Annotated in this window: 123 protein-coding genes and 3 riboswitches (1 of these 126 running past the window's edge); of the genes, 14 read left to right on the top strand and 109 right to left on the bottom strand. The window is 44.3% G+C overall.

Annotated features, from left to right (window positions below; genetic code table 11):
• Positions 1-453: 453 nt before the first annotated feature.
• The gene (locus tag B9A22_RS06665) at positions 454-996 is read right to left on the bottom strand and encodes a hypothetical protein (RefSeq protein WP_084574948.1); all 543 of its coding nucleotides are present in this window, start codon (positions 994-996) and stop codon (positions 454-456) included.
• A gap of 217 nt (positions 997-1,213) precedes the next feature.
• Between B9A22_RS06665 and tnpA the strand changes: the two genes are divergently transcribed.
• Positions 1,214-1,588 (top strand): IS200/IS605 family transposase, encoded by a 375-nt coding sequence (tnpA, locus tag B9A22_RS06670; RefSeq protein ID WP_084574949.1) that lies wholly within the window; start codon positions 1,214-1,216, stop codon positions 1,586-1,588.
• 449 nt (positions 1,589-2,037) lie between these two features.
• On the opposite strand, the gene B9A22_RS06675 is transcribed toward tnpA, so the two are convergent.
• From B9A22_RS06675 to B9A22_RS06690, 4 genes are all read right to left on the bottom strand, one after another.
• A complete protein-coding gene (locus B9A22_RS06675; RefSeq protein WP_084574950.1) occupies positions 2,038-2,322 on the bottom strand; it encodes a helix-turn-helix domain-containing protein in 285 nt (94 codons plus the stop codon).
• Positions 2,323-2,474: 152 nt separating this feature from the next.
• Positions 2,475-2,741: a hypothetical protein gene (locus B9A22_RS06680; protein ID WP_084574951.1), complete on the bottom strand. Its 267-nt coding sequence runs from the start codon at positions 2,739-2,741 to the stop codon at positions 2,475-2,477.
• A 183-nt stretch (positions 2,742-2,924) separates the two neighbouring features.
• A complete protein-coding gene (locus B9A22_RS06685; RefSeq protein ID WP_084574952.1) occupies positions 2,925-3,428 on the bottom strand; it encodes a helix-turn-helix domain-containing protein in 504 nt (167 codons plus the stop codon).
• Positions 3,429-4,296: 868 nt separating this feature from the next.
• Positions 4,297-4,524, bottom strand: coding sequence for a hypothetical protein (locus B9A22_RS06690; RefSeq protein WP_084574953.1), 228 nt, complete (start codon positions 4,522-4,524; stop codon positions 4,297-4,299).
• Between the two features lie 437 nt (positions 4,525-4,961).
• On the opposite strand from B9A22_RS06690, the gene B9A22_RS06695 reads away from it, so the two are divergent.
• The 4 genes from B9A22_RS06695 to B9A22_RS06710 are packed head-to-tail and all read left to right on the top strand — an operon-like array spanning position 4,962 to position 6,049.
• Entirely contained in the window at positions 4,962-5,171 is a 210-nt protein-coding gene (locus B9A22_RS06695) for a hypothetical protein (RefSeq protein ID WP_176215421.1), read from the top strand.
• Between the two features lie 36 nt (positions 5,172-5,207).
• Positions 5,208-5,399: a hypothetical protein gene (locus B9A22_RS06700; RefSeq protein WP_084574955.1), complete on the top strand. Its 192-nt coding sequence runs from the start codon at positions 5,208-5,210 to the stop codon at positions 5,397-5,399.
• Positions 5,400-5,429: 30 nt separating this feature from the next.
• Entirely contained in the window at positions 5,430-5,672 is a 243-nt protein-coding gene (locus B9A22_RS06705; protein ID WP_084574956.1) for a ferritin-like domain-containing protein, read from the top strand.
• A 23-nt stretch (positions 5,673-5,695) separates the two neighbouring features.
• The gene (locus B9A22_RS06710) at positions 5,696-6,049 is read left to right on the top strand and encodes a spore coat protein (RefSeq protein WP_084574957.1); all 354 of its coding nucleotides are present in this window, start codon (positions 5,696-5,698) and stop codon (positions 6,047-6,049) included.
• Positions 6,050-6,109: 60 nt separating this feature from the next.
• Here the strand turns inward: B9A22_RS06710 and B9A22_RS06715 are convergent, their stop codons facing one another.
• The 25 genes from B9A22_RS06715 to B9A22_RS06835 all read right to left on the bottom strand — a co-directional run bounded on the left by B9A22_RS06715 (position 6,110) and on the right by B9A22_RS06835 (position 29,051).
• Complete coding sequence (locus tag B9A22_RS06715; RefSeq protein WP_084574958.1) at positions 6,110-7,123, bottom strand: chymotrypsin family serine protease; 1,014 nt, start codon at positions 7,121-7,123, stop codon at positions 6,110-6,112.
• A 73-nt stretch (positions 7,124-7,196) separates the two neighbouring features.
• Positions 7,197-8,117: a patatin-like phospholipase family protein gene (locus B9A22_RS06720; RefSeq protein ID WP_084574959.1), complete on the bottom strand. Its 921-nt coding sequence runs from the start codon at positions 8,115-8,117 to the stop codon at positions 7,197-7,199.
• Positions 8,118-8,228: 111 nt separating this feature from the next.
• Complete coding sequence (locus tag B9A22_RS06725) at positions 8,229-8,945, bottom strand: SAM-dependent methyltransferase (RefSeq protein WP_084574960.1); 717 nt, start codon at positions 8,943-8,945, stop codon at positions 8,229-8,231.
• A 59-nt stretch (positions 8,946-9,004) separates the two neighbouring features.
• Entirely contained in the window at positions 9,005-10,444 is a 1,440-nt protein-coding gene (locus B9A22_RS06730; protein ID WP_176215422.1) for a sensor domain-containing diguanylate cyclase, read from the bottom strand.
• Between the two features lie 165 nt (positions 10,445-10,609).
• On the bottom strand, positions 10,610-11,152 hold the full coding sequence (locus tag B9A22_RS06735; RefSeq protein WP_084574962.1) for a 2-oxoacid:ferredoxin oxidoreductase subunit gamma family protein: 543 nt from the start codon (positions 11,150-11,152) through the stop codon (positions 10,610-10,612).
• Positions 11,149-11,901: a thiamine pyrophosphate-dependent enzyme gene (locus tag B9A22_RS06740; RefSeq protein ID WP_084574963.1), complete on the bottom strand. Its 753-nt coding sequence runs from the start codon at positions 11,899-11,901 to the stop codon at positions 11,149-11,151. Before B9A22_RS06740 ends, B9A22_RS06735 begins: the two co-directional genes overlap by 4 nt.
• A 2-nt stretch (positions 11,902-11,903) precedes the next feature.
• Entirely contained in the window at positions 11,904-12,971 is a 1,068-nt protein-coding gene (locus B9A22_RS06745; protein ID WP_084574964.1) for a 3-methyl-2-oxobutanoate dehydrogenase subunit VorB, read from the bottom strand.
• Between the two features lie 5 nt (positions 12,972-12,976).
• Positions 12,977-13,192 (bottom strand): 4Fe-4S binding protein, encoded by a 216-nt coding sequence (locus B9A22_RS06750; RefSeq protein ID WP_084574965.1) that lies wholly within the window; start codon positions 13,190-13,192, stop codon positions 12,977-12,979.
• 99 nt (positions 13,193-13,291) lie between these two features.
• Positions 13,292-13,864 carry a phosphate propanoyltransferase gene (gene pduL / locus B9A22_RS06755; RefSeq protein ID WP_084574966.1) on the bottom strand — a complete coding sequence of 191 codons (573 nt, stop codon included), beginning with the start codon at positions 13,862-13,864 and terminating at the stop codon, positions 13,292-13,294.
• A gap of 39 nt (positions 13,865-13,903) precedes the next feature.
• Positions 13,904-14,251, bottom strand: coding sequence for an ASCH domain-containing protein (locus tag B9A22_RS06760; protein ID WP_084574967.1), 348 nt, complete (start codon positions 14,249-14,251; stop codon positions 13,904-13,906).
• Between the two features lie 19 nt (positions 14,252-14,270).
• Positions 14,271-15,437: an aminotransferase class I/II-fold pyridoxal phosphate-dependent enzyme gene (locus B9A22_RS06765; protein WP_084574968.1), complete on the bottom strand. Its 1,167-nt coding sequence runs from the start codon at positions 15,435-15,437 to the stop codon at positions 14,271-14,273.
• Between the two features lie 103 nt (positions 15,438-15,540).
• Positions 15,541-16,830, bottom strand: a complete 1,290-nt coding sequence (locus B9A22_RS06770) for an amidohydrolase (RefSeq protein ID WP_084574969.1) — start codon at positions 16,828-16,830, stop codon at positions 15,541-15,543.
• 28 nt (positions 16,831-16,858) lie between these two features.
• Positions 16,859-18,100, bottom strand: a complete 1,242-nt coding sequence (locus B9A22_RS06775; RefSeq protein ID WP_084574970.1) for an adenosylhomocysteinase — start codon at positions 18,098-18,100, stop codon at positions 16,859-16,861.
• Positions 18,101-18,117: 17 nt separating this feature from the next.
• Positions 18,118-19,161: an S-methyl-5-thioribose-1-phosphate isomerase gene (gene mtnA, locus B9A22_RS06780; RefSeq protein WP_084574971.1), complete on the bottom strand. Its 1,044-nt coding sequence runs from the start codon at positions 19,159-19,161 to the stop codon at positions 18,118-18,120.
• Positions 19,162-19,173: 12 nt separating this feature from the next.
• On the bottom strand, positions 19,174-19,965 hold the full coding sequence (gene mtnP / locus B9A22_RS06785) for an S-methyl-5'-thioadenosine phosphorylase (protein WP_084574972.1): 792 nt from the start codon (positions 19,963-19,965) through the stop codon (positions 19,174-19,176).
• Positions 19,966-19,981: 16 nt separating this feature from the next.
• Positions 19,982-20,629: a pyrophosphatase PpaX gene (gene ppaX, locus B9A22_RS06790; RefSeq protein WP_084574973.1), complete on the bottom strand. Its 648-nt coding sequence runs from the start codon at positions 20,627-20,629 to the stop codon at positions 19,982-19,984.
• 319 nt (positions 20,630-20,948) lie between these two features.
• Positions 20,949-21,365 (bottom strand): TIGR04086 family membrane protein, encoded by a 417-nt coding sequence (locus B9A22_RS06795; protein WP_084574974.1) that lies wholly within the window; start codon positions 21,363-21,365, stop codon positions 20,949-20,951.
• Between the two features lie 75 nt (positions 21,366-21,440).
• Positions 21,441-22,199, bottom strand: a complete 759-nt coding sequence (gene surE, locus B9A22_RS06800; RefSeq protein ID WP_084574975.1) for a 5'/3'-nucleotidase SurE — start codon at positions 22,197-22,199, stop codon at positions 21,441-21,443.
• Between the two features lie 18 nt (positions 22,200-22,217).
• A complete protein-coding gene (locus B9A22_RS06805) occupies positions 22,218-22,943 on the bottom strand; it encodes a 7-carboxy-7-deazaguanine synthase QueE (protein ID WP_084574976.1) in 726 nt (241 codons plus the stop codon).
• A gap of 3 nt (positions 22,944-22,946) precedes the next feature.
• On the bottom strand, positions 22,947-23,324 hold the full coding sequence (gene queD, locus B9A22_RS06810; protein WP_084574977.1) for a 6-carboxytetrahydropterin synthase QueD: 378 nt from the start codon (positions 23,322-23,324) through the stop codon (positions 22,947-22,949).
• 115 nt (positions 23,325-23,439) lie between these two features.
• Entirely contained in the window at positions 23,440-24,723 is a 1,284-nt protein-coding gene (locus B9A22_RS06815; protein ID WP_084574978.1) for a glycosyltransferase family 2 protein, read from the bottom strand.
• A 156-nt stretch (positions 24,724-24,879) separates the two neighbouring features.
• Positions 24,880-25,560 (bottom strand): CDP-diacylglycerol--serine O-phosphatidyltransferase, encoded by a 681-nt coding sequence (gene pssA / locus B9A22_RS06820; RefSeq protein WP_084574979.1) that lies wholly within the window; start codon positions 25,558-25,560, stop codon positions 24,880-24,882.
• Complete coding sequence (locus B9A22_RS06825; RefSeq protein ID WP_084574980.1) at positions 25,557-26,198, bottom strand: phosphatidylserine decarboxylase family protein; 642 nt, start codon at positions 26,196-26,198, stop codon at positions 25,557-25,559. Before B9A22_RS06825 ends, pssA begins: the two co-directional genes overlap by 4 nt.
• 89 nt (positions 26,199-26,287) lie before the next feature.
• Positions 26,288-27,016, bottom strand: a complete 729-nt coding sequence (locus tag B9A22_RS06830) for a WecB/TagA/CpsF family glycosyltransferase (protein ID WP_245823858.1) — start codon at positions 27,014-27,016, stop codon at positions 26,288-26,290.
• A gap of 58 nt (positions 27,017-27,074) precedes the next feature.
• Entirely contained in the window at positions 27,075-29,051 is a 1,977-nt protein-coding gene (locus B9A22_RS06835) for a transglycosylase domain-containing protein (protein WP_084574981.1), read from the bottom strand.
• A gap of 130 nt (positions 29,052-29,181) precedes the next feature.
• On the opposite strand from B9A22_RS06835, the gene B9A22_RS06840 reads away from it, so the two are divergent.
• Positions 29,182-30,111: a polysaccharide deacetylase family protein gene (locus tag B9A22_RS06840; RefSeq protein ID WP_245823860.1), complete on the top strand. Its 930-nt coding sequence runs from the start codon at positions 29,182-29,184 to the stop codon at positions 30,109-30,111.
• A 47-nt stretch (positions 30,112-30,158) separates the two neighbouring features.
• Here the strand turns inward: B9A22_RS06840 and guaB are convergent, their stop codons facing one another.
• Together guaB and B9A22_RS26275 are read right to left on the bottom strand one after the other, a co-directional pair.
• A complete protein-coding gene (gene guaB, locus B9A22_RS06845) occupies positions 30,159-31,613 on the bottom strand; it encodes an IMP dehydrogenase (protein WP_084574982.1) in 1,455 nt (484 codons plus the stop codon).
• Between the two features lie 140 nt (positions 31,614-31,753).
• Complete coding sequence (locus tag B9A22_RS26275; protein WP_176215423.1) at positions 31,754-32,392, bottom strand: 3D domain-containing protein; 639 nt, start codon at positions 32,390-32,392, stop codon at positions 31,754-31,756.
• Between the two features lie 4 nt (positions 32,393-32,396).
• A riboswitch (cyclic di-AMP (ydaO/yuaA leader) is annotated at positions 32,397-32,533 on the bottom strand.
• A 152-nt stretch (positions 32,534-32,685) separates the two neighbouring features.
• Here B9A22_RS26275 and B9A22_RS06855 point away from each other — a divergent pair.
• Positions 32,686-34,068, top strand: coding sequence for an FAD-dependent oxidoreductase (locus tag B9A22_RS06855; RefSeq protein ID WP_084575211.1), 1,383 nt, complete (start codon positions 32,686-32,688; stop codon positions 34,066-34,068).
• Positions 34,068-34,352: a ferredoxin family protein gene (locus tag B9A22_RS06860; protein ID WP_084574983.1), complete on the top strand. Its 285-nt coding sequence runs from the start codon at positions 34,068-34,070 to the stop codon at positions 34,350-34,352. Before B9A22_RS06855 ends, B9A22_RS06860 begins: the two co-directional genes overlap by 1 nt.
• On the opposite strand, the gene B9A22_RS06865 is transcribed toward B9A22_RS06860, so the two are convergent.
• From B9A22_RS06865 to B9A22_RS26015, 5 genes are all read right to left on the bottom strand, one after another.
• Positions 34,349-34,843: a hypothetical protein gene (locus B9A22_RS06865; RefSeq protein WP_084574984.1), complete on the bottom strand. Its 495-nt coding sequence runs from the start codon at positions 34,841-34,843 to the stop codon at positions 34,349-34,351. The genes B9A22_RS06860 and B9A22_RS06865 overlap by 4 nt on opposite strands.
• A gap of 57 nt (positions 34,844-34,900) precedes the next feature.
• Positions 34,901-35,086, bottom strand: coding sequence for a 2-hydroxymuconate tautomerase (locus B9A22_RS06870; protein ID WP_084574985.1), 186 nt, complete (start codon positions 35,084-35,086; stop codon positions 34,901-34,903).
• Between the two features lie 235 nt (positions 35,087-35,321).
• On the bottom strand, positions 35,322-35,579 hold the full coding sequence (locus tag B9A22_RS06875; protein ID WP_084574986.1) for a hypothetical protein: 258 nt from the start codon (positions 35,577-35,579) through the stop codon (positions 35,322-35,324).
• Positions 35,572-35,883, bottom strand: coding sequence for a hypothetical protein (locus tag B9A22_RS06880; protein ID WP_084574987.1), 312 nt, complete (start codon positions 35,881-35,883; stop codon positions 35,572-35,574). The genes B9A22_RS06875 and B9A22_RS06880 overlap by 8 nt, the downstream gene beginning before the upstream one ends.
• Before the next feature lie 436 nt (positions 35,884-36,319).
• Positions 36,320-36,817 (bottom strand): hypothetical protein, encoded by a 498-nt coding sequence (locus B9A22_RS26015; protein ID WP_245823862.1) that lies wholly within the window; start codon positions 36,815-36,817, stop codon positions 36,320-36,322.
• A 212-nt stretch (positions 36,818-37,029) separates the two neighbouring features.
• On the opposite strand from B9A22_RS26015, the gene B9A22_RS06890 reads away from it, so the two are divergent.
• On the top strand, positions 37,030-37,455 hold the full coding sequence (locus tag B9A22_RS06890) for a hypothetical protein (protein WP_084574988.1): 426 nt from the start codon (positions 37,030-37,032) through the stop codon (positions 37,453-37,455).
• A 46-nt stretch (positions 37,456-37,501) separates the two neighbouring features.
• Here the strand turns inward: B9A22_RS06890 and B9A22_RS06895 are convergent, their stop codons facing one another.
• The 4 genes from B9A22_RS06895 to B9A22_RS06910 all read right to left on the bottom strand — a co-directional run bounded on the left by B9A22_RS06895 (position 37,502) and on the right by B9A22_RS06910 (position 40,895).
• Positions 37,502-38,167: a TVP38/TMEM64 family protein gene (locus B9A22_RS06895; RefSeq protein WP_084574989.1), complete on the bottom strand. Its 666-nt coding sequence runs from the start codon at positions 38,165-38,167 to the stop codon at positions 37,502-37,504.
• A 52-nt stretch (positions 38,168-38,219) separates the two neighbouring features.
• Complete coding sequence (locus B9A22_RS06900; protein WP_084574990.1) at positions 38,220-38,423, bottom strand: hypothetical protein; 204 nt, start codon at positions 38,421-38,423, stop codon at positions 38,220-38,222.
• Positions 38,424-38,613: 190 nt separating this feature from the next.
• Positions 38,614-40,677, bottom strand: a complete 2,064-nt coding sequence (gene recG / locus B9A22_RS06905) for an ATP-dependent DNA helicase RecG (protein WP_245823864.1) — start codon at positions 40,675-40,677, stop codon at positions 38,614-38,616.
• A gap of 11 nt (positions 40,678-40,688) precedes the next feature.
• Positions 40,689-40,895 (bottom strand): DUF1858 domain-containing protein, encoded by a 207-nt coding sequence (locus tag B9A22_RS06910; protein WP_084574992.1) that lies wholly within the window; start codon positions 40,893-40,895, stop codon positions 40,689-40,691.
• Positions 40,896-41,091: 196 nt separating this feature from the next.
• Between B9A22_RS06910 and rpmB the strand changes: the two genes are divergently transcribed.
• Positions 41,092-41,283, top strand: a complete 192-nt coding sequence (gene rpmB / locus B9A22_RS06915; protein ID WP_084574993.1) for a 50S ribosomal protein L28 — start codon at positions 41,092-41,094, stop codon at positions 41,281-41,283.
• A gap of 194 nt (positions 41,284-41,477) precedes the next feature.
• On the opposite strand, the gene hslO is transcribed toward rpmB, so the two are convergent.
• From hslO to B9A22_RS07065, 31 genes are all read right to left on the bottom strand, one after another.
• Positions 41,478-42,347 (bottom strand): Hsp33 family molecular chaperone HslO, encoded by an 870-nt coding sequence (gene hslO / locus B9A22_RS06920; RefSeq protein ID WP_084574994.1) that lies wholly within the window; start codon positions 42,345-42,347, stop codon positions 41,478-41,480.
• A gap of 15 nt (positions 42,348-42,362) precedes the next feature.
• Positions 42,363-42,920, bottom strand: a complete 558-nt coding sequence (gene yfcE, locus B9A22_RS06925; RefSeq protein ID WP_084574995.1) for a phosphodiesterase — start codon at positions 42,918-42,920, stop codon at positions 42,363-42,365.
• Between the two features lie 17 nt (positions 42,921-42,937).
• The gene (ribH, locus tag B9A22_RS06930; protein ID WP_217805904.1) at positions 42,938-43,408 is read right to left on the bottom strand and encodes a 6,7-dimethyl-8-ribityllumazine synthase; all 471 of its coding nucleotides are present in this window, start codon (positions 43,406-43,408) and stop codon (positions 42,938-42,940) included.
• Positions 43,408-44,622, bottom strand: a complete 1,215-nt coding sequence (locus B9A22_RS06935) for a bifunctional 3,4-dihydroxy-2-butanone-4-phosphate synthase/GTP cyclohydrolase II (RefSeq protein ID WP_084574996.1) — start codon at positions 44,620-44,622, stop codon at positions 43,408-43,410. The genes ribH and B9A22_RS06935 overlap by 1 nt, the downstream gene beginning before the upstream one ends.
• 47 nt (positions 44,623-44,669) lie before the next feature.
• The gene (ribE, locus tag B9A22_RS06940; RefSeq protein WP_084574997.1) at positions 44,670-45,323 is read right to left on the bottom strand and encodes a riboflavin synthase; all 654 of its coding nucleotides are present in this window, start codon (positions 45,321-45,323) and stop codon (positions 44,670-44,672) included.
• A complete protein-coding gene (gene ribD, locus B9A22_RS06945; protein WP_084574998.1) occupies positions 45,286-46,422 on the bottom strand; it encodes a bifunctional diaminohydroxyphosphoribosylaminopyrimidine deaminase/5-amino-6-(5-phosphoribosylamino)uracil reductase RibD in 1,137 nt (378 codons plus the stop codon). The genes ribE and ribD overlap by 38 nt, the downstream gene beginning before the upstream one ends.
• 216 nt (positions 46,423-46,638) lie before the next feature.
• A riboswitch (FMN riboswitch) is annotated at positions 46,639-46,772 on the bottom strand.
• Positions 46,773-46,831: 59 nt separating this feature from the next.
• Positions 46,832-47,488, bottom strand: a complete 657-nt coding sequence (gene rpe / locus B9A22_RS06950) for a ribulose-phosphate 3-epimerase (protein WP_084574999.1) — start codon at positions 47,486-47,488, stop codon at positions 46,832-46,834.
• Between the two features lies 1 nt (position 47,489).
• A complete protein-coding gene (rsgA, locus tag B9A22_RS06955) occupies positions 47,490-48,365 on the bottom strand; it encodes a ribosome small subunit-dependent GTPase A (protein WP_084575000.1) in 876 nt (291 codons plus the stop codon).
• Positions 48,366-48,528: 163 nt separating this feature from the next.
• Entirely contained in the window at positions 48,529-50,418 is a 1,890-nt protein-coding gene (pknB, locus tag B9A22_RS06960; RefSeq protein WP_084575001.1) for a Stk1 family PASTA domain-containing Ser/Thr kinase, read from the bottom strand.
• Positions 50,419-50,430: 12 nt separating this feature from the next.
• Entirely contained in the window at positions 50,431-51,855 is a 1,425-nt protein-coding gene (locus B9A22_RS06965; RefSeq protein WP_084575002.1) for a peptidoglycan D,D-transpeptidase FtsI family protein, read from the bottom strand.
• The gene (locus B9A22_RS06970; protein WP_084575003.1) at positions 51,845-53,110 is read right to left on the bottom strand and encodes an FtsW/RodA/SpoVE family cell cycle protein; all 1,266 of its coding nucleotides are present in this window, start codon (positions 53,108-53,110) and stop codon (positions 51,845-51,847) included. Before B9A22_RS06970 ends, B9A22_RS06965 begins: the two co-directional genes overlap by 11 nt.
• Positions 53,107-53,826: a Stp1/IreP family PP2C-type Ser/Thr phosphatase gene (locus B9A22_RS06975; RefSeq protein ID WP_084575004.1), complete on the bottom strand. Its 720-nt coding sequence runs from the start codon at positions 53,824-53,826 to the stop codon at positions 53,107-53,109. Before B9A22_RS06975 ends, B9A22_RS06970 begins: the two co-directional genes overlap by 4 nt.
• Positions 53,827-53,831: 5 nt before the next feature.
• A complete protein-coding gene (locus tag B9A22_RS06980) occupies positions 53,832-54,314 on the bottom strand; it encodes an FHA domain-containing protein (protein ID WP_084575005.1) in 483 nt (160 codons plus the stop codon).
• A gap of 1 nt (position 54,315) precedes the next feature.
• The gene (locus tag B9A22_RS06985) at positions 54,316-55,083 is read right to left on the bottom strand and encodes an FHA domain-containing protein (RefSeq protein WP_084575006.1); all 768 of its coding nucleotides are present in this window, start codon (positions 55,081-55,083) and stop codon (positions 54,316-54,318) included.
• A 95-nt stretch (positions 55,084-55,178) separates the two neighbouring features.
• On the bottom strand, positions 55,179-56,231 hold the full coding sequence (gene rlmN, locus B9A22_RS06990) for a dual-specificity RNA methyltransferase RlmN (RefSeq protein ID WP_084575007.1): 1,053 nt from the start codon (positions 56,229-56,231) through the stop codon (positions 55,179-55,181).
• Positions 56,232-56,244: 13 nt separating this feature from the next.
• A complete protein-coding gene (rsmB, locus tag B9A22_RS06995; RefSeq protein ID WP_084575008.1) occupies positions 56,245-57,603 on the bottom strand; it encodes a 16S rRNA (cytosine(967)-C(5))-methyltransferase RsmB in 1,359 nt (452 codons plus the stop codon).
• A 16-nt stretch (positions 57,604-57,619) separates the two neighbouring features.
• On the bottom strand, positions 57,620-58,402 hold the full coding sequence (locus B9A22_RS07000; protein ID WP_084575009.1) for a DUF116 domain-containing protein: 783 nt from the start codon (positions 58,400-58,402) through the stop codon (positions 57,620-57,622).
• Positions 58,403-58,414: 12 nt separating this feature from the next.
• Entirely contained in the window at positions 58,415-59,356 is a 942-nt protein-coding gene (gene fmt, locus B9A22_RS07005; protein ID WP_084575010.1) for a methionyl-tRNA formyltransferase, read from the bottom strand.
• Between the two features lie 5 nt (positions 59,357-59,361).
• Positions 59,362-59,814, bottom strand: coding sequence for a peptide deformylase (gene def / locus B9A22_RS07010; RefSeq protein WP_084575011.1), 453 nt, complete (start codon positions 59,812-59,814; stop codon positions 59,362-59,364).
• Positions 59,815-59,895: 81 nt separating this feature from the next.
• Positions 59,896-62,322 (bottom strand): primosomal protein N', encoded by a 2,427-nt coding sequence (gene priA, locus B9A22_RS07015; protein ID WP_084575012.1) that lies wholly within the window; start codon positions 62,320-62,322, stop codon positions 59,896-59,898.
• An 83-nt stretch (positions 62,323-62,405) separates the two neighbouring features.
• Positions 62,406-62,534 carry a hypothetical protein gene (locus B9A22_RS26280; RefSeq protein WP_281252363.1) on the bottom strand — a complete coding sequence of 43 codons (129 nt, stop codon included), beginning with the start codon at positions 62,532-62,534 and terminating at the stop codon, positions 62,406-62,408.
• A gap of 12 nt (positions 62,535-62,546) precedes the next feature.
• Positions 62,547-62,774 (bottom strand): heavy-metal-associated domain-containing protein, encoded by a 228-nt coding sequence (locus B9A22_RS07020; protein WP_176215424.1) that lies wholly within the window; start codon positions 62,772-62,774, stop codon positions 62,547-62,549.
• Positions 62,775-62,842: 68 nt separating this feature from the next.
• Positions 62,843-64,036, bottom strand: coding sequence for a methionine adenosyltransferase (metK, locus tag B9A22_RS07025; RefSeq protein ID WP_084575014.1), 1,194 nt, complete (start codon positions 64,034-64,036; stop codon positions 62,843-62,845).
• Positions 64,037-64,101: 65 nt separating this feature from the next.
• A riboswitch (SAM riboswitch) is annotated at positions 64,102-64,212 on the bottom strand.
• 143 nt (positions 64,213-64,355) lie between these two features.
• Positions 64,356-65,558, bottom strand: a complete 1,203-nt coding sequence (coaBC, locus tag B9A22_RS07030; protein WP_084575015.1) for a bifunctional phosphopantothenoylcysteine decarboxylase/phosphopantothenate--cysteine ligase CoaBC — start codon at positions 65,556-65,558, stop codon at positions 64,356-64,358.
• 9 nt (positions 65,559-65,567) lie between these two features.
• On the bottom strand, positions 65,568-65,774 hold the full coding sequence (rpoZ, locus tag B9A22_RS07035) for a DNA-directed RNA polymerase subunit omega (protein ID WP_084575016.1): 207 nt from the start codon (positions 65,772-65,774) through the stop codon (positions 65,568-65,570).
• On the bottom strand, positions 65,771-66,436 hold the full coding sequence (gene gmk, locus B9A22_RS07040; RefSeq protein WP_084575017.1) for a guanylate kinase: 666 nt from the start codon (positions 66,434-66,436) through the stop codon (positions 65,771-65,773). The genes rpoZ and gmk overlap by 4 nt, the downstream gene beginning before the upstream one ends.
• Before the next feature lie 23 nt (positions 66,437-66,459).
• Positions 66,460-66,726 (bottom strand): extracellular matrix/biofilm regulator RemA, encoded by a 267-nt coding sequence (gene remA / locus B9A22_RS07045; protein ID WP_075755680.1) that lies wholly within the window; start codon positions 66,724-66,726, stop codon positions 66,460-66,462.
• Positions 66,727-66,775: 49 nt separating this feature from the next.
• Positions 66,776-67,660: a YicC/YloC family endoribonuclease gene (locus B9A22_RS07050; RefSeq protein ID WP_084575018.1), complete on the bottom strand. Its 885-nt coding sequence runs from the start codon at positions 67,658-67,660 to the stop codon at positions 66,776-66,778.
• Between the two features lie 147 nt (positions 67,661-67,807).
• Positions 67,808-68,338, bottom strand: a complete 531-nt coding sequence (locus tag B9A22_RS07055) for a hypothetical protein (RefSeq protein ID WP_139796194.1) — start codon at positions 68,336-68,338, stop codon at positions 67,808-67,810.
• 199 nt (positions 68,339-68,537) lie between these two features.
• On the bottom strand, positions 68,538-69,371 hold the full coding sequence (gene dapF, locus B9A22_RS07060; RefSeq protein WP_084575020.1) for a diaminopimelate epimerase: 834 nt from the start codon (positions 69,369-69,371) through the stop codon (positions 68,538-68,540).
• Between the two features lie 25 nt (positions 69,372-69,396).
• Positions 69,397-72,153: a calcium-translocating P-type ATPase, SERCA-type gene (locus tag B9A22_RS07065; RefSeq protein ID WP_084575021.1), complete on the bottom strand. Its 2,757-nt coding sequence runs from the start codon at positions 72,151-72,153 to the stop codon at positions 69,397-69,399.
• Between the two features lie 147 nt (positions 72,154-72,300).
• Between B9A22_RS07065 and B9A22_RS07070 the strand changes: the two genes are divergently transcribed.
• A complete protein-coding gene (locus B9A22_RS07070; RefSeq protein WP_084575022.1) occupies positions 72,301-74,055 on the top strand; it encodes an Rqc2 family fibronectin-binding protein in 1,755 nt (584 codons plus the stop codon).
• Here B9A22_RS07070 and pyrR read toward each other — a convergent pair.
• From pyrR to B9A22_RS07215, 29 genes are all read right to left on the bottom strand, one after another.
• Positions 74,042-74,605, bottom strand: coding sequence for a bifunctional pyr operon transcriptional regulator/uracil phosphoribosyltransferase PyrR (gene pyrR / locus B9A22_RS07075; RefSeq protein WP_084575023.1), 564 nt, complete (start codon positions 74,603-74,605; stop codon positions 74,042-74,044). The two genes, B9A22_RS07070 and pyrR, sit on opposite strands and share 14 nt — an antisense overlap.
• Before the next feature lie 3 nt (positions 74,606-74,608).
• Positions 74,609-75,562 carry an RluA family pseudouridine synthase gene (locus B9A22_RS07080; RefSeq protein WP_084575024.1) on the bottom strand — a complete coding sequence of 318 codons (954 nt, stop codon included), beginning with the start codon at positions 75,560-75,562 and terminating at the stop codon, positions 74,609-74,611.
• 9 nt (positions 75,563-75,571) lie between these two features.
• A complete protein-coding gene (gene lspA, locus B9A22_RS07085) occupies positions 75,572-76,042 on the bottom strand; it encodes a signal peptidase II (RefSeq protein WP_084575025.1) in 471 nt (156 codons plus the stop codon).
• A 103-nt stretch (positions 76,043-76,145) separates the two neighbouring features.
• On the bottom strand, positions 76,146-76,850 hold the full coding sequence (locus B9A22_RS07090) for a TVP38/TMEM64 family protein (RefSeq protein WP_084575026.1): 705 nt from the start codon (positions 76,848-76,850) through the stop codon (positions 76,146-76,148).
• 276 nt (positions 76,851-77,126) lie between these two features.
• The gene (locus B9A22_RS07095; RefSeq protein WP_084575027.1) at positions 77,127-77,774 is read right to left on the bottom strand and encodes a TraR/DksA C4-type zinc finger protein; all 648 of its coding nucleotides are present in this window, start codon (positions 77,772-77,774) and stop codon (positions 77,127-77,129) included.
• Between the two features lie 15 nt (positions 77,775-77,789).
• Positions 77,790-78,317, bottom strand: coding sequence for a nitroreductase family protein (locus B9A22_RS07100; RefSeq protein WP_084575028.1), 528 nt, complete (start codon positions 78,315-78,317; stop codon positions 77,790-77,792).
• Positions 78,318-78,341: 24 nt separating this feature from the next.
• Entirely contained in the window at positions 78,342-78,668 is a 327-nt protein-coding gene (locus tag B9A22_RS07105) for a DUF5665 domain-containing protein (RefSeq protein ID WP_084575029.1), read from the bottom strand.
• A gap of 78 nt (positions 78,669-78,746) precedes the next feature.
• Entirely contained in the window at positions 78,747-81,548 is a 2,802-nt protein-coding gene (gene ileS, locus B9A22_RS07110) for an isoleucine--tRNA ligase (RefSeq protein ID WP_281252368.1), read from the bottom strand.
• 305 nt (positions 81,549-81,853) lie between these two features.
• Positions 81,854-82,306 (bottom strand): DivIVA domain-containing protein, encoded by a 453-nt coding sequence (locus tag B9A22_RS07115; protein ID WP_084575031.1) that lies wholly within the window; start codon positions 82,304-82,306, stop codon positions 81,854-81,856.
• A 21-nt stretch (positions 82,307-82,327) separates the two neighbouring features.
• Entirely contained in the window at positions 82,328-83,122 is a 795-nt protein-coding gene (locus B9A22_RS07120; protein ID WP_084575032.1) for a YlmH family RNA-binding protein, read from the bottom strand.
• Positions 83,123-83,126: 4 nt separating this feature from the next.
• Positions 83,127-83,939 carry a pyrroline-5-carboxylate reductase gene (gene proC / locus B9A22_RS07125; protein WP_084575033.1) on the bottom strand — a complete coding sequence of 271 codons (813 nt, stop codon included), beginning with the start codon at positions 83,937-83,939 and terminating at the stop codon, positions 83,127-83,129.
• Positions 83,940-83,964: 25 nt separating this feature from the next.
• A complete protein-coding gene (locus B9A22_RS07130) occupies positions 83,965-84,414 on the bottom strand; it encodes a cell division protein SepF (protein ID WP_084575034.1) in 450 nt (149 codons plus the stop codon).
• 17 nt (positions 84,415-84,431) lie between these two features.
• The gene (locus B9A22_RS07135) at positions 84,432-85,103 is read right to left on the bottom strand and encodes a YggS family pyridoxal phosphate-dependent enzyme (RefSeq protein WP_084575035.1); all 672 of its coding nucleotides are present in this window, start codon (positions 85,101-85,103) and stop codon (positions 84,432-84,434) included.
• 192 nt (positions 85,104-85,295) lie between these two features.
• A complete protein-coding gene (locus B9A22_RS07140) occupies positions 85,296-86,462 on the bottom strand; it encodes an ABC transporter substrate-binding protein (protein WP_084575036.1) in 1,167 nt (388 codons plus the stop codon).
• Positions 86,463-86,729: 267 nt separating this feature from the next.
• Positions 86,730-88,277: an L-glutamate gamma-semialdehyde dehydrogenase gene (gene pruA, locus B9A22_RS07145; protein ID WP_084575037.1), complete on the bottom strand. Its 1,548-nt coding sequence runs from the start codon at positions 88,275-88,277 to the stop codon at positions 86,730-86,732.
• A gap of 27 nt (positions 88,278-88,304) precedes the next feature.
• Positions 88,305-89,453: an NAD(P)/FAD-dependent oxidoreductase gene (locus B9A22_RS07150; RefSeq protein ID WP_084575038.1), complete on the bottom strand. Its 1,149-nt coding sequence runs from the start codon at positions 89,451-89,453 to the stop codon at positions 88,305-88,307.
• On the bottom strand, positions 89,446-89,721 hold the full coding sequence (locus B9A22_RS07155) for a (2Fe-2S)-binding protein (RefSeq protein WP_084575039.1): 276 nt from the start codon (positions 89,719-89,721) through the stop codon (positions 89,446-89,448). The genes B9A22_RS07150 and B9A22_RS07155 overlap by 8 nt, the downstream gene beginning before the upstream one ends.
• Positions 89,722-89,724: 3 nt before the next feature.
• On the bottom strand, positions 89,725-90,213 hold the full coding sequence (locus B9A22_RS07160; RefSeq protein ID WP_084575040.1) for a 4Fe-4S dicluster domain-containing protein: 489 nt from the start codon (positions 90,211-90,213) through the stop codon (positions 89,725-89,727).
• Positions 90,206-91,324, bottom strand: coding sequence for an NAD(P)/FAD-dependent oxidoreductase (locus B9A22_RS07165; protein WP_084575041.1), 1,119 nt, complete (start codon positions 91,322-91,324; stop codon positions 90,206-90,208). The genes B9A22_RS07160 and B9A22_RS07165 overlap by 8 nt, the downstream gene beginning before the upstream one ends.
• Positions 91,321-91,626, bottom strand: coding sequence for a (2Fe-2S)-binding protein (locus B9A22_RS07170; RefSeq protein ID WP_084575042.1), 306 nt, complete (start codon positions 91,624-91,626; stop codon positions 91,321-91,323). Before B9A22_RS07170 ends, B9A22_RS07165 begins: the two co-directional genes overlap by 4 nt.
• A 245-nt stretch (positions 91,627-91,871) precedes the next feature.
• Positions 91,872-93,626, bottom strand: a complete 1,755-nt coding sequence (locus B9A22_RS07175) for a sigma-54 interaction domain-containing protein (RefSeq protein ID WP_245823866.1) — start codon at positions 93,624-93,626, stop codon at positions 91,872-91,874.
• A gap of 164 nt (positions 93,627-93,790) precedes the next feature.
• Positions 93,791-94,603, bottom strand: a complete 813-nt coding sequence (gene pgeF / locus B9A22_RS07180; RefSeq protein WP_084575043.1) for a peptidoglycan editing factor PgeF — start codon at positions 94,601-94,603, stop codon at positions 93,791-93,793.
• Between the two features lie 276 nt (positions 94,604-94,879).
• The gene (gene fusA / locus B9A22_RS07185) at positions 94,880-96,961 is read right to left on the bottom strand and encodes an elongation factor G (RefSeq protein WP_084575044.1); all 2,082 of its coding nucleotides are present in this window, start codon (positions 96,959-96,961) and stop codon (positions 94,880-94,882) included.
• 458 nt (positions 96,962-97,419) lie between these two features.
• Positions 97,420-97,941: a cob(I)yrinic acid a,c-diamide adenosyltransferase gene (locus B9A22_RS07190; protein WP_084575045.1), complete on the bottom strand. Its 522-nt coding sequence runs from the start codon at positions 97,939-97,941 to the stop codon at positions 97,420-97,422.
• Positions 97,942-97,965: 24 nt separating this feature from the next.
• Positions 97,966-98,391: a nucleoside-diphosphate kinase gene (ndk, locus tag B9A22_RS07195; RefSeq protein WP_139796195.1), complete on the bottom strand. Its 426-nt coding sequence runs from the start codon at positions 98,389-98,391 to the stop codon at positions 97,966-97,968.
• Between the two features lie 8 nt (positions 98,392-98,399).
• Complete coding sequence (locus B9A22_RS07200) at positions 98,400-98,912, bottom strand: gamma carbonic anhydrase family protein (protein ID WP_084575047.1); 513 nt, start codon at positions 98,910-98,912, stop codon at positions 98,400-98,402.
• Positions 98,913-99,196: 284 nt separating this feature from the next.
• Positions 99,197-100,063, bottom strand: coding sequence for a zinc metalloprotease HtpX (htpX, locus tag B9A22_RS07205; RefSeq protein WP_084575048.1), 867 nt, complete (start codon positions 100,061-100,063; stop codon positions 99,197-99,199).
• Between the two features lie 151 nt (positions 100,064-100,214).
• Positions 100,215-100,655, bottom strand: a complete 441-nt coding sequence (locus B9A22_RS07210) for a type II toxin-antitoxin system RatA family toxin (protein ID WP_084575049.1) — start codon at positions 100,653-100,655, stop codon at positions 100,215-100,217.
• A gap of 45 nt (positions 100,656-100,700) precedes the next feature.
• Entirely contained in the window at positions 100,701-101,957 is a 1,257-nt protein-coding gene (locus B9A22_RS07215; RefSeq protein WP_084575050.1) for an aminotransferase class III-fold pyridoxal phosphate-dependent enzyme, read from the bottom strand.
• A 189-nt stretch (positions 101,958-102,146) separates the two neighbouring features.
• Here B9A22_RS07215 and B9A22_RS07220 point away from each other — a divergent pair, with 189 nt between their 5' ends.
• Complete coding sequence (locus B9A22_RS07220; RefSeq protein ID WP_084575051.1) at positions 102,147-103,427, top strand: DNA recombination protein RmuC; 1,281 nt, start codon at positions 102,147-102,149, stop codon at positions 103,425-103,427.
• A gap of 86 nt (positions 103,428-103,513) precedes the next feature.
• Here B9A22_RS07220 and B9A22_RS07225 read toward each other — a convergent pair whose 3' ends face one another.
• Complete coding sequence (locus B9A22_RS07225; protein ID WP_084575052.1) at positions 103,514-104,203, bottom strand: TerC family protein; 690 nt, start codon at positions 104,201-104,203, stop codon at positions 103,514-103,516.
• A 510-nt stretch (positions 104,204-104,713) separates the two neighbouring features.
• Between B9A22_RS07225 and htpG the strand changes: the two genes are divergently transcribed.
• Positions 104,714-106,675 (top strand): molecular chaperone HtpG, encoded by a 1,962-nt coding sequence (gene htpG, locus B9A22_RS07230; RefSeq protein WP_084575053.1) that lies wholly within the window; start codon positions 104,714-104,716, stop codon positions 106,673-106,675.
• A 183-nt stretch (positions 106,676-106,858) separates the two neighbouring features.
• Complete coding sequence (locus B9A22_RS07235; RefSeq protein ID WP_084575054.1) at positions 106,859-109,096, top strand: HelD family protein; 2,238 nt, start codon at positions 106,859-106,861, stop codon at positions 109,094-109,096.
• Between the two features lie 52 nt (positions 109,097-109,148).
• Here the strand turns inward: B9A22_RS07235 and B9A22_RS07240 are convergent, their stop codons facing one another.
• From B9A22_RS07240 to hydA, 7 genes are all read right to left on the bottom strand, one after another.
• Positions 109,149-109,412, bottom strand: coding sequence for a LysM peptidoglycan-binding domain-containing protein (locus tag B9A22_RS07240; RefSeq protein ID WP_084575055.1), 264 nt, complete (start codon positions 109,410-109,412; stop codon positions 109,149-109,151).
• 111 nt (positions 109,413-109,523) lie between these two features.
• A complete protein-coding gene (locus B9A22_RS07245; protein ID WP_084575056.1) occupies positions 109,524-110,045 on the bottom strand; it encodes a hypothetical protein in 522 nt (173 codons plus the stop codon).
• A gap of 206 nt (positions 110,046-110,251) precedes the next feature.
• Entirely contained in the window at positions 110,252-111,526 is a 1,275-nt protein-coding gene (gene guaD, locus B9A22_RS07250) for a guanine deaminase (RefSeq protein ID WP_084575057.1), read from the bottom strand.
• 42 nt (positions 111,527-111,568) lie between these two features.
• Positions 111,569-112,387, bottom strand: a complete 819-nt coding sequence (locus B9A22_RS07255) for an FAD binding domain-containing protein (protein WP_084575058.1) — start codon at positions 112,385-112,387, stop codon at positions 111,569-111,571.
• A complete protein-coding gene (locus B9A22_RS07260) occupies positions 112,381-112,851 on the bottom strand; it encodes a (2Fe-2S)-binding protein (RefSeq protein WP_217805905.1) in 471 nt (156 codons plus the stop codon). Before B9A22_RS07260 ends, B9A22_RS07255 begins: the two co-directional genes overlap by 7 nt.
• Positions 112,829-114,961 (bottom strand): xanthine dehydrogenase family protein molybdopterin-binding subunit, encoded by a 2,133-nt coding sequence (locus B9A22_RS07265; RefSeq protein ID WP_084575059.1) that lies wholly within the window; start codon positions 114,959-114,961, stop codon positions 112,829-112,831. The genes B9A22_RS07260 and B9A22_RS07265 overlap by 23 nt, the downstream gene beginning before the upstream one ends.
• A 130-nt stretch (positions 114,962-115,091) precedes the next feature.
• Positions 115,092-115,343, bottom strand: partial view of a dihydropyrimidinase gene (gene hydA, locus B9A22_RS07270; RefSeq protein WP_084575060.1) — the final stretch only. It continues 1,140 nt past the right edge of the window; only the last 252 of its 1,392 coding nucleotides appear in the window; the start codon falls outside the window, past its right edge; its stop codon occupies positions 115,092-115,094.

Consider the following 115,343-nt stretch of genomic DNA (forward strand, 5'->3'; position numbering starts at 1 on the left):
AGCTGGTTATGTACTTGCGCCGACGACTGCCGATTACACTTAGCCGCTCACCACAACAAGGACAAGGATTCTGCTCCATGCTCCTAACAAAAAACACCGAGTTCGGTATTTTCAATCAGCTCATAATTTGTTACAATGATCATATCTTTTAGTTGGTGGACGTCCCTGGTGCTGCTGTTGGCGCAGTAGCACATTAACGGGGGCGTCTTTTCCTTTCTTATCAGATATGGTCATTATATCGAGCAACTTTCGATCAGGCAATCCCGTCAGCTTTCGGGCTTTTTATTTCAGCGCCAACATAATACTACAGTTTAAAAGGAAGAATGTTAAAGGAGAAAGCTGATTAGCCTTCTCCTTTTTGTATAACTCTATCCTATATTCTTTGGTACTGGTACTATTATGGAAGCCCCACCCTATCTCCACATAAAAAACCACCTATTCATGTTAGGTGGTTTACTCTTTCGCGTTATCTTGTTGGTTATCTTGCTTCTCTTGTAATGGTTTTGCTACTGCTGGTTGAAGGTTCGTAGAAAAGTTAGTTCTTTCACCCCTTACAAATATACCTTCTTGCCAGATTTGGAAAAGATATATGATAGCTCCATGAACGCTGGCGTGAGATACAAATGCCAATTCGCTCATGGTACTATGCATAATACCTCTGTTAGCAAGGAAGGCTAGAAATATGGTAAGAAATCCATAATTTAAAACAATGTCTATTCCCATATATAGCCAAAAATGTCCATAGATAAACCTTAGTAGCCATAGGGTTATAATAGGAACTAGCCCTAAAAGGTATGGAATCGTAGTACGTAGGGGATAAATAGTTTCATAAACTGCCCACCAGTGAAATGTCTGACCATATTCTACAACCACCATGCTTGTTATAGAAGAAAACAAAGCTGCAGGCATATAGCGTTTAATTTCTTCTTTCTTCATAAAAAATAAAGTAAACCAAGGTAAGATTAACATAGACCATAATATTACAGTATTACTCAAGTCAAGCCACCTCTTTTGTGCTAGATAGGAGTAGCTTTAGCTGATGCTTTCAATTTAATACAAAAAAGATAACGAAGGATTTAGTGAAACTCCCCTTTTTGAAAAAAGGGGCATCTTACGATTAACTTACTGCCATTAATTTACTTCTGCATGCGAACAAATTCTTCCTTCCGCGTTGCGGTTGATGTCATTAAAATGACTTAAAGGGGTTGTTCGTATGAAAATGCCATATATCTATCATAATCACTCAGTTTGCCTGTTAGCTTACCACTTTGTCACCTGCACCAAGAAACGTAAACCAGAACTAGAAGGTATCAGCCTTGACCTATTCAAGCAAGCTGTATCGAAGTATCCGCTGACCATCCATGTTGGTGAGGTTATGCCAGACCATATCCACCTGCTGATTCAAGCTCCCACTACCTTCTCTCCTGCTTATATTGCTAAGATTATCAAGGGATGCTCTAGCAGAGCCATTGGGAAAATTCGTAAGGATAATTGGAATGGTTGGTCTACAGGATATTTTGTGACCTCAACTGGTGGTGTAGCCACTGATACTGTTAAGGCGTATATAGAGAACCAGAAGAATGATTAAAGGGAGGACGCAATGTCCTCCCTGTTTTTTTACTTTGTTCGTAAAAATAATGGCCAAATGGTACTAAAAGCACTCAGTTTCTCATGGGCGATAATTCTAGATTAGATCTCTCCTGCTTAAAATCTTACTAAATTAAGCGAAATTGCTACCCTAGAATTTATTTAGATTCGTAAAAAATGAAGAAAAACGCCAAAATGCTGGTTTATACTGGTTTTTTCCTTAACTTTTCTACTTAAATTATCTCTCCTATACTCTTTATTAAGATAAATGATATTGATTTGCTACTCTTGTATTTGTTCGTAATGAAATTAAGGGATTCCCCCAAACCTGCCTATAGTAGGTTAAATTCAGATATTAAAGGCTCTAGGCGCTGTTTCTTTGTCAGGGAACTATATTTTATAAATGAGGAAATATCAACACATTTCCCCCACTTCTATATGCCATTAGGGTTATTCTGGCTCCTGCGGTGGTTTACTGAACGATTCTATAAATTTATCCGCTAATTCAAATGAAATCTCTTGCTTGCGTTCCTCAAACCTGACCTGTGAGATTGTTAATCCTAGTGCAGTGGCAACCTTCGATTGACTTACCCCATATTGAAACCGCAAATCTTTCAAATTAGGAGCCAAAACAGTCATTTTGTTCATACCAGTTTTACATGGACAGTAGCATCTTGCTTTTCTGTCTTTTAACATTTGTAATTTACCACAGAATTTACAGACATGTTTGTACATTTATTTAACCTCCACCCATAATAAATATTTATATTTATAGCAGTTCGTAAAGAAATAGGAGTGATTGTTCGCAAAATGATAATAATGACATCAATCAAGACTGCACCAGAGCCTCTGCACGCTGTTTTTATCAAGGGGCTAGTAGTTACCCCCTAGCGCAAATGTGGAAACAGCACTACCATTTGTTTCAGTTCGCCAATAATTATAGCAAGTTGCCTATTGCGCTGCTGTTCATCATATTCTAAGGCTTTAATTACTCTGTCATTGACTTCAGCAATTTTATCAGTGATTTCTTGGTAGCCCTCCTGCACTTCATCAAGGTTATTGTTGATTATCGCATCCCACTCCACCTGCTCACCTTGGCGTATTTGCTGAATGGCGTGGATTATTTGGCTGAAGTCTGGTTTTAGTATGGTCATGGTATTACCCCCTATTTCTTACGAACTTTCCCCACAGTACATGCGAAGCTTCAGCGGAGCATGTGTAAACTTACGTCTATATACTTACATATAGATATATTTACGTATAGATTATGTACGATTATAGGACATGGATTTTCCCATAATAGGACATGGTAATTCTAAAATCGTACATGGACTGTTTTACCATTCTTCTTCATCTGGTTTGATTATTGCAGGTTCTGTTTTCGTTGTTCTCTTTTTAGGCGTTCTTTTTTCAGGTAAGTTCCATAGCATATTATCAATAAAATAATAGTAGAGTTTAGGTCTACCATTATATCTTTGTTCTTTTGTTTGAATGATGTTGTATTTCACTAACTCATCAATAGCGTCAGGTACTGCTTTACGCTCTCTACCCATATATTCTGCTATTGTTGTTTGTTTGGCGTAAGAATAGCCTAGTCCATGAAACTGATTAGCTCGTAATGCGATATATGCCATTTTTGCACCTTGTGATAGCTTGCTTTTCATTATTGTGTTGCTAACCATCACAAAGCCATAATAATAATCTGTTGGGTCACTTATAGGAGCGTCCACTGGAACTCTCTGTGGAGTAATGCGCTTATCTTTAAAATAGAGTGTTTTCCAAGAACCTTCTGTATCAATATTCTCAATACGTTCGTTGGAATAGGGTTTGTTGTCGCTCATAATATTACCTCCCAGTATTTTTCTTTGATAATTATTATCATTTACCTTCTTGATTCATTTTTTTTAACCCATAAAAACACTTAAAGGGCAGATGCTTTATCGCATCTACCCTTTTTATCTGCATTTATATAGTGTTTTTGGCGTTCGTAGTGGAATATTGGCGTAGTGTTGCCACTTCATATTTATCACCTAAATGTATAATATTTTACCTTATAATTATACCGAATTTAGAATAATATATCAACAAATATTTTAAATATAACCCTTGAATTATCTGGGCTCATAGCATATTACTAACTGTGTTTATGGTAATTACGCAGTGATTAAATATACCCTTGAGATTCTTACGAACTGGGAAAAATTTTTGTAGAAGTTCGTAATGAATTAATTTGGCTTATGATATTGCCCCCCACCCTAGTACTATGGAGATAGCCAAAAAAGAAGCCCCACCCCCTCCCCTACTGCCATATACATTATCAGCTACTACCATTTACTTTGCGAACATTGCTTACCTGTTGAAACAGGTTGAAGCTGTTCACAAGTAAATGATGAACTTTCCTTTTATTAACATATCCATGCGAACTGTGTGCCAACAACTACAGGGGTGATTAAAGGCACATCCGATAACAAGCGATTATGTTAAGTTGGCGATAGGGGGTACAAAAATCATGTGCCTTTGAAGGATGCAAACGCTACAGAAACCTGTCATGCTAATTGCAAAATAAAAAACGCAATCATCACGCCAGATTTCTTCCGCTTTTGGACATAATAAACGTTATCCGACGGGCTGAAAGCTCTGCGAGGCTATGGTAGCAACGCGACTGCGTTGCCGTCGATTTGCTTGCTGTGTTAGGCGTGGTTTAAACGATTACGGTTGTTGGCCTGATAAATTCAAAACCTGCTCTTTTAATGATAATAATTCTTCTTTGAGATGATTTATTTCATCTCTGAGCTTTGTATCATTTTCATTTCTTTTTTTTTCGTCCATTCTATCACATTTTTGGCTTGTTATTTCAGTAAAGAGGACAATTAGATCTGTTATTAAAGATAACACTAATGCCAATATAATCCATCTATTTAGGTTATTACAATTCACGTCTAACACACCTCACGTACTCTACCAAAACCCAATATATCCTATTCGATAGATTTAAAGAAGTGCATCCGTTATGGCCCCCCTTTCTTACTCACCGAGCTGATATTCATATGATGAATAGTGAAATTTATCGCTTTATAAAAGCCCATTATTACAGGGTTTTGCTAAGAAATCTATTCTGTTTGCTTCGCTGTGGCGAGATACCTCTCATAGCGCATATTCGCAGAGTTTACGATTTGGTTGCGATTGCAATCGCAACTCAATTTTAATGAATTAGGCCCTTACCTAATTTCAGACATTATCAGACTATAGAAATTGCTGGAATATATTTCCGATTAATTCTAAATGCTCATCTGCATAAATATATGTTATAAATAAAATACTAAATTTGCAGTTTACTAAGGCATCGGACAATGCAGAAAGGAATGGTGTTTATTATGTTAAAATCCTCATACAAATCAAGTTCAACTAATAGCTTGTATGAATTTGCCGAGGAATTAACCAGCTTTAATAAAGCTAGCTCTAAGCAGGAAAAAGAGAGCAATGATATTCAAGAGGTTAATAGTAATCTTTTGTATTCTATGGAGTTTCCCACCAACGCCTATAATCATAATTACACTAGCGAAACCTATGATATTGTTGATTAATAATATACATAAAGTTAGATTTGGTGGTGCACTTACATGAGTTTTCTTGGTATGTTTAATCACAAAGATGAAAAGCCAGGTACAGGGCAATCTGCTAAAAAGACGGATAGCTTTAATTATGAAATTGCATCAGATATTGCAACGTCATCTACTGACTCAGACGAGTCTATAAAAAGTGCCCTGAAAACTAAATATGATATCAATGAAGATACGATCTTTCCTAGCTAATTTATTTATCTACTTTTGGAGGGAAGACATTTGGCTTACTATGGCAACAATTATTCTCAGAAGCTAACCCAGAAAGAAAATAGCTATTTAGAAGATGCTCTACAAATGGAGAATTTGGCACTGACTAAATATAATGTGTATGCTGATCAGTGTCAGGATAGCGAACTTAAAGGTTTGCTGTTTAGCATTTCTAAAAATAAGCGCCAGCATGCTGATAGGTTGAAACAGCTAATTGGACAATCTGGGTCTTCTTCAACTCAGCAATTTCAATAATATTATACTTATGAGGTGATTCTATGAGTCATACAAGGCGTTATGGCAATAATAATACAACTTCCAGCCGTAACAGACTTTCCGATCGTGATATGATGGTTGATTTAATTAATACAGAAAAACACCTCTCGCATTTGTATGAGCATGCGATAATGGAATCGGTTAATAGTACCGTCCATAATGCAGTGGAAGAATTCCAACATGATGAACATGAAAATGCGTATACTTTATTTAAAGTTATGCAGGAGCGCGGCTGGTATAATCCCGTTGGACAAGAACAAAAAAGTAATAATAAGAAAACTTTCAATGTAAAGTCCGCTCGAAGAAGCCAGTCAGGTATTTATGGTAGGTCGTCGTCTCATAACCAATATCAGTAGGCTCAAATTTATAAAAAAAACCAGGAATCATATCCTGGTTTTTTGACTTTCTATGGCACTCTATAATGTAACATTGAGTTTATCAAGTACATGTGTAATCTTATTGAAGATTGTTGCTTGCTCTGAACCAGCAAATAATAGACCTACTGCATAATTATCATCGGTTAAAATAAGGGATCCGCTATCACCAGGCATACTCATAGGTCCTGAGAGAACTTGATCGGTAAATACAGCGTATTCATGATTACTCATACTGACTTTAAATGTTATATTGGTTGCTAACACTTGGCTATGAGTTACACCGGTAGTTCGTCCACTCTTTTTTATAGATAAGCCTAGAGTGGGCTCAATTATTCCGTTGACAAAGCCAAACTCTAAAATTTCGGCATTAATTGCTGCCGAATTTACTGGGGTTGCTACAGCACAATCTACAAGATTTAGCTTCTCACTTTTACGTAATACCTGGACCTGATACTGTGGACGGAAACTGTGGATACATTTATTAAGTAGCATCTCAAAGATTTGGGCTATTTTACAGTGTGGTGAATTTGTTTCGCGATATAATGGTATAAACCGCCGAAGATGAGCAATGGTACACTCTTCTACCTTTCCGCCATCATAGATTCCTGGTTGGATGATTGGGTCACCAACGGTTGCGCGTCCGTCACAACCATCTGTAATATTGGCCATTACATGATTGTTAGATAATATAAGCAATTCACCGGTATCTTTATCTTTAACGACTGCACCAAAGGTTCCGGCCGAAATCTTATAATGTCCAAGGCTCATTCCTGGCTGGGCTGGACGGCGAAACTCCATTCTTTCGCCTAGTAGTCGAATATCGCCTACTTCAATAACATCGGTTGGTACATTAGCCATAGTTCTAGGTAATACTGAGCCACGATCCAAATTAGAGCTGCGATATTTCTTTTTAACCAATATCATCAGAGCGTCTTGGCCAGTGTTCATACCACGGACGTATTTATGACCGCGGCCAACACCGATGATATTATTCTCATGAGTATTAAATTTTAAAATTTCACGGAATATTCCCGGGATATCACTTTTATTCATTCCCCTGCCCCCTTGGCTAGCTATTTGAATACATCAACTAATGTATGATATGCAGGGGAAAATGTGCAGGCAACTATAATAGTAAATCTCTGATTTCATTGATCTTTTCGAGTGTAGCGTGATAGCCACGTTTTATAAATTCATTAGCTTGTTTTAAATCCTTATGGTTAAGATCATTGGATTGAGGTCTGATAATTACATCTGCGTACTTCTCGGATTTCATTAATGTAACTTCTCTGCCCATAATTTCAATACATTGCAAAAGTATCTCACCAACTGAGTCAATTTCATAATTAGGCTGACCGGCGTATCCTAAATCGACGGCAATAATTTTATCAGCCCCCATGTGGCTTAAAATATCTGTGGGCAGGTTATTTTTTACTGCACCATCTACTAATGTCATTCCACGATATTTTTTCGGAAAAAACACTCCAGGTATGGAAATACTGGCTCGGACGGCTTCACAAAGTAAAGCATTATGATAGTATCTAGCGTTAAGAATAGTTCTATTGGCTGGCAATGGAGATGTGAAAAAAACTGTATCTGCCGAATTTATATCGACAGCAGTTATCGCTAAAGGTATTTTAGTGTCACGAACCGTTCGCTGGTGCCATAGTTGGGCCAAAAAGTCTTCAATCTTCTCTCCTTTGATTAAACCAGTAGGTAACACAGACCAAAAGCGGAACTTTCCACTCATTAGCCACTTAAAACCATGTTTAAATAAATCAGAAGAAGTTACTTTCAGATCAACTAAATTAGGAATATCGATATCATGTATAATTAACTGCATTTGTTGTGGAGAGTAACCGCAAGCATACATTGTTGCCACTACTGCTCCGGCACTGGTACCGGAAATATAATCAATCGGTATGTTATGATCTATCAGCGCTCTAAGTACTCCAATATGTGAGGTACCTCTTAATCCGCCGCCGCTTAAGGCCAATCCTAGTTTTGGTCGAAAGCCGCGTTGTAACTTATTGATGGTGACAATCATTGCATTTCACCTCGCACATTACATTCCATCTTGTATTATGTTATGAATGAAGGGCGATACATGATAATTAAAGGCACAAAAAAAAGAGACCTAATTAGCCTCTGTTTAAATCTAGGTATCTTTTTTTGCAAGAATTATCATACGTGGGGTTTCGGCGCTATAAGGACGCCCATCAAAACCGCCATAAGTTTCTATAATTGAAAGTCCACTATTACTAAATATATTAGCCATTTCAGGGAGGGAATAGGCTCTTAAAACGAAATCATACTGAATTTTGGTGCCTGTAACCTGATTGATAAGTTGACGTTTCATAGTAGCAATACCATTCTCTAACTGCACTTTATATGAGAGAACATATTCGCCACTAGGATGACGCCAGTAGCGGTTTAGGTTATTACGCACCATCCAATCTCTGTTTAACAGATCAATTAGAAATAGGCCGCGTGGTTTTAAAGCTGTTGAAATAAGTTTAATAATGTTGGCATTCTCATCATCAGTAAAATAACCGAATGCAGCAAACATGTTAATTACGGCCTCGAACTGCTGGTTGTAATTAAGCTCTCGCATGTCTTGCTGCTGGAAGGTAATGTTTACCATCGCCTTCTGCGCTTTCTGCGCTGCAATATCTAAAAAATCTTGAGTCGCATCTAAGCCGGTAACGGCAAAACCTTGTTTTGCCAGTTCTATTGCATGACGTCCATAACCACAGTATAAATCTAAGATAGACTCACCGGATTTTAAGTTAAGTACACTGGTAATAAATCGTACTTCCTGGTCTGTACCTGCCAAAGAATACGCTTTAAAATCACCTAATATTTCATGAGTCACGTTTGACACCACCGTATAACATACTTTTTCTTTCTATCACTCTTGCTGTGAAATTAATGCTAACTAATATTAGTGCTGTATAAACAACTACGATTCCTAGTTGAGCGTTTTGCCGAATAGAGTGCAGTATCAGCGGCATCAATAAGTTCAGATTCAGAAGCGGCATTATCAGGATAACCTGCTATACCAATACTGACTGTTAGGGCTCCGCCAGGTTGATTGTTGCTATTTTGAAATGGAAATTCAGCAATAGCCTTCCTTATTAGTTCAGCAATTATGTGGGCTCGAGTAACGGTAGTTTCCGGAAGTAATACAACAAACTCTTCGCCGCCATAACGAAATACGAAATCAGTGTCCCGGCAGTACTGGCGTACAAGCTCAGCAACAGCTCTGAGCGCGTCATCACCATATAAATGTCCATTGATATCATTATAATGCTTAAAATAGTCAATATCAATCATTAGCAGAGAAAGTGACCAATTATAGCGTGTCGCCCGCTTGAATTCCTGCTGAAGTATGTTCTGGAAGTGCCGATAATTATAAAGGTTTGTCAAGCCATCAGTTGATGCTTCAATACAAGCTTGGTTTACATGACTAGCGTGGGCGATAGTCATGGCAATTTGACTGGCTAAAGAACGGAGTAAATCAAGATCATAAGCTTTTATCGACTGCTCTTGTGAAGTTTCAACATCAAGTACGCCAATCACTCGGTCATTAACAATAAGCGGTACAGCAACTTCACTAAAGCCATTTTTAGTTCCAGGAATATAACGTGAATCAAGGGTTATATCAGGAACATAAACAAGCTCACGGTGTAAAGCGGCATATCCGGTTACTCCTTGGCCGAGTGAAACACGGATTTTATCATTATAGCCCCGATGAGCTTTGTTGATTAGCTCCTGTGAGTTGGGGTCAAGTAAGAATATAGCAGCATTAATAAACCCTAATTCACGGGTCATGCCATCCAATATTTCTTCCATAACTTCCTTTTCATTCACTGTTTTCTGAACAATAGCGGTAATTCGGTATAGCGCTGATAATTTCTTATGTGCATGTTCTAAATCCATTAAGTGGAAGTCAAGATTAGCCATGGCTACACATAAATCCTGGTTTAAGGACTCATGTTGTTCGGTAATAGTGAATAGTTCCTCTTGGAACAGAACCGACTCTGTAACGTTCTGAAAAAAGATGATAATACTTTTCTCAGGCCCTGGAGCTAATGTACAGTCAAAGTATTCGGTCAGATTTCGGCTTGAGATATGTTTGAACTGGCTAATTGTTGTTTGCTGTTGGGATGCTAGGCAAGTAGTAAATGCGTTGCTAATTAACTGACTATTGTGTGTGTCAAATACTAAACGCAACAGTTTCAAAAGGCGTTTACCTGTTAAAAGAGCCAGTGAAGCTTGTGACCGGCCTGTTATATGAACATGCGAAATAATACCGGTAGCATTTATAGTTATAAGTGCAGAGGGTTTTGCATTGACAACGGTATTTAGCATAGCTATATACATTAGGCTACTATTCATCCGGTAATCATCTCACTCTAATTTTTGAATATTTAATAAAAGTTCGCTATTTACAGCAAAAATCCTTCACCTTTATCTGGTAATTTAATGGACAAAGTAAAGAACTGCCCAGCTTGCATCTAGGCAGTTCGAAGCAATCTATTTTTCGCCCTTTATATACTCCATGCCGCGGCGGATGGCCTGCTCATTAATCGCCAGTAGTTCAGGTTTCTTGGCAAACATTTTAGCAAAGGCTTTTAACACCGCATCAGCAGATACCACTTCAGCCGCGCCGATGAGCGATCCTACAATAACCATATTAGCTGTCTTCGTGTTACCCAGTTCGGCGGCAAGATCGTTGGCAGGAACCCGATAAGCTTTAATATCAGTACGGTTTGCTCCACGCTCGATAAGTGAACTATTGATTATAAGTATTCCGCCTGGCTGAAGCAGTGGTTCAAATTTATCAAGTGATGGCAAATTCATGGCAACTACCAAATCAGGTTCGGAGACAATCGGCGCACCTATCGGTTCATCTGAAACAATAACTGAACAGTTGGCAGTGCCGCCACGCATTTCAGGGCCATAAGACGGAATCCAGGATACTTGCTTGTTCTCAATCATACCGGCATATGTTAATAACTGCCCCATAAGCATGACACCCTGACCGCCAAAACCCGCCATTATCATTTCGTGGGTCATTTCGACACCCCCTCCGCTGTTTTATAGACACCTAGCGGGTAATAGGGAATCATATTTTCTTCCAGCCATTTGGCAGCTTCTATCGGACTCATACCCCAGTTAGTCGGACAGGTTGATAATATTTCAACTAACCCAAAACCATCGCCACTGAGTTGCAATTCAAACGCCTTTTTAATCGCGGCCTTGGCTTTAGCCATATTTCCAGGAGTATTAATGGCTACGCGGGCAATAAATTTTGCGCCCTCAAGTGTAGATAACATTTCTGAAATTTTAATTGGGTATCCAGCAGATTCGGCGTTCCGGCCATAGGGCGAGGTATTGGTAACCTGACCGACTAAGGTTGTCGGAGCCATTTGTCCGCCAGTCATACCGTAAGTAGCATTGTTTACAAAAATAGTTGTGATTTTTTCGCCTCTGGCAGCTGCGTGGACAATTTCGGCGCAGCCGATGGCGGCTAGGTCTCCGTCTCCTTGATAAGTAAAAACAACGGCATCAGGATGGACACGCTTTACACCGGTAGCTACTGCTGGCGCACGACCGTGGGCAGCTTCAAATGCGTCAAAATTAAAGTATTCATAAGATAGTACTGAACAGCCGACAGGAGCCACACCTATTGCCCTATCGCGTACGTCAAGCTCATCAAGAACTTCAGCGACCAGACGGTGAATAATGCCGTGATGGCAGCCTGGGCAGTAGTGAAAGGGAACATCTTTTAGCCCCTTGGGCCTGGAAAAGATTTTCTCAACCATAATTATCTGCCCTCCTTGCCATTATATATATTGGCAATTTGCTCATATACCGCTTTGGGGCTAGGAATCATTCCGCCAGTACGACCGTAAAAGTATACTGGTTTAGCTCCATTAACAGCCAGCCGGACATCTTCAATCATCTGACCGGCGCTAAGTTCAAGTGTCAGGAAGCCAAAGGCCTTGTCAGCTAAAGCGGCAAGTGGCTTTTCAGGGAATGGCCAAAGCGTAATAGGCCGCAACATACCAACTTTCATGCCCTCGCTTCGGGCTTTTTCCATGGCTGTGCGAGCGATCCGTGAAGTAATGCCATAGGCTACGAGTACAAGTTCAGCATCGTCTGTATGCAATTCTTCGTAACGTACTTCGTTGGCGCTAATTTCAGCATATTTTTTCTGTAGATGGATGTTGTGACGTTCCAGCATCTCAGGCTGCAGATGAAGTGAATTTATGATATTAGGTTCAGTACGTCCGCGAAGACCAGTTGCAGCCCAAGGCTTTTGAATTGGTTTAGCAACACTGGCGTTAAACTCTACTGGCTCCATCATTTGGCCTAATGCGCCATCACCTAAGAGCATAACTGGGTTACGATATTTGTCAGCAAGGTCAAAGGCCAGGATTGTTGTATCAACCATTTCCTGAACTGAATTAGGCGCGAGCACTATGTTTCGGTAGTCTCCATGGCCTCCGCCCTTAGTAGCTTGAAAATAATCTGACTGAGCGGGTTGGATACCCCCTAAACCTGGACCGCCGCGCATGATATTTACAATAACACTAGGAAGTTCAGCGCCAGCAATATAGGATATCCCTTCTAACTTCAAACTTATTCCAGGGCTCGAAGAAGATGTCATTACCCGGGCACCGGCTCCGGCGGCGCCGTATACCATGTTAATTGCGGCAACTTCGCTTTCTGCCTGCAGAAATACTCCGTTAATCTGGGGCATGCGTTTAGCCATGTATTCAGTCAATTCGGTTTGTGGGGTTATTGGATAGCCAAAATAGTGGCGGCAGCCGGCAACAATTGCGGCTTCACCAATGGCTTCATTGCCTTTCATTAGTATCTTCTCTGCCATTCGAATCACTCCCCTTTGTCCTTATGAATCTCAATGACAACATCTGGACAGGTCTTGGCACAGAGAGTGCAGCCAACACATTTAGATTCGTCAATACAAGTAGCCGGTCGGTAACCTTTGCTATTAAACCGGTTGGCAAGAACTACAATTTTGTGTGGACATGCTACTGTACACAGTTCACATCCTTTGCACCGTTCCTCGTTGAAAACTGGTCTTGGCATATGGTTCCCTCCTTTTTACGTATAGGGACATTGTATCCAGTATACTAAAAGTCAAACCCCATGTCTTACAACACGGGGTTGAACTATTAAAAGGTATTTCTATTTTACAATTTCAACCGTGTTGCCAGTATTGATCTTAGCGGCGTTACCTTCGTCGGTATCAAGGTGGCATTCAAGCTGAAAGCTATCACTTACTCTAGCTAACACATTGTCGAAAATAAGACCACGTTCACCACCACAGCGAACTTTAACAACTTCTTTATCTTTCAAGCCTAATTCGGCTGCATCGGCAGTAGTCATATGAATATGGCGGCAAGCGGCGACAACGCCTTCATCTAGTTTTACCTGACCTTTAGGGCCAACTAGAGTTATTCCGGGTGAACCTTTTAAGTCGCCGGAGTCACGAACCGGAGGATTAATGCCAAGCTTGAGAGCATCAGTCAGGGCAATTTCTATTTGTGTTTGTTTGCGTTCAGGCCCAAGAATACGAACTTTTTTGAAAGAACCTTTTTCAGTAACCAAATCAACTTGCTCTTCACAAGCAAATTGACCAGGCTGTGACAGATCTTTTTTTACAGTAAGCTGATATCCTTCACCAAACAGGATATCGAGGTCTTCACGTGATACGTGTACGTGGCGCGCTGAAATACCTACAGGAATTGGTTTAGACATGAGAAATGCACTCCTTTATATTAAATTATATTATACCGGCTATTCGATGATCTCCGAAAAATATACTACAGTTACAATATCACTGCAGGTTAAGGTCTTATCATAGATAGACTGCAAAAAGACCAATAAATCATCGATGCTGGTAAGATCCGGATTTTCTCCCTGTAAATCATCCATTGTTAATTGGGAGATAGGTTTAACCAAAACGCGGTCAATAGCGGCAGTGAATATTCGTTTTTTGGGGGAAAAGCGTTTTCCGACAGTTACCCATACAATATCGCCTTCTGAATATTTATTGGTCTTATCTCCCAGCCTAACTGTACATATTTTGCGGCGGCAAACCAATTGACTGTGATAGTTAGACGAGTAGAAATTCAATGCCCTCATCCCAAAATCCTCCTATTTTTTACGGTTTTAGCCATTTTTTTATTCTGGTTACAGCTTCTACTAGTCTTTCTTCGGACTGAACCAGAGCTATCCGTACATAGCCTTCACCGCAAGCGCCAAAAGCGCTACCGGGAATAACAGCCACTCCGGTATTTTTTAACAATGATACGGTAAACTCAAAGGATGACTCTTTGGTTGGCACAGGCGCCCAAACATACATGGAAGCCTTAGGTCGATCGACTTGCCAGCCAATTTCATTGAAGCCATCAACAATTATGTCGCGGCGTCTTTGGTAGCTTGCAGCAGTCTCACTGACACAATTCTGCGGGCCGGTCAATGCAGCGATAGCAGCTTGCTGGAGTGGATAAAAAATACCGTAGTCAAAATTGGATTTTAAACGCCCGAGAAGAGATATTATCTGAGCGTTGCCTACAACATAACCAACCCTGCAGCCAGCCATATTATAAGTTTTTGACAAAGAATTAAATTCTATAGCGATATCTTTCGCCCCAGGAATTGACAAAAAGCTGTCAGGACGATAGCCATCAAATACAAGATCGCTATAAGCAAAATCATAACAAACAAGGATGTTATGACATTTAGCAAACTTAACTACCTGCTCGAGAAAGCTTCGTGGCGCTGTAGCTGCCAGCGGATTATTGGGGTAATTCAAAATCATTATTTTTGCCCGCTTTAAGATTTCTTCGTCAATGGCTGCTAGATCAGGCAGATAGTTGTTGGCGGGAGTAAGCGGCATCCGGTAGAGTTCGGCGCCGGCAACAAGCGGTCCAGCGCTAAAAATGGGATAACCGGGATCTGGCACAAGTACGATATCACCAGGATTAACGAGACACAAAGAGATGTGCGCTAAGCCATCTTGTGAACCAATAAGTGAGTGAATTTCAGTCTCCGGATTTAACTCAACGTCGAATTTAGTGCGGTACCAGCTGGCAATAGCGTGTAGGAGGTCAGGCACTCCTTTAGATAAGGTATAGCCGTAGTTAAAGCAGCAATCGATAGAATCTTTTAATGCTTCAACGATATGTGGCGCGGGAGCCATATCAGGACTGCCTATACTCAAAGTAATAACGTCTTTACCAGCTGCAACTTCAGCTTTACGCATATCATCAACTTGCGTAAAGATCGCGGAAGTTAATGAATGCATACGGTTTGCTTGTTCAAACATGGTGACCTCCAATGGCCTTACATAATGAAATAGTGGTCAAATATGGTTAATTTTTATATTCAATATGATTAGGGCAAATCCTGTCAGGGATAGAAAAAAAGTTTTATTTAGTGTTTGAATTATTAACTAAACGCATACCTCGACGGTCGGCTTCAGCCGTAAGACGTTCCTGGTCAATAGTGGTAAGCTGTTGATTGTCCAGCAGTATTTTACCGTCAACAATTACCGTATGAACATCGCGGGCACTGGCGGCATAAGTCAAAAGAGATAAGCGGTCATGGCGTGGGTGCCAGTGCGGTTCCTTCATATCAAAGACAGTTATATCAGCTTTATAAGAAGTTTCCAGTTTACCAGTTATTTTTCCTAATCCTAAGGCCTCAGCCCCTTGGCTTGTAGCCATATCTACTGCTGTTTTAGCAGGAATAGCTAGTGGGTCCAGCCGATGAACTTTATGCAGCATGGCGGCTAAGCGTAACTCTTCAAGCATATCCAGGTTATTATTACTTGCTGCACCATCAGTGCCCAGCCCTACACAAATTCCAGCCTTAAGCATATCAGGAACAGGAGCCACGCCGCTGGCCAATTTCATATTGCTGCCTGGATTATGAGCCACTCTTACTTTCTTTTGTTTCATAATAGTAATATCTTCAGGAGACACGTGCACACAATGGGCCGCTAAAACGCCATGGTCAAGGAGACCGAGTTCTTCCATCAATGCAATCGGTGATTTGCCATATTGTTTTTGACAATCAGCTACTTCACCAGCGGTTTCTGATAAATGTATATGTATTTGGGAGCCTAATTTTTCAGCTAGAGCTGTTACCTTCTTGAGATAGTCAGGAGGACAGGTGTATGGCGCATGTGGGCCAAGCATCACAGTAATTCGGCCGCCAGCGGCATTATGCCACTCGTTGTAAAAATTTTCGCTTTCAGCCAGTGCTTGGTTAGCTGTGGGTGCAACTCCGGCCATGCCGCGTGATAACACAGCGCGAATACCGCTTTCGGCTACAGCTTTGGCGACGTCAGGCATGAAAAAATACATGTCGGTAAAGCAGGTAGTGCCTGATTTCAGCATTTCGGCGATTGCCAAAAGCGTTCCCCAGTATACGTCTTCTGATGTCAGGTTTTCTTCGGCAGGCCAAATCTTTGTCTTTAGCCAGTCCATGAGCATCATATCGTCAGCATAGCTTCGAAACAACGACATAGCTGCATGGGTATGAGTATTGACAAAACCAGGAACAATGAGTTTGTTTTGGCAATCAATTATCCTAGCGGCTTGCTCTGTGATGGTACCGATTTGGGTAATAACCGAACCGCTAATAGCGATGTCAGTTTGGCGTACTTGGCCGTCAGCGCATAAAACATCGCCGCCTTTAAGCACTATATGTACCATGTATATGCCCCCTTTTTACGCTTTAGGATTAGGCCTTATGCAGATATTCCACCTGATCAGAAGTAAGACGGTCAATACAAAAGCCCATAGCATTGAGCTTAAGCGCAGCGATTCGGTTGTCCATATCAGCTGTCACAGTATATACTTTCTTATCAAGTTCAGCGTGTTTTCCGGCAATGTGGAGAACTGCCAGTGTCTGCATGGCGAAAGATAAATCCATGATCTCTGTCGGATGGCCATCTCCTGCTGCCAGGTTGACTAGACGACCTTCTGCCAACAAGTATAATTTACGGCCATCGGCCATAACGAATTCTTCGATGTTTTTGCGTACAGTTCTACGGCTTTTTGCTAGTGCTGCCAAGTCTTCTTTGTTAATTTCAACATCGAAGTGACCGGCATTAGCCATGAGTGCACCCGGTTTCATGACTTCCATATGTCTGCGGCAGATGACGTCTTTGCAACCTGTCAATGTCACAAAAATATCACCCCGGGACGCGGCTTCCTGCATGGGTAATACAGTAAAGCCATCAAAAACAGCTTCAATGGCTTTGATGGGATCAATTTCTGTAATAATTACATTGGCTCCCAGGCCTTTGGCCCTCATAGCTACCCCTTTACCGCACCAGCCGTAACCGGCAACGACCACTGTTTTGCCAGTAACCGTTAGGTTGGTTGTCCGCATAATACCATCCCAGGTTGATTGTCCAGTACCATAGCGGTTGTCAAATAGGTATTTGCAATACGCATCATTTACAGCTATCATGGGGAACTTTAGCCGTCCGGAATCTGCTAATGCCCGTAACCGGAGTACACCAGTCGTTGTTTCTTCTGAGCCCCCGAGGATATTTCCAGCCATTTCACTCCGTTCACCATGAAGTAAAGATACTAAATCCCCGCCATCATCGACAATAATGTCAGGCTTAGTATCAAGCGCTTTATGTAAAAAATCTTCATATTCTTCAGCAGTAGTATTGTACCATGCAAAAACTTTGACCCCTTGGGAGGCCAGGGCAGCTGCTACATCATCCTGAGTGGATAGTGGGTTGCTGCCGGTTACAGTTACATTAGCCCCAGCATTTTTCAGAACAAGTGCCAGATAGGCCGTCTTGGCTTCCAGATGCATGGTGACTACTAGATTTTTTCCAGCTAAGGGTTTGGTTTGGGATAGCTCATCGTTCAAGATGTTAAGCACTGGCATAAACTCTTTAACCCAGTTGATTTTGTCCATTCCCTGCGGGGCTAAGCTAATGTCGCGAATAATAGAATCCATAATTAAAACTCCTTCTCTTACTTACGTATTTTATATAATTGGTCGATAGCTTCTTGGTATGGGGCGCGTAGTATGCCATATTCAGTGACAATGGCAGATATTAATGTGTGGGGGGTAACATCAAAGGCTGGGTTAAATACCTGTACTCCCTCAGGAGCTATGCAGTTACCGCCTAAAGAGGTAACTTCGGTTGCACAGCGTTCTTCTATTGGAATATCGGCACCACTATTTATAGTGAAATCAAAAGTGGATATCGGCGCAGCTACATAAAAAGGAATACCATGCTCTTTGGCCAGTACAGCTACACTGTATGTGCCGATTTTATTGGCAACATCACCATTTAAGGCGATCCGGTCAGCGCCAACAATGACTGCTTGTACCATGTTATTTTTCATTACCCAGCCAGCCATATTATCGGTAATCAGAGTGACCGGAATGCCGTCCTGCATCAGTTCCCAGGCTGTAAGCCGGGCGCCTTGTAACAGCGGACGGGTTTCATCGGCAATAACTCCTTTGATATTCCCCTGGGCCCAAGCCTTACGAATGACGCCAAGTGCTGTACCAATGGCGACAGTGGCTAACGCGCCTGCATTGCAGTGAGTCAGTACCGATGTAGGTTTTGTAAATAAGCTTGCCCCATGGGACGCCATTTTCTCGTTGACTGCTTTATCCTCATCAGAAATGGCAATGGCCTCCTGCTCCAAAAGCGCGATAATGGCTCCTGTATCAGCGTTTTCAGGAAGTTGGCTGATCACAGACAGCATACGATCAATAGCCCAAAATAAGTTTACGGCAGTTGGCCTGGTCTGACGCAATATTTCAGCTGTTTCCGCTAGTTTGTATTTAAACTCAGTTATGCTAAGCCCTGCAAGCTTCCGGGCGCCTAGCACCAGGGCAAACGCTGCCGCCGCACCAATAGCCGGAGCACCGCGAACCTCAAGTCGGCGGATGGCTTCAGCAACTCGCTGCCAGTCGTAGCATTCGAGATATTCAATCTTTACTGGTAATACAGTCTGATTTAATAAGGTAAGACAGCCATTTGACCAAACAACAGAACGCATAAAGATTCCTCCCTACAATTTAAAGCCGCCATATTCGGCCAGCGCGTGCTTGCAGGAACAATCAGTTTCAGCATCCAAGCGTTCGATTGCGGCCATAATGAGTTGCTTGATGTTTTCAGCATTGGCTTGCATGGTTTCCAACACCTCGTGATGAGTTAGCGGCTGCGGCGAAATGCCAGCAGCAAAGTTAGTAACCATGGAGACAGTTGCATAGCACATTTCAGCCTCTCGGGCCAAAACCACCTCAGGGACATTTGTCATTCCGACTACATCGCCGCCTAGTTTTGCAAACATTTTAATTTCAGCAGGGGTCTCAAACCGGGGGCCATCAGTGCACACGTAGGTTCCATGATGGTGAATTGATATCCCCAGGTTGTTAGCAGCATCAGTTAACACATTGCGGACTGTCGGGCAGTACGGCGTTGTTACATCCACATGAACTACGCCCCGCTCACCGCCTTCATAAAATGTAGTCGTCCGGTTTTTGACAAAATCAAGAAATTGGTCAATGAGCACAAAGTCGCCGGGCTTCATATCAAGGTTAAGTGAACCTACAGCTGTTGTTGCAATAATATTTTTTATGCCAAGTTTTTTCATTGCCCAGATATTGGCCCGATAATTAATTAAATGCGGCGGAATAGAATGGCTACTGCCATGACGTGGGATAAATGCAACCCCTTTACCGGCATATTCGCCGCTTTTAAAGCGTACCACGCCGTAAGGTGTAGCAATTTCCATTTCACGGATGTTGTCTAAAATCCGTGGGTCGTATACCCCTGTTCCACCGATGATAGCAATCTTCATAACTTATCACCCCTACCTATTTATTTTCTATGTCACAAATGGCAAATAAATCTTCAATGTTCTTCAGCACATAGTCTGGGTGTTCGGCGAGTAGGTTCTCCCAATCTAGCTGGGTCCAGCGGACTGCAGCTGTTTTTACCCCTGCTGCGCGTGCGCTTGCCAAGTCAAAAGGACTGTCTCCTACCATCAGACATTCTGCTGGCGCAAGCTTAATTTGTTCCAGAGCCAGCTGTACTGGTTCTGGATCAGGCTTATGCTTGAGGCATTCTTCATGGCCGATAACAATAGGAAAATACTTGTCCATATCAAACAACCGAAGCCCTCTGATGGCTGTACTTTTTGTCTTTGATGTCACTATCGCCATTAGTATGCCCGCGTTGTGCAGTTTTTGAATAGTTTCAGCAACGCCTGCAAAGTCAGTTGTTAGTTTGTCATGGTAAACAAGGTTAAATTCCCGATAGGTTGTAATCAGTTCTTCAACCTTATCAGGTCCGTAATGTTCCATAGCTGCTCTGAGCGGTTTGCCAAAGAAAGCGTATATTTCTTGTGGCGTAAGCGGCTGGCCGTAATGCTGCGCAAAGGTGTGCTGAAATGACTGGATAATCAAATTTGAGGTATCTATCAATGTGCCATCAAGATCAAACAAAATACCTTTGAATTTCAATGTGTCCTCCTAAAAAGAGTTAATGTAATAAAGCAAACAGGAGCCTGCCAGAGGCTCCTGTTTGCTGCCCGGGTCTTTGGCGAGTTCGAGCCTAGCCTGCCAAGTTACCCTAAAGAATTAAGCGGCCTCAAATACTCCTAAACTAAAATGTTCAAGATTAATTATAAAAATCCCTGCTTATCAAGTTGCTGGAATTTATCCGATGACTAACCCGCGCTAAGACTCCCTCTTCTACAAGTGGGAGTTTAGGAGGCTTCCCTGGAAGTTGGGCGACTAACCTTCAGGTGGGGTTAAAACCCCATCTGAAGGTTAGTCTACTTTATAAATTGACGCCAATAAATCCACCAAGTGCTCCGGCTAAGCTGCCAGCGGCAAACTTATTGCCTAGCATGAGCCATGATATTTGTTCCTGGCCTAATTCGATACCTATTCCTAGCGAAAAAAGTACATAGATTATGCCAACAGCACAGCCAATCAGTAGGCCTTTGGCCGCTATCTGTTTGGTTGCATAGACACTGCCAATAAAAATGCTAGTCATAGTCACAGCAACCATAATATATTCGAGGAAAGTATCAATAAATCTATTTTCTGATATCAGGCTAATTAGAGAAAGGCACACGGCACAAATGAGTGAGACAGCTATGCTAACTGCTACTCCTTTAAAGATAGCCATTGAAACATTGGTATTACGCGGAGTTTGGGGGTAGTTTCTTGTCCGTCTGGAAATTTTGGCCATAGCACTCCCTCCTGAACAGTCTTTTACTGTAAATTTATGCAAATAACAGCCAAATATGCCGGACTAAGGTTAACTTTATAACTCCCACGTCTCCAATAGATTCATAATGCCATAGTTGGTCAAATCAAAGTGTATAGGGGTAACTGAGACTTTACCTTTTTTTACGGCAACAATATCACTGTCAGGATCATTTTCAGTTTCCGACACATGACCACTCATCCAATAGTATGTGCGGCCTCTAGGATCCTGGCGGCGTTCGAACGTATTTTCGTAGTTGCGGACGCCAAGTTTTGTGATTGATACTCCTGTCAATTGACCATCAGACAATGCAGGGACATTAACATTAAGAAGAGTATTTGGCGGTAGACTGTGCTTAGCCAGCGTTTCGACGAGTTTTCTGGCAGTCCTGGCTGAAGGACCAAAATCGAACGGTTGCCAGCTGTCCAGTGACATCGCAATAGCTGGTAGGCCGTGCAGCGCCCCTTCTATTGCTGCACTGACAGTACCTGAGTATAATACATCGGTTCCCAGGTTTGAGCCCTGGTTAATTCCAGAAACAATAATATCTGGCCGATCATCTGTGAGCAGGGACTCTAAGGCTACCTTAACACAGTCGGTCGGTGTGCCTCCTACCCGCCAAGCACAGATATCGGAACTATCAATACAATGTTTATCTACCCATATTGGATGATGTACGGTAATTGCCTGGCTTGATGCGCTTTTTTCACTATCCGGCGCCACGACAGTAATTCTGGCAATTTGTGATAATTCCTGCCACAGCGCTTTTATCCCCGGCGCATTAATACCATCGTCATTGGTCAAAAGTAAATGCAAAGCACAACCTCCTAACAATTATAGTTGACCCATAAACTTATGAGTCTGTGGAATTACCCGAACGTTTTCGAGTATTTCAAGCGCTTGTTCCTGATAAGCAAGCATTGTCGCCGGTGTGACTGTTTCACAACCGTTACATGGGGTAACTGGCTGCAAAATAAGTGGGATACTGGTGTTAGCTGAGGCTATTAAGTCAACGGCTTGCTTAAATTCATCACTGTTAGTCTGTTTTGTAATAACTAACTTAACGAAAAGCTCTTTAGTTGATGCTAAGCGTAAAAATTTATCATGTTCTTGCCAGTATGCTTTACCGGCAGCACTCGGCAGTTTAATATCCATGCTGATAATATGTATATGTGGCAGCACTTGGGCAAGTTTATCAAACATAGTGCCGTTAGTTTCAAGATAGATAGGAGCATGGAGTTTTGGTGCCAGCTTCACAATGGAGTCTGCCTGTCCCAGCGGCTCCCCCCCTGTTAAACTAATCGAGTGGTGTTTGACTGTTAAAAGTGAATTAATCATTTGTGCGAGATGATCAATGGGTAGCGGATTAGGTATTTTTTCAAAATCCTGTTTACCTGGGGTACGCTCAACTAGGGCAAATTTACATAGATTGCGGGAATCTGGCGTATCACAATAGGCACAGGATAAATTGCAACCCGCAAATCGTACAAAGATCTGCCGTGTTCCAACATATAGCCCCTCACCTTGAATCGAAGAAAATATTTCAACAATATTGGACATAGCCTACCCGTGAGGACAGTATTTGACTGCCGACCGAGGCGACTCCCATACCTGAACGCAGCGAACTGTAATATTTTTTTGAAAGACAGGCTCATTGGCAAGTGTATCATATATGTACTTGGCAATGTTTTCTGCAGTCGGGGGAATTGTTTTGAATGCAGGGAGGTCATTAAGATAATAGTGGTCAAGATTATCAATGACTTTACCTACTTCAGTTTTTAGTTCTTTGAAATCCATAACCATCCCTAGATGGTTAAGCTCATGACCGGTAACAGTGACTTCCACCTTCCAGTTGTGACCGTGTAAGCGGCAGCACTTTCCGGGATAGTCTGGTAACTGATGAGCAGCCTCAAATTCGGCAATAATGGTTAAATCGTACATGGATAACGCCTCCTTAAACAATAGGTTTTAACAGGTATATAAGAAATATACTGTAAGCGGTTAAGTGCTAAAGCATTATACTATATGCAAAAAAAGATGAGTATTAACTCACCTTTTATTTTATAGCTTGCTTACTTAGAAGGTTTTCTTTGGTAAACTCATCCGAATTGTTTAGTAACATATCACGATAGCTAAGACTGCGAGTATGCTGGGTATGGCTCCAATTTCGGTCATTGCGGTGCAAAAATCCTAGGAAAGTAATTGGAATCCAACTGTATACAAAGAGCGGATAGAAGATTAAGTATAGCCATGTCTTCCAGTTAGCGCGGATTTTTGCAAGAATAATTACTGGGAAAACATATTGGCCAATTGCGATAACTGTCCAAACCTCAATGGGTAGAACCATATAGAGAATATTAGTATAAAACGGAACAATATGGTAGACATAGCTTAATATGACGAATGTTGTTGACAGTATCAGGAAATGTGGCTGAACCAGATGAAGTACACCATCCAAGATTCGTATGTCCCGGCGCCTGATTCCCTCTGCCAATAGTTTCGGGATATAGCGACCAGCAACATCGAAATGGCCTTGTGCCCAACGCTTACGCTGTTTCCATGACTGCATGAAAGTAAGGGGTTTCTCGTCATAAACGATAGCATCATGTGCCCAAGTAGTACGAATACCGATTAATAGTGTTTTCATGGTAAATTCCATATCCTCAGTGAGACAGGTAGCTCCCCAGCCAAACTTCTTCAAAATATCAGTAGAAATACACATCCCAGTACCGCCTAGTACACTAGACAAGCCAAGATTATATTTAGCTAGGTGCCAAATATGATTAACTACCCAAAAGGAAATGGCAAAGGTAGCTGCAATCCAGGTATCATTAGGATTTTTAGCGTTAAGGTAGCCTTGAATAACCTTTTCACCCTTACATAGGCGATTGTTCATTTCACTCAGGAAGTTGGGGTCAACTAGATTATCAGCGTCAAATACTACTACAGCGTCATATTGCTTGTTTAAAGCGAACAGCTTATCAAACATCCATTCCATTGCATAGCCTTTTCCCCGCAGATCAAGGTTAGAACGCTCAAAAACGATAGCACCGGCGTTTTTAGCGATCTGGGCTGTACTATCCTTACAGTTATCGGCTACAACATAGATGTCATAAAGATCCCGAGGGTAGTCAAGCATATGCAGGTTCTCCACCAACTGGCCAATTACCTGTTCTTCATTATGCGCCGCAACTATGATGGCAAATGTATTTTTCGGAGTAGTTATTTTATCTTCATGTCTTTTACAAATTCCGAAAAAAGCAATGATAAAATAGTACAGCGTGAAAAAGACAATAATGAGCTGCATAGGAATCATTATATAATCAAAAATGTAATTCATGGACTATTCTCCTTACAAAATCCTGCTTTCGATAATTGTGTCTGAGCTGCAGGATCTATTGAGCGGTTTTCCTGAAAACTTTTCATATAAATAATATGCTTAAATTTCGGCTAAATGATTATTTTTCCTGCTACTTATTAAATTTAGCAAAATAAATTAAGAGGCAGAACGACGATCAAACAAGCCGAATAGAGTATTTAAGATACCAAATAATGAATAGACAAAAAATGGAACAAAAATCACGGCATTGAGGGTCAAAAATAAAATATATGCTCCTAGCGCGATTGAAATAGCAGCTGGGATTAGGCGAACAGGTTCGCCGCCTTTACCTTTAAAATCAGGATATTTGATGGTGCTAACCATCAAATAGGCAAAAATTGCTACCATTAGAGGAAAAAGCCAACCAGACGGTTTCATCCCTAACATGACAAATGTTGCTACAACACAGCCGGCTGTAGGTATTGGCAATCCCATAAAATAACCTTTGACAGTACTGGTATTGACATTAAATCTAGCTAAACGCAAAGCGCCGCAAGTTGCAAAAGCGGCAGCAATAAAACAACCCGTAATGCCAAAATCCTTAAGCATAAAGGCGTACGCTAAAATGGCGGGCGCTACACCAAAGGAAACTAAGTCGCACAATGAATCAAGTTCTTTGCCGAATTCACTACTAACGCCAAAATATCGAGCCACTCGGCCATCAAGGCCATCAGCAACCAGGGCAGCAACAATAAACAGAGCTGCATAGGTAAACTCGCCATGAAAGGTATATATAATGGCAAACATGCCCAGCACTATATTGAGTGCTGTTAATATGTTAGGAATAGCGTTTCTCACTTTTCCTTTACCCTCCCTATCACTGTTTTTCCACCTCGAACTCTATCCCCCTTTTTTACCAGTATCTCTACTGATGTTGGTACAATAAGCTCGGTACAAGAACCGAATTTAATCAAACCATAACGTTCACCCTGTTGGAGCACACTGCCCAAGGTGACCCAGGAAACAATCCGCCGAGCTAGAATCCCAGCGATTTGTGTAACTAACACTCGCATTTGGCTGTTTTCTAAACCAATAGCATGGCGTTCGTTCTCACAAGCAGCCGATTCTTTATAGGCAGGTTTAAATCTGCCACAAGTATATTGCTGAAACTTAATCTCACCATTAATGGGGCTACGATTGACATGAACATCAAACACTGATAAAAAGATTGTGACTTTGAGACCTTTCTCATTCAGGAACTGGTCGTCGTAAACTTCATTAACGCTCATTACTCTGCCGTCAGCAGGCGATACTATTAAGTTATCGTCCTCAGGCACATCACGTTTGGGATTGCGGAAAAAGAAGGTAACAAAGGCCGTTAATACTCCGGGAATAATAGCCCAATAGGTGCCAAGGGTCAAGGCGGCGATAATAGTGACTAATCCAAGTACAGCAATATATATGTATCCTTCTTTGACAACAGGAGTTTTTACCATCTATCCACCTCCCTGTGAAAACCTCCTATAAAAACTTGAACCAAAAAGCAAGTTCAGTATATCAGTATAATATACTTAGTTTACTTTGTCTAACATTTTTTGCCTAACAAGACTTTAAAGGCAAATCGGGGTAAGGCCATCATTCTGATTACTCGCTGTGGCTGCAGGATTAAACGGAATAGCCATTCCAAGCTGATGCGTTGCATCCAGAGTGGCGCCCTTTTAACAGCGCCCGCCATTACATCAAAAGTGCCGCCTACGCCCATACAAACGGGAACGTTTAGGTTAGACAAATTTCTGGCTAACCACTTTTCCTGTTTTGGAACCCCCAAGGCCGCTAATAAAATATCAGGTTTTGCAGCACTTATTGATTGGACAATAAACGGTTCATCTTGTGCTGTAAAAAAACCTTCTCTTGTACCAACAATACGAAGGCCAGGATAGAGCTCTAATGCAATCTTTTTGGCCTTTTCGACAATCTCTGGTTGGCTACCAAACATAAAAACACTGTAGCCCTTATTAGCGGCCTGCGCCAGCAAGTTTTGAGATAGGTCGTAGCCAGCGACTCGTTCCGGCATAGTATATCCTTGATGCCGTGCCGCCCATACCACGCCAGCGCCGTCAGGTACCACCAAATCACATTGATTGAGAATTGCGGCTAACTCTTGATCTTCCTGAGCTAGCATAACCATTTCTGCGTTGGCAGTAGCAATTAAATGCGGTGTTTTTTCAGCAATAAACTGTTCGAGTTTGGCTACTGCTTCGGACATGGTTACAGTATCAATAGAAACGTCTAAGACAGTTACTTTAGTACCCACTGAGAAATATTAACTCCTTACACTTTGTTTTACTATCCTAGCACATTGTACCACAAGTTTAAAATGACGGCAATCTTGACCAAGGCCATTTCCAGAACGGTTGCTTGCGCTCTGGCTGTTCTGGTTGCTGCTGTTCTCTGTCACCTGGCGTTAACCATGACTTGGGACGGTTTTCAACGGCTGGTTGAGTACCTTGAATAAAAGCGCTGTATTCAGTTTCTTTACAGCCGCTTCCTGCCAATTTGCCTGTATTAGCGCAGATGGGGATTCCTGCAATAACGTTAGGGGGAATGGAAAAATCGGTTGGTGGCGTATTGGCCACTATCTTGGAAACCATCTTACCCCATAGTGCTGAAACCTCAGTGCCAGAAATGCTAACTGGCTTTCGGTTGTCGTTACCAACATAAATTCCTACTAGTATATCAGGAGTGTAGCCGATAAACCAGGCTGTTTCGTAATTGTCGGTAGTACCTGTCTTACCGGCGGCAGGACGTCCAAGGTTGGCTGGCGTAGCAGTACCATCCTGAAGCACACCTTTAAGCATATCTGTTAAAATATAGGCCGTTTCTGGCTTAAGTACTGAATGCTGAATAACTTTACCTTCCTCAAGTACTTGATCGTTCTCATCAAGTACTTTTACAATAACCATAGGTTTAGAAAACACACCACTATTCGCAAAAGCCGTGTAAGCTGTGGTGAGCTCCCACAGATTAGTTCCTTGAGTTAAGCCGCCCAATGCAGAGGCTAGATTATCATCTTCGGGTGTCAGCGTTGTGATTCCCATGCTTTTTGCAAGGGTTAATACTTGGTCGATGCCTACCTGCTGTCCGATTTTGACTGCAGCTACATTGACTGACCAGCGTAGAGCTTTTTTCATAGTAACCGGTCCACGGTATTTTTTATCATAATTGACCGGCGAATACCCATTTATGTTAATCGGTTCATCAATAATTATGGCGTTGGCAGTAAGCCCCTGATTAAGAGCAGTTGCGTATAGAAATGGTTTGAAGGCTGAACCAGGCTGCCGGACTTCGGCGAATACCCTATTTATTTGACTTTCTTCATAATTACGTCCTCCCACCATAGCTTTAACATATCCGTTTTTGGGATCAAGCGCCAATACAGCTCCTTGAAGCTGACCTAACACAGCTTCGGCTGCTTGCTGCTGCTTAATATCTAACGTGGTGTATACCTTAAGTCCACCCTTGTAAACCCTATTAGCGCCATAGCGGCCGACTAATTCGTTGGCAACATGGTCAAGAAAGTAAGAGGCTTGTACTATCCGCTTTTTTTTGCCGGCAAGCGTAATCGGCTCAGCCTTAGCCTGTTGAGCTTCTTGTTCGCTTATATATCCTTCTTTAACCATGCCAGCAAGTACCATGGCCCGGCGGTCCAGCGCTGCCTTCATATCAATATAGGGGGAGTAAATATTCGGACCGCGTGGCAACCCGGCGAGCATGGCACTTTCAGATAAAGACAGCTCTTTGGCATGCTTACCGAAATACATCTGGGCTGCAGCTTCTACACCATATGCTCCTTCACCGAAATAGATCTGATTTAGATAAGCTTGCATGATTTCTTGTTTGGAAAACTTATTCTCAATAATTATGGCCAGCAAGGCCTCTTTCGCTTTGCGGATTATTGTTCGCTCTTGTGTGAGAAACATATTTTTAGCCAACTGCTGTGTTATGGTGCTACCGCCTTCAACTAGGCTGCCCTTACGGATATTGACTACTATCGCACGAAGAATCCCAAGCGGATCAATACCAAAATGGTTGTAAAACCTGGTATCCTCATTGGCGATAATTGCCTGTTGAACATAGGGGGACATATTGTTAATTGTTACTACTATCCGGTTTTCCTCAAATAGTTTGGATATGAGCTGACCATTTATGTCAAATACCTGAGTCGCAGCGACTAGATTTAAGTTATCCAGGCTGTCAGTTCCTGGCAACCCTAGAAATGCATAGCAAATATTGGCTGACATTGTTAATAAAACAGCCAAAACGGTAATAAAAATGATATTTTTTGGCATAGGCATACACTCCTCTTAGAAATAGTATCCCCAAGCTACCGAAGTTTTACATGCAGGAATAGTTCGTCAGGCGGAGAATATACGAAATTTAGACACAGTTGGTCAAACTATTTTAAGTAGGAGCGTCTAAATGAAAAAAAAATCGAAATTTTTTCAGGCAATGTGCAGCTTAAGCGCTATGTGTCTTACCTTGTTAGTATCATCGCCGTTGGCGTTGCTTGCTTTCTCTGATTTTAAGTCTTCTGTACCGGTAGCCGCTCAAACGATAAACCAAGGTGAACTTTTGACCGACGTTAAGTATACCTCGCCTGGCATGGCTGTTGATGCCTATTATATGAATGAAAATGCCGACAATCAGCCAATCACAGCTAAACCGGTCTATGATGTATTTACTGTGGAAGAACGACAGGCAAAAGGATTAGTATTGGAAAATCCAGAAGTTAGACCTTACTATGGAGAAAAGGTAGTTTATCTTACTTTTGATGATGGCCCAGAGCCAGAAAACACTCCTGTTATACTTGACATTCTGAAAAGCCATGGTATAAAGGCAACCTTCTTTGTAGTGGGTAATCAGGCAGAAAAGCATCCGGAGATTTTACGCCGTATTTATCAGGAAGGACATGCTATTGGCAACCACTCTTATAATCATGTGTACCGTGATCTATATCAATCTGCTAACACTTATGTTTCCCAATTGCGCCATACTGATGAAATAGTAAAGAAAATAATTGGTGTGCGGCCGCGCATCTCTCGCGCGCCAGGCGGATCAGCCGGCAGTTTTACCAAAGAATACTGGGAGAGCTTAAAAAAGCTAGGTTATATTGAAGTTGGCTGGAATATCAGCTCAGGCGATGCATCGAGTGCAAAAGCTAGCCGAATCATGAACAATATTGCCACACAAATGGATAACAAAAATTTATGGAGTCATGCGACTGTGCTTATGCATGATGGTTGTGGCCATGCCGAGACAGTAAAAGCCCTGCCTGATATCATTAAATTTTATAAAGACCGCCAATTCGAATTTCGGGTGATTAACCTTGAGACTCCCTCGCCTTGGTAAGCGGGATGCAAAAAATGCTTTGGACTAGCGTCCAAAGCATTTTTAAATTAGAGACTATAGTTAGGCGATTCTTTCGTTATGCTGATATCATGCGGATGGCTTTCTTTGAGACCAGCACCAGTAATACGGATAAATTGGGTTTTGTTAATAAGTTCTTCTATATTCCGAACTCCACAATAGCCCATACCGGCACGCAGGCCGCCGATCAGCTGGAATACCGTATCGGCAACAGATCCTTTATAGGGAACCCGTCCTTCAATTCCTTCAGGCACCAGCTTGTCCATATTTTCCTGGAAGTAACGGTCTTTGCTGCCTTCGGCCATTGCGCCCAGTGACCCCATCCCCCGGTAAACTTTGTAGCTGCGTCCTTGATAAATAATGGTTTCTCCTGGGCTCTCTTCAGTACCGGCAAGGAGGTTGCCGACCATTACAATCTGAGCACCAGCGGCAATAGCTTTGGCCACATCACCTGAGTATTTGATGCCGCCATCAGCAATAATGGGTACATTGTACTCACGTGCGGCTTTGGCACAGTTATAAATGGCGGTAATTTGCGGTACACCAATACCAGCAATAACCCGGGTAGTACAAATTGAACCAGGTCCAATGCCGACTTTAACAGCATCAGCACCTGCTGCAATTAAATCACGGGTTGCTTCGGCGGTAGCAACATTGCCGGCAACAAGATCAACATGCGGGAACGCGTCTTTAATTTTTCTTACAGACTCAAGTACACCCCGCGAATGACCATGTGCGGTATCAACGACGATAACATCAACCTTAGCACCTACAATGGCTTCGACGCGATCCATCATATCCGCCCCTACACCGACGGCAGCGGCTACTAGCAAACGGCCTTTAGGGTCTTTGGCTGAGTTAGGATATTTTTGCGCCTTTTCGATATCCTTGATAGTAATAAGCCCTTTTAAATTGCCATCATTATCAAGTAATGGCAATTTCTCAATCCTATGTTCCCGCAAGATTTCTTTGGCTTCTGTGAGTGATGTGCCAACAGGTGCCGTGATAAGATGTTCTCTAGTCATGCAATCAACAATTATGCGGCTTAAATCAGTTTCAAAACGTAAATCGCGGTTGGTCAGGATACCAACGAGTTTGCCATTGCTGGTAACCGGCACACCTGAGATACGATATTTCTCCATAAGGTCATGAGCATCTTGCAGGGTATTAGTTGGCGATAAGAATATCGGGTCGACAATAATGCCATGTTCAGAACGTTTGACTTTGTCGATTTCGTTGGCCTGACGGGCGATTGGCATATTTTTATGGATTACCCCCACCCCGCCCTCACGTGCCATGGCAATTGCCATACGGGCTTCGGTAACAGTGTCCATGCCGGAGCTAATGATAGGAATATTAAGCTGGATGTTCTTTGTTAAATAGGTAGATACTTCAACTTCTCTAGGCAAAATTTCTGATTTTGCGGGTACAAGCAAAACGTCATCAAAAGTTAAGCCTTCGGGGCCAAATTTGTTGTCAAACATTCACAGAACTCCTTCCCTAAACATCATCGTAATAGGTATTTCCCACTATAATAACATAAATAAACTTGCCAAATCTACCACTTTTTATGTAGTTGCAAAAAAAAAATAAATATTGCCTGGCAAAATGCCAGGCAATGTAGTTAGTTGAGAACATATACCTTTACATTCTGTACACCAAAATCATAGGCTTGATCTACAGAATTCATCGCAATATCGATCCGGTTCCCTTTGATTGCGCCGCCAGTATCTTCGGCAACGCCATACATGCTATTACCGTCGGCAAATTCAATATATAGTCTTGAACCAAGAGGAATAATCCGCGGGTCAACGGCAATAACACCAGGACGTACTTGGGTTCCCATATAAGTGAGACTGCCCCATTGACCATTGTCGTGCGGACCAGGCGCATACGCAGTAGCTCTTATGTCCAAAACAGTTTTGTAACGACCTGGCGTGTTACCGCGTGATACCTCTGGTGTACGTCCGCCTAGTAAGAGTTGAAAAGTTTCCTGACCTACAATCCCATCGGCTTCAATATTTTTAGCATTTTGAAATTCTATAACCGCTTGCTTTGTAGTTTCACCAAACAAACCATCAACGGTTATATTGCTATAACCCAATTCAATAAGCTTGCCCTGCAGTTCTTTTACTTCGTCACCATCCATACCTGGTTTGAGTGGTTGATTGCCTAACGCTGCAAAAGCCAACGACGTCCAAATATTGGCAGCTAAAATTGCCATAGTAATGGTACCAATAATTATTCTTTTGATGTTTTTCATTGAAAACACCCCTTTCTAAATGCCTACGAGGTTAGCTGACGGGTTCGGGACAAAGGGAAATCCCTACCGCATAACGCGGATTCACCCCAGAAATGGTTCCCCCGTTTTCCTACTGGATAGGAAATTCGGCATGTCGTAATGATACAGCATAGCTTTGTATGATGCAAGTATGGTTACAATAGATTATCATACAATAACGATTATTAAGTAACTTTTCTCTCTGTTATGCTGCCGTATACGTGTGTGTAATATAAATTTAGAAAATTAGGAGTAAACTAAAGTTGGGTGAGTATATGTTAAAACATTGGTATGAAGCCAAAAAAACGCACAAAATATCCTGTAAACCAATTACCTTAAAAGTAGATAATCATGATACCGGTGCTGTTGCAAAAAAGTATGATGCCATTATAATCGGGGCTGGGCCAGCTGGGCTTACTGCCGCATATTTTATGGCCAGGGATGGCCTGGACGTGCTTGTCCTAGAACGTGGCCCTTATGCGGGAGCAAAGAATTGCGGAGGCGTTAGCATTATGGCTGAGCACACCCATAAGCTCTTTCCAAACTTTTGGGAAGAATTCCGGTGTGAGCGAATTATCACCGACCAGTCATACTGGTGGATGACTGAGGATTCGGTCCTCTCTACAAGGTTTCAAAGCGCTCGGCTTGCTGCTGCGCCCTATAACCGGTTTTCTGTTAAGCGGGGCAACCTTTATCAGTGGCTGGCAGACAAGGCGACTGAGGCCGGTGCTCACGTGCTTTTCAACTACACGGTAGAAGAGGTCTTGTTTAATGATGGACAGGCTACCGGCGTGGTAGCTGTAAACACTGGTAGCAGTAAATTTTTGGCCAACATCATTGTTTTGGCTGATGGCGCTAACTCGCTGTTGGCCGAGAGGTCGGGGCTGGCGGCTCGGGTAACGCCTGAAAATATGTCCCTGTATGTGAAAGAGACTATTGCCCTACCTGCCAGCGTAATTGAGGAGCGCTTTAATTTGCTGCCCGGTCAGGGAACAATAATCGGACTGATTGGTTATCCGACTGCCGGATTTAACGGCACTGCTTCCATACATACCTTTAGAGACAGTATTAGTCTTAATGTAGGCATAGCAGTAGCCGATTTTGCTCAAGCCGGATTTAATCCTAATGACCTGCTAGAACGCATAAAAAAGCACCCCCAAATCAAACAACTGATTGCCGGGGGGCAGACTATTGAATATGGCGGTTCGTTAATTCCTGAGGGGGGTTATTATGCTATCCCTAAGCTGGTACATCCCGGCCTGATGATTGTCGGTGATGCCGGGTCACTAGTTAATGGAACACATGGTATAAACCTGGCCATGTGGTCAGGGTTTTACGCAGCCAAAGCTGCCCATTCAGCTAAAATCAGCCGAGATTATTCGACGCGGAAGCTATCTTTATATACTGAGTTATTAAAAGAAAGCTTCATAATGCAGGATCTAAAAGCTAACGCTGGCGTTGCCAAACTAATGCGTGACTTACCATATGCTTTTGACCTCTATTCCCGTATGGCCAGCGAAACTGCGTACCAGGTTTCGCGAGTATACACAATGCCCAAACGCGCCAAACGGATCATGGTCTTCAAAAAGTTGACCAGCATGCAACCAGTCCTAAAGATATTGTCAGATGCCTGGAAAACGCTGAAGGTGATTCGCTAATGCAGCTCCAGGACAAGATTGCACTTATAGATTTTAATCCGGACGACAACAGACAACATGTTGCCGTATACAAGCAGGAGCAATGTGACGTATGTAAAGAAAAACAATGTCTAAACATCTGTCCTACTGGCGTATTTAAATGGGACTACCAGCTAGGCAGTCCCATATTGGTGTACTATAAGCAGTGTGTTGAGTGCGGTGCTTGCCGGCTGGCCTGCCAATTTAACAACATTATCTTCGCGTATCCGTCAGGCGGCTTTGGTGTGGCTTACCGAGAAGGCTAGCCTTTTCCCAACATAAACGGCGCAAACCCCAGTTGCCCCCAAAAGTGGTTGTAGTATATTTGGATAACGCCGTCCACTCTTCTGCGCAAAATTTTCTTTACATGATTAAGGGAGCTGAAAAACAAACGAGTCTGAGGATGGGCGCTGTTGGCGGCTGCCTGTTGATAAAATTGCATGGATTTGTCGATTGCTGCGTAGATGCCCCAAAGTGTCATAAGCGCCGGCATGCTGGCGCCACTAGCGGCTGTGTTTTGGGTAGCTAGCTGCCAGGAGGTATCTGAGCCAATTAACTGGTTTTCGTTTATGTCAGGGTAAGGAGTAGTGTCGATGTTTATTGTGCTGGCAATTGATAAAATCTGTAAAAGTTCTTTCTGGCAGCTGTCAACCAGTGCGATAATCGGCGCTATCCCAGTTGTGGCAGCAGCAGATAACCCAGCTACCTGAATGTCTATCGAAGTTTCAAGTTCAAACGCAAATTGTATAGGTAGCATGACTTTTGCACCACCTTTTAAAAGTTATGCCATTTCGTTAAGAAATGGCATAAGAGATTATTTGTCAGATGCTAATACGCCAGCTTTGGCAATATGTTGGGTAGGAGCTTCGCGTAGCACGATAGTTACAGCTTCAGGGGGGCATTTGGCTGTTTCAACAATGGCTTCGGTTACTTTTTTGACCATCTCCCGCTTTTGCTCCAGGGAACGGCCTTCAAGCATATCGATTTGTACAATTGGCATAATATAACCTCCATTAGAATGTTCTTACTTTATATAATATCTTCGTGATCAAATGTAATATCCCTCCCGATGGCAGTAAACATTTTTTTATTGCAGCTATCCCGTTTCCAACGCAATTTATGATACCAGCGTCTCTAAGGTTTAGCGGTGGCACAAACAGCGCCCATTTCTGCGGTGCTGCAATTTAAATAATATGGACCGGAACCCCTAGGGATTCCGGTCCTCCGCTAATCCGCTAATCCTCACCCACCGAAGTTATCGCACAGAGATTAATGGTAACATTACCAAAACGAAAGGCTTCATCGCTACCAGGTGTAAAGACTTTAACGTCGGTAGCTAAGGCCAACCCATCCTCCACTCGAGCTAGACGACCTTCGGCCTCGAATTGAAAGCCACCTACAGTTCTTATGTTTACATCTTTTTCGCCTTGTAGACGTTTCAAGATATGGATGAGGCAGCAATTGAAGTCACGAGAAACTAAATCTTCACTCATCTTCATTTCCCTCCTCATGGCAGTCTTCTGAAAACGGGTCTTCGCATACGTTTTTCGATATTGCTACAATTGTACAAATATCGATAAACGACAATGCTTCATCCCTTACCTCGCCACCGGGGGTTAATACGGTAACTTCTTCCTCACATGACGCTGGAAGCAAAAATAGAATTCCATCATCCACGCGGTCCAGTAGACCGAAAAATGCAAACCCGTCAGCGGTGAACAATACAACATTAGTTCCGCAGGCGCACTTTAGTTCCTCGCACCAATGCCTATTGCATATGTCGTCAAACAATCCCATATGCACTTTCCCTCCTTCGTGATCTTGTTGTTGGCTATACTACAATCTATGCAGATTCAATAAAAAAGTGAACTATAATTGGGGTTTGCTAGCTAACCCTGATTTTTTATCAATTAACGGAATTATTTTGTTTTTTCGCAATACAATCTCTCATCAATTGGATCCAATAAACCCTGAGCTTGTACTCCAGGTTCATTACCCAAAACTGCATGGCAGCTATGTACTCCGCAGTTCATCGAAGAAGCGGAGATACGGGCTAGCCCATACTTTCGCTTGCCGTTTCCAAACTGGCCTTCCTATGCGTTGCATTCTCTGGCATCCTGTTCTTCATCTCTTTCATTTTTAAGATAGAAAATAAGTATTCAACAGCTTGTGTTTGAGTAAAAAAACCCTGGAATTTTTCCAGGGTTTTCTAGTATCTTCTAAAGCGAAGCGATTATTTATTTTTATTCCTATCATTCTCACCATCACAGTCACAGTCACAGTCATCCTCGTGGTCATCCTCATAGTCACCATCATGATTATTCTTATCCTCATGGTCATCCTCATGATCATCAAGATCACAATCACAGTCATGGTCCTTCTTATGATCTTTTTTCTTATGGCCCTTCTTATGATAATCATCATCATTATCACAGTTAATACCAGGACCAATAAATAGAATTTGATCAACACTAACAGCAATAACTGAACCTTGGGGAAATAACACTTCTCTATATTTACACGATGTAATAACAGATTCTGTTAGTTGCAACAAAATAAATTCTACCTCATTATCGACCATATTATGCGCAGATGGAGAATTATTATTTGCACTGTATTTACGTTCTGCTTCCCCCAAAAACCGTCCAGTCAATGTAAAACCATCGTCAAGTACGATTGTTAAGACTAAGCCGCCAGAAAGGTCAAAACCTTTTCCTTTCGGGAATTTCATATTAGTTTCGCTCCTTTTATAAAAATGGACCTTATACCTAATACATGATATGCACGTTGTTATGTCAAAGTTACTTAGTATTAAAATCAATATTAAGAGCTGCTCACTAAGCAGGTTGCTGCTAGTGGGACTTTTCATAAACAATTACTTATCAAAATGCATAGTATATATCAGGCGAAGGCCAAAATTATATATAAAGGAGTTAAACGATTATGACATTACGTAAAGGAAATTTCGATTGGAACAGCATAGGAACCGTATCAGTTTTAACAGACGATGGGTATATATTTACAGGTCAGCTTATATGGGATTGTAATGGAGATCGTCCTATCAAGGATGGTAAGGGTGAATGTTGCTGCAAGAAAGACGACCATGACCAGAAAAAAGAAAAAGAAGTAGAAGTTAAGATCGAAAAAGAAGTAGAAGTCAAGATCGAAAAAGAAGTGAAAGTTGAAGTTGAGCCAGAATTTATTGTGTTGGAGCTAACGCAGATTCCGCGGCAGATAATTCCCAATGGACTCACCGGTGCTGCTGCCGACGTTACAACTGCAAATCTCCCCTTTTTGTTTGTGGTCGATAACCGCGTACGAATTAATGTAGCTCAAATTATCGCCGTCGGTCCTGACAATATTGTCTGATTAATTGCCTAATCTTTAGCCTCATTAGAACAAGAAAAAAAACCGGTTAATCCCGGTTTTTTTTCTTGTACCACCATAGCGCTAAATAGACACCTACCACTATAAGTATTATGATGATTAACCGACTCATGTTTTCACTAGCAAACACAATATCATGCCCAAGCAATACTTTGATAACTACCGGTGGGAGTTTTCCAATAGTGGTTGCCCAAAAAAAGTCCCTAAACGAAATTCGACTAATAGCTGCTACAGCTGTAATAATGCCTGACGGGGCCAATGGCAGCAACCGGGCGATTAACAGTGCTTTAAAGCCGTTAGCGGCACTATAGTCGTCCACTTGTTTCAAATATGGACTCTTTTTAATCCAGCCCTCTACAGAAGTACGAAAAAAATAACGGGCAAATATAAACATAGCCAAAGCACCGATGATTTCTCCGGTCCAAGAAATTATTGTACCCCAAAATAGTCCGAAAACAATTCCCGCTGCGCCAGATAATATCATAAACGGAAAGACAATTGTAAAAGTCATTACTACGAATAAAACAAGAGTTATCAGTACAGCGCTTGGGCCAAACGACCTTAGATACTCGGCCAAAGCGGCAATGTCGCCTTTTTCAATGATTCCATAGGCATGATGAAAAAATTCCGGCTGCCACATATAGGTTAAAACAATAATTGCAAGGATGGCCAGCCAGCCAAAAAGTTTATTCATGTAAATCCTTCCTGTTCTCAAAAACAGCGCTGAGAGTACAGCGCTGTTTGAGTTATTCCCATTGAGATACTTCTTTTTGGAATATATTGCAGGAGCCGCCTAGCCAATGCGTGCAGTCAGTACAACGTCTAACATAATCGGTGGCTGACACGTTGAGCAGTGAATAACCATACCCCATAGCATTGATAATATGCTCAAATTCCTGACATTCTTCGGCAATGCCTCTCAGTTGCTTCTCCGTATAGCTTTTTTCCATACCGCTACCCACTCCTTGCTGTTATTTTCTTTAGTGTGCGCGTAGCGGCTCTAAAAAATAAAAAAAATTTTTAGCAAGTTTATGGATGGGCATGTATAAACAGTAACGATAATGCCAATATTATTAATGTAAATTTTCTCCTCTCCCATAATTGGCGGCTGAATAAGCCGCCACTTTTTTTTGTATTTCTCTATCTGCAGAACACCATGCTGAATTTTTCACCAAACCAGCTTTTAAGAGTTTGCCATACCATGTCCAGATACTCTGGCGTGCAGATTGTCTGTTGCGCAGCGCGGCGTGCCTCAAGTAAAATACCGGTATCCCGAACGATGTCGGCAATTTTTAAATCTGGCATACCATGTTGGTTTGTGCCAAAAAACTGGCCAGGACCCCGCAACAATAAATCTTTTTCTGCCAGAACAAACCCGTCGCTAATCTGGGTTATAATCTGCAGGCGTTCTACAGTTTCCTCGTTGGTATTGTCAGATAACAGTATACAATATGATTTATGTTCACCCCGACCTACGCGGCCGCGCAACTGATGCAGTTGTGCCAGGCCGAAACGGTCGGCGCCTTCAATAATCATCACGGTGGCATTAGGTACATTAACACCGACTTCAATCACTGTAGTAGCGATTAGCGCCTTAATTTCACCGCAGGCGAAAGCCGCCATGATAGCGTCTTTTTCTTGTGATTTCATTTTGCCATGTAATAGGCCGCACTTAAGATTTTCAAAGAAGGTGGCTGAAAGTTCGTCATAAATTTTGACAGCAGATTGGGCTTCAATTTTTTCTGATTCTTGGACAAGCGGACATACGACATACACTTGCCGTCCGGCTTTGATTTGCTCAACTGCAAAGCTATAGACCTTGTCTCGGCGGTCATTACTGCGCGAATAGGTGGCTATTGGCTGGCGGCCAGGCGGGAGCTCGCGTATCACTGATACATCAAGGTCACCATACACTGTAAGCGCCATCGTGCGGGGTATAGGTGTGGCTGTCATTACCAGCATGTCCGGTTGCTGTCCTTTGGCCTCTAACCTGGCCCGCTGACGTACGCCAAACCGATGCTGTTCATCGGTAACTACCAGACCTAAGTGCTTAAACTCGACATCGTCTTGAATAAGTGCATGGGTGCCGATAACAACATCTATAATACCTTCTTTAATGTTATATAAAACTTCGTCCCTTACCCTACGGGTAATTTTGCCAGTTAGCACTGCCAGCCGAACACCATGGGGCGCCAGCAGCTTAGCTAATGTGTGATAATGCTGCTCGGCTAATATCTCAGTTGGAGCCATCATGGCTCCCTGATAACCATTTTCAACAGTTTTAGCGAGAGCTATGGCGGCAATAACTGTTTTTCCTGAGCCGACGTCACCTTGCACCAGTCGCTGCATTGGCGTTGTATCTTCCATGTCGGTCTGGACATCCCGCAGCGTTTGGCTCTGATCATTTGTTAAGGCAAATGGCAAATTTTTATGTATTTTGGCGACTAATTCGCCATCAGGAGCATGCTTAACGCCTGAACAGGTATATTTATTTTTCTGTTTTAAATAAACCAAACCACATTGTAAGAGATAAAGTTCTTCAAATACTAAGCGCCGCCGAGCTTCTGCCAGGACTTCCATATTCGCGGGAAAGTGGATACTAACAAGCGCCTCCCGACGATTCATTAACTTGTAGTAGGATATAATGTCGGCAGGTAAGGTTTCTTTTTGGTCAGCAAACTCTGAATTTTGAAAGGTATCAGCCGCTTGCTGCATCAGCATTCTTATCTGCCATTGCGGAACATCTTCGGTTGCCGGGTATACCGGTGCAATCCTCCCACTACCTGAGCTAAACTCGGCTGCAAGCTCGATGTCCGGCTTATTAACTTCAATTGCACCCATGCGGCGCTGAATTTTTCCAGATATAACAAGCTCCATACCAGGCTTGTATTTATTCTTGATATAAGATTGGTTAAACCATGAAAGTTGGGCCAAACCTGACTCATCCCGTACGGCAATCTTAACGATTTTAAGTCCGCGGGAGGACTTAAGTTCGCTAACATTGACAACGACTGCCCGGAATGTTTCATATAGGCCATCGGTCAATTTGGCAATGGGCTTAAGCTGGCTTCGGTCTTCGTAGCGGCGGGGATAATGCTCTAAGAGCTGGCCAACAGTAAAAATCCCCAGTTTGGCCAGCTTAGCAGCGTTGGCCGGGCCGACACCTTTCAAAAATTGTATTTTAGTAGACCATAATTTTTGCAACAACAATCACCTTACGATTTGTTTACTTCTTCGTTTAGAGCATTTAACTCTGCCAGTAAAGCTTCTACATCAATGTCATGCATGCTGGCGCCGTTTTCAATCGTCTCAGTCAATGAACCCATACAGCCAATACACCCCATGCCGTGTTTGGCAAATATTTCACGTGCCCGCGGGTGTGAGCGAAGCGCCTCAATTATTGGAGTGCTTTTACTAATCATAGATAAGCCCCTCCCTACTTTACTTATTTTCTAATTTCAATATAATACGCACAATTCCTGCCGAAGTACACTATGAGACACGAATTTATGAAAAAACTTAGCAAAAATTCGATTGGGTCTTGCATATCGTAAGTAAATTGTGCTAAAATAGTTTCGTTGAGTACATGAGGAAGTGTCCTACAGGAGGTGGAAATAGATGGCAAATCTTTGTGAAATTTGTGGTAAAGGTGAGCGTTCCGGCTTCAATGTCAGCCATTCCAACCTTAAAACTAAGCGCACCTGGAAACCTAACATACAAAGAGTTAAAGCTTTAGTTAAAGGTGAAACTAAGCGTGTTAATGTATGTACCCGTTGTCTTCGTTCCGGTAAAATCCAACGCGCAGTTTAATAACTGAGGTAAACAGTTAATGAAGGACTTGATAATAGCAAGTCCTTTTTTATTTCTAGTATGTTAAAGAGACACGGCTTGCGCCGAGCCTCTGGCGAAAGCGGAAGCCGATGTTGCCCTTATCCAGACGGAAAGTTTTACTTCTAACAGGACAAAAAAACCAGCGCTTTGCGTTGGTTTTTTTATTGAGCACTTTATGTTGCTTCAAGCTGTTTTGAAATATCAATAAGTTCGCTGGCATCAAAATTATACTTCTCACTGCAGAAATGACAACATACTTCGGCTTGTCCTTCAGCAGCCATTTGTTTTATTTCGTCAATGCCAAGACTAACCAACATATTCTGTACTCTTTCACGTGAACATTGGCAATTGAACATAAGATCCAACTGATCATACATCGTGATTGGTAGTCCGGCAAACACTGTTTCTATGATACCTTTAGCATCTTTGCCACTGTGTACCATATGCGAAACTGAAGGCACCTGGCGCAGATTATTTTCAAGCGTAATGAGGGCATTTTCTTCTGCACCCGGCAGGGCTTGAATAAAGAAACCTCCTGCTGCTGTCGTTGTCGTGTCAGGAGCAATTAATACACCTAGAGCAACGCTTGACGGCGTTTGTTCAGACACTGTTAAATATTGGGTTATGTCTTCAGCAATTTCACCTGATACCAGTGCGGAGCTGCCAGTAAATGGCTGTTTGAGGCCGACAAAGCGTGTGACATAGATATGCCCACTTCCTACCGCCTGTCCGACATCCCACTTACCGTTGTTTAGGGGCAGGTCAACAAACGGATTTCTGACATAGCCGCGAACCGAGCCGTCAGGATAGGCATCTGTCACTATCTCGCCTAGCGGCCCATCGCCTGATATTCGAACAGTCAGGCTCTCAGCTGTTTTTAAGTTAGCAGCCATTAACAGCGCGCCTGTCAGGGTACGGCCAAGCGCTGCTGTAGCTACAGGAAAACAATTGTGACGACGGCGTGCTTCTTCCACCAGGTTGGTAGTAACAGCGGCAAAGGCGCGGATACCAGGCGCTGTAGCCCGAATTAGATGGTCGTTCATAAAGTACCTCCGGTACTAGGCCAATGCTTCTGAAACAAGGGGTTGGCCTGTTACTATATCTAGTATTTCAACTTTGTTTTCATTTATCCAAGCGATGGTACTGCGACCGTCCGGGCGTTTGGTCATGCCGGGCGACCCCGGGTTTAGATAGATAATTCCATCGATCTTTTCCATAACGGCGATATGGGTATGGCCAGTAATGAAGATATCGGCCTTTAACCGTTTTGCCAGGTCTTGCCGGGTTTCTTCCGTCAAATTATGGCCATGGGTTACGACTATTTTTAGGCCATTTAGCAGTAGATAGGTATAGGGTGATTGGATGGGTAGTTTGAGCACCATACCGTCAACCTCAGAATCGCAGTTGCCGCAGGCAGTGACAATTGGCACGGGACAGTTATTAAGTGATTCGGCCAATTGCTTAGGATTATATTCTGAAGGAATAGCATTACGCGGTCCATGATAAAGAACATCACCGGCATGGATGATTAAATCGGCGTCCTGGAAATATCGGTTAAATACTGTTTGCCAGGTTTCCAGGCAACCATGGGTATCGCTGATTATACCTACTTTCATATGAACCTCCCCTGTAATTATAGGCCTTTCAGCAAGTTAGCCATTTCAATAGCTGATACGGCAGCGTCAAAACCCTTATTGCCTGCTTTGGTACCAGCCCGTTCGATAGCTTGTTCGATGGTATCTGTGGTGAGAACACCAAAGACTGTTGGGACACCGCTGTTTAGGCCGACGTGGGCTACGCCTTTAGATACTTCAGCGCAGACATAGTCGTAATGGCTGGTGCTTCCTCTGATGACTGTGCCAAGGCAAATGACTGCATCATATTTTTTACTCATAGCCATTTTTTGGGCAACAAGAGGAATCTCATAAGCACCTGGAACCCAGGCAATCTCAATATTTTCTACAACTGCGCCGTGCCGTTTGAGTGCATCCAAAGAACCGCCGAGCAGTTTGCTTGTAATAAATTCGTTAAATCTTGCAATGACGATACCAAATTTCAATCCCTCAGCAACTAAATTTCCTTCATACGTTTTGATATTTTCCATTAGTTTTGCGCCTCCTCATACTGTTTAAGTAAATGTCCAAGTTTGGATTTTTTTGCGGATAAATAACGGTTGTTAAATTTATTGGCAATTATTTCAAGTGGAACTCGTTCGGTAATAGTCAAGCCATAGCCCTCAAGTGCTACCCGTTTGCGGGGATTGTTAGTAAGTAGTTTGATGCTAGTTAAGCCTAGATCTGCAAGTATTTGTGCACCAATACCGTAATCTCTAAGATCTGGGGCAAAGCCTAAGAGCTCGTTGGCTTCGACAGTATCTTTACCTTTGTCTTGTAGCGCATAGGCTCGAATTTTGTTAGCTAAGCCGATGCCTCTGCCTTCCTGGCGCATATAGAGTAATACGCCGCAACCTTCCTTTTCAATACGTTTTAATGCGTGGGCCAACTGGTCGCCACAATCGCAGCGTAGAGAGCCTAATACATCACCTGTCAGGCATTCGGAATGAACCCGGACCAATACATCTTGTTTGTTGGCGACATCGCCTTTCACGAGAGCTATATGGCATTGATTGTCCAACTGACTTTCATAGGCGATGAGGCTAAAGTCTCCGTACTTGGTCGGCAGCTTGGTTTCGGCTGCTCTTGTGATAAACCGTTCATGTTTTTTTCGGTATTTTATCAGGTCGGCAATTGTGATAAATTTTAGATCATGCTTTTGGACAAATTCGAGTAACTCCGGTGTACGGGCCATTGTGCCGTCTTCATTCATGACTTCACAAATTACGCCTGCCGGATATAGGCCGGCTAGCATGGCCAAATCGACAGCAGCTTCGGTATGGCCAGTTCGCCTCAGTACGCCACCTTCGCAGTATCTAAGCGGAAAGATATGGCCCGGGCGCCTGAGGTCGCTGGCTACTGTTTGGCAGTCAAGTACCGTTTGGACAGTTATCGCCCGTTCGTGGGCTGATATACCGGTCGTCACTGATTTGGCATCAATGGAGACTGTAAAGGCAGTACAATGATTGTCGGTGTTTTCGAGAACCATGGCACCAATATCAAGCTCATCTAGTCTGCTGCCGATGATGGGCATGCAGATAAGACCACGAGCGTGGGTAGCCATAAAATTGATGGCTTCAGGCGTTACTTTTTCAGCGGCCATAATTAGGTCCCCTTCGTTTTCGCGATCTTCATCGTCAATTACGACGACGATTTTGCCATTCTTTATATCTTCAATAGCTTCCTCAATGGTGTTGAATTTCATGTAAACTCCTCCGTTTGCTTTTCCTATGCGGCGATGCCGAAAGGAATCTATAATGTGAATCCGTGCTGTTCAAGAAAACTAAGTGTTATTTTGTCGGCCGGTTTGGCGATCTGACTTAAACCAAGCAGTTTTTCTACATACTTGCCAATGATGTCTGTCTCCAAATTTACCGGTTCGCCCGTCGTTTTAAGGCCTACGGTAGTCATGGATGCCGTATGCGGAATAAGTGAGACAGTAAACCAGTCTGGACCGAAGTCAACAACTGTGAGGCTTGTACCATCAATGGCAATGGAGCCTTTTTGGATAATGTATCGCATGACTTCAGGACCGGCGCCTATTCTGACTATGACGGCATTGTCGTTTTGCTCTTTGGCCAGAATCTGCCCAACCCCGTCTATATGACCGCTAACGATGTGACCGCCTAGCCGGTCACCTACCCGGAGCGTGCGTTCCAGATTGACAGTATCGCCAGGTTTGAGTCCGGCCAAAGCCGTACGGTCAACGGTTTCAGGCATAACATCGGCAGTAAACCAATCACGGCTAAACTCGACAACTGTCAAGCATGTGCCGTTTACGGCGATACTGTCGCCAAGTTTAACATCTGTCAAAACTTTGACACCGGCGACAGTGAGACGGACAGATTTTGCTCCTCTTGCTATTTGTTTAACTTTCCCTAGTTCTTCCACAAGTCCGGTGAACATCTTGCCCCTCCCGTCCGGTTATATAGCCGGTAATTAATATGTCAGTACCAATTAGCTCGGCAGTTGTTTCCTCAAGTAATATAGCTTGGTCTACAACAGGTATACCAGTACCCCCTACCGGGCTTGGTGCTGTCTTGCCACCAAGTATTTTGGGAGCAATGAAGCAGTGGACTTTGTCAATCAGGTTGGCTTCTAGTACCGAAGCATTAATGGCGGTACCACCTTCAATAAAGACGCTGGTAATTCGGCGTTCGCCCAATAATTTAAATAGGTGGCGCAGGTTGACTCCAATAGGCGTTTGCTCAAGGACCAGCACTTCGACGCCTCTATTCCGTAGAGCTGCCACGCGTTCAGTAGGAGCTGAAGAGCTAACAGCAATGATGGTTGGTGCTTGATTGTCAGTAACAACTTTAGCTGTTAGCGGTGTGCGGGCCATGCTATCTACAATAATTCTGATAGGGTTTTGTCCACTTTCTGGTAAACGGGTAGTCAATTCAGGGTCGTCAGCAAGAACTGTACCGATACCTACAAGGATGCCGTCATATGTGTCTCTTAGTTTATGAACATGTTCTCTAGCAGCCGAGCTTGTTATCCATTTAGAGTGCCCAGTATAAGCTGCAATTTTTCCGTCAAGCGACATGGCGGTTTTGAGAACACCGAAAGGCATTCCTGTAACAATCCATTTTATAAATACTTCGTTAAGTTTAGCCGCTTCTGATGCTAGGATACCTTCGACGACTTCAATACCAGCGGCTCTCAGCTTAGCCAGACCATTACCTGCTACCTCTGGATTGGGGTCTGTCATAGCAGAGACAACCTTTTTTATCCTAGCCTGAATTAAGGCATCAGCACAGGGGCCGGTGCGGCCGTAATGGGAACAAGGCTCAAGTGTTACATATACAGTTGCGTCTTTGGCCAAATCACCAGCTTGAGCTAATGCGTGAATTTCAGCATGGGGTGTACCAGCCTTACGATGCCAGCCTTGGCCGACGATGCGCCCATCTTTTACAATTACGGCACCTACCAGCGGATTAGGGCTGGTGCGGCCTGAGGCATACTGTGCAATGGTCAATGCCTGACGCATGTAATATTCATCCATAGAAGTCCCCCCAGTATCCATTTGGTATAAAGAAAACATGGCTTGCGCCGAGCCTTTGGCGACAGTGGAAAAGCCGCCTGTGCCCTTTGGGTAATGTTGCCCTTATCCAGGCGGAAAGTTATACTTTCTAACAGGAAAAACAAAAAAACTGTTGATAAGCTTTGGGGCTATCAACAGTTAAATAGGCAAATTTGAGAAATGCCGTTACGGCAGAACTTGCGCCTTTTACCATCCAGACTATACTGTCGGCTCTGGAATTTACACCAGATCAGCCGTATAACGGCTCGCGGGCTGTACCGCCGGTCAGGAATTAAAAGATTTCTCTTTTGCACCTTGCCCCAAAGGCTAACTATGTAATTGTAAACAATTTATTATCTACTGTATATGTTACCATTAAGCGGTAAAATAATCAAGCCCCGCGGATTGCCTTAATTGCCTCTGCGATATCCGGTGCACCATACACGGCTGAGCCGGCCACTAAAATATTGGCACCAGCTGCCGTTACCTGGCGGGCAGTAGCAGCATTAATCCCGCCGTCAACCTCGATATCAACGGTAAGGCTGCGTTGATCAAGCATAGATTTTAAGCGGGCAATCTTATCGACAGCACTGGGTATAAACTGCTGCCCGCCAAACCCTGGATTAACGCTCATGATAAGAAGCATATCAATTTCACTAAGCACCTCTTCAACCACAGCTAGCGGCGTTGATGGGTTTAACGATACACCTGCCTGTTTTCCTAGCTCTTTAATAGTTTGAATCAACCGATGCAGATGTGGTGCAGTTTCGGCATGAACGGTGATAATATCAGCACCTGCTTTTATAAATGGTTCTATTAGATCTTGCGGATTAGTAACCATTAAATGAACGTCAAAAGGCAGTTTGGTTACTTTACGAATAGCAGCTACTACGGGCGGTCCAAACGTCAGGTTAGGGACAAAATGGCCGTCCATAACATCAATGTGCACCCAATCGGCGCCTGCCTGTTCTATCTTTATAATTTCATCGGCTAACCTGGAAAAATCGGCAGATAAAATCGACGGAGCAACTTTGATCGTTTTAGTCATTCTAATATCCCTTCTTGCTCTCTTTAATTTCAGTCAGTATCTCAAGATAGGACTGATATCGCTCGGCATGGATATTCCCATCGGCTGCAGCTTGCTTAACAGCACACTGCGGCTCTTTGTAATGAAGGCAGGTGCTGAATTTGCATTGTGATGATATTTGGGCTATTTCAGGAAAATAGTCCATTAGGTGAGCTTCTTCAATATCGTTAAACTCTGTAAAACTAAACCCAGGAGTATCTACGACAAAACCGCCGCCAATCAGCGGTAACAGTTCAGCAAATCGGGTCGTATGCTTGCCGCGGCCAATTTTATGGCTGACTTCACCAGTCATAAGTTCAAGGCCGGGCTGAACAGCGTTAAGTATTGTTGACTTTCCAGCGCCTGAAGGACCGGCAAATACTGAAATTTTGCTATAAAGAAGTGAATGCAGAGCATCAATACCTATTCCTAACTTAGCGGCTACAGTGAGTACTTTATAACCGATGTGTTCATAGCGTTCAACCAATTTGGCAACAGGTTCTGAGTCGGCCAAGTCAATTTTGTTAATGCATATAATTATCTCAAGCTCGGAAAGCTCGGCAATGACTAAAAATTTGTCCACCAAGGCAGGATTGATGTCAGGGTTGACGGCAGCAAAAGTTAAAACAACCTGATCGACATTGGCGACCATCGGGCGTTTTAACATGCTGCGTCGGGGCAATATTTCTTCAATGACCCCTTTGTCTGGGCCGGTTAAAGTATAGGTCACTTGATCGCCTACAAGGAGCGAAAAGCGTTCTTTCTTAAACCGGCCGCGCAGATTGCAGGTGATAACCTTATTGCCCGATTGTATATAGTAGTAACTATTATAGGTTTTTACTACGATACCATTCAGCACATGGGTCCTCCCAATTCGGGCGTGTTTGCAAAACACGCTACTTTAATCTTCGGAGACTGGTTCAAAATGTTCAGATGCTAGCGCGACGAGAACACGAACGAAGGCGTACGTTGAGTGAGTGCTCGCAGGAGCAACGACGCAGATGGGCGTTTTCAACCAGTCTCTATATTGTTTGTTCCTGCAATAGCTTCTCGTTGATATATACCTGCACACGAACCTGACCGATGCCTTCTACTGTTTTTTCCACCCGCTCGCCAGGTTTATGTGTACCCTCGTATACAACACGGCGGCCATTAGTATCTGTAATAACGATTTGCAGTGGCTGACGAGCTGGACCATCAGGTACTGTTACCTGAACTACTGCTCGTTTGACAGCTCCGGGTACCCCTTTGGCGACCGAGAAGTCAATGGCTGTACCTTCTGCGACCTCAGTAGCTGGCGGTGGATTTTGACTGACAATGGTTCCTGGTGGATATTTGTCATTAGGAGTTTCAGTTACTTTACCCTGTTTTAGTTTTAAGCTTTCCAACTGAGTGGCGACAGTGCTTAAAAGCGATCCCTGAAAATCAGGCAATGACAATTTTTTCGGACCGGCGCCTTTGCTTATGACAATATCAATAGCTGTTCCTTTGGCTATTTGGGCCGGAGGCCGAGGGTTTTGGCTGATAACCATATCTTGCGGCGTATCTTGGGCAAATTGTTCGTCAACCCGGCCTAGTTTAAGCCCCGCGTTTTTGATCTGGAGTTCAGCGTCGCGCCGGTTAAGCCCGCGCAAATCAGGGACAACGGTTACCTCACCGCCTTTGCTTACAATGACGGTAACTGTTCGCTGCTCTTTAACAGTGGTTCCTGGATCTGGCTGCTGCGAAATGACATAGCCTGCCGGAACCTTGTCGCTGAAGGCATCAGAAACTGAAACACGGAGGTTATTATTGATTAGGATATTGCGTGCTGTATCAACCTGTTTGCCGATTACATCTGGTACGATAACCTCATTAAGGCTCCAAAACTTACCGAATCCTAAAAAGGCGGCAAGTGCTGAACCAATTAAGAGAAACAGTAATATTCCCCATAGCCATGATGATTTGGTAAGTTTTGTTCCGTCAGGCTTGGCTGCAGTAGTATGTGACTGCAGTGGCGTATTAAGTTTCCCTTGATCAGGCGACGGTGTTACCGGTGCCAGAACCTGTGTGGGAAAGTCGTTGCGGGACAAGCGCCGAGTGCGATCATCTCTGAGATAATGCTGGGTTAGTCTAAAATCAGCAATCATTTCGCCGATATCATTAAATCGGGCTACCGGTTCTTTAGCCATGGCTTTCACAACAATGGCTTCAATGAGTGGCGGAATGTCAGGATTTAGTTCCCTGGGAGGTTTTGGTTCTTCCTGTAGATGTTTAAGGGCAATGCTGATAGGCGACTCACCTGTAAACGGCACATGGCCTGTGAGCATTTCGTAGAGAACGACACCGAGAGAATAAATATCTGACTTGGCGCCGACGGCAGTTCCTTTAGCCTGTTCGGGAGAAAAATAGTGGACTGACCCAATAATTGTACCTGAGTTAGTCATCGTTGAGGAAGTAACTGCTCTAGCAATGCCAAAGTCAGTTACTTTAATGCGGCCTGAGCGGGTAACGAGAATATTATGCGGCTTAATATCACAATGCACCAAATTGTTTTGATGGGCATGTTCAAGTGCTTCTGCTATCTCAATGGATATTCGTACAGCAGTTTCGACAGGCAATGGCGCTTCTCTTTCAATCTTATCCTTAAGTGTCTCGCCTGAGATATACTCCATAATGATATAATAGGCTTGATCATCAAGGCCAACATCATAAATATTGACGATATTGGGGTGAGAAAGCCTGGCGGCTGCTTGAGCCTCGCGCCGGAACCGGCTGACGAACTCTTCGTCGTCGGTAAACTGTGAACGAAGTACCTTGACTGCTACCGAACGGTCAAGCAGTTTGTCATGAGCGCGGTATACATCAGCCATTCCCCCGCCGCCAATACGTTCTAATATTGTGTAACGGTCATCAAGTGTGCGATTGAGCATTAATTCACCCCCTTAATGTAATGCCTGCGCTAAGATTTGCCGTGCTACCGGAGCGGCAATGCTACCGCCAGAACCGGCATTTTCTAGAATTACAGCTACTGCAACCTGTGGATTATCAGCTGGCGCAAATCCAATAAACCAGGCATGAGGAGAACCATGTGGATTTTCAGCAGTACCGGTTTTACCGGCAACTTCTACGCCACGAATTGCTGCACCGCTGCCTGTCCCCTTTTTCACTACAGTTACCATCATCTGAGCTACCTGACCGGCAAGCTTGGCATCTACAGGCGACAGCCATTTTTCTGGTGAAGCTTCCCTAATTACCGTTCCGTCAGGAGCGGTAATTTTTTGTACTAAATAGGGTTTCATCATAATTCCTTTGTTGGCAAAAGTTGCTGCCAGCATGGCCATTCTCAGCGGCGTGACCAGAAGGCTTCCTTGACCAATACCTGTTTGGGCCAAATCACCATCACCCAATCTGCTAAAATCAGGAAGCTTACCTGTGCTTTCCAGGATATCGCCCCCAAGTGGCTGGGTAAAACCATAACGGTCAAAGGCTTTGGCCATTTTGGTACGGCCTAGATCAAGTGCTAATTGGCCAAACGTTATGTTGCAGGATACTGCTAGGGCTTCTTCTAAGTTTACTTTACCATGCGCTCTCTTACCAGACTCAGGCAATACATAATCAGGCCCGATTTTAAGCGTCCCGGTACAATTAAACTCGCGTTTGTTAGTAGCCGCTTGCTCTGCTAACGCTGTTTCGGCCACAAGTACTTTGATAATTGAACCTGGTGGATACAAACCTTGAGCCGCTCTATTTAATAGCGGACTGCTAGCAGCTAACGAGATGGTATTCCAATCGGCTTCAAGACTATCAGGGTCAAAGCTCGGACGGCTAGCCATGGCTAAAATTGCGCCAGTCTTAGGTGATAAGGCTACAATGGCACCCCGGTTAGCTCCTAGTGCCTGATAAGCAGCCTGCTGAAGTCTTGCATCAATTGTAAGCATGACATTATTGCCAGCCCCGCTTTTAAATAACTGACTGATGGCACCTAAGTGACGTTCAGGATTTATTTGACCGGATAGAAAACCATCATAGATGTTTTCTATCCCTGCTTTGCCATACTTTGGGCTGTCATAGCCGATTACATGAGCAAATAATGCAGCATATGGATATTCCCGACTGTATTCTTTTTGGGCTGTTAGCTTGCTTAAAGCAAGTACTTTTCCCTGGCTGTCGGTGATTTGACCGCGTTCAATCCGGCGGGACGCATCAGCCATGCGCCGGTTAAGCGGATTAAAGGCAAGATTATTACTTTCAACAACCTGAAGATATGTTACATAACCAAGCAGTATAACAAGTAAACCAATACAAAACAGCGCTGCCTTACGGATATTTTGACGAAGTGACTGATCATGAATCGTATTATTTTTCATTGGGTGCTGTCGCCTCCGATATGGCAAATAACATACCCAGCAGGATAAAGCTTGAGACCATTGAGCTACCGCCATAGCTAATAAGTGGAAGCGTTATGCCAGTTAGTGGCAAAAACTTGGTAACGCCGCCTATGATAAGAAAAACTTGCAGTGCAGTAAGCACGGCCAGACCGCCAGACAGCAGCATAGTAAACGGTGTTGGAGAAGTAAGAGCCGTGCGGAAGGCGCGATAGACAATGAGTATGTAAGCAATAATTACGGCAGCTGTACCGGAAAGTCCCAATTCTTCGCCAATGGCGGCGAAGATGAAGTCAGTATGTACTTCAGGGATAGTATTCGGATAGCCAAAAGTTAGACCGCTGCCAAGGATTCCGCCTGAACCGAAAGCAAATAGTGACTGGACAATCTGATAGGCGCGTCCAGTTGGATCAGCCCAAGGATTAAGCCAGATATCAATGCGCACTTGTACATGGGGAAACAACAGATAACATACAGTAGAGCCTATGAAGAACAATCCAAGTGCTAAAACCACATAGCTTAGTCGGCCGCTGGCCATATAGGCCATGGTTACTGTAGTCCCAAAATATAACAGCGCTGAACCTAAGTCACGCTGGACAATAAGCATAGCCATGGTTAGTCCCCATAACGCCAGAAGCGGCGCTATAAAACGAGGATGTGGCAAGGTTACCGGACCATAATGTCTTGTGGCAAAAGTTAGCAGTTGTCGACGTTCGCTTAAATAAGCGGCTAAAAATATTATAATAAACAGTTTGGCAAATTCTGATGGCTGAAATCTTAATGGGCCTAAAATAACCCAGTTCTTATTACCGCCAATATCGACACCAAAGGTGATGGTGATTAATAAAAGCACTATACCGGTTAAGCCGCATAAATACTTATATTTGGCGATAACTTCAGCTTGACGGAAAACAAATGCGGTAGCATTAAATGCGATTAGTCCTGCTATCAGCCACAGTGATTGCGGAAAGAATAAATCGGGGCGCAGCCTCAAGATAATTGTTAGCCCTATGGACGCTAATAATACGGCCAAGGGCAATAACAACGGATCTGCATTAGTGGAAGACCGGCGAATGACAAGCGCTGTCGTCGTCCACAGAAAAATTAAGCAGGCTATAACGCCAAGCCCCTGAAAGTCAAATTGATTATTTGTTAGTGTAACTGCGAGATATCCATTCAGTAGCACGAGACCAGCCAAAACCAGCAGCCCAAGCTCAGTTAACTTTGTCTGATTCATGGATAATCCTTATACTCAGCAAGAATTGCAGTAATATTGTCATAACCGCCAGCCTGATTAGCCTGTTCAACCAGTTTGTTAACAATTCCCTGCAGGTTCCCTGGCTTTGAACAAATGCTAAATATATCTTCTTCTGATACCATATTAGTTAGTCCGTCAGTACATAACAGCAGACGATCACCAGGCTGCCCCAAAAATCTGCCAGAATCGACGCTAATTGTTTCACTGGTTCCTACCGCTCTGGTCAAGATGTTTCGATGCGGATGAACCAATGCTTCAGCAGCTGTGATACTGCCGGTCTGCACTAATTCCCAAACCAGTGAATGATCGTTTGTTATTTGTTGAAGCATGTTTTCTCTAAGAAGATAAAGTCTGCTATCACCTACATGTCCCCAGTATATTTCGGACCTATCCGCATATACTGCCGTAACCGTAGTACCCATGCCAAGGCACTCACTTTTAGCTTGGGACATTTGATAAATAATAGTGTTGGCCTTAATAATTGCTTCTTTTAGAATATGTTCCCAATCAGATTGCTGCCTGAACATTTTTAGATATTCCTGGATAGTTGTGGCTCCTAAGTTGCTGGCAATTTCCCCGGCAACATGTCCGCCCATGCCGTCAGCAACTACAAACAAGTGCGGCGGCGAAAAAACATAACTATCCTCATTGGTTTTGCGTACCATACCAATGTCTGACTGTGCAAATGCCAGCATGGAAGTCACCTCTCAAACTTAAGAGTAACCGCCCCGATTTGTATTACATCGCCGTCTGCCAGAGCAGTCTCTTCTTCAATCCGTTGACTATTGAGCAATGTGCCATTAGTGCTGCTTAAATCAGCAATCAGGTAGGTTTGTTTCGATTTAGATATACAGGCATGCTCATGAGAAACAAAAGTATCATTGATGATTAAATCATTATTTTGGCTACGCCCTATGGCCAAACTTTCTGCTATAGGATAAACAATTTGTGACAGCAAGGCTTTCTCATCACTAATAACAATCAGCTTAGGAATCTGATTACTACCAGTGCCCTCACCAGTCTGAAGCTGAAGTGACAAATAAGCTTGCGGCTCAATAGCCAGTTTAGTTAAGTCTTTGGATGCTATGTTTACTACTCGGTATAAAAAGTAATAGACCAGTAATACCAGGCTATACTGCAAGACTATTACAATGATATTGAGGATCTGCATTTTACCAGGCAATTTACTTCACCTCGTATAAAATCTCAGTGTTGCCTACTCTTATCCTGTCACCGTTTTTTAGTTGTTTGTGAGTAATACGATGGCTACCGACATAGGTTCCATTAAGACTTTTGGCATCATGAATGACATGAGAGCCGTCTTCATAAACAATATACGCGTGTAAGCGCGAAGTATTCATATCAGTAAGCGGCAGTTCATTGGTATTCCGGCGGCCAATGTTTATTCTATTGGTGGTACAATCAATTTTCAGACCTGCATCAAGTCCGTCAATCACTGTCAAAAGTCCGTGCAGAAGCTGTTGCGGAAAACGGTCTAAAAGTGCTGGGTTTAGTTTGTCAAATACCCTAGTATCACCACTATTTGGCACGCCTTCAAGCTGATTTGAACTTTCTTCGTAAGGAGCCTCGGTAAAACTTGTCGTAACCCGGAACGCTTGGTTAACTAATTTTTCATCGGCAAAAAGTTCGATTTGGGGGCCGCCAGCCATGGTGTAGCCTTTGCGTCTGCTCTCTTCGGTCAAATAAGCTGCTAGTTCGCCGCAGACAGCTGCCGAATACGGTTCCAACCGCTCATAGTCTTCACGTCTTAGATATACTGCATAATGATTAGGCACATACACATGGGAAACGCCTACAGTACGCTCGTCTTCCATCATTCGGGCCAATTGTTTGGCAATCTCTACCGGTTGCAAACCACTGGTAAATTGTTTGTTAAAAAAACCTTCAATATATTTTTCGAAAAAGTTCTCAATGTTGCGGACAAACTTCAACTGTAACACTCCCGATATTATTGCGTAAACTAGTATCTAATAAGAAACTTAGTTCTAATTATACGCGATATTGCCAATCTAGTCAAAATTAACCACTATTTTGACAATACTTTATGTCTCAACTGCCCACACGCTGCGTCAATATCGACTCCCATCTCCCGTCTTACAGTTACATTGACATGCTCGCCTTTTAAGATCTGTTCAAACCGAGTTATGTCAGATTGAGCCGGTCGAAGCAGGCCGCGTTCTGGCACAGGGTTGATGGGGATTAAATTGACGTTAGCGAGCTGACCTTTGAGTAGTGCCGCCAATTCACGGGCATGTACCGGTTGGTCGTTGATGCCGGCGATCAGGGTGTATTCATAGGTCACACGTCTGCCTGTGTTTTGGCCATATCTGTTGCCTGCTTCCAGAACTTGTTCAAGTGGATACCGCCTGTTTACAGGCATCAGGCTAGTTCTGAGCTCGTTATTGGGTGCATGCAAGGAAATAGACAACGTAAGGGGAATCCCTTCCTCAATCAATTTGTAGATTTCGGGCACAAGTCCTGATGTAGACAGAGTTATGCTGCGATAGCTTAAATTCAGGCAGTAGGGTTCATGAAGAAGGCGAATAAAGCTTAGAACATTGTCATAGTTGGCTAAAGGTTCTCCTGAGCCCATGATTACAATAGAATCAACCTTACGCTCTTCTAGCTTTAACTGCTCATTAATATACAGCACTTGGGCCAGTATTTCGCCGCAGGTGAGGTTTCTGGCCAGTCCACCTAGTGTCGAGGCACAGAACGTACAGCCCATCGCGCAACCAACCTGGGTAGAGATGCAGACGCTATTACCATAGGAATGACGCATTAGAACAGTTTCAACAGCCATATCATCAGAGAAGGCCAATAAAAATTTGCTTGTCCGGCCGTCGCTTGAGTGCTGTGCGGCCTTTTGCCGGAGCTTGATGATGGTAAAGTTGTTGGCAAGTTTGGCGCGCTGGTCATTTGAGAGATTGGTCATGGCGTCAAAATCATCTACCCCATGTTTATATAGCCATTCAGCAATTTGCTTGCCACGGTATGATTGGAGGCCCAGTGGTTTTATGGCTTCGGTAATCTCTGAGGCCATAAAACCAAATAGTTCAGTTTTTGCTGGAGTTGTCATAGGTTATACCGCCTTATTGTTGCCGCGTCATGCGGGCGATGAAGAAACCATCCACGCCGTCAGTGTGCGGCCAGAGTTGCACCATGGATTCAGGCCGTTTTTTCCCAGGCAGGTATTGCCCTGCTGGTTCTAAGATAAATGCAGGATGGGTATGTAAGAATGTATTGACAATATCCTGATTTTCTTCAGGCTCGGTGGTGCAGGTACTGTAGACCAATACACCACCTGGTTTTACACATTGCGCGGCGCTTGCGAGGATAGCTGCCTGCAGTTTTGGTAAATCCTGTAGGATTTCTTCTGATTTGCGCCAGCGTGAGTCAGGCTTACGCCTTAGTACGCCAAGTCCAGAACATGGGGCATCGACAAGTACTCTATCCGCTTTAAGCGGATACATGCCGCCTAAATTAACAGCATCCAGTGCCCTTGTCTCAATATTAATTAAGCCTAAACGTCCAGCGTTCTCCTGGGTGAGAGCCAGCTTGTGTTCATAAATATCGGTAGATAACACCTGTCCGGTATTCTTCATCAGGGCGGCAATATGAGTGGTTTTACCGCCGGGAGCACCGCACGCATCAATAATAAACTCGCCAGGCTGCGGGTCAAGGACATGGGCTACAAGCATGGAACTTTCGTCCTGCACTTGAAATAGACCTGCCCGTAGTGAGTCAAGTGTGCCTAGTCCCGGGTGTTCGTAGCATACGATACCTTCCGGCGTCCAGTCTGAGATCTTGCACTTTACCCCTTCGTCCTCCAAACGCTGAATGAGTTCGTCACGCTTAATTTTAACAGTATTAGTGCGAACTGACAGTGGCGGCGTATTATTGTTAATTTGGCACAACTCTTCGCACGCAGTTGCTCCTAGCCGTTTAATCCAGCGCTCAACAAGCCATTCGGGATGAAAATATTTGAGCGCCAGGTATTTTACTGGCTGTTTTTCTCGGTCAGGATAAACGATCTTTTCTGGGCTGCGGGCGGCATTTCTCAGAACACCGTTGACAAACTTGACTGTCCCTGCATGACCATATTTTTTTGTCAACTCAACGGCTTGATTGCATGCCGCCGAAGCCGGTACTTTTTCCAAAAAAAATAGTTGGTACATGCCTAGTCGCAGGATGTTTCTAATAACAGGCGCTACTTTAGTCAGTGGACGGCTCAGGTAATTGCTAAGCATCCAGTCCAAAGTAGCGCCGGCTTTGATTGTACCGTATACTAGTTCAGTAATAAACCTCCGGTCTTGATCAGAAAGTTGTCCGTGGGATGTCCGCCGGTTTATCTCTTGCGCCAGGGCAATATTGGCGTAAGCGCCCTTGCCTTCAATATCATTAATTACTTTGAGCGCGACTTCTCTGGCGTCAAACTTTTTTTCAGTCATGTAAATGCCACCATCTTTAATTTTTTCGTTGATTATTGTTAGTTAAAAAGCTTTGGATAGCCTGCTCGACTTTGCTGAGATCAACGCGTGTATTGCAGCAGGGGCCGAACGGCCGTTCATTGAGTACACCAATCACAGGTAGTGGAAAGACATCTTGAATGCCACTTGTTAGGTCGCGTTCACAGGCAATGGCCAGTACTGCGTGAGGACGGATACTTTTTATTACTTTTCTTGCTAAGGTGCCACCAGTCACGACCGCCAGATGGACACCATAGCTATCAGCAAGTGCTGCTAAATCGCCAATTTGGCATTGTCCGCAACGGCGGCAGTTGGACACATTGCGCGTAATTTTATGCGGACAAGTTTCCTGCTGCAAGCAGTGTGGTGTCATAATTAGCAGTTTGGCCGGTTGTACGGTTATATGTTTTTGCCTGATCAAGTGGTTGCTGACTTCGATGAATGATCGCTCAATTCGTTCTTTATCAACATCAAACAGTTTACCAATACAGATGGCGATCGGGAATAACAGATTGATGGCCGACCAGGCTAGGCCCTGAAAGATGCCTAGTGTCTTAAAGCCGAGAATGGCTAAGATAATGCCGGTGACACCGCAGGCGGCAGCCACAATGACTGCGGCTAACAGTGTACCTAATATCATGGGTAAATAGCTGCTGATATTAGCTAAGCCTGGTAAGCTAACAACCCATAGGCCGTAGCTTGATATGATTGCTAATAACAAACTAATTAGAATGAGCACTAAAAAAAGTCGTTTGCGGGGCCTATGTACTATTTCTATCACGTCTGCCACCTTCTATTCAAACATGTTACCGACTGTCAGGCAATAGCCGCAAACACAGTCACTGGCCTTCATCCGACGTTTGGATTCAGGCTGTACTTCCAGCACCTCTATTGTACCCTTACCTGTTTCGACAACAAGCCCTTCTTTGGTTATTTGTACAACTTTCCCCGGCTCTGTGCAGGGCTGTGACGCATTATATACTTTAGTTTGCCAGATTTTTAACGATTTATTTTGAAGCCTGCAATACGCTACCGGCCATGGATTGAGTCCACGAACCAGGTTATGGATAGCCACTGCCGGCTGGTGCCAGTCAATGCGTTCGGTATCCCGGTTAAGCATCCGGGCATAAGTGGCGTCAGCCTCATTTTGTGGTTGACGTGGTGCCGTTCCGGCTGAAAGCTGGTTTAAAGTGTCTGACAGTACAGTGGCGCCAAGGTCTTTAAGTTTATCGTGTAAGCTACCTGTGGTGTCGTCTGGCAAGAGTGGCAGCTCGGCTTTTATAATCATGTCGCCTGTGTCCATGCCGACGTCCATATACATGGTGGTAATGCCTGTTGTTCTTTCCCCATTGATGATGGCCCAGTGGATGGGGGCTGATCCGCGATATTTGGGTAATAGTGAGGCGTGTACGTTGATGCAGCCGTGGGCTGGCAGGTCTAAAAGCTTTTTGGGCAGGAACTGGCCAAAGGCAACAACAATAATTACGTCGGGCCTTAGCGATAATATTTGATTGTAAAAATCGTCATTTTTAATACTACCAGGCTGCAGGACTGGTAAGTTATATGCCAGCGCTGCTTCTTTAACAGGCGAGTAAGCCAGTTTCTGGCCGCGGCCTTTGGGACGGTCAGGTTGAGTGACAACAGCTGCTACCTCATAGCCTTCCTTGAATAGCATATCTAAACAAGGAACAGCAAAATCCGGTGTTCCCATAAATACTGTACGTAATTTTTTCATAAAAACTACCCCTTGTGCATGGTTTTTGCCAGTTCAATGAATAGAATACCATTCAGATGGTCTATTTCATGCTGTAGTGCACGAGCCAATAGGCCTGAGCCGTTAATGCAAATCTTCTTGCCGGCTCTGTTTAGTGCTTCTACGGTAACTGTAGCACATCTTTCAACTTCACCGTACATCCCAGGCACGCTTAGGCAGCCCTCGGTGCCGTTTTCGCAGCCTTCTTTAATAATGATTTCAGGATTAATTAGCTCGATAATGCCTTCCCCAACGTCAATAACGACTACGCGTAACGATACCCCTACTTGTGGGGCTGCCAGACCTACGCCATCGGCGGCATACATGGTTTCAGCCATATTATCAAGTAATTGTTTAACTTTTCGGTCAATCTTTTCTACAGGCGCAGCTATTTCTTTTAAAACTTTGTCGCCTGCTTTTCTAATTTCTATTACGGGCAATGTGTATACCTCCTCTTACCTATGAGACCATTAGAAAAATTTTACCACAGTTTAGTGTGTCACGAAAGTAGCTAGCTTAGATTAAAGCACATTGACAGGGTCAATATCGACAATTAGGTCTCGGCGGCTAGCCATTCCTAAGGCTGAAAGCTGTCTGGTAACAGTGGACAACCCTTGAGTTTTGATGAGAATATTAACACGGAAGACATCTTTTATTTTATTAACCGAAGCCGGAAAAGGCCCAATAATTGCTGAATCTGTCTTAGTAAGCGACTGGGTTAGTTCGATCGCCAATAGATTAGCATTGCGGTGAACAGTTATTTCATCGCCGGCTTGGACAGTTATTTTTATCAAATTTGAGAAAGGTGGGTAGTCTAACTGGCGGCGAAAAACGATTTCTTCTTGATAAAACGCTTGATAATTATGGGCGGCCCCGGCGGTGACGGCATAGTGTTCGGGGTTATAGGTCTGCATGACCACTTGGCCGGCCTTGGCGCCGCGGCCAGCTCGGCCAGCCGCCTGGGTTAGCAGAGCAAAGGTTTTTTCAGCTGCTCGGAAGTCAGGCAAATTGAGAGCAGTATCTGCGGAAATAATGCCGACTGCTGTCACATTGGGAATGTCATGGCCTTTGGCCACCATTTGAGTTCCAAGGAGAATGTCATATGTTCCGGCAGCAAAGGCTGACAGTATCCGGTCATGTGCCATCTTACCACCAGTAGTGTCTTGGTCCATTCGGACAATTCTGGCTGATGGGAATAATGCAGTCAGTGCCTCTTCTACTTTTTGGGTACCAGCGCCAAAATAACGGATATATCGACTGCTACATTTTGGGCAGGTATCTGGTATAGTGTGACGCTCCTGGCAATAATGGCAACGCAGGACATTCGCTGGAGCGTGGTAAACAAGCGAAATATCACAGTGGCGGCATTTGAGGACATGGCCGCACTCACGACATAGGACAAAGGTTGAATAGCCGCGGCGATTGAGAAGGATAACGGCCTGTTCTTTTTTTGCTAATGTTTCGGTCAGCATGTCCTGCAGCGACTGCGAGATGACGCTGCGGCGGCCTTGGGCTAGTTCCTGGCGCATATCAACAACAGTAACTGGCGGCATAGGTGTATTGTCCACCCGGTTGTTCATAGGAATTAAAATATGCTCCCCTTGCAGCGCCTGATAATAGGTTTCGACTGCAGGTGTAGCGCTGCCCAGAATAACAGTAGCTCCAGACAGTCTAGCTCTGGTTAACGCCACTTCCCGAGCATGGTAGCGCGGTGTTTCCTCCTGTTTATAAGTGAATTCATGCTCTTCGTCGATGATAATCAGTCCTAGATGGCTTACTGGCGCGAATAGCGCCGAGCGTGCGCCAATGACAATTCCCGCCTGACCTGTCTGCAGGCGGCGCCAGGCGTCATGACGTTCGCCAACTGAGAGTTTACTGTGCATGACAACGACGTCATCACCAAATTCTGCTTTGAAGCGAGCGACAATCTGGCTTGTCAGTGCAATCTCTGGCACTAATATTATAGCTTGGCGATCAAGACACCTTGCTTCGGCAACTGCTTTTATATAGACCAGTGTTTTACCGCTACCGGTAACGCCATGGATTAAGAATGATCTATGGATACCCGAATGAATGGCAGGAGTAATTAACTGTAAGGCGTGCGATTGTTCGAGGGTCAAGGTTACCTCAGTTGTTCGCTGATGGCTTCCTGCATAGCTGTTTCGGAATACAGGTACACTTCGGGTGGTGACGAGACCCTGCGCTGCTAGCCTTTTTACAGTTTCCAGGGTAATAGAAAGGCTGCGTAACTGCGCTGCAGTAAGTTCTTGGGTATCTGTATCTAACAAGGCGCTTAGCAGCCTGCGTTGGGCTGTTTTGGACTTAGGCAGTGTCTGTTCAATTTGTTCAGCCACCTCCCTGCTCACTGCTAGCTTAATTATTATTGTTGAGTTGGCTTTACCTCTTTTGCTGACAGTATCGGCGTGTACAATTAGCTTATGTTGTAAAAAGAATTTTATTATGGCCCCCATGTTGCCTGTCAGCTTGGTAAGCTCAGGCAATGTAGCAAGACCACGCTCGTAGATATAGGTAAGTGTTGTACGGTATTCTTCGGGTTTGCAGCTTAGTAAAGCTTCCACCCGTTTCATATCAGTTTCAGCAGGAGCCTGATAAGCTTTTTGCGTTCTAATGCCTGATTGACCTGGGATAAATAGCCGCATGGCTTCACCTAATGAGCATAGGTAGTATTCACTCAACCAGTTGGCTGTTGCGAGCATATTGCTGTCAAACCAGGGATGATCATCCAAAACATCAAGAATGGGTTTTAAGGTTTCAGGGTTTTCATCAGCTAAGCCAACGACAAAACCTTCGACCTTACGGTTGCCAAACGGTACAAGTACCCGCGATCCTACCTGGATATTGGGTAAATTGATCGGAATATTATACGAAAATGGCTTATCAAGGCTGCGAGCCGGAATATTAACAATAATTTGGGCAGTATTTGACATGTTTTCACCACTTATTCTCGAATAAAGAGAAGGGGACTTGTTCAGTCCCCTTTTAAACTAAAGTATATATTCGCTTTTAACTGTCAAATACCTGCTACCGGTTTGTCAGGGTAATGAGCGGCCATTTCCCAGTCAAGGCCAGTATCCATGGGCAAACGCTTAAAAAAACGTTTAGTTCGGCGCATTCTGAGCGGAGAAAAATGAAGCTTCATTAAACGCACTCCTTAACCCTGAATAGAGTAGCCAAGAGATTGTAAGGTTTCTTCAATATATCCGCTAGAAGTTACTGTTTCGTCATGATTGACTGCAACCTGCTTGGAATTTAAGTCAACCTTGACTGAGGAAACACCATGAAGGTGGGACAGCGTATGTTCAATACGGTCTCGGCAATGGTCGCCTTTGAGGCCCCCAACACGGTAAACGGATTGCTTGGTATTTTTCTGTGTAGCCAATGAAATACCTCCCTTTTTACTGAATTGAGTGTCCAGCATTGTTAGTATTACCATTGGCCATTAATTAATTAGTCTATGTTAGCTTCCTTACGCAGAACTTCCGCTTTATCAATCTGCTCCCATGGCAGGTTAACATCGGTGCGGCCGAAATGACCGTAAGCGGCAGTTTGGCGGTAAATAGGACGTCTGAGATCCAGAGACTTGATGATGCCAGCCGGTCTCAAGTCAAAGTGTTTGTTGATGAGTTCAACAATCTTAGCTTCTGTAACTTTTGCTGTGCCAAAGGTTTCCACCATAACAGATACTGGACGGGCAATACCAATGGCATAAGCCAACTGGATTTCGCACTTATCTGCTAACCCGGCAGCAACCACATTTTTGGCTACATAGCGTGCAGCATACGCAGCAGAACGGTCAACCTTTGTTGGGTCTTTGCCTGAGAATGCGCCGCCGCCGTGACGGGCCATACCACCATATGTATCAACAATGATTTTACGTCCGGTTAACCCTGCATCACCTTGCGGGCCGCCAACTACAAACCGTCCGGTCGGGTTAATGTAGTATTTAGTCTTGGCGTCCAAGAGCTCGCCAGGGACAATAGGCGTAACTACTTTGGCGATAAGGTCTTTTTCAATGGTTTCTCGGTCAACTTCTGGGCTGTGTTGTGTGGACACGACAATCGTATCAATGCGTACCGGTTTACCGTCTTCATATTCCACAGTGACCTGGGTTTTACCATCAGGACGGAGGTAACTGAGGTCACCGTTTTTACGAACTTCTGAGAGGCGGCGGGCCAGTTTATGGGCCAAAGCGATAGGCAACGGCATATACTCGGCGGTCTCGTTGGTGGCATAACCAAACATCATGCCTTGGTCACCAGCACCAATAGCTTCTATCGCATCCATGTCGCCCTGTTTGGCTTCTAGCGCCTTGTCTACACCCATAGCAATATCTGGTGATTGTTCGTCAATCGAGGTTAAAACACCGCAGGTTTCGCCATCAAAGCCGTATTTGGCACGAGTATAGCCGATTTCCTTGATGGTCTCACGAACAATCTTGGGAATGTCTACATAGCAATTAGTGGTAATCTCCCCCACTACATGCACAATACCGGTAGTTACTAGTGTTTCGCAGGCTACCCGGGCTGAAGGGTCATGAGCCAGAATAGCGTCAAGCACACTATCAGAAATTTGGTCGGCAATCTTATCAGGATGGCCTTCAGTTACAGATTCAGATGTAAAGAGCACGCGTTTTTTTTCCATGATAACTATTCCTCCTAGTTTTGATCTAAAAAGAAAAACCCCCGCAAGGGAGGTGATTTTTTTCACTCCCATCTTACGGTTTTGCCGCCGGAATTGGCACCGTTTTTAGCAGATAAACTGCTAAATGGTTGCCGCGGTTTCATCGGGCCAGTCCCTCCACCAACTCTTGATGAGTATAGCATATGTAATTTTCATAAAGAAAGCACGGCTTGCGCCGAGCCTTTGGCGACAGCGGAAGTCGATGCTGCCCTTATCCAGACGGAAAGTTATACTTTCTTACAGGACACCAAAAAAATTCTAATCGAATTTCAAAGAAAAATCAAGTAGATTTTGTTAGTATTGCACAAATTTTGTCTAGGATGATCTCGGCCACCTGGTATTTACTCAATTGAGGGAGTGCTTCAACCTGCCCATTTTTGTGAATGACTTTGACAATATTAGTGTCAATATTAAAGCCGGCCCCCGGTAATGTGACATCATTGGCAACAATCATATCTAGGTTTTTCTTAATTAATTTTTCCTGCGCATGTGCCAGCAGGTCTTCTGTTTCAGCAGCAAAACCAATTAATAGCTGTTGTTTTTTACGCTGCCCCAGCTCGCGGAGAATATCCGGATTTTTTATCAGATTAATGGTTAACATGTCTTCGGTTTTCTTTATTTTCTGTTGGGCAGTCAGTTCTGGGCGGTAGTCAGCAACGGCGGCCGCCTTAATTACAACATCAACTGCATCAAATTCAGCTAAAACGGCATCACGCATTTCGGCAGCCGTTTCCACTCGTTTGACGGTAACGCATGGTGGATTGGGCAAGCTTGATGGCCCGGAAACCAGGACGACTTCAGCACCTCGTGCAGCCGCTACTTGGGCTAACGCATACCCCATTTTACCGCTGGAACGGTTGCCAATATATCGAACAGGGTCGATGGGCTCTCTCGTACCGGCGGCTGTAATCAGTACTCGTTTGCCTGCCATGCTCAGGCGGCTGTGTAAGAGAGCAATCACTTCTTCCACAATGGTTGCTGGTTCAGGTAAGCGGCCCGGACCTTCCACACCACAGGCCAACATGCCTGTAGCAGGTTCAATGATGTGGTATCCTAAGCTCTTCAGATTGACTAAGTTCTGTTGAGTAATCGGGTTAAGGTACATATTGGAATTCATGGCGGGCGCGAGCACAATTGGCGCTGTTGTTGCCATAATTGTAGTTGTAAGCATATCGTCGGCAATACCATTGGCTATTTTTCCAATGACATTGGCAGTCGCTGGGGCAATAAGAAGTAAATCAGCACGAGACGCTAACGCGATGTGCTGTACATTCCAGGTTTTGGGTTCTTCCCACATGTCAGTGATAACTGGGTTACCGCTAATTTCTCGGAACGTTAGTGGGGTGACAAACTCTGTTGCGGATTTGGTCATAACAACATTGACATTGAAGCCGGCTTTTTTTAGCCGGCTAACAATATCGACCGCTTTATAGGCCGCAATGCCGCCGGAAACACCCATAACAATATTTTGGCCTGAGGACATTATTGCCTCCTATTTAATTCCGGTTTTGGTTCGTTCGTAGGTAATTTTGCCTTGTGCGATTTCTTCAAGGGCAATTGTTACCGGTTTGTTGGACTTGGATTCAGCCAATGGCTGCTGACCGTCCATAATCTCACGCGCTCGTTTGGCGGCAAGTACGACCAATGTGTATTTACTATCAACTTTTTGTACCAGTACATCTAAAGACGGATTAATCATAGTGTCTCCCCTTGCCTTTTATTTGAAGGTGCCAAGTGCTCGTTACATATACAATTTGCATGGCAGAGACTATCGATCAAATCGGTATTGCGCTCTGCTCGGTACTTTTCTGCTGTAATAATAGTTTCGATTCTTTGCACAGCTTCAGCTACTTGGTCATTGACCACAATATAGTGATAATTGTGCGCCAGGCTAAGCTCATCGCTGGCGCAACTCAAACGATTTCGGATTGCATCAAGACTATCGGTGCCGCGTTTGTAAATTCTGTCAGCCAACTCATCAAGTGAGGGCGGGACTATATATATATATACACCTTGCGAAAAATTATCCTTTACCTTCATGGCCCCTTGGGTATCAATCTCCAGAACGACATCGTACCCGTTATTTAGTTGTTCAAGAACGTAATGACGTGGTGTCCCGTAAAAGTTGCCGTAGACTTCAGCCCACTCCAGGAGATCATGATTGTCGATCATGGTTTTAAAGCGGTCTTGGGTAAGGAATAGATAGTTTACCCCATCAACTTCTCCCACTCTCGGCTGGCGGGTAGTGGCAGATATGGAGTATTTGAGCTGAGGATTGCTACGCAGCAACTCACGGCAAATGGTGCCTTTACCGGTGCCAGAAGGACCGGAAATAACGATTAAAATTCCTTGCTGCGCCATAGCCTATCTCCTTTCAGGTCGTATTATTCGGCAGTATCGTCGCTAGTGTCTTTGCTGGTTAAACGGTGGGCAACTGTTTCAGGCTGTACAGCCGATAAAATGACGTGGTCGCTATCAGTAATGATAACTGCGCGGGTCCGGCGTCCATATGTAGCATCAATAAGCATACCACGATCGCGCGCTTCCTGAATAATTCTCTTGATGGGGGCTGATTCTGGGCTGACAATAGAAATAATCCGGTTTGCCGACACTATATTGCCAAAACCGATATTAATCAATTTTATGTCCATTAAGACTCCTCCTATATACATTTATAGGTATTTAGACGTAGCTTCTATATTACTCTATGTTTTGGATTTGCTCTCTGACCTTCTCAATCTCACTTTTAATTTCAACGACAACATTGGCAATAGTAGAATCATTTGCTTTGGAAGCAATCGTGTTGGTTTCTCGGTTTATTTCCTGAACAATAAAATCCAGTTTGCGTCCGACCGCCTCTCGCTCTTTAACAGCCGCCTTAAATTGAGATAAATGGCTTTTAAGCCTAACAATTTCTTCAGTAACATTAGTCCTATCGGCAAATATGGCTGTTTCCTGAAGTAGTCTGGTTTCATCTGGCTCTGCTCCTACGGCGGCTAATAATTCCCGCATACGGCCTAGCAGTTTTTCACGGTATTCAACAAGTATTTGCGGCGCTCTCTCTTCAACTGTAGCGATATAGGTATATAGTTTTTCAACTCGTGCTAAGAGATCATTCTCAATATTGGCTCCCTCAGCTTCTCTCATTTTCATAAGATTTAGAACCGCTGACTCAATAGCTGTAGCTAGTTTGGGCCATAGTTTTTCAACATCTTCTGAAATTTCCTCTACCTTGAGCACATCAGGGTACTTAGAAAGGTGATAAACATTATCGCTGGCAGGCACTCCCAAAAGACCGGCTAATTCTCCCATTGCATTATGGTAAGCCATTGCCAAATCTTTGTCAACCCTTACGGTCCGTTTCTTTTGACCATACTCGTCGACAGTAATAAAGGTGTCCACTCGGCCGCGTAAAATGGTATTGGCAATGCCGCGGCGGACTTTGTCCTCCAAACTACCTAAGGCTTTTGGCATGCGGATTACAATTTCATTATAACGGTGATTTACCGCTTTAATTTCAACTATAATCCGATGAGTCGAATCAATATATTCACCCCGGCCAAATCCGGTCATACTTTTTAGCACGAAAATTGCACCTTCCTTTGCGTATGTTTATTATTGACTGATCATACAATTTTAACCGTAGATTTTTACAGTTACTTCGCGTTACTTGTCCTAAATCCCTTTTTCATAAAAAAATAAATGGAGATATACTCCATTTTTAGCAGAACATTATTTAAAATTCGGCAGATCGAAATAAAAGCGACGTTCCTGCTTGTCTTTGGTGGTCACTATTAGTGTGATGGGTTTATTTAATAAGACATCTTTGTCAGGAAAATAAAAATGGGAATGAGCAGCATATTGAGGTTCATCTGGAAACCAGGGGGTTTTAACTGGCTGGTTAGCTACTACGTGATAGGGTTTAATCACTTTCTTTTCTTGTTTAAGGACTACTTGGATACCCTCAGTAAAACTCGAGCTATTACCATTTACAATTATACTAAAGACCAAACACCCGGCATAATCGGCTAAAATTTTTTCGCTGTCAGCAAGCTCGACAGATTGTTTACTCCTGATTTTGTCTCGTGCGTCATTAGCTATTAACAGAAAGGGTGTATACAAATAAGCTTTCTCTGTTGTTTCATTGAGAATAGGAGCTTTTTCTTCATAAGCAAGCCAGGGCGCAAGGAAATCAGTAAGTGCCAGTTGTTTACTTTTTACGCCATAAGCCTGGGCTTCCAGGATGACTTCTTTGTTTACCAACGATAATGCCCCAGCGGGCCAAGGGACTGAGAGCAGGAGTATTAGGCTAAGAACACCAGATAGAAATCTCACCTTACACCTCCGATGACAAAAATGTCCTGGCGTATATATATTACGCATAAGAACAAAAAAAACCTTTATTTTCAGAATTTAGAAGCTATGTAAAAAAACCAGCTCGTGTGAGCCGGTTTTTTTCAGCTTACAGCAGGTAGGTGCCCCGGAATACTTCCACGGCAGGGCCTGATTTATAAATATGATTGTTTTCGCCCCATTGGATAAACAGGTCACCACCATCCAGTTTTACGATTGCCTGACGATCAGTATGACCGTTTAAAACAGCGGCAACCAAAGCAGCGCTGGCTCCGGTGCCGCAGGCTTTGGTAATGCCTGCGCCGCGTTCCCAAACACGCATCTTTAGTGTTTCGCGGTTAATGACTTGGATAAATTCAACATTGGCCTTTTTGGGGAACAGGCTATGGGTCTCGATTTTTGGCCCAATGGCAGATAGGTTAACTTTGGATACATCGTCAACAAAGATGACGCAATGCGGATTGCCCATCGATAAAGCGGTGACATGGTAGGTTTGACCATCCACTTCAATCGGTACGTTGACGGCCTGTTCCCCGGCATTGCCGACCATAGGGGTTTCACCGCGAGTTAGCTTTGGTTCACCCATGTCAACCTTTACTGTTGATAGTTTGTCATTTTCAAAAATAAGCTCAGGTGTAATAATTCCGGCCAAAGTATCAAGGGTGATGACTGTTTTGTCAGTAAGTCCGGTTTCATAGAGATAGCGGGCAACACAGCGTGTAGCGTTACCGCACATATCGGCTTCGCTGCCGTCTGAATTAAATATACGCATTTTAAAATCAGCGATATCTGACGGCAACATGACGACAAGTCCGTCAGCACCGATCCCAAAATTACGATCACAGACGGCTAAAGCCTGGCTACGATAATCGACAATATGTTCGCTCAACCCATTAATAATTACAAAATCATTGCCTAATCCATGCCACTTCGTAAACTGCATAATATTTCCCCCTAGGATAATGTAGTTACCTATTTTGCGGTAAAAAACCGCGGCGCGCAGGACGACGCTTGAATACATGCTTGAATCCGTTTAATATGAGGGTCCAGCCTGATACTATCAAAACCAGCGCCCAGTTGCCCAGTGAAAGCGGCACGGTGGAAAAAATAGCACTTAAGAATGGTACATACATGACTGAAAGTTGCATAATGGTTGAAAAAGCAACAGCCATAAGTAAATATTTGTTACTGGTAAATTTAAGTTCGAAGATGGTGGCTGTTTCTGACCGGCAGTCAAATACATGGAACATCTGACAATATACCAGTGTGGCAAATGCTGCTGTTCGGGCTAACGCTAAATCATTCTGTAGATAGTATATCACACTAAAGACAAAAAGTGTGCTTAAACCAATTTGAATACCGCGTCCAATGACTTTTCGGCTTAAGCCGCGAGAAAAAACACTCTCACCTGGGTGCCGGGGAGGTCGCTGCATAATGTTAGGGTTAGTGGGATCAATGCCAAGTGCCATGGCTGGCAGCCCATCGGTAACAAGATTTACCCAAAGTATCTGGACAGGCAGGAGTGGCATGGGTAACCCAAACAGTGCGGCTAAAAACATGGTAAGAACTTCACCGATATTGCAGGATAACAGGTATCTGATGAATTTCCTGATGTTCTCATAAATGCCGCGTCCTTCCTCTACTGCTGCGACAATTGTTGCAAAGTTGTCATCAGCTAAGACCATGGCAGACGCTTCTTTGGTGACATCGGTGCCAGTAATCCCCATGGCTATGCCGATATCGGCTTCTTTTATGGCTGGTGCATCATTAACGCCATCGCCCGTCATGGCCACAATATGCCCTTGACGCTTAAGCGCCCGGACAATTCTCAACTTATGGGCGGGAGAAACCCGAGCATAAACTGTGACTTTGTTGACAATGGCATCAAGATCGCTTTCGCTCATGGCGTCAAGATCCTTACCGGTGAGTGCTTTATGCTGGCCTTCTTTATAGATTTGTAGCTCCTGGGCAATGGCTATAGCCGTATTTATATGGTCGCCGGTGATCATAACTGTTTTAATACCGGCTTCACGGCACCGGGCAATAGAAGATTTGGCTTCTTCACGCGGTGGATCAATCATGCCAATGAGCCCCGAGAATACCAGGTCATTCTCGATAGTTTCGTCAGGGTTTTGCGCTTGCGCCGGCGTTAATCTGCGATAAGCCACCGCAAGTACTCTGAGGGCCTGAGACGCCATCTGATCGTTAATACTGTTTATTTTAGCAATGTGGTCGCTGGTTAGCGAAGTAGGACCTGCTGCCGTATGGTAATAGCGGCATAATTCGAGTATGGTGTCAGGAGCACCTTTGATATATAAAATATTATTGTTGTTGACATCACGATACACGACAGACATGCGGCGGCGTTCAGATTCAAATGGAATCTCGGCCACCCGTTTTTGCACTTTCTCAACCTCAGCCTGCCAAATGGAGGCTTTGGCAGCAGCTACAACAATAGCACCTTCGGTAGGATCACCTTCCACTGACCAGCCGGTTTCGTTTTTGGTACGCCAGATGCCGGTTATAGCGATATTGTTTTGTTTTAACGTGCTATTATTACAGAGGGCACCAATGGTGAGGCATTGGTGCAAAGCTTTATCTTTACTGATATCAAGTGGCTGCTGATTAAGTAGAATATTCCCCTTAATATCATACCCAACTCCGGTAATTTCATAGTTATTTCCGTCAGTAAATAACTGCCGAACTGTCATGGCATTTTGCGTTAACGTGCCGGTCTTATCTGAACATATTGCGGTAGTACAGCCAAGTGTTTCAACTGCTGGCAGTTTCCGGATAATAGCTCGCTGCCTAATCATTCGCTGGACGCCAAGCGCTAGGGCTACTGTTACGATAGCTGGAAGGCCTTCTGGAATAGCGGCAACGGCTAGGCTGATGCCAGCCATACACATGAGAAATAGCGATTCACCTTTGGCCACACCGGTAATGACAACGACTAAACATATAAATAGACAGCCCCAAACAAGCCATTTCCCGAGATGGTCAAGTCGCCGTTCCAGCGGGGTGGCCTCTTCGGTTGTTGTCTGGATCATACCGGCAATATGACCTACTTCTGTGGCCATGCCGGACGCACATACGACAGCTTTGCCACGGCCTCTGACTACACTGGTGCCAGCATAGACCATGTTCTTTCTGTCGCCCAAGGGAGCGTCTTCACTATACCTACGGTCAGCTACTTTGCGCACAGGCATGGATTCGCCGGTTAGCGCTGCCTCTTCTACTTCCATATTGTGAACATCAATAAGTCGGCCGTCGGCAGCTAGTTTATCACCAGCCTCTAGTATTAGAATATCGCCAGGTACAAGCTCTCTGGCTGGAATTTGCTGCACCATGCTGTTCCTAATTACTCTGGCGGTGGGCGAAGCTAGCTTCTTTAATGCGGACAGCGACTGTTCAGCCCTGTATTCCTGAATAAACCCTAATATGGCATTCATAAGGACAATGATTAAAATAGTGATGGCATCGGCATATTCGCCCAGAAAGGCGGATATCAGCGTGGCTCCTAATAAGACTAATACCATGAAATCTTGAAACTGTGCTAAAAACCGTTTCCACCAGGCTGTTTTTTCTTTTTCTGCTAACTCGTTAAATCCGAATTTGTCTAGCCTGGTGTTGACCTCAGAAGAAGATAACCCGTCTACAAAACTTGTTTGCCAGAATTGAACTACTTCATCTGGCGTACGTGCATACCATTTTTCCCTATCCATGCAGCCCACCTCGCTAACATGCGTATTGCTTTATTAACCATGTTATTCTGCTGGATGGTGAATTAGACCGAGTTTGACCGCTAATTGCCAAGGGTGTTATACTATTGGCAAATTGTCCAAGTTCTACAAATTGACGGAGGTCACGTTATGAATGTCGACGGATTATCTCTTGCACCGCTGGTAAATGAGCTCAACGCGGCTCTTGCCGGCGGACGTATTGATAAAGTATTCCAGCCAGACGCCTATTCGCTCTTACTCTGGGTGCGTCAGCCAGGAGAAAATCTGCGTCTCTTTCTCTCTGCGAATCCGGAGCGCCCTAAATTATTTCTTACAGCATTGGCTCCAGAGAATCCAGCTGTTGCTCCCAGTTTCTGTATGCTGCTCAGAAAGCACCTGGAAGACGGGCGAATTGGCAGCATTGAGCAGCACAGCCTTGACCGTATTGTCAACATCAATATTGATGTGCGCGGTGATCGAGGAATTATTGTTACCAAACGTTTAGTCATCGAAATAATGGGTAAACACAGTAATATTATCATGACTCAGGACAACGTCATTATCGATGCTATAAAGCGGGTGAGCGCTCATGTAAGCCGCCACCGTCAGGTATTGCCTGGTAAAGAGTATGTTTATCCTCCTGGGCAAGACCGGCTGAACATCCTAGAGATTGAGCCAGCTTTGTTCGCCAGGCAGGTATTAGCGGCTCCTGCCCCTTCACTTAGCAAAGCCATAATTGCGTCTGGAATCGGCTTGGGACCACTAACTGCGCGCGAGATTACCTGGCGTGGTGGCTTTTCATCGGACATTAGTTTAGGTGAATTAGATGCCGCCGATATAGACGCATTAAGTGAAGCAGTTGCCAGTGTTGCCGGGCCGCTCAAGGAGGGGCTGGTAGCACCCACCGTTGTAGTGGAGGGGCAGAACCGGCCGCTGGCGATTGCTGCCTTCGAGCCCGGGCATCTTACCCACCATAACCTTCACAAATTTCCCAGTATGAGCGCTGCTGTTGAGTTCTTTGACAAATTCAAGGGCCGTCCATCTTTGCCAGAAAAAGAACTGCTGACTAAGCTGTTAACGGCAGAATTAGCCAAGCTAGCCCGCAAACAGGCTGTCTTAACAGGTGAATTAGCCCAGGCGGAAAATGCCTATGAATTAAGAAAATGCGGAGATATTCTTATGGCTAACCTGTATACTATTACACCAGGCGCGCACGAACAGGCCTTGTTTGATATATATAGTGAAGAGCCCGAAGCTCAGGAGATCGTTATCAGTCTTGACTCAGCACTGTCACCGCTGGAGAACGCACAGCGATATTACACCAGATACAATAAAGCCAAACGCTCTGAAGAGCATTTGGCTTGTCAGCTTAAAGAATGTCAGGAGGATATCGCCTATTTAGATAGTATTGCCGTAGCTCTTACCCATGCGTCCGCCAGTGTCGAAGTGAGCGAAATACGCCAGGAATTAGTCGCTGCTGGATACATAAGAACTACAGAAAAACGGCGTGTCCCAGTTGTCCAGTCGTCACCTTTAGCAGCCAAGACCAGCGACGGTTTTAGTCTTATTATTGGAAAAAATAACCGTCAAAATGACCTAGTGACTTTCAAGCAGGCTCAACCTGATGACATCTGGCTGCATACTAAAGATATGCCTGGTTCACATGTCATTATTCGCAGTGAAAAGCGGGAAATCCCAACTCAGACGATAAATGAGGCTGCACAGTTGGCCGCTTATTTCAGCAAAGGCCGTCAATCGGCCAACGTGCCTGTAGATTATACTAAGCGCCGCTATGTGCGCAAGCCTTCGGGCGTTAAACCCGGTTTTGTCATTTATGATCATCAAAGTACCATTTATGTAACGCCTGACGAGACACTTGTGCAAACCCTAATTAAGCCTCAATAATTTCCTTAATGACAACTTGCTCACCGCTATCGATTGAACTCAGTTGCACACTGACTATTTCTTTGCCTGAAGTCGGGACATTTTTACCGACATAGTCGGCTCTAATAGGCAGTTCACGGTGCCCACGGTCTATAAGTACAGCCAATTGAATAGCAGACGGCCGGCCAATGTCGATGATGGCGTCAAGCGCCGCCCTTACTGTACGTCCGGTAAATAAGACGTCATCAACAAGCACAACTTTTTTGTCGTTAATAGAAAATGGAATGAGCGTTTCGTGGACTATAGGTTGATAGGCCAGTGTTGATAAGTCATCTCGGTATAATGTAATATCCAGTATCCCGACAGGTAGTTCAATACCTTCAATTCGCTTTATTTCATCAGCTACCCGCTGGGCAAGTGGCACACCTCGGGTTCTGATACCGACAAGTACTAAGTCGTTTACGCCTTTGTTGCGTTCGACAATTTCGTGCGCTACCCGGGTGAGGGCACGCTTGATAGCTTGGGAATCCATTATGACAGCTTTATCCACCATATTAACATGTTTAGCCATAATTTATCTCTCCTCTCTTTTTATAGCATCCAACTGCTTAAGTATGTTGGACATATCAGACGGGATTGGGGCGGTAAACACCATAGCCTCACCAGTGGCAGGGTGCTTAAGTGATAGTTCGGCCGAATGCAGTGCCTGGCCCTCAATGGCAAAGCGTTTTTTCTCAGGGCCGTATTTTGGGTCTCCTACAACTGGGTGGCCAATATACTGCATATGAACTCTGATTTGGTGAGTCCGGCCTGTCTGTAGTTTGCATTCAACAAGTGTAAAATTGACAAACCTCTCGACAACGCGGAAACGGGTTACGGCTTCTTTGCTGTTGCTAAAGGTAACAGCCATTTTTTTTCGGTCAGATGCGTGACGTCCAATGGGCGCATTGATAATCCCCTGTTCTTCAGCAATATTCCCATGTACAATAGCAACATATTTACGGCTGGCTGTGCGGCTTTTAATTTGTTCAGCCAAGTTAAGGTGCGAGCGATCATTTTTGGCGGCCACCATGACACCTGACGTATCTTTATCTAGGCGATGTACAATGCCAGGGCGAATTTCACCATTGATGCCTGACAAGTCCTTGCAATGTTCAAGCAGTGCGTTAACTAATGTGCCCTGATAGTTACCGGCTGCTGGATGAACAACCATGCCGCGCAGCTTGTTAACAACAATAATATCGGAATCTTCATAAATAATGGCAAGTGGAATAGCTTCAGCCATAATTTCAACAGGTTTAGCTTCTGGAAAGGTTATACTGATGCTGTCTTCAGCCTGTGCTTTATAATTGGCTTTAGCTGCCTTGCCATTAATTGTTACTAACCCGTCGGCAATTAATTTTTGCAGATGAGAGCGGGACATTTCGGGAAACCGTTTTGTTAGCAGAACATCCAATCTGACGCTCTGTTCCTCGGCGCTTACCTCAAAGACTGGTGTATTGCTGACGTTACAATGATTTTGTTCCACAATATCATCCTATCTTGTATTTTCTTGGTTTTCGTTTGGAAAAGACATAAAAACAAGGGTATAAATGACGCAGCCAACACCTGTTACAATCGCAACATCGGCCACATTAAAAACTGGCCAGATGCGAAAATCGAAAAAGTCCACCACATATCCGGTTTGTACTCTGTCAATAACATTGCCAATAGCGCCGCCTACAAGAAGGCTTAATCCTAATCGCATAAGTCGAAAATTCTCGGGAATATGTTTAAAAAAATAAACAGTAAGCGCCAACATAAGAAACGCAATAACAATAAAAAATATCCGTTGATTTTCCAAAATGCCAAAGGCAGCGCCAGGGTTTAACACATAGGTTATATGAAATATGTTGTCAAGCACAGGTAATGACATTCCAGGCAGCATATGGGTCTGGACAACCTGTTTTGCCCACTGGTCAATAACGACTACGACGACTGCGATGGTTCCTAGTAATAATATCGGCACCAAAATTCTCTCCTATCCTTATTCAAATGCCTTAAACTATGATAACATGATACCGGAAAATTTTCCAAACGTAAAGAAGCGCGGCGAAGATTGCCACGCTTCTTCACTTATCTTTATTGGGAATAAAATAGCGTTCAATGGTGTCTCGGTAATAATAAACGATTAGCCCGGAGGCAATAAGGAATGTTGTAATGACTGTGACTGATTTAAGATTATGGGTGAGATTTTGCCCTAGTATCGAGTACAGCACAATGCCTGGAGTCTGGCCAATGGCGGTAGCCATAGTAAATTGAAGTAGTGATATTTTTGTCAACCCCGCTCCGTAACTTATAACCTTAAAAGGAACTATGGGGGTCAGTCGAGTGATAAACACGGCCAATATACCATGTCGTTTGAAAAAGACATTAGTTAAATTTAAATATTTAATACTGACGAAGCGTTCGACTACTGGGCGCCCATACCAACGGGCAATACCAAAGTCAAGGGCGGCACCAATCAATGCACCGACCCAGGAATACAACGCGCCGTGCTGCCAGCCGAATATCCAGGCGTTGGTGATGGTAATAATAAGCCCTGGAACTAATGGTATCATAGACTGCAAGGTCATAAGTGCAATAGTGGTCAAAGGTGCCCATAGGCCGTAGGACAGAATAAATTGGCGCAGGCCTTCAAAGTTGCGGCATCTTAAATATGTAATGCCCTCGTTGGCAAACTGCTGCACTCCAGGCAACCCCAAATAAGCGGCTATAACTAGTCCCAAAACGCCAATTTTAATTAATGCTATGTACTTGGGTTCTGGACGGGCCATTAGGTACCTCCCTGAAATGCCCTATTTCTATACAAAATATTCGAATGATGCTAGTGGTGCTAATAGTTTATCAACCTAAATAGTATATCCAGCTGCATGTTTTATAATTAAACATAAGTAAGCAAAATCCTGCACTAAAAAAACAAACCGAGGCTGGTTTTTAGCGCTCGGTTTGTTTTTTCTCTTCTTGTCCTGTTAGAAAGTATAACTTTCCGTCTGGATAAGGGCAACATCGGCTTCCGCTTTCGCTAAGGCTCGGCGCAAGCCGTGTTTTCTTTAGCGTTTTCTGGCGTGGCGGCTAGTGCTGCCCGGTTCGTTTGGAATAGCATCAGCCAGGTCAACAATGCCTTGGTGTTCATTGCTATTGGGAAATAGTGCCTTATAATCATATGAGCCTGGGATATCTTGTGGGGTATCAGAACTGCCGTATCGTGCCACATCCTGAAGCGCATCTTCACCGTCATAGCCAACAAATTCGAATCTGGCCGAATCAAGGAAACTCCTATGAAACGGTGGCTCAAGCGATTCTTCCTCCAGCGGGCGGGGCGTAACATCGGTTTGCTCAAAATGTTCTTGGCAACCTATACACTGGGTAGCCCAAGGCAGTGCCTCAAGCCTTTCAGCCGGTATTACAGCGCCGCAGTGGTCACAACGTCCGTAGGTGCCAAGGTGGATTTTTTCCAAGGCCCGTTCTACACTACTTAAGAGCACGCGTTCATTGTCCCGAAGTCCCAAATCCTTGCCACGCTCAAAAGTCTCACTACCTAAGTCAGCCGGATGATTGTCATAGGTGGATAACTCACCTGTTGTGTTGGACAAGGCTGAGCGAAGGCCGTTATCTTCTAGCTCGATAATTGTATGAATTAAATCGTGCTTTTTAGCTTCCAACTGTGACTTGAATTTTGTTAATTGTTCAGGGCGCAAGAATAAGCCCCCCTGTCAATGAATAAATTTGGCGACTTCGGCTAAACGCAGTCGCTCTTTATATTGTTTTGGCTTCTCATCACTATAGCCTAGGCAAATCATAGCTACAGCTCTAAGACGTGGTGGCGCTTCTACTGTCTCTTCAACTTTCTTTTCATCAAAAGCACCAACCCAGCATGCAGCAATCCCTAGTCCCTCAGCGGCTAACAGAATATTTTGAGTGGCAGCTGCCGTGTCTTGAAGACAATAAAGCTGAGCGCCGCGTTCGCCGTATCGCTCGTTAGAACGGGCCGGGTCGGCTAAAATAACGATAACGGTGGGCGCGTCATTGATCTGTGATTGGTCAAAGGAGGCAGAAGCCAGTTTTTCTTTTACTGATGAGTCTTGTACTACATAGAAGTACCAAGGCTGCAGGTTACCAGCGCTAGGAGCCATATTGCCTGCTTCTAAAATTCTTGTCAAAGTTGGTTCGGGAATTTGTTCAGATTTAAAATCACGGACACTATGGCTTTCACGAATGCAGTCAAAGATGTCTTTTGTCATGTGCCAGCCTCCCAGGATTTGTGATTAGAATGTACCATTTTTGGTTTCAACAAACCGGACAATATCAGCAATAAATCCGCCAATGCCGGGTATGTTGAGCATGATCAGCTGCTTGAGGAAAGCGAGCAGCAAGGCAAACACCAAGCTGGCGCCAATAGCTATTCCTAAACCGCGGGCAATACCAGCCACAAAATTCGTAAAAATCAACCTAGCCGGACGCTCAAGCATCTCCATGTAATCAGCAATGCGCATGGCTTCAAGCCGATTGACAAGCCGTTCTAATTGTTTGGCTACAAATTCAGGCTGCTGCTCGTTAGTCTTACTAGTATGTACCCGATTTTTATTGTCCATACAAACAGTCCCCCACCTGTATTATTATTACCCTGCTCAATAAAAATAAACCGGGATTAAACTCCCGGTTTATTTTGCTTACATATTTTTTACTACGGTAGCGCACCGCTGACAGAGAACTGAATGCTCTTTGTCCTGGTTCACTGTAGGACTATAAATCCAGCAACGTTCGCATTTGACGCCTTGCGCCGGAGCTACAGCAACAGCTAGCTGCATGTCGACGGCACGATAGGCTTCACCTGGAGCTTGTTCAAGTGTATCAAATAAAGTTATGTCAGAAACAATGAGCAGTGTGGCTAAATCATCCTTGATGGCTGAAAGGGCGGTGAGATCCTCGCCAGCAGCATAGAGGCTGACAGCAGCGTCTAATGAGTGACCAATGACTTTATTGCGACGGGCTGTTTCAAGGGCTTTTGTAATTTCACTACGCATCTCGAGGATTTTATTCCATTTGGCTTCCAGGGCTGCATCAAGATATTCTGGATGGGCAATCGGCCAGCTGGTTAGCTGCACACTTTCAGGGTGTCCCTGTTCTTTAGGCATATGCTGCCATACCTCTTCGGAAGTAAAGGTCAATACTGGCGCCATAACAACTACTAGTGTATTGAGAATTTCGTACATGGTCGATTGAGCAGCGCGGCGTTCAATCGAACCAGGCAGTGCGGTGTAGACACGGTCTTTCAGGATATCGAGATAGATGGCGCTTAAGTCTACAGCACAGAAGTTATGGACAGTATGATATAACAGATGGAACTCATAATCTTCGTAGCCTTGGGTGACTTTGGCCCGGACTTGCTCCAGACGCATGAGTGCCCAACGGTCAATCTCGAGAAGCTGGTCATAGGCAACTCTGTCAGTGTCAGGGTTAAAGTCGTGCAGGCTACCTAAGATGTAACGGAAGGTATTACGGATTTTACGGTATACTTCAGCTAATTGCTTCAAAATATCGTTCGAGATGCGGATGTCAGCTTTGTAATCGGCTGATGCTACCCATAGACGGAGAACATCGGCGCCATATTGTTTGATAACTTCCTGTGGGTAAATGACATTGCCAATTGACTTAGACATTTTCCGGCCATCTCCATCAACAACAAAGCCATGGGTCAACACAGCCTTGTACGGTGCAGTGCCGCGAGTGGCCACTGAGGTTAAGAGTGATGACTGGAACCAGCCGCGATGCTGGTCGCTGCCTTCAAGATAAAGGTCGGCTGGCCACTGAAGCTCCTCGCGCTGTTCAAGTACTGCTGCATGGCTGGAGCCGCTATCAAACCAAACATCCATAATGTCTGTTTCTTTGCGGAATTCACCGTGAGCGCAGTGCGGGCAGGTAAAGCCTTGCGGCAGAATTTCTTCTGGTTTTCTTGCCCACCAAGCATCCGAACCTTCGCGCCGGAAAATTTCCTTGACAGCATTGATAGTCGTATCATTAATTATATGCTCGTTGCACTTGGTGCAGTAGAAAATTGGAATAGGAACACCCCATACCCGCTGCCGCGAGATGCACCAGTCCTGGCGGTCTGCTACCATATTGTGAATGCGGTCTTCGCCCCAAGCCGGAATCCATTTAACATCATTAGCAATAGTATTCAATGTCTGGCTTCTAAAGCCTTCTACTGAAGCAAACCATTGTTCAGTAGCACGGTAAATAATGGGGTTTTTGCATCGCCAGCAGTGAGCATATTGGTGTTTGATCGAGCTTTTGCCAAGCAGCAGGCCAAGACCAGCCAATTCTTTGATGACAGGTACGTTGGCGTCAGACACAGACATGCCTTCAAATTTACCGCCTTCGGCAGTAAATTTACCTGCGTGATCAACTGGGTTGATGACAGGTAAACCATATTTCATACCTACTTCAAAATCTTCTTGACCATGGCCGGGAGCAGTATGTACGCAACCGGTACCAGCTTCAAGCGTAACATGGTCGCCGAGAATAACGGGCGACTCACGGTCAAAGAATGGGTGACTGAACACCATGCCCTCAATGGCAGCACCTTTCATTGTCGATAAAACAGTATACTCTCCAAGGTTATTGGCTTTGACAACTGTTTCAACTAATTCGCTGGCAAGGAGATAAATTTCGTCGTTAATCTCCACCCAGGCATATTCAATCTCAGGGTGTATGCTGATAGCAACGTTAGCCGGCATTGTCCAGGGAGTTGTCGTCCAGATAACTGCATACACTTTCTCGCGATCAACGCCTACAGGCAGGTTGCCTTTATCATCAATAAGTGGAAACTTAACGTAGATAGAGTGTGATTTTTTCTCGGCATATTCAATCTCGGCTTCAGCCAACGCGGTTTCACATGAAGTACACCAATAGACTGATTTAAGACCTTTGTAAATGTAGCCCTTTTTAGCCATTTCGCCAAATACTTCAATCTGTTTGGCTTCGAACTCAGGATAAAGAGTTACATATGGGTTTTCCCAGTCGCCGGCTACGCCAAGGCGTTTGAAATCCTCCCGTTGCAAGTCTAAGCACTTGAGGGCATACTGCTTGCATTCACGGCGTAAATCAAGTGGATTGAGCTCATGACGGTTTAAGCCAAGAATTTTGATGGCAGCGTGTTCGATTGGCAGTCCGTGGGTATCCCATCCTGGAACGTATGGGGAGTCAAAGCCTTGAAGTGATTTATATTTGACGATAATATCTTTAAGAATTTTATTTAAGGCAGTACCAATGTGAATATTACCGTTAGCGTACGGTGGGCCATCATGCAGGACAAATTTTGTCTTGCCTTTACTCTGAGCCATTTTTTTGTCATAGATCTGTTGGGCGCTCCAGTATTCTAGCATTTTTGGCTCCCGTTCAGGGAGATTGGCGCGCATAGGGAACTCTGTCTGCGGCAGGTTAAGTGTTTTGCTGTAATCCAAAATTAGCACCTCCATAAAAATAAAAAAACTCTCATCCCTGAAAAGGGACGAGAGATAAGTTTCCCGTGGTACCACCCTACTGACTAATGTAGCCGCTTTATAACGCGGTAACGGGCGTCAGACGGCGGAGCCTACTTTAAGTATTTCAGTCCGCAGTTCGGGAGCGATATGAAACCATGACTTTGGTTACCAGGCTTACACCATTCCTGGTTCGCTGTAAACCGCCATCAGGCGCGTCTCCGTCATTACTGATAAAAAATATTATCATGTACGCAATATATTATACATGATTGGCGAACAAAGTCAAATTTAGGTTAATTTTCATCCTCTTCAGCACTGTTGAGCATTTCCATTTGGGCCTGCAAAAGAGTACGTAGTCGGGTGCGAAAAACCTGCGACTGTTTTTTCAGTTCCTCATACTCGCCAGTCATCTTACGAACCTTAGACATTCCTTCGTCAACCAGTCTTTGGGCGCGTATTTCGGCTTCTTTAATCATAAGCTCTGTTTCTTTTTTTGCATTGAGCTTGACTTCTTCAGCTGTTTCCTGTGCAATGACTAACGTGCTGTGTAGCGTATGCTCCATATGCTGATAGTGTTCGAGTTTGCTGTTGAGGCGTTCAATTGTTTCTTTCAAATCAATATTTTCACGGTATAGAGTTTCGTAGTCTTTAATAACCCTGTCAAGAAACTCATCTACTTCTTCCTCGTTATAACCGCGAAAGCTGCGCTTGAACTCTTTACTATGGATGTCTAATGGTGTAAGCATAACTCCCCACCCCTATTCTAATTACATAAATCGTTTGAGTAAAACGCTGTACCTACCTTTTTTTGTCTGCCCGGGAACCTCAATGACCTCTACCCTGCCGCGGCCGCGCATGGAAATGACATCTCCCACCTTTACGGCTTGGGACGAACTTTTGGCTTCCTGCCAGTTAATTTTTACTTTGCTGGCTGCAATGTCTTCAGCCATCCTGGTACGCGAGGTTCCGAACCCTGACGCCGCCACGGCGTCTAAGCGTAAAGAGGCAACTGTCGCGCGGATTTCCTTGGTTTTTTCCTCCTTAGCTGGAATATTGTCAAGTGATACTGGCGAAACAGATACAGCTGCCTGACCTACTTCGGTCAAATTTTGTACGATATAGGCGGCCATGGTTGTATCAGCTACAACGTAGCATTGATCACCGGCCATGATGATGTCGCCCATAATTTCGCGTTTGACCCCAAGACCCATAAGTGTGCCAAGCACATCACGGTGGGACAGCCGATAATAGCGGCTGTCCCATTGTATATTTAGGGCTTCTAAGCCAAAATCAAGTGAACCGGCATAATCTAGAAATTCACTATCAACAAAAGCTGCTTTTACCCGTTCAGCACCGGCGTAGCCGCCATTTGTTTCTATGGTTAGTCTCTCATAGTGGGCTACAATGGTTTCAGCAATGTTTTGACCATAGGGGTCAAGAAATTCACTGACTTTATATTTACGGTTTTTGAGCGTTACTTCTGCTAAGTCTAAGAGTTTGGCTGCTAGCTCAGCATCACCAGACGACCGGTAATAGCGCAAAATTTTATCGCGTTCACTCATCTACCTACCGTCTCCCCATCTCGCGTGAGCGGTTTGTGGCTGCCACAACAGCATCAATAAGCGCGGCACGGATGCCGTTCTGTTCGAGTACATGGACACCGGTAATGGCTGTACCACCCGGCGAAGTGACCATATCCCGAAGTTTGGCCGGGTGTTCGCCTGTTTCTAGTACCATTTTTGCCGCGCCCATGAGTGTTTGAGCAGCTAACAGTACTGCCGTCTGGCGGGAGAATCCAACTCTAACTCCAGCGTCAGTGAGCGCGTCAATCAACACAAAGGCGTAGGCCGGACCACTGCCAGAGAGGCCGGTTACAGCATCCATGGCGTCCTCGTTTACTGTGACAACTTTGCCGACTGAGGCAAACACCTCGGCTACTGGTTGACTTACGGCATTGGTAGCGTATTTACCGAGTGCCATAGCTGACATACCCTCGCCAACAGCAACAGGCGTATTGGGCATAACTCTGATAATAGGTACTCCTGGCATTTTACCCTGGAAGGTGGCAATGGTTACTCCGGCAGCTACTGAAACTACAACAGTTGTTTTGGCAACTACCGGCGCAATACCATCAATTACACCATTGATAACCTGGGGCTTTACTGTTAAAAACAGGATGTCTGACTGTTTCGCGATTTCCTGGCTGTCAATCGTCGTCGACACTGTGAAAGTACCGCGTAAGTAGTCCAGACGTTCAGTTGAAACATCGCTTACAACTATTTGTGACGGCGTCACTAAGCCGGCATGTAAGATGCCGCGTATAAGTGCTTCGGCCATTGCGCCGCCGCCGATAAAACCTATCTGTTTATTTGTCAGCATAAATCCTCCGTCTGGTATGATAAAACTATTTATTCGTCCAAGGAAGTAGTGTTTTGTCACTGCCTTCGTCCCGTGGACTGTAGGCAACATCCACGTTATTAGGGGCACATAGGAAGATATGATTGCCGACTTTTTGAATTTGGCCGTTTAATGCATAAGTTGTGCCGCTAATAAAGTCAATCATGCGTTTGGCAATGTCCGGATCTGTATTTTCAAGATTAACAACAACCGGTTTACGACTTTTCAGATAGTCGGAGACATGCTGAGCATCATCGAAAGAAAACGGTTCAACAACCATGACTTTGACTTGCTTTCCTTGTTGCTGGCTGTTATTCTGGGCCATCGGCAGTGATACTACATTGTTATTCTTCTGTTTTATTTTCGACTCGGTTTCCTCTATTTTTGGACGATCTTCCTCTTGTTCTGATGGTTCAAACAGACCAAGGCTGCCCCACACTTTCTCCATGAATTTCATAACTGCCTCTCTCCTCCTTAATATTGACGCGAGCCAAATATTCCAGTACCGATACGCACTAAGTTTGATCCCTCTTCGATAGCCACCATATAATCGTTCGTCATTCCCATCGATAACCAAGTGATTTCAGTATTGGCTAATTTTATGGTGTTTAATTCGCTGAACAGTTGGTACATCTCATTAAACACCGGCCGTACTGTTTCGGGATTCTCACTAAACGGTGCAATTGTCATAAGACCGCACAGCCTGACATGCTCAAGCTGACTAATTAAATTAGCTAGCGGCAGAGCTTGTCCAACCGCGACGCCAGATTTGCTGTCTTCATCGGCGATATTAACCTGGAGCAGCACATCCTGACGTTTGCCCAGTTTGCCAGCCACTTTGTCAATTTCGATAGCCAGGCGTTCGCTGTCAACTGAGTGAATAAGATCAGCCAGTGGTACTGCTTGACGCACCTTATTTGTTTGCAAATGCCCGATAAGATGCCACTCAGCCAATTTGCCTGCAGACTGTATTTCGGGATGCTTGGCCAGCATTTCCTGAACCCGGTTTTCCCCCACAGCTGTTATCCCTGAAGCCAGCGCTTCCAGCATGGCTGAAGTGCTGTGGTTTTTGGTGACAGCAACAAGCTTTACCTTGGTTAAATCTATTTTTTTTTGTATTTCAGCAATGTTTTGCGCTATAGACATGGCAAACCCTCCATCTTAATAGTTTATTCGCCCAGAAACAAAATTTTCCTCTAAAAATGATATATTTATTCTATCTTTTTAACATAAAAACTATTAAGAATTTATTTTTGTCCTTTAGCTTAATGCGGGTGAACAAAGTTAAAAAATCGCCATCTGGCTTAACCCAGATGGCGATTCTTGCGACAATTTTTGTTATGGTTTTACAGTCTCTTTATATACTTGCTTGCCATCTTTCATTTCGATGATAACCGCACCTTTTACAGCATCATGATTACTGTTTAAAGTCAGGTCGCCTGCGGCACCTTTATAGTCTTTAGTTGCAGCTAACGCTTCACGGATTTTGGCTGCTTCGGTGCTGTTGGCGCGCTTGATGGCATCAACAAGAACGTAAGCGGCGTCATAACCAAGAACTGCCATGGCATCAGGCATTTGACCGAATTCTTTTTTGTAATTATCAACAAAAGCTTTTGACAGCGGGCTGGTATCTTCTACTGAATAATGGTTAGTAAAATAAGTATTGTTAAGGGCTTGTGGTCCGCCGATTTCAGTAAGCTTTGGAGAATCCCAGCCGTCACCACCGACTACCGGAACAGTAATACCCATTTCGCGAGCTTGTTTAACGATTTTTCCAACTTCTTCATAGTAGCCAGGTACGTAAAGAATGTCAGGGTTGGTTGCTTTAATCTTTGTCAGGATTGTTTTAAAGTCCTGATCTTTTTGTAAGTATGCTTCTTCTGAGATGATCTGACCACCGCCTTTAGTAAAGGCGTCTTTATAGAATTGCGCTAGACCTTTGCTATAGTCACTGGAATTATCAATCATGATAGCAGCTTTTTTTGCCTTAAGACTGTTTAAAGCAAAGTTGGCGCCAACAGTACCTTGAAACGGGTCAATGAAACAGACGCGGAAGGTATAGTCTTTAGCTTTACCGGTTTTTTCATCTAGAGTAACTTTGGGGTTGGTAGTAGCGGCAGCAACAAATGGAATTTTGTTGGCTTCGGCTACAGTCGAGCCCGCAATGCCGTTAGAGCTGGTGGTGAAACCGGTTACAGCAATAACTTTATCCTGGGTGATAACTTTGGTCATTGCATTGGAAGATTCGGAAGGTTCGCCTTTGTTGTCGGCCATTATCGGTTGGATTTGTTTGCCGAGTACGCCACCCTTGGCATTGATTTCTTTAAACGCCATTTTAGCGCCGTTAGCCGCTGCTGTCCCGAAAGATGCAGTATTGCCAGTAAGTTCGTAAACTACACCGATTTTGAGGTCTTTGCTGGCGGTATCACCACAACCTGTGACTAGCCCAGCTAACATTAGCAGCATTGTTAATAGACTCGCCATTTTTAATCCGATTTTACTCATAGTAATCCTCCCCTATTCACGCAAAAATTATAAAGAAACCTAGTACCGTAATTTACATATCACCTCCACCATAAATCCGTTTGTTAAAAGTCAATTTGGGTTAAAAAATAGCTTTTTGGAGAGAATAACAAATAAATGTCTCCCCCCAAAAAGCAACTTTGCTTGTTTGTACCAAAAATTCAATTATACTTTTGTTTCCTATGATTATACATTGTATTACGGTTTATTAAAATATGCAAGAGGTATTTTTGTTAACTGTGAAGTTATTTACAGTTTTTCTGCTACGGATTTAGCCTGCATAAAGAGCAGTAGATAGTCGGCACCACCTGCTTTGGAGTCGGTACCTGACATATTAAAGCCGCCAAACGGATGAACGCCAACAAGTGCACCGGTGCATTTGCGGTTGAGGTAAAGGTTGCCGACATGGAACTCTCTGCGGGCTTTCTCAAGCTTGGTCCGGTTTTTGGAGTATACAGCTCCTGTAAGTCCATATTCAGTGTCGTTGGCAATGGCAATAGCCTGATTATAATCAGCAGCTTTGATAAGAGCTACGACCGGCCCAAAGATTTCTTCCTGGGCGACGCGTGCTTTTGAGTCAACATCAGCAACAACTGTTGGCTCAATAAAATAACCATTTTCGGCTCCTTTAACACCGCCGGCCACTATCCGGCCTTCGCTTTTGCCAATTTCAATGTATTCAAGTATTTTCCCATAGGCGTTCTTGTCAATTACTGGTCCCATGTTGATAGTTGGATCGCTGGCAGGTCCCATTTTGAGGGCTTTGGTTTTGGCGGCGACTTTAGCAACAATTTCATCATATACGTCTGCGACAATAATTGCGCGAGAGCAAGCTGAGCATTTTTGTCCCTGGAATCCAAACGCTGAGGCGACAATGCCGTTGGCGGCGTCTTCAATATCGGCTTCACTGTCAACAATAATGGCGTCCTTACCGCCCATTTCGGCAACCACACGTTTTATCCATTTTTGTCCTGGTACAACATCGGCGGCTAATTTATTAATTCTAAGGCCAACTTCTTTAGAACCGGTAAAGTTGATAAACCGGATTTTCGGATGGCTGACAAGGTAATCACCAATAGCACTGCCACTGCCTGGCAAGAAATTGACGACTCCAGGCGGCAGACTGACTTCTTCCCACAGCTCCATAAGTTTGGCGGCAATGATCGGTGTAGTGCTGGCCGGTTTCATAATAACAGTGTTACCGGTAACGATAGCGGCGGCCGTCATCCCAGCCAATATTGCTAAAGGGAAGTTCCAAGGAGGGATAATAAGGCCAACGCCCAGCGGAATGTAAAAACACTCGTTTTGTTCGCCTGCATTAGGTACAACTGGCATACCGGCAGCATACTGGAGCATCTGATGAGCATAGTACTCCAAGAAATCAATGGCTTCGGCGGTATCTGCGTCAGCTTCTACCCAATTTTTCCCCGACTCTTCCACCAGCCATGCTGAAAACTCGAATTTTTTACGGCGCATAATAGCGGCAGCTTTAAACAGGTAGCGAGCCCGCTCTTCAGGGCTGACATATTGCCACTCAGCGAAGGCTGACAGGGCACTTTGGACTGCGCTTTCAGCCAGTTCAGTATTGGCTCTGGCAGTTGTACCGATGACCTCTTCGAAATTAGATGGGTTGACTGAAGTTATTCGAGCTTCGGTATCGATTTTTTTCCCCCCGATGACTAGCGGGTAGTGACGGCCTTTTAGTGTGGCGATTTTGGCAAGCTCCTGTTCCATCGCGGTGCGATTTTCGGGTAGGGAAAAATTGACGAGTGCTTCATTTTTGTACTCTACTAACATTGTTATTACCTCCTAATATTTAGATAATCAGACTACAGATGGCTCAACATACAATTCGCCGCGAGCAAATCTTTCGGCACTAAACATGTTGATGGGAATATCTGTTGACAGTCCGAGGACGGTTTGGGCCATAAGCTTACCAACCATAGGGGCAATCATAAAACCATGGCCGCTAAAACCAGCAGCTGTGTAGAAGCCTTGAATGTTTGCATCCTGTCCCAGGATTGGTGTTCGATCCGGACACATATCATAGAGACCGGCCCATTGCCTGATAACGTTTAAATTAGCGAGCGGCGGTAGTATTTTAGTAATGCGCTTAGCCATCTCAGTCATAAACTGCCAGCTTGATGTAGTATTAAAGGTCTCAGGCTCGTCGGGATGGCCAATACCCATAATAAAGCTGCCATGAGGTGTCTGCTGGCAATATAGATTATGGTAAAAGCACATGACCATCGGAGTTTGCAGAGGTTCAACCGGTTCGGTAACAAGTATTTCATGCCGTTCAGGAAAAATTGGTAACTCAATGCCAGCCATCCGGCCAACCGTTTTAGCATAACCGCCTGCAGCATTAATAACTGTGTTGGTAGCAATATCACCCTTATCAGTGTGAACAGTCGTTACTTTTCCTGCTTCGACGGTTAAGCCGGTGAGTTCAGTATAGGTGTAAAACTTAACCCCTAACAGAGCGGCGGCTTTAGCGTACAAACTAGTTACTTTGAACGGGTTGGCATGGCCATCTTTAGGGCAGAAAGTAGCTCCCAAGAGTGCTTCAGTATTTAAGTGAGGTACAATTTTTTTTGCCTCTGCTGGTGTTGTCCAGCGGGCTGGGATGTCGAGTGAATTTTGTAGCTTAAGATTTTTCTTGAACTGCTCAACCATTTTTTCAGTATAAGCGAGCAAGAGATAGCCGCCTTGTTTAAATTCAATGTCACCATCGACCTCTAATAGCTCAGGTAAATTTTCCAGCATTTTGACACTTTCACGGGAGAGCAGGCAATTGGTTTCTGTACCCCACTGCATCCGGACACCAGCACCGCACCGGCCTGTTGCGCCGCTGGCAAGGTAGCCGCGCTCTATTACAGCTACTTGCCCGGCACCAGCTTTTGCCAGGTTGTAAGCAATGGCGCAGCCGACAACGCCGCCGCCGATAACAACGACATCAGCCTGTTTAATCATGCTTGGCACCCCCAGCTAGCGCACCTAAGGTTATCGGGGCTGTCGGTGGGCGGAAAGTCGGCAAAACAATATTGCCGGTGTTGGTTTCTAAAGCTTTGGCAAGTTCTTGTGCTATTAAAGGTGTGCACGTGCGACCTTGACAAGGGCCCATGCCGCACCGGCATTCGCGTTTGAGTTCTTCCAGGGTGTGTTTTCCCTGCTTAATGAGTTCGTGGATGTCTTGAAGTGTGATGTCTTCACAGCGACAGATAATGACCGGTTCAGTCATGTGTTAGCCCTCCCTCCGTATGGCAATGCCCCGTATGTCCATGGCCAGCGTTTTGGGGACAGTCACCCATACTACGGTTGTTTTGTTTGTATTCTGCTGCACCCTTTTCACTTGAGCGACAGCGACTGGTTCCCCTTTGCGGTTTAAGGCATCTACAGTCTGGTCAGACTTAGGCAGGGGCAAATACTCGTAAGGCAGTTTAAGCAGAGCTTCATCTGTACTATAAGAGTGGTCAATAACAAAAATAGATAGTCCTGGACAATGCGCTAGGCAGATGCCGCAGCCGTTGCACTTGGTTTCGTCAAGTACAGGCCGTTCATTAATGTCTAAACCGATTGATATGGCTCCCCGCGGACAGGCCTCGACACAGGGGTTGCAGGGAATGTTTTGAAAACATTCAAATATAGCTATTGGGCCATGACTTAGGCGCTCTGACCCTGGTAAGATACTGCTGACATCAGTGGGGGTAGGTACTCCTGTCTGTTCAAGCATTGCATATCACCTCGCTTAAGGCTTCACTATGGTCATTTATAGTTACTTTGGCAAGGCCTGAGCGTATTTTAGCACTAACATTGCCAGCTCTGAGGGCAGCTAGTTGGTTTTTTGCTTCGGCATAGTCTTCGGATAGAGCGGCTGCTGTCTGCCCTAAACTGGCGGCTGCCGCCAGCCCGGCCAATTTGCCTTCAACCATGGCAGCTGATGCCTCCTCAACTCCTGCTACATCACCGGCAACATATATATCGGGATGAGTAGTCAAAAGACTGGAGTTGCGGAAAGGTACATAACCGCCTAATTCTGGCACATAGGCCATTTTGCAGCCTGCTTGCCACAATAGTTCAGTTAACGGCGTCAGACCAACAGCCAGACATAGGCCGTCAGCCTGGATGTCTAGATCTGTCCCGGGTATTTGCTGCCAGTTAGTATCAAGCTGGCAGATGGTTGCTCCGGTAAGTGCCGGTGAGCCATAAGCAGCCTTAATAGTATGGTTTGTGTAAATAGGGATGCCGGCTCGCCGTATTTTGGCAGCATGCACCAGGTAACCACCGATTTTAGGGGCTGCTTCGATAATGCCGGCAACCTCAACACCTGCTTGCAGTAGCTGGTAAGCGACAATCAAACCAATGTTGCCTGCACCCACCATCAGTAGGCGTTTGCCTGGCATGACACCATAAACATTCATAAGTGTCTGCACAGCACCGGCACCGTAAACGCCTGGCAGGTCGTTGCCTGGAAATGCTAACGTTTTTTCCGCTGCCCCTGAAGCAACAATGATTTTTTTTGCGTTAATAGTGACAAAGGTATCCTGATGTTTAACAGTTAATATGCCGTCCTCTTGGTAGTAACCCAGTACGGTGGCGTTATTCCAAGCGGTTACATTAGGAATGCCCAGCGCCTGTTTGACCAGTAGTGCGGCGATATCAATTCCCCGCTCGCCGGCATATTCGCTTTTCGAACCGAAAAATTTGTGTGTTTGTTTGATAAGCTGGCCGCCATAATATTCAGCACGCTCAATAAGTAACACACGAGCGCCTAGTTTTCCGGCATGAATGGCTGCCATAAGTCCGGCAGGACCGGCGCCGATAATGGCAATATCTATGTTCATGGCAGTTTACCTCTTCCTGTTTGAGTTTCGACAGTCATCCCTTCTTGGAGCGGTTCCACACATACCCGCACGTTAGGCATACCATCGACGACCATTAAACAGGACGAACAGTTGCCGATTGCGCAGAATAGCCCCCGCGGCCGGTTAAGTTCGTGACTGTGTCTGAGCACTGTAATGCCAGCGGCATGTAGTGCGGCTGCAATGGGCTCACCAGCATAGCCTTCAAGTTGCTGTCCGTTAAAATTAAACTGTACTTTATTTTTTTCAGGAAATGATAAGATTGGGTGATTGCTAATGCGCATGACTGCACCTCCTTGCTATTTTATTATTGCAAGAAGCATGCCAAGGATTGAATACGGAAAAATAAGATTGCTTCATCGGTACTCATAATGCTAAGCAGATGGCGTTGCGAGCACGTACGACGAGGCAATCTTGGCATTTTTACCTATTTATCAAGATAATTAGCTTGACTGGGTTATAAATAAGAGCAAGACGAATTCGCAGCTTAGAAGTACTCTTTGTGGTCCATTTAAGCCCTCTTCTAGTGTCAATTTTTGGACGTTGACGTCAATAAATTGACATTGTCGAGAGCGAGATTAAGTTGACGCATTTTATAATATAGAGTACTGCGGGGAATTCCAAGTTTTTTAGCGGCTATTGCTTTGTTGAAGTTGGCCTCTTTAAGGGTCTGCTCAATTAGATCGCGTTCAAGTGTTGTCAGTTCAGGGATTGTTGTCAGTCCGGCAGTGTCGATAGTTTTGTTGTGGTGATATCCGGCTTTGAAGTTGGTTGGCAGGCTGCCTGTTGTTAGGGTATCGCTGTCAGCAAGAATAACCAGGCGTTCTAAAATATTGTTGAGCTCGCGAACATTTCCCGGCCAATCATACTCTAAAAACGCGGCCATGAGAGCTGGTTCTACTTTATTAATGGCTGCATCCGGATTGTGAAGGGCGCTAAAATGTTTAAGTCCCCGATAGACTAGCTCGGGGATATCCTCTCGTCTCGAGCGTAAGGGCGGCAATTGTAACGAGACTACATTAAGTCGATAATACAAGTCATCGCGAAAATCGCCGCTGGCAATCATATCTTCCAGATCACGGTGTGTCGCCGAAATGATGCGAACATCCACTTGTACCGGTTTATCGCCGCCCACCCGGTAAAACTTCTTTTCCTGTAATACTCTAAGTAATTTTACTTGCATTTCTTTCGGCATTTCCCCAATTTCGTCAAGAAAGAGTGTTCCGCCGTCAGCAAGTTCAACTAAACCGGCTTTCCCTTTTCTATCAGCGCCGGTGAAGGCTCCGGAATGGTATCCGAACAGCTCGCTCTCAAACAGGCTAGCTGGAATAGCGCCACAGTTAATCTCAATAAACCTACCTTTTCGTCCACTGGCAATATGTACTGCGCGGGCAAATACTTCTTTACCTGTGCCGCTTTCACCGCGGAGTAACAGTGGCACATTGGTGGACGCGACCCGCCTGGCCATACCGACGGCTGCCAGTATGCCGGCGCTATGACCGCTGACACTGGCAAAGGCGTCAGTGCCTGTGTTAATTTTATCAATTTCGTTTTCTAGTGACTGCACTTTCCGGCTGGTTCGCGAGAGTTCCTGATTAAGGTTTACAACCTCCGTAATGTCACGTTCGGCGCACACTCCGCCAACAACCTTTCCCTCTAGCAGGATAGGAGCAGCATTAATAAGTACATGCGTATTAGAACAGGGTTTATGATATTGATCTTTGACAGTTAGTTGCTCAGCAGCTACTTGTTTCACTAATAAGTTTGTGAAAAAATTATCAATGCGGTTACCTAGTATTTCTCCAGCCACAATACCATATAGTTTTTCGGCACGTTTATTCCAGATAACAACCTGATTGGCTTTATCGATAACACACACCGCTTCGCCGACAGTGTCCAGCACAGCTGCCATTTGTGTTTGCTGAAGATAATGTTTGGCAAGCAACGCGGCAAATACTAGTTCGGGCGTACTGAGTGCTACTACTTTACCCTCAGCTTCAAATAATATAGCCTGGGTTAAAAGTTCAGCAGGCGGACTGTCAAGCAATAGCGACAACTGGGTGATTGGTTTGATAACAGCATCGAACAAGGCAATATCCTGCGCATAACTTCCGGTACGTTGTAGTTGCTTAGCGGTAATATAGCCCAAGTTATTACCAGCCCACACGATGACGGCGGCCTGATTATCACCGCCGATATGAGCGGCAACATCAGCAACCGGTAATAAGGGGTCCATTAGAATGAGTCTGTTCGCAACAACATCTTCTACGCGTAATGATTGCACGTAGTACCACCTCCTTATAGGCAAAAAGACGCAGTGTCTCCTGATGAGGAGACAGCAGCGTCTTTGCTGTGTCAGATATTTGACGTTTCTTTTATTATAATGGTCTATTGTAATAATTTCAAGAACAAAGATGTTCTTCCATCAAACTATAAGTTACACATTATCTATAGAGCAATAATTGCACCGATGCGACCTGTACGGCCGGCTTCAGCACGGTGAGAATAAAAAATTTGAGTGTTACAGGCAGTACATATGCCACTAACACTTATATTGTCGTCCGCAATTCCAATTTCTCTAAGCTGCTGACGATTAGCTTCCCATAGGTTGAGCTGCCAGTGGTCGCCGCTCGGAGTAACTAGCTCTTCCCAGTTGTGAAAGCTTGCCTGCAGCTTTTCGATTACAAACCCATCTACTTCATAGCAACAAGGGCCGATGGATGGGCCAATCCCCACCAGGCAGTCGGCCGGATTGGTGTTATACTGCTCCTGCATGGCAAGCACGGTCTTTTGCCCGATTTTAGCAACGGTACCTTTCCAACCAGCATGGCTGATACCAATGGCTTTGCCTACTGGGTCAAAAATTATTACAGGCACACAGTCGGCAAAGAACAGCATGAGTGGTAAGTCTGGCACATTGGTGATAAGAGCATCTGTACCTTTAATCGATTCATGATAATGCTGAGCACCACGCCCGGCATCCTGTAAAAATACTTTCTGTATCATATCGCCATGTACTTGCTCGGCGGTGATAACTTTTTCTGCGGGCAGTCCTACGGCGTGGCAAAAAGCCTGCCTGTTTTTCCATGCTGCATCGGCATCATCGCCAATATGCAGTCCCAGGTTGAGACTGGCAAAGGGCAGAGTGCTTTGCCCACCTAGTCGTGTTGATATACCGTGCTTAATACCTTTTGCAGATAAAATGGTGAATTCCCCAAACCAAACGCCGTTTGTGCTGTGTTTTAACACAAAGTCTCCCATTTTTTAGAACCTCCGTGTAAGACTATTGTTTATTATTATCCTGTTAGAAAGTATAACTTTCCGTCTGGATAAGGGCAACATCGACTTCCACCGTCGCCAAAGGCTCGGCGCAAGCCGTGTTTTCTTTATAATGATACTCCTATTTTACTTAAAATATATAACAAACAGTAAAAGTATACAATAAGTTATTAATATAAAAGAGACAGTAAAATAGTAAAAGCCTTGGTAACCTGCTACCTGAACTGAGCAGACCAAGGCTTTTTACATGTCCTATTTTTACGCTTCTTCTACTTTATCTTTCTTAGCACTAGCAATAATTGACTCAGCAATGCGCTGCGGCACGTCTTCATAGTGTGAGAAGTTCATGTCAAATGAGCCTCTGCCCTGGGTAATGGAGCGAAGGTCAATGCTGTAGCGGAACATTTCGGCCAGCGGTACTTGGGCTTTAACCCGGCCTAAGCCGCCACCGATAGGTTCCATGCCTTGAATTCGGCCACGTTTGGTATTTAAATCGCCGATGACGTCACCCATATATGATTCGGGTACAAGGACTTCTATTGAATAGATTGGCTCAAGAAGCACAGGTTTGGCTTGCAGCACACCTTTGCGCAGTGCCATGCCACTGGCGATTTTAAAAGCCATTTCTGATGAGTCAACTGTGTGATATGAACCGTCAGTCAGGGTGACTTTGACATCAACCATGGGGTAGCCAGCAAGCAGGCCGCCAGCTAACGCATCTCTAACCCCTTTTTCGACAGCTGGGATATACTGGCGTGGAACTGAGCCGCCGAAGATGGAGTCAACAAATTCAAATTCGGCGCCTGGTGCCAGCGGATCAAGCTGCAGCCATACATGACCATATTGGCCGTGACCGCCACTCTGTTTTTTGTGTTTGCCTTCGACTTTAGCTGAGCCGCGGATGGTCTCGCGGTAAGGCACTTTAGGGTTGGCTAGCAGCGTTTCGACACCAAACTTGCGTTTCATGCGCTCGGACATAATATCCAAATGTAGTTCACCCATACCTGAGATGAGTAACTGATGGGTTTCTACATCTTTACGTACTTTGAAGGTGGGATCTTCGTCCATGAGTCGAGCTAATGCCTGGCCAATCTTATCCTCGTCACCTTTGTTTCTTGCCTCAATAGTTCTGACAAACATAGGTTTAGGGTATGAAATTGGCTCAAACATAATCGGTTTATCTTTATCGCAGAGTGAATCACCCGTGCCTGTTTCCTGAAGCTTAGCCACTACAACAATATCACCAGCATGCACGGCAGTCACGGGGTCTTGCTGTTTACCGCGAAGTGTAAAAATTGTGCCGACGCGTTCGGATTTTTCCTTGGTGGCGTTATACAGTGTGCTGTCAGGCTTCATGCTGCCTGAGAATAAGCGGATATAACTGAGACGGCCAACAAAGGGGTCTGCCGTAGTCTTAAATACCATGGCGGAAAATGGGTCAGAGGAATTTCTTTCTACCGGATCTTTGGTTACAGGATGATATCCGATAACTGAGCTTGTGCCAGGGGCCGGAAGAAAGCTGACAATAGAATCCAGCGCCTGCGGGATGCCTATGTTTTTGACGGCTGAGCCACAGAGCACTGGAAATACCTTGGCTTGGGCAATGGCAGTCAATAATCCGGCTCTCACTTCTTCGTCGCTCAATTCTTCCCCTTCAAGGTACTTGGTTAAAAGTTCGTCATTGCCTTCGGCGGCAGCTTCGATAAGCGCCATCCGTGCTTCTTCACATCTTTCGAGCATATCGGCGGGAATGTCGGCTTCAGTGTACTCTTTCGCATTTTTCTTAGATAAATAGGCTTTCATTTTAAGTACATCCACAATGCCTGTAAAGCTTTCTTGAGCGCCAATCGGCAATTGAACCGGGACAACGCCGTTGCCGAATTTTTCTTTCATACTTTCGACAACACTATAAAAGTCGGCGTTTTCCCGGTCCATTTTATTAACAAAACCTATGCGTGGCAAGCCCAATTCAGCAGCATAATTCCATACTTTTTCGGTTTCCACCTCGACGCCGGAGGCGGCGCACAGCACAATGAGCGCACTGTCGACAGCTCGCAGAGCGCCCTTTACCTCGGCTACGAAATCGGCGTAGCCGGGAGTATCCACAAAATTTATCTTATGATCGTGCCATTCACAAGGGGCCAACGCTGTACTAATGGTAACCTTGCGTTTAACTTCTTCCGGTTCAAAGTCAGTTGTTGCCGAACCATCATCAACACGTCCTAGACGGTTTACCGCGCCAGAATTAAATAACATGGCTTCTGTCAAGGATGTCTTGCCGGCTCCTCCGTGGGCTACAATTCCAACATTTCTTAACTTGTCGCTCTTGTACTCTTTCATGGCTAGTCCCCTCCTGTTGTGGTATGGTTAATTTCATTACTGACATATTACTTTTTTAATTCTCTGTTTACTGTAAATATTCCTTCTTTTCCGTCTATTTTGTTTAATTTAAAATGAGCATAATTGGAACTATTTATTCCATACTTATAAAATTTTCCCAGAAAATATGCAATAAGGAAAATTTTTTTAGGCAAACTGTGTTACTTATACATACAAAAAGAGCTATTGTTCACAATAGCTCTTTTTGTATGTATAGCGTATTATACTTTCAACAACATACGCATCAGTTTACGCAGCGGTCCAGGCAGTGACATGACATAGAAGCGGAAGTTCACTATGCTCGCCCCCTCATTTTAGCTATTGTAAATGCTATCGCACTCTTAAGCTATCGATATAGTTTATGCGGGTTACGCAAAGTTGTGCTATATCTCCCAACTTCAGCAAATTTATTTACACCCTCAAATCTGCTTGCTGTTTTCTGATTCAAAACGGGACAATACAAAACACAAATCAGACAAGCGGTTTAAGCCAATCAGCAGATTCTCGTTTATCTCATCTTCTGCTTCTTCTTTGAGCCTCAGCGTCTGGCGTTCGGACCGCCTAGTAACAGTGCGCGCCAAATCAAGAGCAGCCGCCCCTACTGTGTCACCAGGCACAATAAAGTTCTTTAATGGCGGCAGCTTGGCATCAAATTCGTCGATCAGTTGTTCCAGGGATGTTACATGATCTTCTGTGACATACTGCGTTTTCCCACCTGCGCTGGCCAAATCGGCCATAAACAGCATAAGGAGTTTTTGCAGTTTAAATATTGCTTCTTTCACTTCAGGTTTGGTGCAGTTGGCTCGTGCCAGCCCTAAGGCTGAGTTTACTTCGTCAACAGTACCATAGGCTTCTACCCTGGCGCCAGTTTTCTTGACCCGTTCACCAGTTAGGAGTCCGGTCGTCCCTTTGTCGCCGGTTTTAGTATATACTTTACTCATTGCAGTCCTCCTCCAAAGTGGATATTAAAACATTTCCTGGTCAGTAAAATAAATAGCGATTTCACGTTGGGCGCTGGTTAGGCTGTCAGAGCCATGCACAATATTATTAGACATAACTGTAGCATAGTCGCCGCGAATGGTTCCCGGCGGGGCGTCAACAGGATTAGTCGGGCCCATCATAGTTCTGACCGTTTTTATGGCGTTCGGTCCTGTCAGCACCAGAGCGACTATGGGGCCGGATGTAATAAATTCAACAAGATCTGGGTAGAAGGGCTTGCCAATATGCTCACGGTAATGTTCGGCAGCCATTTCGGGTGTCAGCTTGAGCATCTTAAGTGCGGTTAACGTAAGACCTTTTCGCTCAAACCGGCTAAGGATTTCGCCGCAAAGCTTTCTCAGGACGGTATCTGGTTTTAATAGAACCAGTGTATTTTCAGATATATTACTCATAGAAGTCCTCATTCCAAATAGCAATAGGCATCCTGGGCATAGACCAGTGCAGATTGCCGAATGGATTCAATTTCTTGTTGAGTAACTTCACGGATAACCTTGCCAGGTGATCCCATGACAAGTGAATTTGGCGAAATTTTTTTTCGCTCTGGAATAAGAGTGCCTGCACCAATAATGCAGTTCTCGCCGATTTCAGCGTAGTTTAAAATGACTGCTCCCATGCCTATTAGGCAGTTGCTGCCAATTGTACAGCCATGGAGAATGGCCCCGTGGCCCACAGTCACATATTCGCCAATAGTAGTGGGGAAATCGTACCAGACGTGCACAGTGCAATTATCCTGAATATTGGTATATTGACCAATTTTAATAGGTTGGACGTCGCCACGGATAACAGCGTTAAACCAAATGCTGGCGTTTGTACTAATGGAGACATCCCCAATGATTCTTGCCCCTGCGGCAAGAAATACAGTGTTGTCAATCTGGGGATTGAGTCCTTTATACGAAAAAATATTGGCTCCCAATTTGCATCAACTCCTTTTTTACACTCACAACTACCGTTCGTTTGCCTTACCAACGTGAGTTTATTCATCCTGTTAGAAAGTATAACTTTCCGTCTGGATAAGGCAACATCGACTTCCGCTGTCGCCAAAGACTCGGCGCAAGCCGTGTTTTCTTTATAATACTTGAATTAGAAGCTCGTATATTTTTTCCATACATGTCTGCTCATATCCTGCAAAAAATCCCTCTGAATACAAATTTCAGAGGGATTTTCAATGATGTTAATAGTTTGTCCAACGATTATCTTTTAACGCACTTTCCTTGCCTGTTCCTCAAGTTTGGCCACACGGTCAGCTGTTGCCGGATGGGTGCTGAACAGGCTGACAATCATGCCGCCTGCACCGCTGAACGGATTGACAATAAAGAGGTGCGAAGTAGCCGGCGTGGCTTCAGGCATTACCTGATGTTTGGCATAGTATTCGATTTTTTTGAGGGCGCTGGCTAAAGCCAGTGGGTTACCGGACACTGTACCACCTGTTTGGTCAGCCAGGTATTCACGTGAACGCGAAACACCAAGTTGAATCAGTGTAGCTGCCAGCGGTGCCAGGACTACGAGGAAGATAAACTCGACAATACCGCCGATGCCGCCCTCTTCGTCATCACTGCGGCCAAAACCCAGAAAGGCTGACCATTGCGCAATGTTAGCGATCATAGTGATAACACCGGCTACACTGGCGACAATAGTGCTAATCAGGGTATCGCGATTTTTAATATGCGCAAGTTCGTGGGCGACAACGCCTTCAAGTTCTTCATAATTGAGCGCACGCATGATCCCGGTTGTTACAGCCACAACACCATGCTCGGGGTCACGGCCGGTAGCAAACGCGTTAGGCACTTCGGTATTGATAATATACACCTTAGGCATAGGCATTTTGGCTTTTTGGGCCAAGTTGCTTACCATCCGGATTAAGTCAGGCGCATCTTGCGGTGTAACCTCTTGTGCACCGTACATTTTAAGGACAATTTTATCACTGAACCAATAGCTGCCAAAGTTCATCAGAATTGAGATAACAAACATAAACGTCATGCCTTTGGTGCCACCAAAAAAGGCACCTACCGCAACCAGCAACCCTGTCAACGCAGCAAGTAAAATCGTAGTCTTTAGCGTGTTCATTAAGACACCTCCATGGCATATTGCCTCTATAATATTAAACATTACAGTCTTAAGTAACTACACACTAGCTAAAGATGACATCGCTCCTCCATTCCTCTTTCCGAATCTATAATTAATTATAAGTGATTTACTTATAATTAACAACCGCCATTTACGCCCGATTTTCCATGCGTTCCTTGATGGCGGTCAACATATTCATACTGTTGTCCCGTACCTTCTTCTTAAGAATGGGATTGAGCAATCCCGCAATCATCGGAATACCAAACTCAAAATCTACGGTTAGTTTTATTTCAGTGCCACCCTCAATCGATGTTAATATCCATTCTCCCTCAAATTTCTTGAGATCGCCTTCAGTCTGTTTGTAGCTAATATGCATGTTGACGTCGTCAAAGGTATCCAGCTCAGTCCACTTGATGATCCGGCCGTCTACATTGGATACCCATTTGGTCAGTGTGGTCTTGTCTTTGCGCTCAAGCACCTCAACGCTAATCAAATCTGCCATAAACTCTGGGTATTTTTCCATATCTTTTAAAATGGGATAAATTTTGCTGCGGTCAGCATTTACCGGCAGTGTGACTTCTACGTATGGCATCTTTTATTTCCTCCTGTCCTATTTTCAGATAACAACTGCTCAAGATTATAGGTCTTCCAGGATATCTCTTGCTTTCTCCAGCGCGCCTGCCAAGGCCTTTATGACATAGTCGATCTGCTGCTGCTCGATAATAAGTGGCGGCTCAATTCTGATGACCTTGGGATTATTGAGCGTGTAGGCAATAAGCACACCCTGATCAATCATTTCTGACAAGATTAAGCCACCAATGCCTTCCTTGGTCAGTTCAATGCCAATCATGAGACCCTTGCCACGCACTTCCCTGATGACATCAGGATACGCCTTGTTTAATTCGATCAGTTTACCGATAAAATAGTGGCCGCTCTTCTCGGCTTGCTGAGCGAGCCCCCCATTCCGGATAACATTGATGGCGGCGATTGCGGCAACGCAGGCCAACGGGTTGCCGCCAAAGGTTGAGGTATGCAAAAATGGGCTAGTAATATACTTATCCCAAATCTGGGGGCGTGCCGTAAAAGCACCGATGGGCATAACTCCGCCGCCTAATGCTTTTGCAGTCGCCATAATGTCAGGTACTACACCGTAGTGTTCGACGGCAAACATCTTACCGGTGCGGCCTAACCCAGACTGCACTTCATCGCAGATTAACAGCGCGCCAGTTTTATTGCAAATCTCGCGTACGGCCGGTAGATAAGATTCTGGAGGAACAATAATGCCGCCTTCACCTTGAATCGGTTCGATAATGACGGCTGCAGTCTCACCATCTACGGCCTGGTGCAGGGAATCAATATCGCCGAAGGGAACATGGCTGAACCCAGAGAGAAGAGGCTGAAACGGTTCACGGAACATCTCCCGTCCAGTCGCACTTAATGCTCCTAATGTCTTGCCATGAAAAGAATTAGTTGTGGACACGATCTTGCTGCGCCCTGTATGTACCCGGGCCAGTTTGAGGCTGCCTTCAACGGCTTCAGTACCGCTGTTGACAAAGAAACTATACTGCAGATCTCCAGGCGTTATCTCTGCCATGAGCTCCGCCAAATCGGCCATGGGCTTATTAAATAATACTTTACTGGATAATGGCATCAAATCAAGCTGGCTTTTAACAGCTTCAACAACCGCGGGATAGCGGTGTCCTAAGTTGAATACCCCATAGCCGCCCAGACAATCGATATATTCTTTGCCTCCAATATCACGAATGATACTGCCCTGGGCCTCCCACTCGATGGTTGACAGCCCCATAAACCGGAACAGCTTAGCCATGGCTGGATTAATATACTTTTCATACTTATCAATAGTTTGGCTTATCATTTGCTCTTTATCGGACATACCAGACCCTCCTATGCAAGTAGCGCATGTAGTAATAAACTTAATCATGGTATTATTTTCTATTTATATCAAAAAAATTCCTTCTTTATTCATTTAACCCCTTAGAAGTGCATTCTGCCTAATAAAAGGGTTTGGAACCGTCAGTCTTGAATATGAGAGAACTGAACTAAAACAAGGACGGTGTATCTGATGAACGACATATTCGCTGTAATTAATCTTCTTTTACTCATCATTAACGGTGGCCTGCTCCTGCTTTTACTGATAAAAGTAAATAAAGCCGGTCAACCGGATTTAGCGCCGTTTAAGCAGTTGGCCTACAACCAGGAACGCCTGGAGATTATGCTGCGGGATGAATTGGGGAAAAACAGGCAGGAACTGACTTTTAATACTAAAGTGCTGCGCGAAGAATTAGCACTGCAGTTACATAATTTTACCAATGCAAACGACAAGAAATTCATCCAGCTTACCCAAATGAATGAACAGAAACTTGACAAGCTCCGCGAAACAGTTGAAATGAAACTCATGGCCATTCAAAACGACAATACAAAAAAACTCGACGAAATGAGAGTAACTGTAGATGAAAAACTGCACGCAACACTAGAAAAACGGCTTGGTGAATCCTTCCAGTTGGTGAGCGAACGCCTCGAACAGGTGCATAAAGGATTGGGTGAAATGCAGCAACTAGCGTCCGGTGTTGGCGACCTTAAGAAAGTCCTATCCAACATTAAAACACGCGGCATTTGGGGAGAAATGCAACTGGCTTCCCTTTTGGAACAGGTACTGACACCAGAACAGTACGCAGTCAATGTGGCCACAAAGCGCGGCAGCCAGGATCGGGTAGAATTTGCTATTAAGCTGCCAGGGAAAGATAGTGACGATGCGGCTGTCTGGCTGCCTATTGACGCCAAGTTTCCGATGGAGGATTACCAGCGGCTCATAGAAGCGCAGGAACAAGCAAATGCCGAACTGGCAGCTGCCGCCGCCGCCAGCCTGGAAACGCGAATTCGTCACGAAGCTAAAACCATCAGAGAGAAGTACATCGACCCACCCAATACGACCGACTTCGCAATTTTATTCCTGCCTGTTGAGGGGCTTTATGCCGAAGTGTTACGTCGCCCTGGCTTGTGTGACAGCTTGCAGCGAGAATACCGAATTAATATCACTGGCCCCACAACGCTGGCGGCACTGTTAAACAGCCTTCAAATGGGTTTTCGGACACTGGCCATTGAAAAAAGATCCAGCCAGGTCTGGGCGCTTCTCGGTGCTGTTAAAACAGAGTTCGGTAAGTTTGGCGACGTACTTACTAAAACAAAGGAAAAACTTGACCAAGCCAGCAAACAACTTGACGCCGCCGCTGTACGTACCAGAGCCATCGAACGTAAACTCAAAGATGTAGAGCAGCTGCCAGTACCTGAGGCGATTAAGGTATTAGGACAATATGACGGAGACGAGCCAGAAGAGCAAAATTAAACACCCAACAAATGTTGGATGTTTAAAAAAGCCCGATAATTGGAGCTAGATAATAACTAGGGTAAACTATCAATCACTTCGGGCTATTAACTAGGGGCTTTAGCGCTGCGAGAATTCATGAGATAGCCGGCAACAACAACTGCCAGAGAAAGACCTACCTCCAGGAATAGTGCGTAATCACTAACATACGGTCCAACTGCTTTATCACTGATGATCATCTCTGCTGCCGCATAGCCCAGTACGCCTGCTCCAATATAGATGATGGCCGGGAAACGGTCCATGAGTTTCATTAGAATCTGAGCGCCGAATACGACTAACGGGATGCTTGTCGCAAGGCCAACCGTAATTAGGCCATATTTGCCTGATGGAACAGTCTGCGAGATGGCGGCCAGAGCCAACACATTGTCGAGACTCATGATGAGGTCGGCGAATAAGATAACTTTAATGGCTTCACGGTAGGATGTGGCTTCGCCGTATTCCCCTTCTGTGCTATCTTGTTTTAACAGGCTGATTGCAATGTATAAGAGCGCGAGACCTCCAGCAAATTGCAGATATGGAATATCCAGAAGATATGCAGCCACAAATGTCAAAATGATTCGTAAGATAACTGCCCCAAGGCTCCCCCACATGATTGCCTGCTTCCGCTGCGAGAGAGGAAGGTTCTTGCTTGCTAGTGCAATGATGACGGCATTGTCACCACTTAATACCAGGTTGATTAGAAGTATGCTGCCTAAAGCCATAAACCACTCGGGTCCAATTGTGCCAAAAAACTCCATTATGTTGCCTCCTATATTTTTTCATTTTATTAGTATCACCATGAAAGCAGACTGTATAACTGCTAAGAAATATTTAAAAAGAGCTTTCTCCCTCCCCCAGTGCAAAATAAAAAGAGACCTCAGGTACGCATAAAATACATACCGAAGGTCTCACTATTGGTAAATTACCAACGATAGCGCCAGATGCCAATAAGGCACCGTATGTTGACGTTATCTAGCAGTTACTCCCCTACGATTAGGAGTGATTATTTAATTAAGTATACTATAGCTGGCATTCAGAACAATGTCAATGTTAAATTTTTACAACAAAGATTGCAAAAAAAACTATGTAAAAGTCACCACGCAGGAGTTGTTTTACATGATTGGTAAAATTACGGTTGCTGTTTTTCGTTTTCGTATTATAAGGTAGTTGATTTTAGTGACTAATTTAGTTATCATTTAAATAGCGTTAGCACTCAATAGTCTAGAGTGCTAATAAGATACTTTACTGATATTATTGGAGGTTTCTTAATGGGCCAAGAAGCAATTAGCAAACAAACAAGAGAATTTCAAGCCGAGACCAAGCAGCTGCTGGATCTCATGGTGCACTCTATTTACACCAACCGGGAAATTTTTCTTCGGGAACTTATCTCTAACGCCTCAGACGCCATTGACAAAATCAGGTTTGAATCGCTAACCAATCACGCCTTACTTGAGGGAAACTCTGATTTTGAAATTTTTATCCTTCCTGACGAAACAACCAATACTCTAACCATCTCAGACAACGGTATGGGTATGACCTTTGACGAAGTCGTCGAAAATATTGGCACTATCGCCAAATCAGGTACAAAAGCCTTTCTTGACAAAGTAAAAGCTGCCAACTCATCGGCTGATACCGAATTAATTGGTCAATTCGGTGTTGGTTTCTACTCGGCATTTATGGTGGCTGAAAAAGTGGTGCTGCTCACTCGTGCCCCCGGTCAGTCTAAGGGCGTCCGGTGGGAGTCGAAGGGCGACGGTACCTACACCATAGAAGAGTGTGACAAAGATACCCGGGGCACCACCATTATCCTGACCCTTAAAGAGGAGTATCTCTCTTCCGAGCATCCTGAGGAAAATTTTCTAAACCGTTATATTCTGCAAAATTTAATAAAAAAATACTCTGACTATATTCGTTACCCTATTAAAATGAACTTTGTTAAGGAAGAAAAACCGCTAGATGCCGATGGCAAAGTTATCGAAGATGCCTCGCCCACCCAGACCATTGAAGTTCGCACCCTAAACTCAATGACCCCCCTCTGGACCAAGAACAAAAACGACATCACTCAGGAAGAATATTATCAGTTATACAAAAATCTGTTCCAAGACTGGCAAGATCCGTTGGAAATAATCCATTCTAAAGTAGAAGGTGCAGTGGAATACACCAGTCTGTTATTTATTCCTGCCCATGCCCCCTTTGATTTCTACCAGCGGGAGTCTGCGGCAGGCATCAGGCTTTACTCCAAAAATGTTTTTATTATGGATAACTGCCAGGAGTTGTTGCCAGAGTACTTACGTTTTGTACGGGGGTTAGTTGATTCTCCCGACTTCTCCCTTAACATTTCAAGAGAGTTGCTTCAGCATAGCCAGCAATTAAAGCGAGTTGGCAAAAACCTGGAGAAAAGCGTCTTAAAAACACTAGAGAATCTACTGGCAAAAGATCGAGCAAAATACGAGAAATTTTGGCAAGAGTATGGTAAAGCTATCAAAACCGGCGTATATGCTGACTATCACAGCCGGGACAAGCTGAAAGACTTACTTCTATTCGCTTCATCTCATGCTGCAGAAGAACTGACCAGCCTGGAAGACTACACTAAGCGGATGCCCGAAAACCAAAAGGTTATTTATTATGCCACAGGTAAAGACCGTTCCACAGTTGAGCGTTTGCCGCAGATGGAACTGCTGCGGGAAAAAGGCATTGAAGTCATCTACCTCTTTGACCGGGTTGACGAATTTGCCATCGATGCCCTGCATGAGTATAAAGAGAAAAAATTCCAGTCAGTTAGCCGCGGTAGTTTGGAGCTTGACGATATTGCGTCTCCTGAAACTAAAAAGGACTCTGAAGAACTGTCGAAGGAAAATGAGCCACTTATTAAGGCTATCAAGGAGCATCTAAGCGGTAAGGTCTCAGATGTCAAAATCAGCAGCCGCCTAAAATCCAGCGCCGTTTGTCTAGTGAGCGACGATGCTGGGATTAGCCTTTCAATGGAGCAGATTTTATCAGAAATGAACAAAAACATGTATAAAGCCAACAGGATTCTAGAACTCAACCCTGAACACGAAATCTTCGCGGTGTTAAAAAAATTGCATCAAGCAACTCCTGATTCTGACTCCTTTAAAGACTACTGCGATTTACTCTATGGCCAAGCTTTATTGCTGGAAGGAATCACTCCTGAAGATCCCATCAGCTTTGCCAATAAAGTAGCAAGATTAATGGCCCACAGCGATCATTAAAGAATCTAGTGCCTATCAGGTTTGTCCTGGTAGGCGCTATGTTATTTTGCGATAAAGTACTAGCATAACCTTTAAAATATTATAATTAGCTAACAGCCTTTTCCATGAATGAGCGACTACGTAATGAACAATATAAACTCAGGCACAATCGTAAGCACAACCCAATACATATGAGGAGGTCCCATGGACCAAGAAGAACAACAAATTGAGCTAGCAAGACTAGCAGAAACACTCTGTCAGGTGCGGCAGCAGATTGAAATAAGTGAGCATACGTCTAACAAACACCGTCATTCACTACAGGCTACTATGAAGGAATATTGGAAAGCAGGCGGCGGCAGTTCCACTGACGAGGCGCAGCTTATCGAAACTATGAACAGACAACGGGCGCTGTCTTCGCATGTTCATCAGACTGTCGGCCAACTGCGCAAAATGCAGAAGTCTCCTTATTTTGGGCGTATTGATTTTGCCGAAGCTGACCTTTGCCAGGCAGAGCCAATCTATATTGGTATTGGCAGTTTGGCGGATCTTGAAACAGGAGACTTTCTCATTTACGACTGGCGCGCACCGGTATCCAGTATGTTTTACGATTACGGACGGGGCCATGCCTCGTACCACTGCCCTGCCGGAACTATCGCAGGCGCTATTATACTCAAACGTCAATATAAAATAGTAGATGGTCAGATAGAGTATATGTTTGACTCTGATTTGAAGATTGATGACGAAATCCTCCAACAGATACTAGGCAAAAGTGCTGATGACAAAATGCACACTATCGTTAATAGCATACAGCGCGAACAAAACCAGATTATCCGCGATCAAACCCATAAAGTGATATTTGTTGAAGGCCCGGCTGGCAGCGGTAAAACGTCGGTCGCCTTGCATCGGGTAGCCTTTTTGCTATATCAAGACCGCGAAAAACTAACCGCTCAAAATGTCCTTATTTTGTCACCTAATCACGTCTTTGGTGATTATATCTCCAACGTCCTGCCGGAAATCGGCGAAGAGAATGTTCTGCAAATGACATTCCAGGACTATGTGTCCCGGTCAACAGCACAAATCCCCCTCCAGTTTGAAACCCGTACCGTTTATCTAGAACGCATGCTGGCGGCCAATCCCAGTAGAAAACGGGCGGCTAATATTAGGTTCAAATCTTCAAGCAGGTTTGCCCAGGTACTCACCCGATATTTGGAGTGGTTGGCGTCAGACTGGATTAATGAACATCCTGCCCTCATGGTACAGGGAGAAACCATCTTCCGTCAGGACGAATGGCGGCACTATTATACTGGCAGCTTTTGCATGATGCCTCCGGTATTACGATTGGAAAAAATAAGAACAATTTTGCAAAATCGAATGCGTGATCTGGTTCATGCTATCCGCCAGGAGAAAATGGAGAAATTGGCGGCCTCTGGTGAGGAGGTTAACGAAAAAGTCATAAAAGCATTGGCGAGAATCCAGGCTAGAGATGAGCTGCGGCCAATCACTGACCAAATTGAACAACTGACTACACTAGATATTGTATCCGAATTCAAAAGCATGTTTAAAGATGACAGACTATATTTGAAAACGGGAATACCCATTCCCGATGAGTGGCAAATAATTAAAACCCAAACGCTTAGATCTATATGCCAAGGACTGCTTTCATATGAAGATATAGCGCCGTTTCTGTACTTTCAGGGTGTACTGCAAGGCTTTCCAGTTAAAGCAGATATTAAACATGTTGTAATAGACGAAGCACAGGATTACACAACCCTTCACTATAAGATACTTGCGCAGCTGTTTCCCCACAGCTCTTGGACAGTAGTCGGCGACCCCGCGCAATTGGTTCAACCTTTTTTTGAGTTGGCAAGTTTTGCAGAGGCTGGTTATATCCTCGGTGGAGAGCAGACACTTCTTTTCCGTCTGACAAAAAGCTACCGCTCGACTAGAGAGATACAAGCCTTCTGCCAGTCATTACTGCCTGATGCGAAGCAAGTACAGTCTGTTAATCGTCCTGGCCCACTGCCCACTATTACCCAAGTGGAAAACCCACAGGAAATGGCGTTGGTTATTGCTGAAACTGTACAGTCTATGTTGGATCAAGGCTGGCGCTCAATCGGACTTATTGCCAAGAATGCAGCTCAAGCCATGGCTGTATATCTCATGCTTGGAGATTCCGTTAGATCTACCCTTGTAACCAAGGAAGAAGATGACTTCTATCACGGCATCGTTATTATTCCCTCCTATCTGGCAAAAGGCTTAGAATTTGACGCCGTACTGGTACTGAATGCAGACTTAGTCAATTACAGCCATGAGCAGGACCGTCATATCTTATATACCATTTGCACACGGGCGTTGCATCGTTTGTACCTGTATTATACAGATACCCTTTCGCCGTTCATCGCGCAGATAAGTAAAGATTTATACCAGATAGCCAAAGTGTAGCAATAAAAGCAAAAAAGCTGCCTTTCGGCAGCTATATATTGGAATACTTATTTTATCTACTTACCGGCACCTTTAAGGCTTGCCCGGGATACACTTGCGCATTATTATTTAATTTATTTAATTGCCTGATAGCAAATACCTTTTCTCTGATATCATCTTTGTCTGTGATGTAGTTAGCAGCAATTTTCCAAACGGTATCCCCTGGTTTCACATAGACTGTTTCATAGGAAAAAGAACCGAAAAAGGCACTCGAACTGGCTAAGGGAGTAATTGTCAATAAAGCAAGAACTAGGGAGAGTATGAATAGGGTTCTCATTATAATAAACACCTCACTGAACTTATGTTCGATTCATATTTATTATAGCACGTACATATGTTCTGCGCAAGTATGTTCGGTAGATATTTCGAACTTATGTTTGCAAATGCTTTATTGAGCTCTGAAGTCGCGAGGAAACTTAATTGAACCGATAGTCGGTCTGTTTTGCCCGAATTCATAGGCAAGGCATCTTATTGGCTTCCCGTCTTTATACTTCCCGTTTCCACTCGTAAAATTTTGTTTAAAATGGCCACATTGATTTGCTTTATTAAAGCGGCAACCAGGACAATCGGCGGTAGGAACAACAATCCCTTCCTGTGCCGAAATTATAAACTGTTTTGCATTTAACAGCTCGTTTAAATAATCTTTAATAAGTTTAGTTATACCTTCTGTCTGCAAGCCGTTCAATTTTTGCAGGTGCTTGATTGCCTTATAAAGTTCAATCTCATAGGGGTGGATATCAGGTATTTGTGCGAGAAGTTCTAAATTGTCAGTTAGCGATTTAAGCTTCTCCTTAGCCTGTATGGGATTTGAGCCAAGATAAATAGATGTATTTTTGGGGAGTTTTGTTTCGGGATTATAGACGCTATTTTTTAAATAAAATGTACCATTTTTGCGAATTTCAACATTCATTTTCATTCACCTCTGGAGATTAACGTTTTGTACTCATAGAATTGTGTGTGAGTGAAGAACGTAGTAAAACCGGTAAACTCACAAACTTATTGTGAATATATTATAACATCACATTTATAAACTCACAAATGCAATATGAGTTTATAAATGTGGAAAAACCAGCCATATAGCTGGTCTTAAAACCCCACTTCATTCGGAGGAATCTACTATATTCTACTTTGTATCTCCTGCCCTGCAATGTATCTGGCAACTATGTTAGAAGCATCCAAGGCATATATATAACGTTGCAATCTTTCAACAGGTGAAGCTTTTTGTGCCATTTCCGTATTATCCTCAATCACCAGAGCATCAAAGGAATAACCTTTTTCAAAACTCCCTACCCGGCCAAAAAACTTCCCTCCTCCTTTTGTTGCCATATAAAAGACTTCAGACAACGTCAACGGATCGCACTGATGATCGAAAACATAGTTTATTTTGGACAGTTGGATGGCTTTAACCATAGCCTGCGTCATCGACAAAGAGTGTCCGGCTCCTACATCACTTCCCAGGCCAACCTGCACTGCTGCATTTAACAATTTTCTGACAGGCATAATTCCGCTTGCCAGGTTTATATTGGAATCAGGGCAATGCACAGTTACCACCTGATTGCTTTTTATGCACTCGATAGCCTCTTGCGTTAAATAGATGCAGTGAGCCATCAAGGTTGGTGTCTGCCCGAATAATCCATAGTGGTTGTATACCTGATGATAGTCCGATTGGTCAGGAAACAGCTCCGCCACCCATTTTACCTCACCCGGGTTCTCAGATAAATGTGATTGAACCGGCGCGTTATACTTAACCGCCAGCTTGCCGAGGCCGGCAAGAAGTTCACCGGTACTGGTCGGAGCAAACCTGGGAGTAATAATGGGGTTTACCAGCGAAGTACTACTCCATCTTTCAAAAAATTCCTCGGTATCTCTTAAAGATTGTTGCGTATCCTCTCTTAAGAAATCAGGACAATTAACGTCCATATTGACCTTTCCCACATAAGCTCCCAGTCCTCTTCTAGACAAAATGTCACAAAGCAGGTTGCTGCTGTCTTTATGGATGGTGGCAAATAGAACGGCCCGTGTCGTCCCCTGTCTTATCAACTCTTCGGTAAAAGCTTCATATACTTGTGCTGCATAGCCTGTATCCGTGAACTTGGCTTCCTCTTTAAAAGTATACTCATTCAGCCAGTCCAACAGCTCAAGGTCTAATCCAAGACCTCTTTGGTTAAACTGTGCTGCGTGGGTATGCAGATCGACAAAGCCAGGAATGATTAGTCGATTACCATGGTCGATTATCCTGCATCCAGCATACTCCGCGGGCAGTTGTTTATAAATTTCGCTGATGATGCCATTATGTACAACAAGGTAACTATCTTGACGAACTTCAAACCCCGCACTGTCCGGAGTAAAAATAATTGTTCCTTTAAGAATAAGAATGTTTTCTTTTTTCACGATCGCCCTCTACTTTCGCAAAATAATGAAAGATCGTTTGGATCAGATACCATTGCTTTCAAGAAAGTCACGCAGTAAATTCATACAGACAGCCTTTCTGTATTCTGCCGAAATTCTGCCTCTGATAGGAACAATGGCCTGATTATAGGCTGTAAGATACGCTTCCCTGACAGCCTTTGCCTCTGCAAGCGTCTTGCCGGTCAGCATAGCATCAAGCTCTGCCCGTCTGATGATAACGTCACTGACTGCACCGAAGGCAGTCATGCAGTTAACAATCTTACCTTTGGCTACATTAAGAATGGCCGCAAAGGATACCCGGGAAATGGCTAAAGCATCTCTTGCCCCAACCTTCTTATAGTAGTAATTACCAAGACCTGTTTTATGCATGAGAATCTCAACTAAGAGTTCATCCGCTGCCAGAGCAGTCTTCTTCCTACCAAGATAGAACTCGGTAATGGGAATTATCCGTTCGCCCCTGCTGCTGGCAAGACGTAGTTTAGCGTCTGTTGCAACAAAGATCAGGGCACTGTCTGCTTTAGGCGATCCATTGCAAATATTGCCGCCAACGGTACCGAGGTTGCGGATGGCCGGTGCTGCAATCTGAGAAACAGCTTCCTTTAAAATAGCGGGAGTCAGCTCACTTTCAAGAATGTCAGTAAAGGTGCAGGCAGCTCCAATCCGGATATATTCGGTATCTTCTACAATTTTTTTCATCTCAGGTACTTTATTAAGAAACAGATATATCGCGTTATCATCTGGCTCAATCATCAAATCGGTCCCGCCGCTGTAAGGAATTACCGTTTTTTGGGCCAGGATATCCAATGCTTCGTTCAAAGCAGCAGCCTGATAACCATTTACCATAAACCTCTCCCCTCCTTTGCTGCCAATTTAATGGCCTCCACAATAGCATTATAGCCGGTGCACCGGCAAAGATTACCGGAAATGCCCTCGCGAATTTCAGCTTCGGTAGGGTTGGGATTCTTAGCAAGAATACATTCGGATGCAAGTATCATACCTGGAATACAAAAACCGCATTGTACCGCACTGACAAAAGCATAGGCCTTATCCAAAACTGCGAAACGCTCTGTTTCACGATAACCTTCTATAGTCATAACCGTACTTCCTGCAATATGCCCCATAGCTACCATGCAGGAGTTAACTAACCTGCCATCGAGGATGACAGAACAGGCACCGCATTCCCCTTCCTTACAGCCGCACTTCACACCGGTGAGCGTAAACTCATTGCGAAGTACATCCAGTAAGCGTGCATTTGCTTTGGCTGATGATGTAACCTCTTGGCCGTTAAGAATAAATTCTATCATCATTTTTCGCCTCCTGCAAAATTCTCATGGTATCTTCCGGTGTGAACGGCACCTTATTTATATTAGCTCCAAGAGCATTTTCCATTGCTTCTGCATAAGCCGGAGCCACACCCACAAGCGGAAGCTCACCTGCCCCCTTGGCTCCATAGGGACCGTGGGTATATGGATTATTCATAATTTCAGTCACCAGATTCGGGACGTCGACTGCTGTCGGAATGATATAGTCACTATAACTGGTATTACGAATTATGCCTTTATCATTGTAATCCATCTGCTCCATCGAGGCATAACCAATTCCCTGGAGGAATCCGCCCTGCATCTGTCCCTGAATAATGTTTAAATCAATGGGAACACCTACATCATAAATACCCCATGCCCCAAGAATTTTTGATGTGGCAGTAAGTGTGTCAACTTCCAATTCAATGGCATTAACAGACCAGGAATAGGTCGGATAGGCATCTCCTTTGAAGTTTTCCAGATTAAAAGGAATTACAAAATCAGGCTCAGCGAAGTGTTCTTCGATAACTTGTTCCACTCCTGGCTGCCATTCTTTTTTTAGCTTCTCTGCGGCTCGCTGCAGCAATCCCCCTACAGTCATCAATGACCGGCTGGCTACTGTAGGACCCGAGTCTGGCACTCTATCGGTATCCGGGTTATCTATATGCACATGGTCATACGCAATACCAAGCGTATCGGCCACAATCTTACAGAAAGTTGTTTTAAGACCTTGACCTATATCTGTATTGCTTGTGAGAAGCTCTACCGTATCATTGGCGTTTTTCCTGATTTTCACGATAGCCTTAATAATATCACGCTCACCGCTGCCGGTAAAACCACAGCCATGAAAGAACATGGACATACCAATCCCCTTACGGTATCGCCCTGTTTGATTCTGGTATAGCTTGCGTTTTGCCCGGTAATCGCAAAGCTCATCCAAACGCTGAATCATTTCCGGCAATGGTACATGGAAATGATATTTGCCGCTGGTTGAAGTGGCATCTCCTTGTTTGGCGATGTATTTTTCTTTTAGTTCAAGAGAATCCATCCCCAGCTCCTTGGCAATATGCCCCATCATCATTTCCACTGCAAAGAAAGTCTGTGGCGCCCCAAAGCCGCGATAGGCGCCGCAAGGTACAGTATTTGTCTTCACGGCGCGTCCGGTAACCCGAAGATTATCTATGCGATATACACCGTTTGCGCAAATCAGGCCACGCTGCAAAACAACGGGAGAAAGGGTAGTATATGCACCACTATTAAATAAGACTTCAATATCCATACCGGTAATTTCACCGTTTTTAATGGCTACTTTATAGGTACAAATGGATGGATGGCGTTTTGAGGTAAACTCCATGTCTTCCCGCCGGTCAAATATAACCTTTACCGGCTTGTTTGCCTTTTGGGCTGCTACTGCGGTCTGACAAGCCAATATAGAAGGAAAGGCTTCCTTGCCGCCAAAGCCCCCACCTGTAACATCCTGGATAACCTGAACATCCTTCTCCTCATAACCTAATGCTTTGGCGACAGCACCATGGACATAGTATGGACATTGCATCGAGCCGCGTACTGTCATACGTCTGTCATGAGGATATGCAATGATTCCCTGTGTTTCCAGATAAGCCTGTTCCTGATACCCGGTCTGAAAGGTTTCGATAAAAACCTGTTCGGCTTCTGCTAAAGCTTTATCAATATCACCTTTGGCGTAGTTGTAGTTGAAAAAAACAGTATTCGATGTGAGTATATCAAGCAGTGGAACTTGTTCTTCATATACTACAACAATCTCATGCAAAATTCTTGCCACTTCTTTACAATCAGGACCAACAACCATCAAAATTGGTTCACCGACATACTCCACAGTTTCCTCAGCATAAATCGGGCTATCATCAAGAACAATATGGACGCGGTTTACACCGGCTACGTCGTTCTTGTCAACAACCAAATATCCTTCAGGCAATTCAGGTAAAATAATGTCGGCGATGCGAGCTTTGGCCTTTGCCGAATGCAATAGTTTGCCATAAAGCATACCGTCTAGTACATGATCATCCACATAAAGAGCACGACCGCTTATTTTAGCGTCGTGATCTTTTTTCTTTGTCCATTCACTAATCTTTTCCATACCGCGCCTCCCATACATTGAAGAATAAGCATTTCAACATCGCTAAGCCGCATAACTACTGCATCTAAACTAATAAATCAGGATGAGACCGAAAACTCCATGTATATAACAGCCACTTCATGTATTTATGCTACCTCTCGCTTGGGGAAAAGGGCTTACGGAAGAGATACTGACCTTGGGGATCGTCTTCACAAACCAGCCCATTTTTCACCACCTGCCGGCCTCTTAAGAAAACATGAATGGCTTGCCCTTGCTGCTCTATCCCTTCATAGGGACTGTAGTCCACTTTGTGCGCATGGGAAGAAGCACCTATGGTCAAGTGACGGGTTTCGTCCCAAATCACCAAGTCAGCATGACTGCCCGGAGCAATGACGCCTTTTTG

The organism is Sporomusa malonica (genome assembly GCF_900176355.1).
Lineage (GTDB): Bacteria > Bacillota > Negativicutes > Sporomusales > Sporomusaceae > Sporomusa > Sporomusa malonica.

Excerpts from the sequence above, each read along its gene's own strand:
- htpG (WP_084575053.1), top strand. The coding sequence starts at position 104,714 with ATGGGCCAAGAAGCAATTAGCAAACAAACAAGAGAATTTCAAGCCGAG.
- metK (WP_084575014.1), bottom strand. The coding sequence starts at position 64,036 with ATGGAAAAAAAACGCGTGCTCTTTACATCTGAATCTGTAACTGAAGGC.
- ribD (WP_084574998.1), bottom strand. The coding sequence starts at position 46,422 with ATGGATGAATATTACATGCGTCAGGCATTGACCATTGCACAGTATGCC.
- B9A22_RS07210 (WP_084575049.1), bottom strand. The coding sequence starts at position 100,655 with ATGCCATACGTAGAAGTCACACTGCCGGTAAATGCTGACCGCAGCAAA.
- B9A22_RS06895 (WP_084574989.1), bottom strand. The coding sequence starts at position 38,167 with ATGAATAAACTTTTTGGCTGGCTGGCCATCCTTGCAATTATTGTTTTA.
- B9A22_RS07160 (WP_084575040.1), bottom strand. The coding sequence starts at position 90,213 with ATGCTTGAACAGACAGGAGTACCTACCCCCACTGATGTCAGCAGTATC.
- B9A22_RS07155 (WP_084575039.1), bottom strand. The coding sequence starts at position 89,721 with ATGACTGAACCGGTCATTATCTGTCGCTGTGAAGACATCACACTTCAA.
- pduL (WP_084574966.1), bottom strand. The coding sequence starts at position 13,864 with ATGTCTAAACCAATTCCTGTAGGTATTTCAGCGCGCCACGTACACGTA.
- B9A22_RS06685 (WP_084574952.1), bottom strand. The coding sequence starts at position 3,428 with ATGAGCGACAACAAACCCTATTCCAACGAACGTATTGAGAATATTGAT.
- pgeF (WP_084575043.1), bottom strand. The coding sequence starts at position 94,603 with ATGGGAGACTTTGTGTTAAAACACAGCACAAACGGCGTTTGGTTTGGG.
- rpmB (WP_084574993.1), top strand. The coding sequence starts at position 41,092 with ATGGCAAATCTTTGTGAAATTTGTGGTAAAGGTGAGCGTTCCGGCTTC.
- B9A22_RS06860 (WP_084574983.1), top strand. The coding sequence starts at position 34,068 with ATGCAGCTCCAGGACAAGATTGCACTTATAGATTTTAATCCGGACGAC.
- B9A22_RS07105 (WP_084575029.1), bottom strand. The coding sequence starts at position 78,668 with ATGGACAATAAAAATCGGGTACATACTAGTAAGACTAACGAGCAGCAG.
- B9A22_RS06970 (WP_084575003.1), bottom strand. The coding sequence starts at position 53,110 with ATGAATCAGACAAAGTTAACTGAGCTTGGGCTGCTGGTTTTGGCTGGT.
- B9A22_RS06840 (WP_245823860.1), top strand. The coding sequence starts at position 29,182 with ATGAAAAAAAAATCGAAATTTTTTCAGGCAATGTGCAGCTTAAGCGCT.
- B9A22_RS26280 (WP_281252363.1), bottom strand. The coding sequence starts at position 62,534 with ATGAAGCTTCATTTTTCTCCGCTCAGAATGCGCCGAACTAAACGTTTT.
- B9A22_RS07245 (WP_084575056.1), bottom strand. The coding sequence starts at position 110,045 with ATGAATGTTGAAATTCGCAAAAATGGTACATTTTATTTAAAAAATAGC.
- B9A22_RS07140 (WP_084575036.1), bottom strand. The coding sequence starts at position 86,462 with ATGAGTAAAATCGGATTAAAAATGGCGAGTCTATTAACAATGCTGCTA.
- B9A22_RS07100 (WP_084575028.1), bottom strand. The coding sequence starts at position 78,317 with ATGACAAAAGACATCTTTGACTGCATTCGTGAAAGCCATAGTGTCCGT.
- pyrR (WP_084575023.1), bottom strand. The coding sequence starts at position 74,605 with ATGGCTAAACATGTTAATATGGTGGATAAAGCTGTCATAATGGATTCC.
- B9A22_RS06700 (WP_084574955.1), top strand. The coding sequence starts at position 5,208 with ATGAGTTTTCTTGGTATGTTTAATCACAAAGATGAAAAGCCAGGTACA.
- pruA (WP_084575037.1), bottom strand. The coding sequence starts at position 88,277 with ATGTTAGTAGAGTACAAAAATGAAGCACTCGTCAATTTTTCCCTACCC.
- B9A22_RS06910 (WP_084574992.1), bottom strand. The coding sequence starts at position 40,895 with ATGATTAGTAAAAGCACTCCAATAATTGAGGCGCTTCGCTCACACCCG.
- ndk (WP_139796195.1), bottom strand. The coding sequence starts at position 98,391 with ATGAGTAATATATCTGAAAATACACTGGTTCTATTAAAACCAGATACC.
- B9A22_RS07165 (WP_084575041.1), bottom strand. The coding sequence starts at position 91,324 with ATGAACATAGATATTGCCATTATCGGCGCCGGTCCTGCCGGACTTATG.
- B9A22_RS07215 (WP_084575050.1), bottom strand. The coding sequence starts at position 101,957 with ATGTCCGATAAAGAGCAAATGATAAGCCAAACTATTGATAAGTATGAA.
- gmk (WP_084575017.1), bottom strand. The coding sequence starts at position 66,436 with ATGGCGCAGCAAGGAATTTTAATCGTTATTTCCGGTCCTTCTGGCACC.
- B9A22_RS06965 (WP_084575002.1), bottom strand. The coding sequence starts at position 51,855 with ATGAAAAATAATACGATTCATGATCAGTCACTTCGTCAAAATATCCGT.
- rpoZ (WP_084575016.1), bottom strand. The coding sequence starts at position 65,774 with ATGATTAATCCGTCTTTAGATGTACTGGTACAAAAAGTTGATAGTAAA.
- B9A22_RS06770 (WP_084574969.1), bottom strand. The coding sequence starts at position 16,830 with ATGGTACATATAGTGCTTAAAGGCGGCGATGTTTTATGCGCTGACGGC.
- B9A22_RS06730 (WP_176215422.1), bottom strand. The coding sequence starts at position 10,444 with ATGCTAAATACCGTTGTCAATGCAAAACCCTCTGCACTTATAACTATA.
- B9A22_RS06825 (WP_084574980.1), bottom strand. The coding sequence starts at position 26,198 with ATGGTAAAAACTCCTGTTGTCAAAGAAGGATACATATATATTGCTGTA.
- proC (WP_084575033.1), bottom strand. The coding sequence starts at position 83,939 with ATGCTGACAAATAAACAGATAGGTTTTATCGGCGGCGGCGCAATGGCC.
- B9A22_RS07130 (WP_084575034.1), bottom strand. The coding sequence starts at position 84,414 with ATGAAATTCATGGAGAAAGTGTGGGGCAGCCTTGGTCTGTTTGAACCA.
- mtnP (WP_084574972.1), bottom strand. The coding sequence starts at position 19,965 with ATGAAGATTGCTATCATCGGTGGAACAGGGGTATACGACCCACGGATT.
- remA (WP_075755680.1), bottom strand. The coding sequence starts at position 66,726 with ATGGACATAAAATTGATTAATATCGGTTTTGGCAATATAGTGTCGGCA.
- pknB (WP_084575001.1), bottom strand. The coding sequence starts at position 50,418 with ATGCTCAATCGCACACTTGATGACCGTTACACAATATTAGAACGTATT.
- B9A22_RS06720 (WP_084574959.1), bottom strand. The coding sequence starts at position 8,117 with ATGATTGTCACCATCAATAAGTTACAACGCGGCTTTCGACCAAAACTA.
- B9A22_RS06975 (WP_084575004.1), bottom strand. The coding sequence starts at position 53,826 with ATGCTGGCATTTGCACAGTCAGACATTGGTATGGTACGCAAAACCAAT.
- B9A22_RS07115 (WP_084575031.1), bottom strand. The coding sequence starts at position 82,306 with ATGCTTACACCATTAGACATCCATAGTAAAGAGTTCAAGCGCAGCTTT.
- B9A22_RS07220 (WP_084575051.1), top strand. The coding sequence starts at position 102,147 with ATGAACGACATATTCGCTGTAATTAATCTTCTTTTACTCATCATTAAC.
- B9A22_RS07265 (WP_084575059.1), bottom strand. The coding sequence starts at position 114,961 with ATGGAAAAGATTAGTGAATGGACAAAGAAAAAAGATCACGACGCTAAA.
- B9A22_RS06795 (WP_084574974.1), bottom strand. The coding sequence starts at position 21,365 with ATGGCCAAAATTTCCAGACGGACAAGAAACTACCCCCAAACTCCGCGT.
- B9A22_RS07135 (WP_084575035.1), bottom strand. The coding sequence starts at position 85,103 with ATGTCTATAGCGCAAAACATTGCTGAAATACAAAAAAAAATAGATTTA.
- B9A22_RS07170 (WP_084575042.1), bottom strand. The coding sequence starts at position 91,626 with ATGCGCATTAGCAATCACCCAATCTTATCATTTCCTGAAAAAAATAAA.
- B9A22_RS06815 (WP_084574978.1), bottom strand. The coding sequence starts at position 24,723 with ATGAATTACATTTTTGATTATATAATGATTCCTATGCAGCTCATTATT.
- B9A22_RS06880 (WP_084574987.1), bottom strand. The coding sequence starts at position 35,883 with ATGGGATTGTTTGACGACATATGCAATAGGCATTGGTGCGAGGAACTA.
- ribH (WP_217805904.1), bottom strand. The coding sequence starts at position 43,408 with ATGGAAAATATCAAAACGTATGAAGGAAATTTAGTTGCTGAGGGATTG.
- tnpA (WP_084574949.1), top strand. The coding sequence starts at position 1,214 with ATGAAAATGCCATATATCTATCATAATCACTCAGTTTGCCTGTTAGCT.
- fmt (WP_084575010.1), bottom strand. The coding sequence starts at position 59,356 with ATGAAAAAATTACGTACAGTATTTATGGGAACACCGGATTTTGCTGTT.
- B9A22_RS06765 (WP_084574968.1), bottom strand. The coding sequence starts at position 15,437 with ATGTTTGAACAAGCAAACCGTATGCATTCATTAACTTCCGCGATCTTT.
- B9A22_RS26275 (WP_176215423.1), bottom strand. The coding sequence starts at position 32,392 with ATGAAAAACATCAAAAGAATAATTATTGGTACCATTACTATGGCAATT.
- B9A22_RS07225 (WP_084575052.1), bottom strand. The coding sequence starts at position 104,203 with ATGGAGTTTTTTGGCACAATTGGACCCGAGTGGTTTATGGCTTTAGGC.
- B9A22_RS06675 (WP_084574950.1), bottom strand. The coding sequence starts at position 2,322 with ATGTACAAACATGTCTGTAAATTCTGTGGTAAATTACAAATGTTAAAA.
- yfcE (WP_084574995.1), bottom strand. The coding sequence starts at position 42,920 with ATGAAAGTAGGTATAATCAGCGATACCCATGGTTGCCTGGAAACCTGG.
- B9A22_RS07255 (WP_084575058.1), bottom strand. The coding sequence starts at position 112,387 with ATGGTAAATGGTTATCAGGCTGCTGCTTTGAACGAAGCATTGGATATC.
- B9A22_RS07240 (WP_084575055.1), bottom strand. The coding sequence starts at position 109,412 with ATGAGAACCCTATTCATACTCTCCCTAGTTCTTGCTTTATTGACAATT.
- coaBC (WP_084575015.1), bottom strand. The coding sequence starts at position 65,558 with ATGTCCTCAGGCCAAAATATTGTTATGGGTGTTTCCGGCGGCATTGCG.
- B9A22_RS06735 (WP_084574962.1), bottom strand. The coding sequence starts at position 11,152 with ATGACCCACGAAATGATAATGGCGGGTTTTGGCGGTCAGGGTGTCATG.
- B9A22_RS06855 (WP_084575211.1), top strand. The coding sequence starts at position 32,686 with ATGTTAAAACATTGGTATGAAGCCAAAAAAACGCACAAAATATCCTGT.
- B9A22_RS26015 (WP_245823862.1), bottom strand. The coding sequence starts at position 36,817 with ATGAAATTCCCGAAAGGAAAAGGTTTTGACCTTTCTGGCGGCTTAGTC.
- B9A22_RS06695 (WP_176215421.1), top strand. The coding sequence starts at position 4,962 with ATGTTAAAATCCTCATACAAATCAAGTTCAACTAATAGCTTGTATGAA.
- B9A22_RS07065 (WP_084575021.1), bottom strand. The coding sequence starts at position 72,153 with ATGGATAGGGAAAAATGGTATGCACGTACGCCAGATGAAGTAGTTCAA.
- B9A22_RS06710 (WP_084574957.1), top strand. The coding sequence starts at position 5,696 with ATGAGTCATACAAGGCGTTATGGCAATAATAATACAACTTCCAGCCGT.
- rpe (WP_084574999.1), bottom strand. The coding sequence starts at position 47,488 with ATGACTAAAACGATCAAAGTTGCTCCGTCGATTTTATCTGCCGATTTT.
- B9A22_RS07150 (WP_084575038.1), bottom strand. The coding sequence starts at position 89,453 with ATGATTAAACAGGCTGATGTCGTTGTTATCGGCGGCGGCGTTGTCGGC.
- B9A22_RS07260 (WP_217805905.1), bottom strand. The coding sequence starts at position 112,851 with ATGATGATAGAATTTATTCTTAACGGCCAAGAGGTTACATCATCAGCC.
- B9A22_RS06870 (WP_084574985.1), bottom strand. The coding sequence starts at position 35,086 with ATGCCAATTGTACAAATCGATATGCTTGAAGGCCGTTCCCTGGAGCAA.
- B9A22_RS07120 (WP_084575032.1), bottom strand. The coding sequence starts at position 83,122 with ATGAGTGAACGCGATAAAATTTTGCGCTATTACCGGTCGTCTGGTGAT.
- queD (WP_084574977.1), bottom strand. The coding sequence starts at position 23,324 with ATGTACGATTTAACCATTATTGCCGAATTTGAGGCTGCTCATCAGTTA.
- B9A22_RS06890 (WP_084574988.1), top strand. The coding sequence starts at position 37,030 with ATGACATTACGTAAAGGAAATTTCGATTGGAACAGCATAGGAACCGTA.
- B9A22_RS06745 (WP_084574964.1), bottom strand. The coding sequence starts at position 12,971 with ATGGCAGAGAAGATACTAATGAAAGGCAATGAAGCCATTGGTGAAGCC.
- B9A22_RS07190 (WP_084575045.1), bottom strand. The coding sequence starts at position 97,941 with ATGAGTAAAGTATATACTAAAACCGGCGACAAAGGGACGACCGGACTC.
- hslO (WP_084574994.1), bottom strand. The coding sequence starts at position 42,347 with ATGAACGACCATCTAATTCGGGCTACAGCGCCTGGTATCCGCGCCTTT.
- B9A22_RS07070 (WP_084575022.1), top strand. The coding sequence starts at position 72,301 with ATGAATGTCGACGGATTATCTCTTGCACCGCTGGTAAATGAGCTCAAC.
- B9A22_RS06715 (WP_084574958.1), bottom strand. The coding sequence starts at position 7,123 with ATGAATAAAAGTGATATCCCGGGAATATTCCGTGAAATTTTAAAATTT.
- B9A22_RS06865 (WP_084574984.1), bottom strand. The coding sequence starts at position 34,843 with ATGCTACCTATACAATTTGCGTTTGAACTTGAAACTTCGATAGACATT.
- ribE (WP_084574997.1), bottom strand. The coding sequence starts at position 45,323 with ATGTTCACCGGACTTGTGGAAGAACTAGGGAAAGTTAAACAAATAGCA.
- guaB (WP_084574982.1), bottom strand. The coding sequence starts at position 31,613 with ATGTTTGACAACAAATTTGGCCCCGAAGGCTTAACTTTTGATGACGTT.
- B9A22_RS06750 (WP_084574965.1), bottom strand. The coding sequence starts at position 13,192 with ATGCCAAGACCAGTTTTCAACGAGGAACGGTGCAAAGGATGTGAACTG.
- B9A22_RS06875 (WP_084574986.1), bottom strand. The coding sequence starts at position 35,579 with ATGAGTGAAGATTTAGTTTCTCGTGACTTCAATTGCTGCCTCATCCAT.
- rsmB (WP_084575008.1), bottom strand. The coding sequence starts at position 57,603 with ATGACTGAAAAAAAGTTTGACGCCAGAGAAGTCGCGCTCAAAGTAATT.
- B9A22_RS06680 (WP_084574951.1), bottom strand. The coding sequence starts at position 2,741 with ATGACCATACTAAAACCAGACTTCAGCCAAATAATCCACGCCATTCAG.
- B9A22_RS06775 (WP_084574970.1), bottom strand. The coding sequence starts at position 18,100 with ATGGATTCTATTATTCGCGACATTAGCTTAGCCCCGCAGGGAATGGAC.
- B9A22_RS06935 (WP_084574996.1), bottom strand. The coding sequence starts at position 44,622 with ATGAAATTCAACACCATTGAGGAAGCTATTGAAGATATAAAGAATGGC.
- B9A22_RS06900 (WP_084574990.1), bottom strand. The coding sequence starts at position 38,423 with ATGGAAAAAAGCTATACGGAGAAGCAACTGAGAGGCATTGCCGAAGAA.
- dapF (WP_084575020.1), bottom strand. The coding sequence starts at position 69,371 with ATGCAGTTTACGAAGTGGCATGGATTAGGCAATGATTTTGTAATTATT.
- B9A22_RS07090 (WP_084575026.1), bottom strand. The coding sequence starts at position 76,850 with ATGGCCCGTCCAGAACCCAAGTACATAGCATTAATTAAAATTGGCGTT.
- mtnA (WP_084574971.1), bottom strand. The coding sequence starts at position 19,161 with ATGCGTTCTGTTGTTTGGTCAAATGGCTGTCTTACCTTATTAAATCAG.
- rlmN (WP_084575007.1), bottom strand. The coding sequence starts at position 56,231 with ATGACAACTCCAGCAAAAACTGAACTATTTGGTTTTATGGCCTCAGAG.
- htpX (WP_084575048.1), bottom strand. The coding sequence starts at position 100,063 with ATGAACACGCTAAAGACTACGATTTTACTTGCTGCGTTGACAGGGTTG.
- fusA (WP_084575044.1), bottom strand. The coding sequence starts at position 96,961 with ATGAAAGAGTACAAGAGCGACAAGTTAAGAAATGTTGGAATTGTAGCC.
- B9A22_RS06835 (WP_084574981.1), bottom strand. The coding sequence starts at position 29,051 with ATGCCAAAAAATATCATTTTTATTACCGTTTTGGCTGTTTTATTAACA.
- priA (WP_084575012.1), bottom strand. The coding sequence starts at position 62,322 with ATGTCAAATACTGCCCAAATTATTGTTAATATTCCGGCTCGCAGCCTT.
- B9A22_RS06760 (WP_084574967.1), bottom strand. The coding sequence starts at position 14,251 with ATGAGGGCATTGAATTTCTACTCGTCTAACTATCACAGTCAATTGGTT.
- B9A22_RS06740 (WP_084574963.1), bottom strand. The coding sequence starts at position 11,901 with ATGGTTGAGAAAATCTTTTCCAGGCCCAAGGGGCTAAAAGATGTTCCC.
- B9A22_RS06805 (WP_084574976.1), bottom strand. The coding sequence starts at position 22,943 with ATGTCCAATATTGTTGAAATATTTTCTTCGATTCAAGGTGAGGGGCTA.
- B9A22_RS07235 (WP_084575054.1), top strand. The coding sequence starts at position 106,859 with ATGGACCAAGAAGAACAACAAATTGAGCTAGCAAGACTAGCAGAAACA.